Genomic DNA, 115,343 nt, shown 5'->3' with positions numbered 1-115,343 from the left:
CCTTTGCACCCGCAAAACAGAAATGACGCCTCTTTAGCTCAGTTGGCCAGAGCACGTGATTTGTAATCTCGGGGTCGTTGGTTCGAATCCGACAAGAGGCTCAATAAAAGAGAAAGGATCAGCAATTGCTGATCCTTTCTCTTTTATTGAATTAATTTCTTTCCGGAACTTACTCCCGAGCTACTCCTCCTTCTTCTTTCTCACGTAATAAGGTACAAAAACAAAAAGAAGAACTTCCCTCACTTTCTTCAAAAACGTATCTAACGAATGATGCTCCAAAATGTCAGAAATATAATTTTTAAATATTCCTTCACCGAACGATTACATATATATTTCATATTATACCGTATTTTATCGGGCATAATCTGTTCTATATATGCCTTGTCGGGATCCGAAGCCTTTCCAAGAATCGTATTTTCATCCACATATTCAATAGAAGCATAATCCGTAATTCCGGGACGTACGCTCAATACCTTTTTCTGGTCATCAGTATACAAATCCACATACTTACGAACCTCAGGCCGTGGTCCCACCAGACTCATATCACCTTTCAGTACATTGAACAACTGGGGTAATTCATCTAATTTATACTTCCGGATAAAATACCCGGTACGGGTTATTCTGGGATCTCTCCCCCCCACCGTTATCAGTCCCTTCTTATCAGCCCCCACACGCATTGAACGGAATTTATAGACATAAAAATCCCGCCCGTATTGTCCCACACGAAGTTGTTTATAGAAACCGCCTCCTTTACTTTCAAGGCAGATGGCTATATAAAGAAAGAGAAAAACGGGAGAAAGCAGAAGAATTCCCAAAAGGGAAAAAACAATATCAAAAAAACGAATCAAGAAGCTTATCTGTTTAGTGTTTGTAAATATACTATCTGTTTTCTGCGATTACGGTCGTATAGGCCGCCTTTACAGTATCAATAATGAAATTCAATTTTTCACTATCCAGTTGAGGATATATCGGCAATGATATCTCACCCTTAAAATTCTGATAAGCCTGTGGATAATCATTCATATCATATCCCATCGATTTGAAGAACGACAACATCGGCATCGGTATAAAATGTACATTCACAGCCACTTCACGTTTAGCGATCTCGTCAATCATCCGGTCACGTTGCTCTTCTGTAAAGTCTTTCACACGCAAAGCATAAATATGATAAGAGCTTTCCTTTTCTCCATCTACAGAAGGCGGCACAATAGCCCAGTCACAAGTCGAAAAAGCATCATTGTAAGTATTGAACACCCTTTTTCGCTCCTTCAGCAACTCCGGATATTCCCGTATTTGCGCCAGTCCGATGGCAGCATTCACATCGGCCATATTGATTTTCATTCCGAAACCGACAATATCATAACGCCATCCTCCGGCTTTAGATTTCGAAAAAGCATCCTTAGTCTGGCAGTTCAGGCTCATCATCCGGAGTTCTTTATACAGCTCTGCATTATCGAACGGCTTGGGCAAGTTCAAACAAATGGCTCCACCTTCGGCAGTAGTCACGTTCTTCACGGCATGGAGTGAAAAGATAGCCACATCAGTTTCGCAACCGGTACGCTGCCGGTTACTGTAACGTGCCCCCAAAGAATGGGCAGCATCATTCATCACCAAGATACGTCCTAATTTTTCTTGCACCGGAGATTCCGCACGGAACAATTTTATCATTTCAGATTCCTGTACCAGTGCCATGATCTTTTCATAATCGCAAGGAAAACCGGCAATGTCTACCGGGATAATTGCCTTTGTTTTAGCAGTAATAGCTTTACGAACAGCCTCTACCGAGATATTAAAATCCATTCCGGAATCCACCATCACCGGTTTAGCCCCGGCATGAAGCACGGCCAATGCCGTTGCACTATAAGTATAAGCAGGAACAATTACTTCATCTCCCTCCTTCACTCCCAGCCAACGCAACATCATAATAGCTCCTGATGTCCAGGAATTGACACAAAGTACTTCCTTTGCTCCCGAGAAAGATTTTATTTCTTCCTCCAAAGCCTTCACTTTCGGACCGGATGTGATCCAACCGGAACGTAACGAATCAACGACTTCGTTGATGACCGCCTCGTCAATATAAGGTGGTGAAAATGGTATTTTCATGAGTTATATATTTTATAAGAAAAGTAAAATTAACGAACTGTTTTGTAGATTATATCAAGAACTGATTTAGGCATTAATTTAGCCATAGCATACAGCAAAGCATAACAGTCTTCTTTCCATCCAAACCCCAACATTCTATTGACGCGACGACGTAAGGTATAAATAGATTTAGCATGTTTCCACCCCCGCCTTCTTTCGAAAAAGTTTAAATCTAATCTAAATTTGAATAAGTATTCGGGTACATTGGCAAATTTACATCCACTTTTAAAACCCTTAGCCCACATCATAGTATCTTCTCCAAAGTAAGTGTCTTCCGGATATAAACCAGCTTTCTCAAAATATGAACGCCGAAACATCACAGTAGGATGAATCATACAATCCCGCTTTTTAAATAGTTCCAAACATTCCTCATGGGTTGTCGGCATTTTTTTTCGGAAGTATTCTTTTCCCTCATTATCAATTTCTATTGCCCAAGTACCAAGACAATCAACATCTGAATGTGAGTCCATAAATGCGATCTGCTTTGCAAAACGTTCCGGTATGGAAATATCATCAGCATCCATACGAGCAATATAGGTACAATCCTCCTTTTTCAAGACAACATCTAACAACTCATTTAATGAATAAGCCAACCCCAGATTCTTTTCTCTCGTATTTATACAGATTTGTTCTGTTAACAAATTAGTTACATAGGAAGCTACACCATTTTCTATAGGACCATCACAAATAATATATAAATAAAAAGAAGTATATGTCTGATTAAGCAAACTTTCTATCGCTTCTTGAACTTTCAATAAAGTGTCTTTCGCATACAAAGACATGATAACATATAACATGAATATAATTATATAATATCTTTTTTAAATCTGTTAAACTTAAGATCATAAATTGAATACACTACAATCATAAAAGATGGAATGATACCAACGATACAAGACAATATAGCATTAAGTATATCCCTCTTCCTAAAGGAAGTCTTTGAAATATTCTTTTGAGCAAAAGCGATAGCTGTACTATATTTTTTCTCTTTTAAATAATTATATATAATTTCTTTCCATTGTGCCTGATAAATATCAGCCTGCTCTTGAGTCCCCAATATTTCGATATCAGTGGCAAACGTTTGTAACAACTTCCTCTTCACCTCCAACAAAACATCAGTACGAGGTGTATTTCTTATTCCATCAGCACAAATCACTACATCTACATAAGGAAGAATTTCTATTTGATAGAATCTAAATAGACGAATCAAAAACTCCCAATCCTGATGCCGCTTAAAAGAAATATCAAACAACCCCACCTTATTTAATATCTCCCTTTTAATTATTAAAGTAGAACCAGCAGCATAATCAATTTGTGCTGACAACAACTCATAACATGAATTAAAGCAGCCCACGTTTCGACTTACTTTATATATCTTATTTTTATATTTCTTTACGTAATTACAACAAGTACCACCACAATCTGCACTTGAATTTTGTAGAAAATGTATGGCTTCCTTTATTCGATCTTTTAAGAAATAATCATCATCATCAAGAAAAGCAATATACTCTCCTACAGAGTTTTGAATACCTGTATTACGAGCGGCAGAGCCATTCCGATTTGTTTTATGTTTTATATATTTAACTCTATAATCGTTAGCATACCTTTCCATATATTGGATTGTTTCCAATCGATATTTATCACCATCAGAATTGTCATCTACAACCACCACCTCTATATTAGTATAGCTTTGACCGAGTACACTGTCTATAGCTCGTCCCAACATATTGGGACGTTTATAAGTTGGAATAATGACACTAACCAATCCAGAAACCATATTATTCTTACAGCCGTCCATCAACAATTGCTCTATCTAAAAAACACTTTACATCAAAAACAACAGAAATATCATTACCAAGTGCTTTTATATCAATTGTTTTAAACTCATTATGTCCAACCGCCAATATGATAGCATCGTATTTTTTTTCATTAACATTATCAATCATACGAATACCATACTCTTCATACACTTTTTCTGCATTTGCCCAAGGATCATAAACGGAAATATTTTTAGTATACTCTAACAAAGTTGAATATATATCAACAACTTTTGTGTTGCGTATATCAGGGCAATTCTCTTTGAAAGTAATACCAAGTAGTAATATATTAGAATCTTTCACCAATACTCCCTTTTTATTCATCAACTTGATTACTTGATTAGCAACATAATCGCCCATACCATCATTTAATCGCCGGGCTGAAGACATTATTCTTGGTAAGACCCCATACACTTGTGCTTTTTGTATCAAATAATATGGATCAACGCTAATACAATGTCCACCAACTAATCCTGGTCTCAATTTTATAAAATTCCATTTTGACGAAGCAGCCTCAATCACATCATTGGTATCAATATCCATTGCATTAAATATTTTCGCTAATTCATTCATAAATGCAATATTAACATCACGTTGAGAGTTCTCTATGATTTTAGATGCTTCAGCAACTCTGATAGAAGGAGCTTTGTGTGTTCCATTTATCAAAACAGAATTATATACTTTATCTACTATGTCAGCAATTTCTGGAGTAGATCCGGATGTCACCTTCTTTATTTTTTCAACAGTATGTTCTTTGTCACCTGGATTTATTCTTTCTGGTGAATAGCCAGCAAAAAAATCGAGATTAAATTTTAATCCAGACACACGTTCTACAACAGGTAAACATTCTTCTTCAGTAACCCCCGGATACACAGTCGATTCATAAACAACTATGTCACCCTTTGAAATTACTTTTCCCACAGTTTCACTAGCTGATATCAACGGTGTTAAATCAGGGCGATTATTTCTATCGACCGGTGTTGGTACAGCTATTACATAAAAATTACAATCACGTATATCTTCCAAGTTAGAAGTGCATTTAAAACCACTATCTAAAGCTGCTTGTAACAAAACATCAGTAACTTCTAAAGTAGTATCATGCCCCCCCATTAAAGATTCTACTCGTTTCTGATTCATATCAAAACCTATTGTTTGATATTTTGTTGAAAATAAGCGAGCCAAAGGCAGACCTACATATCCAAGGCCAATAACAGCAATCTTCATAATATGATATTTATTTAAATAAGTTGAAATTCATAGAATAAGGAACCAAATCATACAAATGTCCATTAAAACAAATGGTACGGACAAGGTATAATAACAGCACTAAATGAAGGCTGAAATACATACCAATACGCATATGGACATTCTTTATAGATGATATAACGGCTGGAACCAATATGATATACACAAAGAAGAAATAACTATTCATTCGGAGAGTCATTTGAATAAGTACTCCATTAGATTGAAGTAACACTACTAATAATGACAAAAAACAAAAAAGATTCATATTCTCCATTATAAGCTTACTTTTAAAAGAATTAAGCTTATTCCAAAAGATGATAAATAAAATTGAAATGCCCGCAAAAATATAAGTGAATGAGCTTATATGAGTTTCTCGATCTCTTGTCAAATACACAATATATGGAGTATAGGAAATAAGTTTATCTATAGCCAAGCTACCCGCAATAGTCAACAAAAACACAAGTAATTTGCCTTTTATAGATATAGTCTTATTTAATATATAATATAAAGGAATAAAAACTAAAATCGATTCATGAAAGAAGAATCCTCCCAACAAAAGAGAAACGATATACTTAAATATTTTTTTTTGTTCAATATACTTTAATGCAACAATAAAAACAGCGATTGCTAAGTATTGCCTCATCCCATTAAAGGTTGCAATATAAAACGGAGAAATACAATAATAAATAAAAACTGAAATCCAAACACTGTAATTATATCGTTTAATAACATTATATACCAGTATTTGCATGACAACAGCCATTATAAAAAACATGAATTGATAGCTAGCCCCGATATATCGCAAAAAATCTAGAATCAAGTTAAATCCTAATTCTCGACTTCCATACCCCTCTTCAAGATTATATATTTTCACATAATTAATATAATCGACTCCTACATAATACCTAAACCCAGAGAAAATGGAAAAAAGAATAAATACACAAATTAGAAAAAAGCGATTTTTAGTAACACTTCCTAAAGAGCAAAAGACCAGTAAGAAAAAATATATAAGAAAATAAGGAAACATCGACCTTTACCGCAAACCTTTTATATAGTAATAAAACAAAAAAAGAGAAACTATACCTGACAAAATAAATGTAGCGCACAAACCATAAACAATTGCTATAACACCCCAATATTGATAAAATATAAGTGAGAAAATAATATATAAAAAGCAAAAAGCATAAGTATTATATCCATTCCACTTTGCTTTTCCAACAGCGAGTAATATATTTCCTAATGGATTCCGAAAAATATATGTAACAAATGTTGCAACCATAAACATCTTATACATATATACACAATCATTATATTGTGCCCCAAATAGATTCTCTACCACAAAATCCCCATATATAATCAATAATAAAAAGACTATAAATGAAATAGGAATTACCACTTTCAGATAGTTATAATAATATCGCTTTAAACAATTACTATCCATATAGTTCCTAGATAAATAGCTAAAATCAGAGATCATCAAAATTCCAGGTAGAGTTAAAAGATTAAAAGGTATTATAGTGGCAACCCTAAAACTTGCTATACTGTGTTCCGGTTCATTCAATATACCTAAAAGCAAAGGAGCAATAGAGAAAATAATCTGGTTAGCAATTGCACTAACACTTGTATGTATTCCATATCCCCAATATTCTTTTTTAGAAATCTCAATCGGGTTACTAAATTGTATATAAGAGATTTTTTTCCTAAACAAAAAGAAAGTCAATAACGGTGCTAATATAAGAGCAGTAATATAGCCATAGTTCTTAAAAAACAAAGTCAAGCAAACCGTCAGTAATAATAATATAACAGAATTGTACACGTTTATTTTAGAATAGGTTCTATTTAAATTTACAATTCGGAAATAACTACGCATTGTTTCTAAAATATAAAAGCTATACAATCCTAGACACATATAAACAATTAAAAGCCACTCATTCTTCATACCCTCAGGTAGAAAAAAAGAATAAACAACTATAATAGCAACAACAATTGAAGTATAGTTTATCCCAACCCTTTGAGTATAATAATAATACTGTTTTTTTTTCAAGAATGAATTCACAATTGAACCAAATCTTAACAACGAATAATTCCCTCCAAATCCTGCAATAACGATTGCTATGGCATATATAGACAATACGTAAGATAATATTCCGTAGTCTTCTTTAGTAAGTAATTGCACAACAATAATAGAAAGTAGTGCGGCACTTATCTTTACCAAAGCTGTAGAGAAAAAGACAGAAAAACCTCCTCTCTTGATAAAACCTGAAATAAAATCTGAATTAATTCTTTTCATTCAAAAAATCCAATTTATAAAAGGGGCTCTCGGAACAATATAACTGATCAGAATAAAGATTCTGTGCCATTTTTATATACTTAGAATTTATATTTGACATTGCATAATACATCTCTGCATACCAAGCTCTTTGTAAATCACTAGATTGGATGTAACTCAACAGAGATTTATTATTTTCAACAAAGTCAATAGCTCGTTCTAATTTATCCCCTATTTCATTATAGTTTAAAATACTTGTAGTTAGTATCTCTGTTTCCCTATTTTTTTTGTAGAGATTCAGCAATCGAGCAAAATCAACAATGTTGACTAACTGATAATCTATATGCCTATTTAAAACAGATAAATCCCTGGAAATAAAACCATTATTAAAAAAGACAGTAGGAAATACAAGTTTAAAAATTATAGGATGAACAATTTTTTCATATACGCAATCAATCAAAAAAGAATTATGTTGTTCTTTCAAAAATAAATTCAAGCAATAATTATCCATTGCCTGCAATTTATTCATCATTTTTCCTTTATTAGTTAATTCCAAAAGTTGATTTATGGAAATAAGACCTTTGTTTATCCAATAGTCTAAATCAAAGTTAAGAAGATGTTCTTTCCTATAGAATTTTAGTAATAGAAGTGTATTCAAAGAATCAATATGAGTATTCAAGGTTAAAGTATTCCTCCAACTCTTACCTGCCACTTTTGATCTAATATGTGAAAAGGGGGTTTTTCCACCATACTCACTTGAATCATGGCAAAACCAAATACCTTCTTTCCATTCAAAAAAATATTTAAATTGTTCATTTGCTATGATTCTGATATTTTTATCTGTATCAAATCCATCTTCACAAGCATACAACAGCGTTCTCAATGCAGAATTTGTCGAACGAAATTGTATATCATAATCTCCTGTAAAGCTACGATGCAATAGTTTTCCATTACCCCAAGTTATACGTCTATCAATGGCTTCTATTATTCTTAATTTATAATCAGAAAGAGATTCTTTTTGAGATTTCTCTATCTCACATAATGCATAAAACATACTTTCCCCACTCATCTCAAAACACCAATCGGATCCTAAACTTCTTGTAATTAGAAACTTTCCATCTAAAGTAAAAATCTGTTTAAATTCTTCGGGAAAACAGATATCACCTATAAGTGACAAACACATTCTTTTCATTTCAGCTGAGTATAAATAGTGTCCCTCAATTCATTTTGTCGTTCCTCAGTAATTATTTCACCTCTAGTAATTAAATCAATAAATTTCTCATTAGGAGCATAAAGAATTTTACGCTGCTCGCATTTATCAATATATTCACTAATAGTGGAAACAACTCTTGCAGGATTTCCTGCTACAACAGAATTAGAAGCTATGTCTTTAGTGACAACACTTCCTGAGCCTATTATCACATCATCACCTACTACAACTCCTGGTAAAATAATACTATTAGCTCCTAAAAAAACACGATTCCCTATTTTAGTCCTTTGTACTCGATACTTACCTGTATGCCAAAGAGTACTAGCATCATGTGCCAATATAATAGATCCTGGTGCAGAAATAAAATCATCACCTATTTCCACTAGTTCTGGAAATAATGTATCAATTAAAGAGTTACTGTAAAAACGTTGGCCATGCTTAAATCTCACTCTAGGAGGATAAATTAAATGATAGACCTTCTTAAAAACTTTCTTTATTATCATATCTTTTCATGTACAAATCCAGCCAATCGTGAATTACATTATTCCATCTAAACTTGTCTATTATTATATCTGAATTCTTACAAGTGAGCTTTTTATAAGGAACAAATTTGTTCAAAACATCATGTAATTCATTTGATATTAATTCCAAACAATCTATTTTCCTATAAAAAACGCCCCACTGATCTAAACAATCATAAGGTAACCACGAACCTGTTATAACTATATTCTGCGCACTTAAATGTTCTAACATCGATCCAGAAAGCATATCTGTAGGTTGTAGCTGAATAAAAATATCAGATGCAACTCTTAAATGTGCAATATCTTCATCAGACAAAAATTGTTCAATTACATTATAATGAAACTTCGAATTAAGAACTGTTTTTTTTATTATACCAATATATTCGGCATCTTTGGGATAGGTTACAGGTAAAAGAAATTCTACCTTATCATGAAAGGGAAACAGCAAAGGAGATCGTTCTATATTCTCTATAATATCAATATGATGTTGTAACCTACTAGCATTATATCCAATAGTTATTACTATTTTGTCTGCACATAATCCTATTTTAGATTTACTAATTCTTGCATTTGCACCACTCCTTAAAATCGAAATCAAACTTTCTAAAGGTTCCAACCCAAAACGACATAAAACGATCTTGGAAAGAAAAGAACTCTTTTGATAACAAGCTTTAAATTCTTCTATAACTTTATCCGATGCAATAGTTATATGATCTGCTCTATTAAATAGCACAGTCATATTTTTTTTCCTATCTTCCGATGCACGTAAAAAATCACTTCCCCATATTGAAACAATTAACTTTCCACGGATATATTTCGAAAAGAACCTAATATCTCGTACTATTATATTCTCAACATAATGAATATGAACTACATCATAAAAATCAAGTCTTTTAATATATTTACGAAACAATATATGTTGATAAAGAACTTTTAAGAAACGATTTTTTTGAAAAAAAGACGGTACTATTAAAGCATAAATATTATTATAAAATTTATCAGAAGGAAAAAAGAGATCTGAACTATCTTGAGAAAGAATATCAATTTCTAAATCTGAATTAAGATAAACTTTTTTTAGAGTCTTCACATAATTGTATATAAACTGATGACTTCGATTTCCAATTATTAGAACCTTCATGCCTATAATAATTGACTATTTATTAATAATTGAGAAATACTCATTCCAATTACCTACATCAATCCAAGATTTTTCACTAACAGGAAAAACCCCTATTCTTCTATTTTCTTTTCTTAGTTTATCTATTAGAGAAGTTATATGATAAAATTGTCCTTCTGGAATCTCATCCAATAAGTTGGGTTCAAGAATATACAGTCCCGTATTTATCTTAAAAGTCAAGTCAGGCTTTTCTACGATTGAATCTAACAGACCATTTTCCTTAGTATAAAGAACGCCATAAGCTATTGGATAATTTTTAAGAGCCGCAACAACAGTCAATTCATTTTTATTTTCTTTGTGATACTTCAGTATCTGACTGTAATCTTCATTAATTATAATATCACAATTGGACACAAAAAAGGTAGTGTGTATTTTATCTCTCATTAATGTTAAGCTACCAGCAGTTCCCAAGGGCACATTCTCTTGAAAATAGTTTATTCGATATGACGAATCTTTGAGAGTAGAAAAATAATGTTTGATAACATCTGCTTTATAATTTACAGAAACATAAAAGTTATTACTTCCACATTTAACAAAACGATCCATAATATCCTCCATAAAAGTTTTCTCTCCAATAGGGATTAATGGCTTAGGAATAATATTTGTTAACGGTTTTAAACGTGTTCCCTGCCCACCTGCCATAATAACTATTGGAAGATCAAACTGATCTATTGGAGCATTATCTTCATTGGGGAAAAGCTCACTCCACATTAAAACTTTAACAAGCCTCCTCTCGGTATTCAGAATTGGAATAAACTCCATTCTATAAGACATCATTAAAGTTCTGATTTCATCAAGGCTTAAAGTGTCGTCAGCAGTAATAATTCTATCTCGTAAAATATTCTTAATAGGCGTATCCAAGGATTTATTACCAATTATAGCGCGTTGAATATCTCCAATACTAACCAAACCGAAATATTCTCCTTCTGAAAACACTAATAAAAGCTTCCTGTTACATTTATCCATTTGCTCCAATGTATGCAATATGGAAACATTTATATCCACAATCAACTGTTGGTAATCCATTTCTTTAGTATCTATTAATACCGTTTCCTATATACTCTTAAGCTCCCTCCATTACTTGTACACATACTATTTGCTTCTATTACTCTATCAATGTAACATAATGCATCAATCTGACAATCATCTTTTATTTCAAGTCCTTGAAATACAAAAGAATTTGCACCAAATAAACATCCATTCCCAATTTTTACATTACCACTAATTCTGGCTCCCGGATTAAAGAAACAATCAGAACCAACAACGACATCATGCCCAATAGTCACATTGTAATTAATCAGATTTGAATTTCCAATAAGAGCATTGGAAGAAATAACAGCATTAGCAGCCAAATAATTACCCTTACCTAATATAGCTGAAGGAGAAATATAAGAAGATGGATGAATGACATTATCAAGTACACTGTTAAATCCACCAAAAAGATCAACAAACCGTAAGCGTAAAGTTCTGTTGGTAAATCCTATAATATAATGAGAAACCTCAATTGTAGATAATCTATCTAATAAAGACGAGTCTCTAATATAAGTTTGTAAAATAGGAGGTTCTTCATCTGATATAACGTTATAAACAGCAAAATATTTATCCTTAAAAAACTGATCTACAGTTTCTCGGATTTCCAAGGCAGTACTACTACCACCAACAATAAAAAGAGTAGGTTTCATCACTAAATAGTACCGTTATCAACAAATATATTTTGTCCTGTTATAGAGCAAGCTTTCTTTGATAATAGAAAAGCGACAGTTTCTGCCACAGAACGTACATCAGTAGCCTGTTTTAAAGAAGTCCTTTTGTAAATACGATCTTTCTGTTCTTCTGTTAAAGAAGAGCTCATCGCCGTTTCCATAAAACCAGGTACCACCACATTAGAACGAATACCTAACTGTCCCCATTCTCTAGCAGTATCTTTGGAAAATGCTTCTAATGCCCCTTTACTAGAAGCATACATAGATAACCCTTTATACCCTGTATGAACACTTATAGAAGATATATGTATTATACTTCCTTGAATATGATGTAATAACATATTACGAATTGCATATTTAGTCAACAGCATCGGAGAGAATACATTCACGTTATACATTACCCTTAACTTATCTATTTGTAAGTTGGTAATAATATCATCATAAGCCACAGCTGCATTATTTACATAACCATCTAATGGGACTGAGTTAGTAAGAAACTCTTTAAAAATGATCTTGTGAATATTGGTCGTATCTGAGAGATCAACACTTTTAAAAAAGAGTTTACTTTCATATTTTTCTTCAAGCATTCGGAATTCATTCGAATAACTACGAGAAACTCCATAAACAATATGTCCTTCCTCCAACAAAACTCTACAAATCTCAAGGCCCACCCCACGAGAACAACCTGTAACTAATATATTCATGTTCGTTTTAATTTTCCTGTTCTTGTTAATGCTATATTCTCCACAAATTTTATTTTACGTGGAATTTTAAACTCTTGTAACTTATCAGCCAACCAGTGACGAATATCCAATTCAGACAAACTACATCCCTCCTCAATCTTTATTTCAGCGCAAAGAATATTACCTAAAACAGAATTTGGTTTGCCATAAACAAAAGCCTGTTGAACACCATCAAATTGCATTATGACGCTCTCAACCTCTCCAGGATTTATTTTATACCCACCAACATTTATCAGTTCATTCTTACGACTTTTAAAACGAAATAATCCTTTATCAGAGTCAATCCATTCTATTAAATCACCAGAATGGTAATAATCTCCTACACATGAAAAGCTATCAGATTTACCCAAAAGAGAATTATGAATTAATAATTCTTCATCCTCAACTTTAATCTTATCCTTCAATTCGACTGGAATCTGAAACAAATCTCCTTTTGCTGCAAACAAAGAACCAGCTTCAGTTGAAGCATATATATTATTTATTCGAGCATTCGGAAATATCAAAAGCATTGATTCATAAAGTTTAGTATTAGATTTCTCCCCTCCTAAAGTCACTCTACACACTTCAGGATAAGATTTCTCTACTGGTAACAATAAACGATAAAAGGTAGGAGTAGCAGAAATATGAGTTACATGGTATTCCGAAAGCAATTCATATACTTCAACTCGATTTTTATTAAAAACATTTATTAAAGCATTTTTATTTGCAAAAGCCTGAAAAAAGACTTGCAAACCAGCCATGTGAGTCGGGTTAAAAGCAAAAGCCCATATTTGAGATTGATATTTAAAAGAAACTCTTGTCGAACGAGTCAACGTTTCAATAGTATGCACTACTTTTTTAGGCTGCCCTGTGGTACCAGATGTGAATATAGTTATTTCTGATTTTGAGGTTAAAACACTATTTATCAGATCATCTATATCTGCTTTATCATCAAAAAGAATATTCTTAGGCTTGTTTATATCTGTATTTTCTATTCCTTCTAATTCATTCATTTTAGTATCTGAGTCTAAAAGAATTAGAGGCTGATCGGAAATCAAAGATAAGATCATATTCAAAAAGAAATCATATAAATTATTCGTCTGCATCAGTGGAATGTATGACTTTGCTTCATTTATCCGTTGCAACAGATCTTCATAAGTATATGATTTATGTTGATCTACTAAAAACAGCCCCATATTAACGTAACTTCTCAATTATTTCACCAACAGTATTTACTAACCCATCCTCGAAAATATCAATATCAAATTCATCCTCTATTCGAACGGTAAGTTCTGCCAAATCAAATGAAGTAAATCCAATATCATCTCTTAAAGTATCACTTAAGTTAATAGCACTCAATTCTGACAAATTTTTAGCTTTCCTTATCCCATTGATAATAATTAAAATCTTCTCTTCCATATTTTTTATAATCTTACACTACTTGGTATATTCACTATTCTTTCTTCCAACCACACAGTATTCTCCAAACCATCCGTCTCACATCCCCGAAACATATCAAGTCTGTTCATCAATTCCCAAACGGGGCGGGTCATTACGCCATGATCGTTCGTATATTCAAGGAAAGACTGTTGGGCCCGACGGTCTTTCAGAAGTACAGCGTTCAACCAATAGTTAGAACGGCTGTTCGCAGGCTCAACAACAAACTCAACATCAGGAATACGAGAGAAAAACTCACGGTACCGTTCCGCTGTCTCACGTTTATTGACAACATACCTGTCAAGATTCTCCATTTGGGCACAACCCAATGCGGCATTGATATTAGGCATACGGTAATTGTAACCGATATGGTCATGAACAAATGCCCAACGGTGCGGAACTTTGGCCTGAGTCGTCAAATGTTTGGCAAACTTGCCCAGCTCTTCGTCCTGGAAAAGCAACATACCCCCACCACCGGTGGTGATCGTTTTATTACCATTAAAACTGATGGCTCCCACTCTTCCGAAAGTACCCGTATGACGGCCTTTATAGAAACTGCCGATACTTTCGGCCGCATCCTCGACAAGTTCTATATGATATTCGTTGCACACTGCCGACAATTCGTCAATCTTCATAGGATGCCCGAACGTATGCATAGGAACACAAGCCTTGATACGGCGTCCCGTCTTCTTATTATAACACTGCCCATTCCTTACTTCCGCATGCGTAGACAACCACCTTTTTACAGCAAGAGGAGAAAGACCCAAAGTATCTCTATCCACATCAAGAAATACAGGATGTGCGCCAATATAACTGATGGCGTTACAGGTAGCGATAAAAGTAAGAGCCTGAGTTAAAACTTCATCATCACGCTCAACACCGACAAGAAGCATACCCATGTGCAATGCATTAGTACCACTCACACAGACAACAGCTCTTTTTGAGCCGGTATAGGAAGCAACCTGCTCCTCAAAGCGATCGACAAACTTGCCCACACTCGAGACAAAAGTAGTATCAATGCATTCTGCAAGGTATTTTTTTTCGTTACCGATAAATAAAGGAGCGTGCAACGGAACAAATTCATCCGTACCAAACAAGCTATGGATGAAAGTAGTTATATTATTATACATACTTGTAAACATTACATTTTCTGATCCAGATTCTTTCCTTTCTCCACGTGTTCAAAATTGGGAAGGAATCTTTTAAGTGCAGTCACGATATCAGACTTATGGCAATCCGGAAGGGCAAAGAGGGACTCCAGCTCATCAAAGAAGGAATCCAATTCAGACAAAGGACGTTTACTGACATCCTCAATCACACCCAAAGAAGAAAAACGTTCCAGGTTCAACCGCTCACCGGGCACATAGAACTCTTCGTAGCCTTTCTCACCCGTGGTATCACTTTCAAAATAAACAACAGGATATATCTTGCTGTCATCCGGCATTTCGGCAGCATATCTTCTGGCTTCTTCATCTGTAGCACACTCTTTCTTTTCATAGCCCAGAGTGCGGAGGAAACGGTCACAGATAGAAGAAAAAGTGATCATCTTTTCCTCACCTAACTTTGGAAAGAAAATCTCTCCGTTATTCCCAAGAATACAGGCAAGCATACAGATCTGACCGCTTTCCTCAGGTGAAACGAAATAACGTTTCACGTCATTGGGGGCAGCCAAAGGCTGTTTCTTCATGATACGGTCAATAAAACCGGCCAATAAAGAGCCGTTAGAAAAGGCAACATTGGCAAAGCGGGCAGTAGTGACCTTAAATTTAGAGGAGTAGGCCATTATCATATCTTCCATGATACGTTTACTGGCACCCATTATATTCACAGGATTGGCAGCCTTATCCGTAGAAACACAAAAGAAATGACGGGGAGGAAATTCCGATAACAGATCAAGCAGTTTCTTGGCTTTGATTACATTATTCTCAATCAAGGCCTGTACAGAATATTCGTCTTTCTCACTCCGTACATGCTTGTGTGCCGAAAAATTGGCTACAATATCAAAACCCTGCTCCTTACGGAACATCCGCTCGAAGATGGGATCTGCAAAGTTCAAGGTATAAGTACGATACTCTTCCGGAATATGCAGCCCATAAGTGGAACGCAAATCACGGGTAAGTTCGGCCAATCCATTCTCGTTTAAATCGATCACAACAAGTTTAGAAGGCTTAAAAGGAAGAATGGCTTTTATATAGGAAGAACCGATAGAACCGGCACCGCCAATTACCAATAAACTCTTACCTTCAACCTCCTGGCGAAGACGATCACTGTTTGCTGCAATATCGGGAGCAAACATGCTGGAACGACGAAAAGTGATATTATCGCCAATAAAATTATCTACATTAAGCATATTTTATATTATTCATCAAAAATGCATATAATCAGTCTTCTATCTCGCTACATGGATAGCTATTCTCTTCCATTGTCTGCAATGTTTCCATCACTTCCAATTCTTCTTCTGAGAGCGCCCTGCTTTTCCAGCCATCCATTATTTGATGTGCTTCTTGTGCCAAATCTTCCTCGAATACCTCGCCATAGCAATATGTCAGCAATTGACATTTTAATAGAGAAGCGGGAAGATGATCTAACACAGCAAAAGAGCGATCTAAAATGCTTTGTATCTTAGATTCTTTGTCGCCATCATTGTAAATGGTAGCATTATAGCCCATTAACAGGGATAGACAAATCGCTGCTTCTTCCTCAAAAGTGGCACCTTTCATAGAGAAAAGGGTTTCGGACAAGCGAAAAACTTCGGTGTTCAGTTGACGGAAATGATCGGTATAGATGGGAGAGCCATCCGTACCAAGATAAAGCAACTCACGGGCAATGTGTTGCAGATTTTGGACTTGATTCATATAATTTTGAAATTACGAATTACGCTGAAAGAATACGAAGATAACTTTTAGGTACTTTGACGCTGGCAGACAGAACCCCATGAATGCGGATCACCACATAGGTGCGATTGGCAAGGCTGGATAGCTCACCTTCGATACCACAAAACTCTCCTTTGACAACCTGTACTTTTGTACCCACGGTAAGAGGAAGGTCGTCAAAAGTTACATTTTCCGGAGCTAAATCCATCACAAACTTAAAGTCCTCCATCTGCTTGTTGGGGACGATGAGCAAAGTATGGGTATAAAGATCCTTCATATAAAATAGAGGAACGTGATCATCCTTCGTGATGGACCAGGCACGCTCTTTGGTAGTCCGGACAAAAATAAGATTCTTGATAACAGGAACTTCTACCCTACGACGACGATATTTCAGTTGGCGAATGACAAATTGTGTAGGAAGAAAGTATTCTATTCCAAGCTTTTCTAAAGCATTACGAATAGCAAACTCCTGATCCTTCTTTGTCCGAGCGGCAAACCAATACTCCTGTTGTTCAGACATTTATTGTTGGAAATTAAAACTCGATAGGTTACTTTCGGGTGCGCTACGCGGTTTGGACGAGACATCTTTTCTCATTCAAACCGTAAGTATTTCCGAAAATATTTATAGTGGTAAAACGGACGAAATTGTTTCAAAAAACGTTCGTCATTTGAAACACCTTTTTTTGACCTTTTTGAAAAATCCCGTTCTTATGAAAAAAAATATAGATAAAAACACTATTTTTTATTCATAACCCCTTCATTATCAGTAGTGTGTTTTAGTAAAAAAGAGAAAAAAGCAATTTATTTATAAAAATATTTTGTTGTTATAAAAATGTGCCTTACCTTTGTGTTTATAAACGAACGTTTTTTGAAACAATTTCCCCCTATTTTTTCTATAAATTCTACATAACGCATATGTTTGTAGCCCCATAATAGGTATTCCACCCTCCTATCACTTACACACAAGATTTTCTCCTCTTACGCGCGCGTAAGCACATCTGCTTTTCAAAAAAATACAATATATTTGCCGGAATTATATAAATTATTCAAGTTTCGGAAGTGTAAACCCTCGTTTATAGTTGACAAAAAAGCAAGTAGCCCAACTTTCGCCCGAAAAGTCCATCCGTGAGGCGGAGAAGCGAATTTCAGACTTAACCATCTGAAAAACAACATCTTTAAAAAGTAAGATTTCTGTTCTTAAAAGCTTTGTTTTAACATAGAGTTAAAGCTTGTTCTTTGGATGCGAATAACAAATTCTTTAAATGCAAAAGATTTGTTATTTGCGCATAAGAATAAGACAGTCTAAAAAAAACGTTAACAATGTTAATTGAAGAAAGGTATAAGGATGAAGATACCGGTTCAGACGGCATAAATTCACTTCTAAGACTTGGGTGCACTCGGAGCAAATGCGATGAATGTATAACGGAAAGAGATTCACCACAAGGTTTCACAGAGTTTCACAGAGTAAAAATGATGAAGAATAAAACTCAGTGAAACTCTGTGAAACCCTGTGGTAAATCATTCTCCTTTTGCCTTCATCAGTTTTCCGGCTTTGAGGTCAATATAATAAAGCATTCCCCGGGCTATCTCCATACGCCCGATTTCCTTGTCCGGAAATTCGGCTAACAGCCCCAACAAATCGCCCGTCTCGGGGTCATAGCGCTGTATCTTCCCGCTCTTTTGTACTGACATCAGGAGCTCTCCGCCATAGGACAGCAGTCCCAAAGGCTGTATGGCGTCGTACTTAAATACGGCATCGGAAGTGATGTGTGTCTCTTCGCCGAACACAATCTCCATTTTTGAGGGAGTAAACACTTGCAGGCTTTTGTTGTACCAGTCGGTGAGGTACATGCGCCCGTTATGCTCCGCCATGCCATGAATGCGGGGCTGATAGTCATATCCGATTCCTTCGGGTACCTTTACCTTTCCGATCCAGGGGACACGAAACGCAGGCTCGGTAACAGCTTCATAAATCCAATAACCGCGAATGGTATTTTTATCACGCACCATCAGCCTATCGCCGCATTCGCGAAGACCGTAACAATGAGTCATGCTGTAAATATCGTCACCCCACTTTCCATCCGAACGCCCGATGGCATTGACGAACTGAAGGGTACGACGGTCGAAAATGTTGATACGGGAGTTGTACATGCCCACAAAAATATAACGGTCCGAAACAGCCATATCTCCTATCTCAGCGTTAAATGTCTCTTTAGTATCTTTCCGCATCCACGAATCGATGCGTCCGATCAGCTCGCCTGTCGTCAAGTTCAACAAAAGAACAGAACGGTCGGCGACATTATTGTTGGCAACAAATAATGTATCCCCTTTGACCCGTATGGACCGGGGAGTAAAATTGGCCGGAAGCACTCCGGGAATAATCACTTCGCCGGAATCGGTAAACGTGGTATAAACCGGTTCTTCGGGAGAGGTATTGCCTTTATCAGCCGGTTCTTCGTCCTTGGAACAGGATACACAACAGGCAGCAGACAGCAATAATAACAGATATAAAAATTTTAAATTCATGTTTACTTATTTTTTTGAATTTCATTCACTACAGGGTTTCACAGAGTCTCACAGAGTTTTGTACTCTATATTTTCACTCCGTGAGACTCTGTGATCCTCTGTCGTGAGCTTTTTTAGTCCAACTCGGATATTTCAACAAACATTACTTTTCCCTGTATCAGGCGCGGAGCGTTCGCGTTCCGACCTGAAAGATAGAACATATCGTTATGGAAAAAGAGGCGTCCCGGAGTACCGAATCCCATTCCTCCGGCAAAAGAAGAGTAAGCGTCCTTCTCCTCTCCGGTGAGGAGATTTACTCTTACGATACGGTTATTGGCACAGACAACGTACATTTCATCCTGAAAGAATCCCATACTCAACGGCTTGCTTTGCATACGGTAGGAACGGACAAAGCGGACCGGCTCTCCTTTCGTGGTGACGGTGGAGGGATCGATTACGAGGATACGCGAACTTTCATAGTCCGATACGTAAATAAGTTCCTTGTAACGTGCCACGGTCTCGAGGTTAAATCCATTGTTGGAAGTTGTGCTGTCGGTGTTCTGGGCAAACACGGGGACCTTGAAACGATTTTCCGGTGTACAGTCCGAAAGTTGTACCACCTTGATTTTTTTGTTTATCACGAATAAACAGTTTGTCACCGGCTACTTCGGCAGACTCGCATTGCAACAACGAGCTCGACTGCCAACCTGTACGCCCGATAGTGGTTACATACGTATAATCGTTCCGGCGAAACATGTCGATCCGGGAAGAGCGGTTCACCACAAAAATATAATCGCTGTTGACGGCTACATCCATCACTTGATTATCGAACTTTTCAGCTTTTCCGTCATACGTCCAACCTGTCAACGAGTAAAGCAATTCGCCGGTGGAGGCACGAACAATCCGGACACCATCCGATCCGTCGGCACGGTTGGCTATAAAAAGGGTATCACCCGAACGGCGCATTCCCACAGGATTATAGCTCTGTGTACCTACACCGATAGCTGCCGCATCCAGCTCTTTCTCAAAAGTCAGTGTAAGGATGGAATCGGTAGTGAAACCGAACCCCGGCATATTGTTTTTATCACATGCGGCAAAAGTGAGCAACAAAGTCGCCACTACCATAAAAATGCTGTATCTTTTCATCATAACTCTATGTCGGGATTATCGGCATCGTTGATACCGGGGTTATAATCATTGTAACTCTTGAATGGATTGATGACATAAGGCAACATCCGGTGTTTCATCATGTAACGATATACTTTCGGCACAATCTCGTCGGGCATCGATCCATAACACAAGCTGCTGGAATGGCCGTAACCCAGACAGTGTCCCAATTCGTGAATCCAGACATGAAGCACCCAATTGCAATCTATCGCTACCCGGTTCTGGTAAAAGAAGCCCGAAAGATATTCCTCACGCAATCCCAGTGCGTTTCCTCCGCCAAGTCCGGCGATTCCGGACCCGGTGACTACTCCGAACACCAGACTTTGCTTATTCAGAATGGATTTCAACAATCCCTCACGGTCAATCTCCTTCCCTGCATCGTTATGGATGCTACCTTTATAATTCATCAAAGAATCACGAAAAATTCCGGAACTGAACATAACGGCCATATTTACCGCTGAAGTGGCATAATAACGGGCTGCATTGGGCGTCATCACTCCCCAGTTACCACTACCGTATTTTCCCATCTGAATGCGGGTCTTCATCTTGATAGTTTTCAACATATCGAATACAGAATCGTTGCATGTAAGCAACAGTTCGTACTGATCGGGAGAAAGCAAAGCCAGATTGTTGACACGGACAGGCTTGCCGCTTTTGGAGGGATAGACTGCCTCGCCCATCTTCAGCGGAGAATCCAACCGGATGTTGTAAAAGCCCGGAACTTCTTCAAACTGCATCAGATGGATGGTATCACGCAAATGGGGCATCGTAAGCCATACGGAGACTTCTTTGAAATCGTGAGCCATACCATTGAACAGGCGGAGCTTTCCGTCTGTCATCGATACATTAAGCGGTTGGTTCACATAGAAGGCACGATCGGCCGAAACAATGTCATCAACGCTCTCACCATCTTCAAACATCTGTTCTCCCTGATTGAGAAACTCCTCTGCCGAAATTTTAGTCAAGGCAGGCGGTGTGCCAAAGGCATTGAGAATGTCGACGGTATCATCATCCTGGCAAGCAAACAGAGAGAGTGCCAGAAGCGAAATACCTAAAACTTTCTTTTTGTTCATAGTGTAGGGTTTATTTGTTTTTTGAGGGCGCAAAGATAATACAAAAAGGGAAAATGCAAATAAAGGTGTCCAAATACTGTCCGCCAATCGACAGAGAAACCGCATCTCAAATAAAAACAGGCAAATCTTATCCGATCCCAAACGATTCTTTGTAAATTTGCACATACTTATTTATTAGACAAAACATTATGAAAAAACTCTTTTTATGGGCACTGTCAGCCTTGTTAACCTTTCCGGCAGCTGCTCAGGACTTCGTCCCCGAAGCTTCGTTTTACGGCGAAAACTACTGGACTCCCGACACACTGGGTAATCACCGTGCCGTTGTTTCAATGAATACTCCCGCCACCGTAGCGGAAGCTTATATCCCCTGGCGCAGACGCGACGCCAATCCCGAACAGAAAGGGATTATTGTGATAAATGCTTCTACCGGCAAAGTAGTGGACAATGTACTTCCGGTGGAAATCAACCGTGAGTACGGACGTATCCGGTTCGATGCCAGTACAGGTACAGGGAATTACTATGTATACTATCTGCCCTACCATACATCGGGAGGTCCATACCCCAAAGTGAACTATCCGAAGCAACCTGACAGAGCCGACGCACAATGGAAAGCAATCTGCAGTTCCACTCCGGGAACAAAGGTGACCCGGGCCAAACTGGTCAGATTCGAGTCGTTAGGCAGTTTCAACAGCTTCTATCCGATGGAAATCATTGCCACAGCAAAAGAGAAACAGGCATTGGCAGAAGCCAATAGCAATAAACCGTTCCTGCTGCTGCCCGAAGACCGTAAGTTCCCTATCCGTATGTTCGACGATCTCTCGTACCGTCAGGTAACCCAAGGAGCCACCGGCGAATTTTTCGGTGAAGCAGACTTAAACGAATATTATGTATTGCAACTCGGACTATGGGCTTTCAAGAATCCGGTGAACGGGGTCAAAGTAACCTTCACCGACCTGAAAGGTAAAGACGAGATGATTCCGGCATCGGCCATCACTTGTTTCAATACGGAAGGGACCGACTGGATAGGGCGCCCGATGCATCCGGAAGTAAACGTGGGCAAGGGGCGTGTACAGCCGCTTTGGATAGGCATTCAGATGCCGGAACATGCCGGCAGAGGCATTTATAGCGGTAAAGCCATTGTCAGCGATTCATCGGGAGCCTCTCAGGAGGTAAAGATCACGATCAACCTGTCCGACAATGTGCTGGTAGACAAAGGAGACAGTGATTTGTGGCGTTTGTCGCGCCTGCGCTGGCTGAATTCACAATATGCCGTAAATGACCAACTGGTGAAGCCGTTCATTCCGATGACGGTGACAGACAACACAATCAGCGTATTGGGACGAAGCGTCACTGCCGGCGAACTGGGGTTACCGGCTTCCATCCGGAGTTATTTCACCGAAGAGATGACCTCCGTTGGCAAAGAAGCCAAAGACATCCTGGCAAAACCGATGGAGCTCGTCATCCGCCGGAATGGAAAGCAACTGCCCGTCACCATCACTTCACCGTTGAAATTCGGCAAGAAGGAAGACGGGATTGTTAGTTGGACAGCTGCCGGGAAGGCCGGATCACTCGATGTGACGGTACATGCCAGCATGGAGTTCGACGGTTTCATGAGTTATCAGATTAAAGTAAAAGCAACCGAAAACACATCGGTAGATGACATAGCTCTGATGACTTCCATGCCGGCAGCGACTGCCAAATATCGTTTGGGAATGGGATATGAAGGTTCTCTGCGTCCTAAAAGCGACCGATGGAAATGGAATGTGGAACGCAATCAGGAAGGTTTCTGGTTCGGCGACGTAAACGGTGGAATGCAATGCCTGTTCCGTGCGGAAAACTACCGCCGCCCGCTGAACACCAATTTCTACAAAATGCAACCGCTGAACATGCCGCCATCCTGGTTCAACGACGGCAAAGGAGGTATCAGCTACCGGGAACAAGAGAAACAAGTGAATATCGAAACCTACAGCGGAAAGCGGACCATGACCAAAGGAGAAGAACTGAATTTCGACTTCCTGGTGCTGGTGACACCTTTCAAACCGATAGACACCATGAAGCAGTGGACCGATCGCTACTATCACGGTTACCAGCCTGCCGAAAAACTGAAAGAGGGTGATGCGCATGCTTATCAGGCGGTAGACGTAGTAGCTGAAACCGGAGCGAACGTCATCAACCTGCATCACGGCAATGCAGTCAACCCGCATATCAACTATCCGTTCTTCCGTCCGGCCTTCATGAAGCAGTACGTGGACGAATCGCATGCCAAAGGTTACAAAGTGAAAATCTACTACACCGTAAGGGAACTGAACAATCACGCACCGGAGCTTTTTGCCCTGAAAAGTCTCGGACACGAGATCTTCTCTCCGGGCAAAGGAGGAGGATATGCATGGTTGCAAGAGCATCTGGACGGTGACTACATCGCCGCATGGTTTGTAGATGCCTACAAAGATGCAGCCATCGTGAATACCGGCATTTCACGCTGGCATAATTTTTACGTGGAAGGGCTGAACTGGCTGACAAAGAATGTAGGTATCGACGGTGTATATATCGACGACCTGGCTTTCGACCGCAACACCATGAAACGTATCCGCCGGGTACTGGAAAACAATCGTCCCGACCCGCGCATCGACGTTCATTCCGCCAACCAGTTCAATCCGGCGGACGGGTACATCAACAGCATCTTCCTGTACATGGAACACATGCCTTACCTGGACCGTCTTTGGTTCGGCGAATACTTCAAATACGAAAAATCACCGGAATACTGGCTGACAGATGTTTCGGGTATCCCCTTCGGCATGATGAGCGAAATGTTACAGGACGGTGGCAATCCTTACCGGGGTATGCTATACGGCATGACAGCACGCGAACCGATGGAGTCCGTCCCTTCACAACTCTGGAAGGTATGGGATGCTTTCGGTATCAAGGACAGCCGGATGATGGGGTATTGGGTATCATACAATCCGGTGAAAACAGGACGCAGCGATATTCTGGCCACTTCGTTTGTCAAAGATGGCAAAGTGATGATAGCCATTGCCAGCTGGGCAAAGAAAGACAGTGAGGTGAAACTACAAATTGACTGGGAGAAACTGGGGATAGACCCCGACAAGGCAAAACTGACGGCACCTGCTATCAAAGGTTTCCAGGAAGGATTCACACTGTCAGCCAAAGATAAAATCAAAATACCGAAAGACAAAGGCTATATCTTTATTCTGAAGTAAAGATAGATAAAATCAATGAAGGTGTGTCGAGAATGTCTCCATGCGGAATTGACATTTTCGACGCATCTTCATTTAAAATATGATTGACACCTTAGGGTTATATAATATTCAATATGAATTCAGACAGCAAAGCTCACAAAGCATATCCGAATTTACATTTTCACTTTTTGAGTATCCTCTTTAAGTAGTCGACATCCAACAATAAATTCACAGTCTCAAACTTTCCTTTATAGAATACAGCCCAGTTATTGAAAACGCAGGGCAATTCCTTTGCTTTTTGTAACGTATCCACTTGAATGAAAGATACGGGAACGTCATTCATTTCGCAATACTGTTTTATTATTTCAATGTTTTGACAGATATAAGGACATTGCATATCATAGTAAATCGTCAGTTCGTTGCTTTCAATCTCCTGCTTCTTTACATTTTGCGCAAACCGGGGTATTGTTCCGTCAAAAGAAAGCGCAAGCAATTCATATCCGTTATCAGTAGTATCAACAACTTCAAAACCGAACTTCTTCGCAAATGATTGGTCAGAAAGCCAGGATTTTTGTTTTTTTGCTCCCAGCATACAAATACCGGATTTACCCTTTGCTTTGGCATCAGCCAAACAATACTCCATCAATGACTTTGCATACCCTTTTCCTTTGTAACTACCTAAAACCCATAAGCAATATACGTAATAATAGTTATCACCGGTTATGGGGACCCAAGCTGTTTCAAGGGGAGCATATTCGATAAAAACCGTAGCCTTTGCATTCAATTTTCTAAAGACGTGACCTTCATTCAGCCGGTCAGAAAGCCATCGCCGCTTTGCTTCAATACCCTGATGTGGCTTTTTACTGCGGATAATGCAACATAAATGCTCACCGGCAAGGTTTTCTGTTGTCAAATTTACAAAATCAGTATCCATACGCACCCTCACTTTAAATTTAGATATTATCAACCAACTGACCGGGATAGTGCTACTTTATGACTATTATTAATAAATCACAAAGCACCAATGTAGTGAATTTAAATGAAGAAACTTCACTGAGGGCTTCCTTCATAAAAAATAATTTTATCACTGTCTTGGTTCTGCATAAACGATATAGCGTGCCGAATCGTCTTCGTCAAGTAATAAAACCGCATTGGCGTTATCTGTAACCCATATAGCGCACGGATAGGCATTCGGATATACCTTTTGCTCGGAAAACAGTTCCTTATATAATCGAAAGATCTTTTGCTTATCCTTTTTATCTTCGTAAGTAGGTTGCGAATAGAATGAACAGAAGTAGTTATAAAGCACATCATAGCTTTGGCTCAGATATTTGTCGCTTGTAACATTAAAGTATGCAACTTCCACTGATGGGACACCAGCATTAAACCGATAAGTAGTCATCAAATCAGGGTTACTGCCAATAACATCGGCATAAGAAGTCCACGCCTGTGAAGTATTAGTCACATCCTTCCAATTAAATCCCAGAAAATCTTTATCATTAATGATAGTAACCGAAAGTATGTCTTGGTAAAGCACCTTGTTATCCTTCCATGCTGTAAGGCAAGTTTCATAATCTCCGGGGAATATAAAGCAGTGCCCCCACTCCATAACCAGATGGCTCTTAACTACTCCTTCTCCACTTTCACGTTCATACAACCGATAGCTGCCTTTCTGTCCATTCACTGTCCAGACTATTGAATCGCATACCTCTGACAGTAATCCCATCGTTATAGATTGCGAACCATCATTTGTTAGATAAAAATCCATACGATCAAAAACATTTTTCCTATTCCCTTTTTTAAGTGCAAGGTGAGGCATCGGCGCTTTGGTCACTTCCACTTTTATCGTGGCAGTCTCTCCTGTTTCATGATCGGTAACGATAATATCGGTTTCTCCATCCCGCTTACCTGTAATTTTGATATCAGAGGCATATTCCGTATTTCCACCCCATGTATAAACAGCATCAGCCACTTCACCATCAGTTATATCCAATGTCGTGTTTTCATGGGCCGTCAGCTTTACAGATTCACTACCGCCCAATATGATTTTGCATGAATTTACAGTCAACTCCAAATGGCAGGCAGATTCCGTTTCTTCATTGTTGCAACCAATAAGATTAATTGTGCACAAGAACAACAGTAGTAGTTTTGATAACTTTTTCGTTTTCATTTTTTTATAGTCTTTTTTACCTTTCATGAAAGTACTTGCAAATATAAGAAAAATGCAATACACTCTACTATGTACTGCATTTTTATATGTCTTACGACATATTATACGGAAATATGGAATCCTCATCTGTCGGATATGCTCAAAGTGGTCCCCGAAACGGTCTCCATAAAAAAAAATCCCTTGAAAGCACTTGACTTTCAAGGGATTTAAAGTAATGTTCGAGGTTCCTGGCGGATTCGAACCGCCGTACACGGTTTTGCAGACCGCTGACTAAGCCACTCATCCAAGGAACCTTGTTTCTCGTTTGCGGTTGCAAAGGTAGTACAAATTTTGAAACTACCAAACTATCCGCAGCAATTTTTCTTTGTCTTTTTTTTCTTAGACGAACACTCTTTCCGCTTCTTCTCCATCATATCCTTTAATTCACAGCCACTTGCACAACTTGCACAAGGGTTATCATTTTCTTTCACACGACGAAAAAAAACATAAATACCATAGAGGATGCGGGCTACACACAATATAATCAGTAACCCGACAACCCATTCTTGCCAATTCATAAAAACAATCCTCCTATCTGATAAACGGCAAATGAAACAATCCATGCCAATGCTGTGGTATATCCTGCCGTAAAGATAGCCCACTTCCAACTACCGGACTCTTGCTTGATGGGCACCAACGTGGCAATGCACGGGAAGTAGATCAGCACAAACAGCATATAGCTGAATGCTGCAAGCGGAGTGATCGGAATCCGTTCGGCCAGACTGACCGCATCGGCATCGGCATCATTTGTATAAAGTACACCGAGCGTACTTACTACCAACTCCTTGGCACCCACACCGGAAAGAAGACCGATACTCAGCTTCCAATCGAATCCTAACGGCTCAAGTACAGGCTCCACTGCCTGACCTATCTGCCCGATATAAGAGTTTTCCTGCTGTTCCGCCTGGGTAGGATAAGCATTATGATCCGAATAATAGCCCAAAAACCAAATGATAATGGAAGCAATCATAATGATACCTCCCATCTTTTTGAGGTATTGCGCGCCTTTTTCCCATGTATGCCGGAAGATAGACTTCATAGTCGGCATGCGGTAAGGTGGAAGTTCCATCACGAACGGAGTATCATCTCCCTTCACCAGAAAACGGCTGAACAAACGAGCCATAACAACCGCCAATGCGATTCCGATAACATAAATTCCCAATAAAACCAAACTGCCATTATTAGGAAAGAAAGCACCCACCAATACCAGGTAGATAGGCAGACGGGCACTGCACGACATCAACGGATTGACGAGCATGGTGATCAGACGGCTCTTCCGGTTCTCAATGGTACGTGAAGCCATTATTGCAGGCACATTACACCCGAAACCCATTATCAAAGGAATGAACGACTTACCGTGCAAGCCCATCTTATGCATGATTTTATCCATAATAAATGCGGCACGGGCCATATAACCCGAATCTTCCATCAAGGAAATGCAGAAATACAATATCAAGATGTTGGGCAGAAATACAATCACTCCTCCGACTCCACCAATGATACCGTCAATCATCATATCCTTCAGCGGGCCCTCGGACATGTTATCCCGAATCAGGTTACCCATCACCTCGACAAGCCACTCGATACCCATCATCGGGTACTCCCCAATTACAAACGTACCCTCGAACATCAGATACATAAAAAGGAAGAAAATGGGATATCCCCAAATGCGATGGGTCACAATGGAGTCGAGCACCTTCGTTGTCTGTTCCTGCTCCAGATGATTGTCGGTGAAAGTTTCTTTCAACGCTCCACTGATAAAACCATATTTAGCATCTGTCAAAGCAGATTCGCTATCTTCGTTCATTGTCTCCTGTATACGCCGGGCCGCTTTATCCCGTTTCTTTTCCACCTCTGCGGCATTGGGCAGAGTATGAATGAAGCGTTCTATTTCAGGATCATTCTCCAGCAATTTGATAGCCAGATAACGGGTAGAATATTTATGGCGGATAAATTCGTTCTTTGAGATTTCTTCTTTCACCGCATCGATAGCCTTCTCCAAATCGGGGCCATGATTGATATGAATATGGCGGAATACTTTGCCCACCGGTTCTTTACCATGGGTATAGTCGGCAGGATGTTCGCCGTGATCCTTAAAGTTAGGCAGGGTCTGATGCCAATCCATGATTTCCTTAGCCACTTCCGGATGGATATGCCCTTTTTTATCAATAAAGTCGGCACCTTCGTAGAGATTGATAACGACATGGAAAAGACGGTCTACTCCGATATTTTTCTTGCAAACAGTAGGTACCATCGGAACACCGAACAAATTGCCCAGCAGGCGGTGATCAAGGGTATTACCGCTGGCTTCCAGCTCATCGTACATATTGAGGGCTACTACCATGCGTACATTCATATCGATAAGCTGGGTAGTAAGATAGAGATTACGCTCCAGGTTGGAAGAATCGACCACATTAATGATCACATCCGGCGTTTCATCAATGATGTGGCGGCGGACATAAATTTCTTCGGGAGTATAAGCTGACAGAGAGTAAGTACCGGGCAAGTCGACTATCTTGAAGTGATAACCCTGGAAATCAAAATATCCTTCTTTGGCATCTACGGTCACACCGCTATAATTGCCTACATGTTCGTGGGCTCCTGAAGCCAGATTGAAAAGAGAAGTCTTACCACAGTTCGGATTACCGACCAGCGCCACATTTATCGTACGCCGTTTTCCAAGGGCAACCCGCTTCAAATCTTCCTCTTTTACGTCAATATCTTCAGTCAATCCCTGATGATAAGCAGATTCCTGTGTTTGTAACTTAGCCTCCTGCTCGCTGATGATCTCGATCATATCAGCCTCCTGTCGCCGCAGAGAGATTTCATAACCCATTATTTTGTATTTGATCGGGTCTTTCAGTGGAGCATTAAGCAATACTTCTACGGTTTTTCCCTTGATAAAACCCATCTCCACAATCCGTTTACGGAAGCCGCCGTGTCCCAGCACTTTGACTATGACTCCCTTCTCACCTGTTTTTAATTCGGACAATCGCATAGTGTGTGTACCTCTAATTTTGGCGCAAAGATAATTCATAACTTTGTGGCATGCAAATTATTTAGATTGTTTTTAAATAAGAGAGAATTCTTATCCATATTGACAAAACTATTATCTTTGCAATATGATACAACATAGAATAGCACAATACATCGAAAAAGAGAAGCTCTTTTATCTGAATGACAAGGTATTGGTAGCACTAAGCGGCGGAGCCGATTCTGTGGCTTTGCTACGATTGTTGCTATCAATGGGGTACACCTGTGAAGCTACCCATTGCAATTTCCATCTGCGGGATAAAGAATCGGACAGAGATGAAGCATTTGTACGCCGGTTGTGCCATGAAGCGGAAGTACCTTTACATACCGTACATTTTGATACAATTCAATATGCCGCCGACAAACACATTTCTATCGAGATGGCTGCCCGTGAATTACGCTACGAGTGGTTCGAAACGCTCAGGAAACAGCGTGGAGCAGCTGTTATCGCAGTAGCTCACCATAAAGACGACAGCGTAGAGACCGTATTACTGAATCTGATCCGGGGTACCGGCATTAACGGACTGCTCGGAATCCGTCCAAAGAACGGAAACATCGTACGCCCTTTGCTTTGCCTGAGCCGCGATGAAATAATCGCATACCTGCAACGCATGAATCAGGATTACGTAACGGACAGTACCAATCTTTTGGATGATTATACCCGGAATAAAATTCGTTTGAACCTGTTACCTCTGATGCAGGAAATCAATCCATCGGTTAAAGAGAGCATTATCCGCACGACTAACTACCTGAATGACACGGCAACTCTATACAATAAAGGTATAGAAGAAGCACGGACACGCGTGCTGACCTCCGAAGGTATCCGGATAGAGGCTTTACTGCAAGAACCGGTACCGGGAGCCATCCTCTTCGAACTGTTGCATCCGCTCGGTTTCAACGCCGCCCAAATAGAAAGTATACAACAATCACTCGACGGACAGCCGGGAAAAGTCTTCATCGGTAAAGGGTGGAAAGTCATAAAAGACAGGGAATTGCTGCTAATTGAAGAAGATATAAAGGAGGAAGAAGCCAAACCACCTTTCCGTCTGGTTACGGAAGTATATGATTATACTCCTGAATTTATAATTCCCAAAGATAAAAAAACAGCTTGCTTTGATGCAGACAAGATGGATGCAGCATGGTGTATAAGAAAATGGAAACAAGGTGATGTGTTTATTCCTTTTGGAATGATCGGCAAAAAGCGTGTAAGCGACTATTTGACGGACCGGAAGTTCTCCCTGAGTGACAAGAAGAAACAATGGGTGTTGTGTTGCGGAGAACGAATTGCCTGGTTGATAGGAGAACGAACGGACAATCGGTTTAAAGTAAGCAACAACACAAAGCGGGTAATGATTATCCGAATCTCCCCCAAAGATATCAACTAAAAATCAACTGATTACATTTACCAAGCCCTTACCGACACATGTAAAAGCATTTACTCCGGCATATAAAAGCATTTACCCCGGCGTGTAAAAGCATTTACCCCGGCGTGTAAAGGCATTTACCCCGGTATGTAAAAGCATTTACCTCGGTGTGTAAATGATGACTACATCCGAAGCGCCACATGCCCTCACTATAGATGACGTAAGCTACACATCTGCCGGGCAAACCAAAAAACAGAGCCTCGCGACACTTTCTATCGGATAAATTGTATCTTTGTAAATCCAAATCTTGAAAGTAGAGATAAAAACGAACGGACGATAAAATAATAACTAACTAAACATGATTCATTATGAAAGGGAAAAAGAATCTTTTAATTCTATTCTCCTGTGTGTTTATGATCATCATCGCAGGATTATTCGCTTGCACACGCAGCGCTAAAGAAATTATTCCGTCTTCGGAATACGCTCCTTACGTCAATGCCTATACGGGCGGTGTCATTTCTCAATCTTCTCCCATACGGATTGAGTTGACGCAGGACCAGCCGATGGTGGACTTAAACAATGAACTAAAGGATAATCCGTTCCGCTTCACTCCTTCGATAAAAGGGAAGGCCTATTGGGTCAGTAATAATACTGTCGAGTTTCTTCCGGAAGAGGGACAACTGAAACCGGGAGAACTGTATCAAGGAACATTCCAGCTGGGAAATTTCGTTGAAGTGGATAGCAAATTGAAATCATTCGACTTCTCCTTCCGGGTACAGGAAAGCAATTTCACATTACATACAGCTCCGCTTGAAATAACCGCCTCTTCACCCGATAAAGTAACTGTGAAAGGAGAGATCCGTTTCAGCGATAAAACGACTAAGGAGCAGGTAGAAAAAATGCTTTCTGCCAGTGGCGGGCTGTCTTCTCCGACAGTCACCGTAGAGTCCACCTCCAATCCGTCAGCCTATAGCTTCGTCATCGGCAATATCCAAAGAAATAAACAAGACTACGAACTTGAAATCACAGCAGACGGAAAGTCCGCCGGAATTGACCGGAAACAAAGTGAAACAATCACTATTCCTGCCAAAGACAGTTTCCGCTTCCTTTCTGCCGAACGTATCGACCAACCGGAAAACGGAATACAAATCGTCTTCTCAGACCCGGTTTCGGATGCTCAGGATTTAAAAGGACTGATCGAAATACCGGAGATTTCTTCGTATATCTTTCAGGTAACGGATAACCGTGTGAATGTTTATTTTGAAGCCAGTCAGCTCAGCAAGCTTACACTGAAAATACACGAAGGCATAAAAAACAGCCAAGGAAAAGCACTGGGAAACTCACACTCTATCTCTTTCGGCGAACTGAGCCTGAAACCTCAGGTAGAAATAGCCTCTGCAGGTGCCATCATTCCCGACTCAAAAAACCTTGTCATTCCGTTCCGGGCCGTCAACCTGTATGCAGTAGATTTGCGGGTTATCCGCATCTTCGAAAACAATGTACTGATGTTTATGCAAAACAATTCGCTTTCTTCGGCCAATGAATTAAGAAGATCCGGAAGACTGGTTTACAAAAAAACATTGTTTTTAGGCAAAGATTCATCAAAAGACCTTCATAAATGGGAAAACTATTCTATTGACCTGGCAGGTCTGATCCATCAGGAACCGGGTGCTATTTATCGTGTCATCCTTTCGTTCAAACAGGAGTATTCGGCCTACCCTTGTGGTGGTGGTGAAAGCCCGAGAATGCAATTTTCCGAGGAAACCGAATCTTTGACCAAAGTCACATCCGGCACTCTTCCGGAAGAAGATGAAGCTGTCTGGGACAAACCCGAAACATATTATTATTTCAGCGGAAATGAAAATGCCGACTGGAGTCAGTACCGATGGGATGAACGGAACAACCCTTGTCATCCGTCTTATTACATGACATCTGACCGGATAGCCACCTGTAATGTGCTGGCTTCCAACATCGGCATGATTGTGAAACGCAATTCAATGAATAAACTTTGGATAGCAGTAAACAACATCTTGGATACCAAACCGGTGGAAAAAGCCCAAGTCACTGTTTACAATTTCCAGTTACAGCCTGTAGGCAAAGCAGTGACGGATTCGGAAGGTTTCGCCACAATTGAAACGAAAGGAGTGCCTTTCATCGTAGTAGCGGAATCAGACAAGCAAAAAGCCTACGTAAAAGTAGCAGACGGAGAAGAACAGTCCACCAGCCGCTTTGATGTGGGCGGCAAGGACATCCAAAAAGGCTTGAAAGGATTTGTGTACGGTGAAAGAGGAGTATGGCGTCCGGGAGACACTCTGCATATCTCGTTTATTCTGGAAGATCGTACCAAACGTATTCCGGACAAACATCCTGTAGCATTGGAACTCTATAATCCAAGGGGGCAATTTTATAGCAAACTTATTTCAACCAACGGACTGAATGGATTCTATACATTTAAGATCCCGACGCAGGCAGAAGACCCAACCGGACTATGGAATGCGTACATAAAGGTGGGAGGTACTGCCTTTCACAAAGCGCTTCGGGTAGAAACCATCAAGCCGAACCGCCTGAAAATAAACCTGAAATTGCCGGGAGAAATACTGAAAGCTTCAGATAAAGAAGTACAGGCACATCTTTCGTCAGCATGGCTGACAGGAGCCACTGCATCACGCCTGAAGGCAAAGGTAGAAATGTCTTTATCGAAAGTCAACACCCAATTCAAGAATTATGGAACTTACATTTTCAATAATCCGGCTACGGAATTCACCTCGGTAAGAACCGATGTATTCAGTGGTACACTGGACGAAAGTGGCAATGCCGGATTCATGCTGAAACTTCCTGCCTCGGAAAATGCCCCGGGCATGCTTCAAGCCAACATCACGACTCAGGTATTCGAGCCGGGTGGAGATGCCAGTATCCAAACTCAGTCTGTCCCCTACTCTCCTTTCCCGTCATACGTAGGTATCAACCTGAACCAACCGCAGGGCAGATATATCGAAACAGATAAAGATCATGTGTTTGATGTCATTACAGTCAGTCCCGACGGAAAACCGGTGAACCGTTCCGGGCTGGAATACAAAATATACCGCATCAGTTGGAGTTGGTGGTGGGAAAACGATAACGAATCATTCGAAACATACATCAACAGCAGCTCCATCAGCCCCGTAGCTACAGGACGACTCAACACAGTAGGCGGAAAGGGACAATTCAGCTTCAGAGTGAATTATCCGGATTGGGGACGGTATCTGGTTTACGTAAAAGACCGCGAAAGCGGACATGCTACGGGAGGTACCATCTATGTGGACTGGCCTGACTGGCGGGGACGTTCCAACAAGAGTGACCCGAGTGGTATCAAGATGTTATCTTTCTCCATCGACAAGGACTCCTACGAACCGGGAGAAACCGTAACAGCCATATTGCCGGCTTCCGCAGGAGGAAGAGCACTGGTAACACTTGAAAACGGTTCGTCCGTAATTCAACGGGAGTGGATTGAAGTATCGGGGAAGGAGGACACCAAATATCAGTTTAAGGTGACTCCCGAAATGGCTCCGAATGTTTATCTTCATATCAGCCTGCTGCAACCCCATGCGCAAACGGTAAACGACCTCCCTATCCGCATGTACGGTATAATGCCGGTATTCGTAACTGATAAACAAACGGTTCTTGAGCCGCAAATCAAGATGCCGGAAGTGCTTCGTCCCGAACAGGCATTCAACCTGACCGTAAGCGAAAGGCACGGTAAACCGATGACTTATACGCTCGCTATTGTAGATGACGGGCTGCTTGATTTAACCAACTTCAAGACACCGGATCCCTGGAACAGTTTCTATGCCCGTGAGGCACTGGGAATCCGTACTTGGGATATGTATGACGATGTACTGGGAGCCACAGCGGGAAGCTATGGATCGATGTTCAGCACAGGCGGTGATGAAACCCTGAAGCCATCGGACCAGAAAGCAAACCGCTTCAAACCGGTAGTGAAATTCATCGGTCCTTTCAGTATTGCCAAAGGAAAAAGCCGCACTCACCAGATCACTTTACCGATGTATGTAGGTTCCGTACGTGCCATGGTAGTGGCCGGTCAGGACGGAGCATACGGAAATGCAGAAAAAACTGCTCCTGTACGCACTCCGTTAATGATTCTTTCGACACTGCCACGTGTACTGAGTACCGGTGAAGAGATTGAAGTTCCTGTTAACGTATTCGCATTGGAAAACAGTGTGAAGAATGTAAACGTATCCATACAGGCTTCCGGTGCCGGAGTACAAGTGAACGGCAGCAAGCAGCAGACGCTTACTTTCAACCAAACCGGTGACCGGCTTATCTTCTTTAAATTAAAGACAGGTACGAAAACCGGGAAAGCTACCATCCATCTGGCTGCTAACGGTAACGGACAAAGTACCAAAGAAACAATCGAGATAGAGGTACGTAATCCGAATCCGGCAGTCACTTTGCGTGAGAGTAAATGGGTGGAAGCCGGAAAGAGTGAAGAGCTCCATTACCAGTTAAGTAACGGTTCGGAAGGAAACAGTATACAGTTGGAGGTCTCACGCATCCCGTCTGTCGACATAAGCCGCCGTTTCGATTTCCTATACAATTATCAGCACAACTGTACAGAGCAACTGACTTCAAAAGCCCTTCCGCTGCTGTTCGTCAGCCAGTTCAAAACAGTAGACAACGAGGAATCGGAAAAGATAAAAACCAATGTACAGGAAGCCATCCGTCAACTATACGGGCGTCAACTTCCCAACGGAGGCTTCGTCTATTGGCCGGGAGATGCCTCGGCAAACGAATGGATCACCTCTTATGCAGGTATGTTCCTGGTATTGGCACAAGAAAAGGGTTATGCAGTGAACAGCAATGTATTGAACAAATGGAAACACTTCCAAAAGGCAGCATCCCAGAATTGGCAACCCGTCACACAAGAGCAGAACTGGTGGCATTGGCAGGCAGACCTCCAGCAGGCTTTCCGCCTTTACACACTGGCTATGGCGGGATCACCTGAACATGGAGCCATGAACCGGATGAAAGAATTGCCGGCACTCTCGCAACAAGCCAAATGGCGTTTGGCAGCCGCCTATGCACTCAACGGCAAAGAGAAAGCAGCCGGTGAACTGGTATTCAGCGCTAAGACAACCGTAGAACCTTATTCATCGAATAACTATGTATACGGTTCATCCGATCGTGACGAAGCAATGATACTTGAAACCTTATTGCTGATGAACCGCCAGCGTGAGGCCATGGAACAAGCCAAAATCGTTTCACACAACCTGGCACAAGAGACATGGTTCAGCACACAGTCTACTGCCTTTTCATTGATGGCAATGGGACGTTTGGCAGAAAAACTGTCCGGTACGCTGGACTTTAACTGGACGTTGAATGGCAAACAGCAACCGGCTGTAAAATCAGCCAAAGCCATATACGAGGCATCACTCCCCACTTCACCACATGAAGGAAAAGTAATCCTGAAAAATAACGGGAAAGGATCTCTAAACGCAGATCTGATCACACGTACCCAATTACTGAACGACACATTGCCGCCGATGGCCAATAATCTACGCCTGAACGTAAGGTATTTAGACAATAACGGCTCGCCGATAGATACACGTTCTCTGAATCAGGGTACGGACTTTATGGCAGTGGTAACTGTAGCCAACATCAGTGGTACGACGGATTATACGAATCTGGCACTGACACATATCATTCCTGCCGGCTGGGAGATCTTTAATGAACGAATGGCAGGACAGATTACGACCTCTGCTCCTTATAGCTATCAGGATATTCGCGATGACCGGATACTGACCTACTTTAACTTACGGCAGGGACAAGCCAAAACATTTACCGTCCGCTTACAGGCGACCTATGCCGGTGATTTTGTTATGCCGGCTATCCAGTGTGAAGCGATGTATGATGCTAATGCACAGGCAAGGACACAGGCCGGAAGGACGCAAGTCATCAGGTAAAACGATCAAATAAAACCTGATGAACCGTATTCTTAAACCAGACAATCTTCCCCCCTCCCCACAAAGGAGGGGGTGGAAGAAATATTTCAAAAGTTGGTGGAAGATTTCTCTCTTCCTCCTACTTCTCCTATACTTATTTTGTCTTCCCCGGCAATTATTCACCTCTCCCTATTCTACTGTCTTGGTTGACCGTAATGGGGAACTTCTCGGTGCCCGTATCGCCACGGATGGACAATGGCGTTTCCCTCCGCGCGACAACACACCGGAAAAAGTAGCTACCTGTCTGGTTGAATTTGAGGACCGCCAATTCTACCGCCATTGGGGAGTCAACCCCTTGGCAATAGGCAGAGCCGCCCTGCAAAATCTCAGACACAAGCGAATCGTCAGCGGGGGAAGTACTCTTACGATGCAAACGATTCGGCTGGCACGGAACAAGCCGCGTACATTCAAGGAAAAACTGATCGAGATGATAGGAGCCACCCGGCTGGAGTTCCGTTATTCCAAGAAGAAGATATTGTCACTTTATGTTTCGCATGCCCCCTTCGGAGGTAATGTAGTGGGACTGGATGCTGCTGCATGGCGCTATTTCGGACACTCGGCAGAAGAACTATCCTGGGCGGAATCGGCTATGCTTGCCGTACTTCCCAACTCTCCCGCCATGATCCACCTTTCGAAAAGCCGGCAAGCATTACTTGACAAACGAAACCGACTGCTGACACACCTGCACCAAAAAGGTATTCTCGATACTTCCACTTATGAACTGGCTATCAGCGAGCCACTCCCCCAGGAACCTTTGCCTCTTCCACAGATAGCTCCCCATCTGACAGACCATTTCTATCAGACCCGAAATGGAGAATATTCCGTATCGACCATCGACAAGGGTATACAAACTCAGATAGAAAGTCTGGTAGAACGGTGGAACAGCGAATTCAAGCGAAGTGATATCCGAAATATGGCCATCCTCGTAATTGACATTCGTACCAATCAGGCCATTGCTTATTGCGGCAATGTACACTTCGACAAGAAAAAGAGCGGTAACCAGGTAGATGTAATCCGGTCACCACGCAGCACAGGAAGCATTCTCAAGCCCTTTCTTTATTATGCAATGCTACAGGAAGGAGAGATTCTTCCCAATACTCTGTTACCGGACGTTCCGGTCAACATTAATGGCTTTACTCCACAAAACTTCAACCAGCAATTCGAAGGTGCCGTACCGGCTTCGGAAGCCATCGCACGTTCGCTCAACATTCCTTCGGTCACAATGTTACAACGGTATGGAGTACCCAAGTTCCACAATTTTCTGAAGCAGATAGGGCTGACCACCTTAAACCGTCCCTCAGGACACTATGGACTTTCTTTGATTCTGGGAGGAGCGGAAGCTACCCTTTGGGATGTCACTTCGGCCTATGCCAATATGGGACGCAGCCTCAACGGACTGGTACAGGCCCCTTGTACCTTATTATTATCGGACTCCCTCTCCGCCCACCGATCTCCGGCCATCATTCAACATCCGCCATTCCAGCCCGGAGCAGTCTGGCAGACATTTGACGCCATCAAAGAAGTAAACCGCCCCGAAGAGATAGACTGGCGTACCATTCCTTCCATGCAAACCATTGCCTGGAAAACGGGTACCAGTTATGGTTTCCGGGATGCCTGGGCAGTGGGGGTAACTCCCAAATATGCCGTAGGTGTATGGGTCGGAAATGCTACGGGTGAAGGCAAGCCCGGACTGGTAGGGGCCCGTACAGCGGGGCCTGTCCTGTTCGATGTATTCAATCTGCTCCCCTCCTCTCCTTGGTTCGAGCGCCCACAAGGTAAACTGGTTGAAGCAGAGATCTGTCGGCAATCCGGACATTTGAAAGGACGGTTTTGTGAAGAAACAGATACCCTGCTAATTCTTCCGGAAGGCCTCAGAACGGAAGCCTGCCCCTATCACCACCCGGTCACCCTATCAGCAGATGAACGGTTCCGTATCTACGAAAACTGTGCTGACAGTGAACCGGTTGCCCGCCGAAACTGGTTTACCCTTCCACCCGTATGGGAGTGGTATTATAAACAGCATCATCCTGAGTATCATCCTCTCCCCCCCTTCAAACCCGGATGCGGAGAAGACCGTTTCCAGCCGATGCAGTTTATCTATCCTCCGATGGGAGCGCGGATCCATCTGCCTAAACAGATGGATGGTAACCAAGGACAGCTGACCGTCGAATTGGTCCACAGCCATCCCAACACAACTGTCTACTGGCATCTGGACGAAACCTACCTGATGCAGACACAAGACTTCCATAAATTCTCTCTACGCCCTGCTCCGGGAAAGCACTCGCTGACAGCAGTAGACGACGAAGGAAATACAATTTCAACAACGTTCTTTGTGGAATAGCCCCCAAAATGGTAACTTTGCGCCATGAAACAGATTTTGAAAGAAAATGGTGGATTACCGGCTTCAATACTTTGGACACTCGCCATTGTTGCAGGCATATCGGTAGCCAACCTTTACTATAACCAGCCCTTACTGAACATGATTCGCCATGAACTGGGCGTTTCGGAGTTTAAAACCAATCTGATCGCCATGGTGACACAGATCGGTTATGCGCTCGGATTATTGTTTATCGTTCCTTTAGGTGACTTATACCAGCGGAAACGTATCATTCTTACCAGTTTCTCCGTATTGATTCTCTCGTTGCTCGTCATCGCAATGGCTCCCAACATCCATATCATTCTTTGTGCTTCGCTTCTCACAGGTATCTGTTCGGTGATGCCACAAATATTTATCCCGATAGCCTCTCAGTTCTCGCGTCCGGAAAACAAGGGACGGAACGTAGGGATCGTAGTTTCGGGATTACTGACCGGCATCTTGGCTTCACGAGTGGTCAGCGGATTTATAGGAGAACTGTTTGGCTGGCGCGAAATGTATTATATCGCCGCAGGTATGATGCTGTTATGTGGCATTGTGGTCATGCGGGTATTGCCGGACATACGCCCTAACTTTCAGGGAAGGTATAGCGACTTAATGAAGTCTTTGTATTCATTATTGAAGCAATATCCCGAACTTCGCATTTTCTCTGTCCGTGCAGCACTTGCTTTCGGTTCATTTCTGGCTATGTGGTCGTGTCTGGCATTTAAGATGGGAGGTGCCCCGTTCTATGCCGACAGCCATGTCATCGGTATGTTAGGGTTGTGTGGCATTGCCGGTGCTTTGTCAGCTTCCCTCGTAGGAAAGTATGTACGGAGAGTCGGGGTCAGACGATTCAATTTCATCGGATGCGGACTGATTTTATTGGCTTGGTTCCTGCTGTTTGCAGGGGAAAACTCTTATTGGGGTATAGTTGCCGGCATCATTATCATCGATATAGGTATGCAATGTATCCAATTAAGCAACCAGACCCGCATCTTCGAACTCTGTCCGAGTGCTTCTAACCGCATTAATACGATTTTTATGACCACTTACTTCATAGGTGCCTCTACGGGGACGTTTCTGGCAGGAACATTCTGGCAGGCATTCGGTTGGCATGGAGTTGTTGGTACGGGAATAGCATTGACCATCGGTTCACTGCTGATTACTTTTTTCTCAAAACGATAATCCGAAGTCACCTAATAATTGTTATATAGACATGAAGTACGGAGTAAACAGACAAGTATTATTAATCACAGCCGGTATCGTCTGGATAATAGCGGGGGCCAATCTCCTGCGTATAGGTATTGTGACCTGGCTCAATGACTCACGCCACTGGCACTTCAAGGTAGGCGAAGCTACGGTTGTCTTCCTATTGTTTTTTATTCTCGTCTTCCGAAAGCTCTACTATAAACATACCCGCCGGATCGAACAAAAGAAAAAGGAAAAGAATTGCCCCTTCTCTTTTTTCGACGCAAAGGGATGGATTGTCATGTGCTTCATGATAGCGATGGGAATCACCATTCGTTCGCTACATCTGTTACCCGATACGTTCATCTCGGTTTTCTACACCGGACTCTCACTGGCACTTATGTTCACAGGGGTATTATTTATCCGCTATTGGTGGTGCAGAAGACAGGATATCTTGCAAAATTAAGAGTTATGAAAACGAACCTGAATAAAGAAATGAATGAAGAGTTTATCCGTTTCCAAAGAAACGAAAAAACCGAAAGCATCGTATACGAACGGCTGGCCTCTATTGAAAAAGACGAATCGAACCGCAGAGTATTACGCCTGATTTCAGCAGAAGAAAAGGCACATTATGCCACACTGAAGAAGTATACAGGAACCGATGTAGCACCCGACCGGATGCGTATAGCCAAATACTACTGGTTGGCACGGGTCCTGGGTATTACATTTGCAATTAAGCTGATGGAATCGAGCGAAGAGAACGCACATCATGATTATGCCAAATATACCGATTTTCCGGATCTCCAGCAGTTGGCCAAAGAAGAGGAAATCCACGAACAGAAACTAATCGGACTGATCAACGAAGAGCGGCTTGAATATATGGGATCGGTAGTACTCGGCCTAAATGATGCCTTGGTAGAGTTTACCGGAGCACTGGCCGGTTTCACTTTGGCATTAAGCGACTCCAGGCTGATTGCCCTGACCGGAAGCATCACCGGAATAGCGGCAGCTTTATCAATGGCTTCGTCCGAATACCTCTCGACCAAATCGGAAGGCGGAGAAAACAAACACCCGGTGAAAGCAGCTATCTATACGGGAATCGCCTATATCATCACGGTGGCGGCACTGGTTGCTCCGTTCATCCTGATTGAAAACGTACTGATAGCTTTAGGGGTAATGTTGGCCATGGCTTTAATGATCATCGCATTGTTCAATTACTACTATTCCGTGGCACGCGGAGAGAGCTTCCGCAAAAGATTTACCGAAATGGCGGTACTCAGTTTCAGTGTAGCCGGTATCAGCTTCCTGATAGGTTACGCACTGAAAACATTTACAGGAATAGATGCTTGAAAATAAAAAAGGAAAAGAAGAATCATGAAAAAAATCCCCTCGCCCCTTGTCTCGTTGATCCCCTTGATCGTACTGGTTGCCCTGCTATTTGCCACCATACGCACATTTGGCAGCGATGCACTCAGCGGAGGCAGCCAGGTGTCCCTCCTGACCACAACAGCTGTTTGTGTACTGATCGGCATGGGATTCTACAAGATAGGATGGAAAGACTTTGAACTGGCTATTACGAACAATATTACCGGTGTATCTTCCGCACTGATTATCCTCTTAATTATTGGCGCCCTGAGTGGTGCGTGGATGATCAGTGGCGTAGTTCCGACACTGATTTATTACGGTATACAAATCATTCATCCCAGTTTTTTCCTGACCTCTACCTGCATTATTTGCGCATTGGTATCGGTTATGACCGGAAGTTCCTGGACCACGATTGCCACCATCGGGATCGCCCTAATGGGAATCGGGAAAGCACAAGGTTTTGAAGAAGGATGGATCGCCGGAGCTATTATTTCGGGAGCTTACTTCGGAGATAAAATCTCACCGTTATCGGATACTACGATATTAGCCGCCTCGGTTACCGACACCCCCCTGTTCAAGCACATCCGCTATATGCTGATAACCACTGTGCCATCATTAATCATCACCTTGATAATCTTCACTGTAGCCGGGCTGTCACACAATGCCGGAAATACAGAACATATAGCAGAGTTCTCGGCAGCACTGGCAGGAAAATTCCACATTACGCCATGGTTGCTGATTGTACCGATAGGAACAGGCATACTGATTGCCCGTCGGGTACCTTCCATTATCACCTTGTTCTTGTCGGCAGCATTGGCAGGAGTATTTGCGGTATTCTTCCAACCCGATCTGTTGCAAGAAATATCCGGTGCTCAGAATTCCGAAGGCATTCAGTCCATCTTTAAAGGATTGATGATGACCCTTTATGGAGGAACCAGTTTACAGACAAGCAACGAAGCGCTCACCGAACTTGTGGCCACCCGCGGCATGGCGGGTATGATGAATACGGTATGGCTTATCATCTGTGCCATGTGCTTCGGAGGAGCCATGACTGCCAGCGGAATGTTGGGAAGTATCACTTCCGTATTTGTCCGCTTCATGAAAAATACGGTTAGCATGGTGGCTTCTACGGTCTGTTCGGGTATCTTCCTGAACCTCGCCACAGCCGACCAATATATCAGCATTATCCTGACCGGAAACATGTTCCGGGATATATATGAAAAGAAAGGTTATGAAAGCTGTCTGCTCAGCCGGACTACGGAAGATTCTGTTACAGTAACTTCCGTCTTGATACCATGGAATACCTGCGGAATGACACAGGCCACGATATTAAGTGTTCCGACACTGGTTTATCTTCCTTATTGCTTCTTCAACATTATCAGTCCGTTAATGAGCATTACGATTGCCGCTATCGGATATAAAATTGTGAGACGCAAGTGAACAATCTGAAAAGGGAGTTGTTCTTGGAATAAACGAACAACAGTTTTAAACCTAAACAAAAAAAAGTTATGAAAAAGTTTATTGCATTAGTAGCATTGGTATTAGTAAGTGCATCGACCATGATGTATGCACAAGAGTCTAACAGGGAGGTGCGTCGGGCAGACCGCAAGGCACAAAGAGACGCCGAAAGAGCCAGACTGAAAGCCGAAGAACAGGCTGCCGACCAAGTAGCGTATCAACAAGCCGTACAAGCTATCAAAGACAAACAGTTTGTATTGGAAGCCGACCAAGTGATTTTCAAACGTGGCCAGACCGCTTTCGTGTCGTCAAACACTAACTTTGTGATGCTGAATGGACAGAGAGCAACTGTGCAGGTGGCATTCAACACTCCGTACCCCGGCCCTAACGGAATTGGTGGTGTAACTGTGGATGGAACTACTTCGGACGTAAAAGTGACTACCGATAAAAGAGGAAACGTAAACTGTAACTTCAGCGTACAGGGTATCGGTATCTCGGCTCAGGTATTTATCACATTGACCAACGGTGGAAATAACGCTACTGTAACCATTAACCCGAACTTCAACTCCAATACATTAACTCTGAGCGGTAACCTCGTTCCGCTGAGTCAGTCGGATGTATTTAAAGGCCGTTCATGGTAATAAAAGTAACGAGTGGCCCTCTACTCGTAACTAATTCACATAACTCCGTTGCAAATCGCACAAAAAGTGTACATTTGCAACGGAGTTTTTTTATGGATAGATTATGAGAGAATATATCATCGCAGATAACCAGGACATCACGAAAGCAGGAATGATGTTTTTGTTAAGCAAGCAGAAAGAAGTAAGCCTGTTGCTGGAAGCCGACAATAAAATAGAGTTGGTTCAGCTATTACGCATTCATCCGCAAGCGGTGGTTATTTTAGATTATACATTGTTCGATTTTTCCGGTGCGGATGAACTGATTATCCTTCAGGAACGATTCAAAGAGTCGGACTGGCTCTTGTTCTCCGACGAATTGAGTATCGGCTTCCTGAGGCAGGTCTTGTTCAGCAGCCATGCGTTCGGAGTAGTGTTGAAAGATAACTCCAAAGAAGAAATTATGTCGGCTCTGCAATGCGCATCACGCAAAGAACGCTTTATCTGCAATCACGTAAGCAATCTGCTGTTATCGGGAAGCGGAAATACAAACACTGCTTCATCCGTGCATACTTTCGTGCCGCAGGAAGACCGTCTGCTTACACCGACAGAAAAAATAATCCTGAAAGAAATAGCTTTGGGAAAAACGACCAAAGAGATAGCCGCAGAGAAGAATCTGAGCTTCCATACCATCAACAGTCACCGAAAGAATATATTCCGTAAACTGGGAGTGAACAATGTGCACGAGGCCATCAAATATGCCATGCGGGCAGGCATTGTTGACTTGGCGGAATATTATATTTGAAAAAACGAAAGAAAGATTTTCGGGAGGGGCATCATCCTATTTCACCACTCCCGAAACAAATTCTGGATTCGGCATCGTAAATCACCCCGAACTGTCCCGGAGCAATTCCCTGTAATTTCTCGGAAGAGATAATCCGGTAACCGTCTGCATCCTGTATCAAACGGCCTTTGATAAACTCCGGTGTATGCCGGATCTTAAACGTAACGTCCTCCTCACCTGTCGAATCTTTCCACGGATTACCTGTGATAAAGTTGAAGTCTTTCATCCTGAATTCGTATCCGTACTGTTTATCAGCATCGTACCCATGTGAGACGTAAATAATGTTATCCTGAATATCCTTTTTCACAACGAACCAGGGGCCTCCCCCCAATCCCAACCCCTTTCGCTGGCCAATGGTATGAAACCAATAGCCGCGATGGGTTCCAATCTTTTTACCTGTTTCGAGTTCGATCACCGCCCCTTCTTTTTCACCCAGAAAGCGACGGACGAAATCGTTATAATTTATCTTGCCTAAAAAACAAATTCCCTGGCTGTCTTTCCGGCGGGCACTGGGCAACCCGGCCTTCAAAGCTATCTCGCGAACTTCATGCTTCATCAGTCCTCCTATCGGAAACAGTAACTTTGAAACTTGCAGATAATCAATCTGAGCCAGAAAATCGGTCTGGTCTTTTATAGGATCTTTAGCTGTACCCAACCAAGTTTTCTCCCCCAGTTGCAAAGTCGTAGCATAATGTCCGGTTGCCGTAAGATCGAAATCTTTTCCTACCTGCTGTTCAAAACATCCAAACTTGATCAGTTTATTGCACATCACATCCGGATTCGGTGTCTGTCCCTTCCGTATCTTCTCGATGGCATAAGCAGCCACATTATCCCAATATTCCCGATGCAGGTCCACAACTTCCAGTTCCAAACCGTAACGCCGAGCTATGGCAGTAGATAACTCGATATCCTCTTCGGCGGAACAATCCATGTATTCCGCTCCGTCCATCCCTATTTTTATGTAAAAAAGTGTAGGTTTATATCCCTGCTCACAAAGCAAGTGTACCACAACCGAACTGTCTACTCCTCCTGATAATAATGCTGCTATATCCATTTTTTAAATTTTCTCTAATGCCTGACGCAAGTCATCAATAATATCTTCAATATGTTCCGTACCTATCGAAAGTCTTACCGTTCCGGGCTTAATTCCCTGCTCCGCCAACTCCTGTGCATTCAGTTGCGAGTGTGTGGTAGTGGCGGGATGAATCACCAGCGACTTCACATCGGCCACATTGGCCAGCAAAGAGAATATCTGCAGACTATCGATAAATTTCTGCGCTTCCTCCGTTCCTCCTTTTACCTCAAAAGTGAAGATAGAACCTGCTCCATCAGGGAAATAACGCTGATAGATAGCATGATCCGGATGATCGGGCAGCGATGGATGATTAACAGCTGCTACCTTCGGATGGTTCACCAGAAAATCAATAACCTTCAAAGCATTGGCTACATGTCGTTCTACACGCAAAGACAAAGTCTCTAATCCCTGCAACAGAATAAAAGCATTGAACGGACTGATGGCAGCCCCCGTATCGCGCAACAGTACGGCACGTATACGGACAATATAGGCAGCTGCCCCGGCAGCATCTACAAACCGTACACCATGATAGCTTGCATCAGGTTCGGTCAGTTGAGGGAATTTACCGGAAGCGACCCAATCAAATTTACCGGAATCGACAATAACCCCTCCCAACGAACTGCCGTGTCCACCAATGAATTTAGTGGCAGAATGTATTACGATATCTGCTCCATGCTCAATGGGACGGATAAGGTAAGGCGTACCGAAAGTATTATCCACAATCAGCGGAATCCGATATTTATGGGCAATGGCGGCTACGGCATCCATATCGATAATATTGGAATTGGGGTTTCCCAGAGTTTCGATAAATATCGCCTTTGTATTTTCACGAATAGCCCGTTCGAAATTGAAAAGGTCGGACGGATCTACAAAAGTGGTTGTTACTCCATAAGTAGGCAGAGTATGTGCCAGCAAGTTGTATGTGCCCCCATAAATGGTCTTGGCAGCTACAATATGGTCACCGGAACGAGTGATATTCTCGATAGCATATGTCACGGCTGCGGCTCCGGAAGCAACGGCAAGACCGCCTACTCCACCCTCGAGAACCGCTATACGCTCTTCCAATACTCCCTGAGTGGAATTGGTAAGACGTCCATAAATATTCCCCGGGTCCTGCAATCCGAAACGTGCGGCAGCGTGGGCCGAATCCCGGAATACATAGGAAGTTGTCTGATAAATAGGTACGGCACGTGCATCGGTTGCCGGATCGGGAGTCTCTTGTCCAACATGAAGTTGTAAAGTCTCAAAATGTAATTTCTTCGTTTCCATTTGCTATCTATATTTAGAGTTTATTGTCAGTGTCCAATTTTTATATGTTGCAAAGATAGAAGAATCCGACCGGGGAAGAAATCGCACATTGAAGGCATTTTTATACCATAATCGTGGTAGATAAAGAGGTTATTAACTACATTTGCAGGCGAATAAAACATTATTGATATGAATAAACTTTTATACTGTTTCCTTTTATCATTTTCTGTCATGGCTGTTTCGGCATGTACCGATGATAAGGAAGAGCAGAATCTTCCCCCGGTTCCCGATTTCAACCAAATGACCCTGAAGGAAAATTTGCACAGTGACGGAGGCGATGTATACCGCACGGATACTTACGTATTCAATAACAATAAATTAACGACCCACACCACTGTACAGGAGTTCTACGGACAGAGCCTGACACACGAAGTGACTCTTTCCTACTCCGGCAACGAAGTGACGTTGACGGATGAAAACGGGAATACGGGTACCTATACTTTAGGAGATACGGGATATGCCACCGAATGCACTTATAAATTGTCCAGCCAGATCAGAAAGTATAAATTCACATATTCCAGCGAATATCTTACTCGGATCGACGAAGAAATAGACGGTACACCTTATTATTCTTCTGTGGAATTGGCATACGATAACGGAAATTTAAGCCATATCATAGCCAATGGCCAGCAAACCAATTATCAGGTAGGAAATACGAAGAACCTGTATCAGCTTCCCTGCCTACAGGTTTGTGATATTTACCCCCTGTCCCTCCACACCGACGCTATTTATGCCAGACTGTTGGGCACCCAGTCAAAGTATCTGATTATCGGAAACACTCCGGAAGGAAACGAGGAGGAATATACAAAATACACTTATGAACTGGATAAAGACGGCAAACCAACCGGAATCATAGCAAAGACTACCTCTACGGGTACTGTGATCGATATAAACGGTAATGCATACAATGAAACGAAAACAGATACGAGAACCATCAATATCAATATTGAATAAGAAGAACGGCTTTGCCTCTGCCCTCACGAAGTAGTGAAGTAATGCCCCATCCAAACCTACCCAGGCTTCATATACAGTGGGAGAAGAGTGGCACTTATAATCCCAGAATGCTCTTTATCACCTGTTCCCTACTTCTTGGCAAAGAACTTACTGAAGAAGAGGATTTGATAATCAATGGAATTATTCCAGTATTTCCCGTTATGTTCACCGGGACGGGTAATAAAATCATGATTGATCTTGCGCCCCAACAACCGGTTATGAAAGTCTTTGTTTACATTCAGAAAAAAATCATCTTCACCACAATCAATAATCAAAGCGAGATCGCCATTCTGAATTTTATCAAGTTGATTGACTACCGTATGTTCATCCCACACCTTTTTATTGGAAGCCATTTCACCCAACTGTTTGTTCATACTCCAATTCTGCGGAAAAGGGCGGATATCGACACCTCCACTGGTGCTTCCTGCCGCTCCAAACACATCTTTATGACGGATGCCGAGCCACATAGCCCCATGTCCTCCCATACTGAGTCCGGTGATGGCACGCCCCTTACGGTCGGCAATCGTTTTATAATTCCGGTCAATATAACTCACTAACTCCGAAGAAACAAACGTTTCATACCGGTACGCCGGATTCTTGGGGCTATCCCAGTACCAACTGTCTTTCCCGTCGGGACATACAAAAATAATCCCTTTTTCATCTGCGATTTCCGGTAAATTCGGTTTTATCTGAATCCAAGTCTTGGCATGGCCGCCATAACCGTGCAACAAATAGAGCACGGGACACTCCACTGCCTGTTTTCCAGAAGCAACATCAGGAGTCACTACCACTACTTGAACCTCCTTATTCATAGAGGGGCTCTTCACCATCAGCGTATCCACTTTTGCAGCGCTAAGAGGTAAAGCGAGTAAGAGCAGACAAGCCAAAATAAAGTTTCTTCTTTTCATTTTTAATCTATGTTTTTTAGAGTTTACCATTTTAATCCCCCACTTCGGGAACAACAGGATTGAATTCCGCAACCGGTTTCTCAAAAGCTTTTCCACAGTGGCTGCAAATATATTCCCAATGATTATCTCCCGGCGGAACACCTGCCAGCATAGAAGCGATGGCAGCGCTGATGGCTTTCATCCGGTGCTCCTTTTTAAGAACAAACCTAATTTGATCCGAACCGCAGAAAGGACAAAACTTCTGTTCTTCAGGAATCATCTGATTCTGCTGTAACAATCGCACGGCCGCTTCGTAATCACAATCGGCCACCAAAACATCTACTCCGGAGATGTCACGGACATAACCTCGCAACAATGTCGACATATTTTCATTATGTAACAGAGAGTCGATGCCTTCGTTAGCAAGTGCTCCCTGAATGATATGAGCTTGAACGGCATCATTACAAGTAATCAGCTTTATGGTTTTCATAATTTATATTTAAAACTTCCCCACAAAAATAGCAGATAAAAACGAGAGGCAAAACCTTTTTTATATAACTTTGCACAGAATTCACAAAGTATATCGAAACCAGGCCAATGAAAAAAACTGTTTTCTTCCTGTTTCTTTTGGGCTTGCTCACGGCAGCCGGTGCGCAACCAACGCACAAAATCAAGGGGACTGTAATTGACAAAGCCAGCCGTCAACCACTGGAATTTATCAATGTACTGATCTTGGGGCTGGGACGTGGAGCGGTGACAGATGCTGAAGGGCACTTCAACATCCAGGAAGTCCCCCCCGGTATTTATCGCCTTCAGGCATCTGCGGTAGGATATAAAACGGTACTTACCCCCGAATATATTGTCTCCACTAAAGATCTTACCATCCAAATCGAAACGGAAGAGAACCTGACCGAACTGGAAGGAGTCACAGTGACCGCCTCCCCCTTCCGGCGTGATCTGGAAAGTCCTGTCGGACTACGCATCATCGGCCTGCAGGAAATCGAGAAAAGTCCGGGGGCCAACCGGGATATTTCACGCATCGTACAGTCATATCCGGGGGTTGCTTTCTCTCCGGCAGGATACAGGAACGACCTGATTGTCCGGGGTGGTTCTCCATCCGAAAACCGATTCTATCTGGACGGAGTGGAAATACCTAACATTAATCATTTCAGTACACAAGGGGCATCGGGTGGTCCCGTAGGAATCATCAATGCCGACTTGATCCGTGAAGTGAATTTCTATACCGGAGCCTTTCCTGCCGACAAAGGCAATTCACTCAGCTCGGTGCTTGACTTCAAATTGCGTGACGGCGACATGGAACGCAATTCACTCAAGGCGACACTGGGTGCCTCGGAGGTATCTTTAGCATCTAACGGACATCTTGGTAAAAAGACTTCCTATCTCGTTTCAGTACGGCAGTCTTACCTCCAATTCCTGTTCGATATGCTGGGCCTACCATTTCTGCCTACATTTACAGATGCGCAATTCAAATTGAAAACCCGTTTCAATACGACTAACGAACTGACTGTACTGGGGCTTGGCGGCATCGACAACATGAAACTGAACACGAAACTTGACGGAGAAAAAGCCGAATATATCCTCAGCTATTTACCTAAAATTCAGCAGGAAACCTTCACACTGGGAGCGGTATACCGTCATTATGCCGGAGCCCATGTACAATCTGTTGTTATAAGCCACAGTTATCTGAATAACCGCAACACCAAATATCTGAACAACGACGAAAGTAGTGCAGAAAACCTGTCATTGAAATTACGCTCGGTGGAACAGGAGACCAAGTTCCGGATAGAAAATGCCTCGACGTTCGGAAACTGGAAAGTAAATTTGGGAGCTAACCTGGACTATTCTCAATATACCAATACCACTTTCCAACGGGTTTATATCGATGGAGGCAAGACCTTCGATTATCATACCTATTTGGGATTTTGGCGCTGGGGATTATTCGGAACCATTAGTTATGCTACACCCGACGAACGGTTTACCACCTCACTCGGAGTACGGACTGATGCCAACAACTTCTCTTCCAGCATGAAGGGAATGTCCGATCAGTTGTCTCCCCGCCTGTCACTCTCCTATCGGCTGACCGATGGAGTCTACTTGAGCGGGAATGCCGGACTGTATTATCAGTTGCCTCCTTATACCGGATTGGGATTCAAAGATAACAATGGTAAACTGGTCAACAAATACCTCCGTTACATGAGAGTCAGTCAGGAAAGCATAGGGCTGAGTTGGCGTCCGCGCAATACCTTCGAGTTATCTATTGAAGGTTTCTATAAAAAATATGATAAAATACCATTCTCTATTGTCGACGGGATACCTCTGGCCTGTAAAGGAAACGATTACGGAGTGATCGGGAATGAAGCATTAAGTTCTACCTCACAAGGAAGGGCATATGGAGCAGAAATACTGATGAAATGGCTGATAGCCCAAAAGCTGAATCTGTCCACTTCGTTCACGTTATTCAAAAGTGAATACCGCAACAACAAAGAATCCGAGTACATAGCTTCCGCCTGGGACAACCGATACATATTCAATATGAGTGGAACCTATAACTTTCCTCACAACTGGAGTCTGGGAATGAAGGTCAGTTGCATCGGCGGAGCCCCCTACACACCTTACGATATTGACAAATCCTCTCTGGTGACGGCATGGAATGCCCAAGGACGGCCCTATTATGATTACGGCCAATATAACACAGGACGCTTGCCGGCCTTTGGGCAACTGGATGTCCGCGTTGACAAAACATTCTATTTGAAACGCTGTATGCTCGGTTTTTACATTGACCTGCAAAATGTGACAAACAGCAAGTTCCGCCAGCCGGACATATTGATGAGTACGGGAGTCATCGAAAATCCGTCGGCTCCGATAGCCGAACAACGCTATAAGATGAAATACATCTCTCAAAAAAGCGGAACTTTAATGCCTACATTAGGAATCACATTTGAATATTAAACACATAGACAACTATATTATTAATTACAAAAACTTACTAAAATGAAAAAGAGAATTGTTTTTATCGCAGCACTGTTATGTGGAATGTGCTTCACGACTGCCTCGGCACAATTTAAAATCGGCGGTAAAAAAATCAATGTAGGCAAAGTGGTACAGGCAGGAAGTGACGCAGCTAAGGCAATCACGCTGTCGGATGCCGACATTGCAGCTATGAGCAAAGAATATATGCAATGGATGGATACCCACAATCCGCTGACAGCTGCTGACAGTGAGTATGGCAAACGACTGGAGAAACTGACCGGACACATCAAAGAAGTGGACGGACTGAAAGTAAATTTCGGCGTATACGAGGTTGTGGATGTGAACGCTTTTGCATGTGGTGACGGCAGTGTACGCATTTGTGCCGGTCTGATGGACATTATGACAGACGATGAAGTAATGGCTGTAGTAGGACACGAAATCGGACACGTGATTCATACAGACTCAAAAGATGCAATGAAGAATGCTTATCTCCGTTCGGCCGTAAAAAATGCCGCAGGAGCTGCCAGCTCGACTGTAGCTAAACTGTCAGATTCTGAACTGGGTGCCATGGCGGAAGCATTGGCCGGTGCGCAATACTCTCAGAAACAGGAGACAGAGGCGGACGACTATGGTTTTGAATTTAGCATCAAACATAATATCGATCCATACGCAATGTACAATGCATTGAACAAATTATTGGAATTATCGGCCGAAGCCCCGAAAGAATCCAAATTCCAGAAAATGTTCTCTTCACATCCGGATACAGCCAAACGCGTAGCCCGAGCTAAAGAAAAAGCTGACGAATACACCAAGAATAAATAAACCCGGATACAACATTTTCTGATCCTACATAAGGCCGGCCCCCACATCCGGAGGGTCGGCCTCAACTTTTTTTGAAAAAATTCATTAATAATTTCGATAGATTTTGCATGAGTCCGTACTTTAGTGTAATTTGCGGTCATGAAACTATTCACATCTATATGGAATTCTTAATCATTATTCTTTTACTCGTACTGAATGGTATTTTTGCCATGTACGAGATCGCCTTAGTATCTTCAAGTAAAGCACGCCTTGAAACCCTGGTAAGCAAAGGAAATAAATCAGCACGGGGAGTACTGAAACAATTGGAAGAACCCGAAAAATTTCTTTCTACCATCCAGATTGGTATTACGCTGATCGGTATCATATCGGGTGCTTATGGTGGAGTGGCCATTGCCGACGATGTAGTTCCCCTTTTCGCTATGATTCCGGGAGCCGAACCTTATGCAAAAGACCTCGCTATGATTACCACAGTAGTCATCATTACTTATTTGTCGTTGATCATCGGAGAGCTGGTTCCCAAATCCATTGCTCTTAGTAATCCGGAACGCTATGCAACCCTGTTAAGCCCCGTCATGATTCTGCTGACTAAAATTTCTTATCCTTTCGTATGGTTACTCAGCATCTCTACCCGCCTGCTTAATAAGCTGATTGGGCTGAAAAGTGAAGAGCGGCTGATGACCCAAGAAGAATTGAAAATGATTCTGCATCAAAGTTCGGAACAGGGAGTCATCGACAAAGAAGAAACCGAAATGTTGCGCGATGTATTCCGGTTTTCGGATAAACGTGCCAACGAACTGATGACCCATCGTCGCGACCTGATCGTTCTGCATACGACAGACAGTAAAGAAAAAGTCCTTCAGACCATCGAAGATAAACACTTCAGCAAATACCTGCTGATCGATGATAATACAGAAGAGATAGCAGGCGTCGTTTCTGTAAAAGATATTATCTTAATGGTAGGCACCGAACAGGAGTTTGATCTGAAAGAAATCACCCGTCCGGCACTATTTATACCGGAAAGTTTGTACGCAAAAAAAGTTTTAGAGCTATTTAAGAAGAACAAAAATAAGTTCGGAGTTGTTGTTAACGAGTATGGCAGCACGGAGGGCATTATTACCCTGCACGACCTGACCGAAAGTATCTTTGGAGACATTCTGGAAGAGGACGATACTGAAGAAGAGGAAATCGTTCGCAGACAGGACGGCTCTTTGTTGGTAGAAGCTTCGATGAACATCGGGGACTTTATGGAAGAGATGGGAATTCTCTCCTATGATGACATCGAGTCGGAAGACTTTACCACATTGGGCGGACTGGCGATGTTCCTGATAGGACGCATTCCAAAAGCCGGAGATATATTCATTTATAAAAACCTGCAGTTCGAAGTAGTGGACATGGACCGCGGGAGGGTCGATAAGCTGCTTGTCATAAAGAAAGAAGAAGAGTAGGAATAGCACTCACTTTTTATATTAATTTAAAGCACTTAACAATGAAAAAAGTAATTATGTTGGCAGCCGTTGTTGCTGCATTGGTATCCTGCCAATCAAAAGGAACAAAAGCTGAAGAAGCAGCCGCAGACAGTTTGGCAGTGGTTATGGAACCCACTATGGAAGAAACTCAGGTTTATGAAGGTGTACTTCCCGCTGCTGACGGTCCGGGTATCCGCTACGTGTTAACCTTGAACACACTGGCGAATGCGGCCGATACAACGTATACACTGGACGTCACTTATCTGGATGCCGAAGGCAAAGGTAAAGACAAAACCTTCACTTCTAAAGGAAAACCGGTGACAGTGGAGAAAACCGTAAAGAATAAAAAGAAAACGGCTCTTAAACTGAACCCGAGTGACGGAAGCGAACCTGTTTATTTCGTAATCGCTAATGATACTACCCTTACCCTGGCTGACGACAGCCTGGAAGTATCTGCCAGCGACCTGAATTACAACATCATTCGTGTAAAATAACACAGAAGTAGTTTAAACCCAAAACAAAAGCCACGCTATGTAATGTTAGCGTGGCTTTTCTCTTTAATTATAGAAATTACTATTTAGTCAGCTTCTCAAAATACGGCAAGCGCTCCAGCGGGACATCTATTGTTATTGTTTTCGGACCTTTAAATACCTTCCCTCGATCATCTCTCCATTTACCTTTGGGCAGCATCACCGTACGGCTTGTCCCGGAAGTCAGCATCGGAGCAACCAAGTATTTGTCACCCAACATAAACTGGTCTTTACAATCGATAAATCCTTGATGGGGATACTGGTATTCCATGTGCCGAACAATAGGTTCACCCGTTTCGGAAGCATGCTTTGCCAATCCCAGAATATAATCTCCCATTTGTTGGTGCAAATGGGCATACTTAGCACAAATCGCTACATTTTCTTTACTCAGGATGCGCCAGGGAGCCACGGAGAATTGCATCATCGGCATCAGGGCGTGTACCTGACAGGAGCGTACAATCAACTCTTCATCAAACTTCTTCACATTCAGAAAAGCACCAAACTGGCCTCCGCCTACCATGTCCGGACAAGTATAATAATGTCCCAATAATCCCGCAGCAGTCATATCGGGAATTAGCAACTGAGTCGCACGCCAGGAATAATCCTTATCGCCCAGCCTCTGTACCAATGCCTGACCACCCAACTTCCAGGCAGCACGCAATTCATTGTAGGGAAAGCTCAAACCTATCTCGGCCCATTTCTCCATAAAAGTATTCACATCGGCCTCTTTATCATGAAAAGCATATTCTCCTGTCATATAAGCAACGTCTCCACCATCAAATTTAAATCCGTCGATACCATATTTCTCCTGATTGGCTTTTAACTGTTCCTTCAGATGATTCATAGCCTCCGGATTCGTGGTGTCATAACAGGCACTGTAACCATTCCACCAATGGATGATGGCTGTACGTCCATTCTTATCTTTCAATAAATATCCCTTTGCTTCCAGTTCACGGAATTCAGGACTGTCCGGCGATACATAAGGAGCAACCCACAGCATTACTTTGAATCCCATCTTGTGCAGTTCGTCGGTCATTCCTTTCGGGTCAGGAAATCTTTCGGATTTGAAGTCAAAGTTACCATAATATCTCTGCCAGTTATCATCTACCATGAATACGCCTTGGGGAAATCCGTTTTCTACGGCTTTATGGGCATAATTCATAATGTCCTCCTGATTCTGATCATACATCAGTTCAATCCATGTATTATACTGTGGAAGAGAAAAGAAAGCAGGTTCCGGTATCTGTCCCGAAGGTGGAAAGTGTTTCGCCGAAGCTGCCAGTAAAGCTTCTTTCAGTGTATTCCCCGCTTTTACCGGTTCTATCTTTTCCGAATCCGAATAGATAATCAATTGTCCGTCTTTCACCTCAAAACAGAAAGATTTCTCGGCCCATATATATCGGCCTTCGGAAGAAAGCATGAACGGAACTACCTGATTATTCATATTATTGCGTGACATATCCTGCATCCGCAAATGATCACCAAACGGCATCTGGTTACCTAAAGCTACGAATCCTCCCCACCATCTTTCATTTTTCAAGGGTTCGATCACTGTTTTCATTTTTTCCTGTGCCACTGCGCCAAGCAGTAGTCCGAATGTTACGAGCAATAGTAAAGTCGCTTTTCGTCTCATGATAGTTAGATTAATATTAAAAAAATTCTCAAGTGGCAAAAATAGATAAAAAGGCAGAATTAATGGTTTACCGGCAAAGAATTATTTTTCCGGTCTATCTCTGCACGGATAGGACCCAAATCAATCTTTTCATAGCCAATACTCAAAAAAAGAAAGTTATTTCATTCTTTTATTCTATTTTTTCCTATCTTTATCAGACAGTTACAAACATAATCTTAAAAAAGATGGAACAAACATTTAAAGCAAGAAATCCCAAGATAGGGCTTTGGCTATTCGCTATAGGCATAGTAGCTTGCATTGTCATCAGTTTCATAACAATTCAGGCAATATGGATAGGCGCTGCATGCTTAGGTCCGGGTGCGACAATCTACTTTTCGCAAGCAACCAGTAGATACATCGTCAAAGAAAACGGAATGCTGCAAATTGTGAACAGCTTCCATCAAAAACGCTCTTTCAATCATATCACCAGTATTACATATACTCCCCATGCCTTGGGTATACAGAAAATAAAAATCAAACATGCCACTGGATTTGTCATGGTAGACCCGGAGTCACCTCAGGAACTGATAAAAGCCCTGCAAGAGGTAAATCCCGGCATGACAGTAAGGAACTTTACCTGAAACAAGATATAGCAGAAAATAAGAATAACCGTTTAACCAAGCTATAATAAGATGAAAACAACAAAAAAATGGACGGGATACTTATTCCTATGCCTGTTTTGTCTTCATGTATCTGCACAAAACAAAGACAGCCTTGTCCAAAAGTTGAGCCAATACGCCTGTCTGATAGAAAATTTCTCAAAACATATTCCACAGGAGAAAGTTTACCTGCAATTCGATAATACCAGCTATTATCAAGGTGATGATATCTGGTTTAAATGTTTTCTGGTCACCTCCGATCTATACCCGGCCACAAACCTGAGTAAAACTTTATATGTCGAATTATTGAATCCCGGAGGTGAAATAATCGACAAACGGATATTAAAAATAGAGAACGGTCAATGTCACGGAGATTTCACTTTAAACCAAATACCCTTTTATTCGGGCTTTTACGAGGTTCGTGCCTATACGAAATACATGCTTAACTTTGGGGAAGATATTATTTTTTCAAGACTTCTGCCGGTCTTCGACAAGCCCCAAACAGAAGGAAACTTCGCTGAAAAAGAGATGCGGAAATATTCAACAGGAAATTACCCGATGGAGCGCCCCAAACCGACAAAAGGCAAAAAAGTAAATTTAAAGTTCTTCCCCGAAAGTGGAAACCTGATTCAGGGAATAGAGTCACAAATCGCTTTCGAAGCGACAGATGCCTATGGCAACCCCATAACATTGAGTGGTACTGTTATCAACGACGAAAAACAGGAAACAGCCCATTTCACCGCAATCCATGACGGACGGGGAGTTTTCAATTACACACCTACAGGTGATAAACAAAAAGCAGTCGTCGAGTTTAATGGTAAAAAACACCAGTTTAATATGCCGGAAGCCCTGCCAGCAGGGTATGCGCTACATGTTGATAATCTGTCATACACAGACAGTGTGGAAATTGCTTTGCAAAAGAATCCCAATACTCCCGCCACTCTATTGGGATTAGCAGTTATCAGCGGAGGAAAGCTTCACAAGTTTTGTCTGATCGACGTTGAAGGAAATGAAATCATTCGCTTCAAAATAGATAAGAGCAGATTGACACCCGGAGTCTCCCGTATCGCGTTATTCAATGGTGGCGGAGAAGTCCTGTCCGACCGTTTGATATTCATTCACCCTCAAAAACGATTATCTATAAAAGCACGGACAGACAAAGAAACATACAATCCCTATGAATTAGTAAATCTGGAATTTACCTTAACCGGAGCTGAAATGCAACCGGTACAAAACACATTTGCTTTATCCGTAAGAGATGGCATGAATGAAGTGGAATCAGGACGCAATATGCTGACCGACCTCCTATTAATGTCCGAGATAAAAGGGTATGTCCGCAATCCCGGCTATTATTTTGAAGCGGAAGACGACACACACCGCATGGCAATCGATCTGTTATTGAGGATACAGGGTTGGCGCCGCTACTCTTGGAAGCAAATGACCGGAATTGAACCTCTCAACCTCAAATATGGTCCCGAAAGAGGTATCGAAACACGGGGCCAGGTTGTTTCTTTCGTCCGGCAACTTCCAAAACCCAACGTAGAAGTATCGTGCTTTTTGAAAAAACGGGGAGAAAATGAAGAAAACAGCAGCTTCATCGAGGCTATTACTACCGATAGTTTAGGACGTTTTTCACTGATATCGGATATCTATGGGAAATGGGACTTGATATTGGCAGTGACAGTCAACAGAAAAAAGAAAGATTATCGTATTCTATTAGACAGATTGTTCAGCCCTCCCCCCGCAAAATATCATTATGCCGACATGCAGGTGAACATCGCCAATACGAAAAAAGAAGAAGATACTATTCCGGATAAAGAAACAAATGTCTTGACAGAAGACGACATCGAAACCTTCTTTGCCGCCTATACAGATTCACTGGCTAAAGCAGGCAACCACGAAAAGAACTATCGATTGAAAGAGGTGACCATCAAAGCTAAAAAAAGAAGTAAAGAAAAAGAGATTTACGACAGTCGTTCAAAATCAATAGCTTATTATGACGTCCATTCTGAACTGGACGACATAAAGGACAGCGGAAAATTCATCGGTGACGACATACACGAACTGATGCTGAATATGAATAAGAATTTCAGCCCTGTCCCACAAAGGAATTATCTATATTACAAAAGTAAAATGCCGCTCTTCGTTATCAATTATGAATGTACCCGACATACTGAGATGGACTATAATAAATACAAATATATAAGGCTTGAAGCCATCAAATCGATTTATATTACTGAAAACCTTTCCACTATTTGCCGGTATGCAGACCCACGGCTTTCACCCTTCGATGTATCCGACTTATATGGTTGCGCCGTATTGATTGAAACCTATCCGGAAGGCAAAATACCGACAGAGGCAGGCAAAGGTGTCAGAAAAACATGGCTTGACGGATATAGTCCGGTCAAAGAGTTCTATCAGCCGAATTACTCCGCACTTCCTCCCGTTCCCGATTATCGCCGTACTCTTTACTGGAATCCCTCAGTTAGTACGGACAAGGACGGCAAAGCCCACATCCGCTTCTACAATAATAGCAGATGCCGGAAACTAAAAATAAATGCAGAAACCATCACGGCGGATGGGCTAATCGGAATATACGAGAATTGATTTTCTTATATACACTGAAATCTGTCTTGTATAAGATGGAAAGATTAAATTTATTCTTTGGCCCATCTCTGTACGCAGGATAATGGGGAGCAGGGGGCCAGACTTTAAGTTTATATGCCGGGCATAAATGAAGGGGTTGCAAAAATCGTTTTTTGCAACCCCTTCATTTATGATACAGTGATGTTATTTTTATTTCTTTGCCAGAAACTTCTTAGTCAACCATCTTCTGACTGGTTCATCATAGAACTTCAGGCAGAGATAAGCCAGTAAGATGTTTCCGAAAAATACAACCAATGCCATCGGCCACGCCTGTGAAAAGCTGAGTTCTTTACTCCATACCCACGCATAAAACAGATACATGAAAGGGTAGTGTACTATATACAACGGGTAAGATATGTTTCCTAAGAATTCACAGATTTTAGATGACTTTTTATCTGTTGTTTTTCCCGAAGCACCCAGATAGACAAGTAACGGAAAAATAATGATGGCACATACAGAATCATAAATACCATTCATCCACGGAAATTCACTACCACCGATATAAGGCATGGAAAGCAAAACAATAATTGCCAGACTGCATATCCAAAAGGCGCCTCTAACCTGAAGCGGTTTAAAAACACGCGTCATCAACAATCCGATAGAGAATGAAAACAATAAACGCAGGAAACCTCCGATCAGATTATAATCTGCCATTGACCATCCCACACCCAAGTGGCCATAACCGGAAAAATTGAATATGGCAAATGAAGCCAGTCCGATTCCGGCCAATACAACCAGCACCGTGAGAGCCTTCGTAGACAACTTGCGAATAAACAATGCATATAGTATGTTTCCGATATACTCAAAAAACAAAGACCAACTGGGACCATTCAAAGGGTACATCTCACCGTTTCCACGGACTTCGGGACCTGCCCCCGGCGCAACAGGAATCAAAAATATCCCCATAAGCATAGCCAACATTACCATCGAAATGGAAACCTGTGAACCATCCCACTTCTCACAACCCTGTATGCAAAACGTAATGCTACCCAAAACAGCTCCCAGAACCACCATCGGATGCAAACGAATTAATCTGCGTTTGAAAAAGTCTTTTGTTTTCATCGTTTTCCAACGGTCATCATAAGCATAGCCGATAACAAACCCCGATAAGATAAAGAAGAAATCGACAGCCAGATATCCGTGATTAAATCGCTGGTCTATGGGACTTGTTGCAAAACCTTCGAATATATGGTACCATATTACCATGAGAGCAGCGACCCCTCTCAATCCGTCAAGAAGTTCATAATGAGGTTTTGTGTCTAAAAATGCAGTAGTAGTTCCTTTTTGCATGATAATTTACAAATTTGTTTTTTGTTAACGGTTACATAATAATGCGGCAAAGTTACGCAACTTGAAAAACATAAAATTTGTTCTATGGCAAAATCTTATCGTATAAAAATCATTTTTGGGCCCTGAGACGACTAAGTGTAGAAAGCTTGATCCCCAGATATGATGCGATATATCCCAAATTAGCCCGCTGGCACACTTGAGGAAACTGCTGCTTAAACTCTTCGTAACGTTCTTTGGCCGGCAATGCAAGCCGTTCCTTATGTGAACGCTGCAAACGTCTATATTCATTTTGATGGATAATCCGTCCCCAGTTAGCCAATTCGATATTGGTTTGAAAAAACCTGTTCAAGTCAGCCAGTGATATTTTGTATGCAACAACGTCTTCAAGTGTTTCTACAAATTCTTCACTCAACTTATTATAATATAATTCATCCATGCTAAAGACAATTCCCCCTTCACAAGAAAAAGAAGTAGTTATTTCTTCTCCGTTCACAAGCCAGAAAGAACGGGTCATCCCTTTTTCTATAAAATAAGCGAACTTGCAAAATGTATTTTCCTTTATCAACAAATGTTTTTTGGGAAAATGGCATAAGGTCACACTCTCTTTCAACGCTTGTATTGTATCGTCAGAAAGCAGACACACAGAATTTATCTTATCTATAACATTCGTCATAAAGCTTCGGATAATTGAATATCTATAAAAGTCATTCAGACTAAGCCTTAAAATAGAAACACCCAACTTTACAGTTTGGACGTAAAGTTGGGTGTTTATCCTGTAGAACATTGATTATCAATGTTTCTTGCGGAGAGATAGGGTAATGAACCCATCTCCTTATGTCGCTTTAATTCAACTCTTTATCAATATGTCAATACCTTAGGGGGTACAATTTAGGTTTCAAAAAAGACGTTTATCTGTCATCCTTTGGCTGTTCATTGTCTGCCTAAAACTTCGGTTCAAAGATACAGCTTCCTTTTGAATTACGCAAATGTCTGAATATAAATATTTCAGCTTAGGTGTAAGGTGCAAGCTATATATAGATATATACTTGCACCTTACACCTAATTGTTAATCTAACGTCTCTACATGTTTGTTCCAAATAGACATAGCATCAGTAAATTCACTATTATCCCAATGGATTATCTTAGAGGTATATGATACAATTTTTTCCATATTCACAATATATTGGGAAATAAAGTTTGAAAAACCTGATTTAAATACTTTATTGTCTTCTAACTCTTTATGAAAATCAATAATATCTCTAAAAAGAGAATTTACATTAAGTATAATTCCTTTCTCTCTCCATATAGGAATATGGGAGAAATGATTTGTTATATTTAAGATAATGTTCAACAATCTTATTAAAGGGTGAGGATGGGAGTATTTATCAAAATACAAATCATACTCACTCGTAAAATTTATAATGTATTCTAAAAGACATACTCCAAATATAGTTATTGTTTTAGAGGCAAAATCTTGATTAATATCATTACCAAAAGTTTTATTAATATACTGATATATATGGGTTGAAATACATATAGATGAATATGTATCTGCATTAATTTCTAATTTATGTTTTATAATATCAAATTTATCATCGCCACCTATTTCTTGCAACTCTTGTTCTTTCGAAATAGTTGAAAATTGAAATAAATGAGCTAATTCATGATAATAAGTAAATTGAGTATTTATTTGAAATGCCAAATAACTTAGAGAACTATCAAACCTATCAACTAAATAAGGTTCTTTAGATGTTATAAAATCATTCAAGGCATAATTATATAAATATTTATCTATGCAGTTTTGAATTAGTCCAATATTAATAAGGATTACATTTTGATTGTTTTTTTTCCGTGCTTTCGCATTTATACTAAAATCATTGGAAAACAAGAATGAAGTGTGTGATATACTTTTTCTTCTGTAGTGAATATTTAGGTTCTCTCTACAAAAAAGATATAAAACTTTATATTGTTTTTCATGAGGAGTACCTTCAAAATCAAATATATCACCATATGGAACAATATTATGTTTTATTGCATAAGCGGCTTCTTGCTGGTAGTCTATTATTTTTTTTTGTTCCTTTTTATTTATCCCGTAACAATTAAGTTTAGTTCTCTTTCTGCTAGAGCCAACAAATCTTTTTCCTTTACGAGTCTTTCTATCTCCTTTTCCCATTATATTAATTTTTTCACAAAGATACAACATCTCAAAATATTAACAGGCTATCTTACTATGTAAAAACATAGCCACTTTTTCTATGCATAAAAAAGTCCTAATATAAATACTCCAGTTTTAGGTTACTCAACTTTGCAATTAGGTTGCACTACCCGATTCGTAAATTTGCAAAAATGAAGAAACAATAAACGCTATCAATAAATTGCAAGCCTTAAATATTGAGAATATTCAGAGCTTGCCAAACGATAAGCAGTGTATTGTTATTAACTTTGCAGAAACGATGAATATATGATGAAAAGCAATACTATTCACATTAAGAATATGGTTTGTAACCGTTGCATTATGGTTGTAACAGAAGCACTGAAAAGAATGGGTTTTACTCCACTTAGTGTTGAACTGGGGACAGCTATTTTGCAAGAACCAATAAATGCAGAGGAACGTGCTACCATAAAGCCTGTTCTTGAAGCATACGGATTTGAGTTGATAGATGATAAACGGATTCGGATTATCGAACAAATAAAAGTTGCGGTGATTGAATTAGTGCATTATAACGATAATTCGTCCAAGACAAGCCTGTCTGATTATCTTACGGATAAGTGCCATCACGATTACAGTTTCCTTAGCAAGTTGTTTTCTGAAGTGAATGGCATAAGTATAGAAAAATACTACATTATTCAGAAAATAGAACGTATAAAGGAGCTGTTGGTGTATGATGAATTATCCATTAGCGAAATTGCCGATAAACTTAATTACTCAAGCGCAGCACATTTAAGTACACAATTCCGTAATATGACTGGCATTTCTCCAAGCCAGTTCAAGCGTTTAAAAGAACACAAACTGAAACCTTTGGATGAAGTCTGAATGATATAAATCATATCCATAATTATGTAAGAGCCGGAAGATAAAAGCCCCCTACCTTTGCAACATATAAAAATCATCAATATGGAAAAAGGTAAGAACATAAAAAATACATATCCGTTTTTGGGTATGAGTTGCGCTTCATGTGCGGCTCGTGTGGATAAAACATTAAATGGTTTGCCGGGAGTATATCAGGCAACAGTGAATTATGCGACTGCGGTAGCACAGGTAGAATATAATCCGGAAGTATGTTCCGATGCAACGCTGCAAGCTGCCGTACAAGATGCAGGATATGATTTACTGGTTGATACCGGTGAAGACGCAGCCGATAAAGCGGAAGAAATTCGCTTGACAAGATACCGGAAGATAAAAGGCGTACAGTGGCAGCCCTGCTGTTATCTCTCCCAATTATGGTTATTAGTATGTTTTTTGAAGATATATCCTCTTTAAAATATGTAGTTTGGATTCTCGCCACGCCTGTGGTTTTCGGTTTGGGACGTGAATTTTATATCAATGCGTGGCGGCAATTAAAGCATGGCACTTCCAATATGGACACCCTTGTAGCTGTTAGTACCGGAATAGCCTATACATTCAGTGTTTTTAATCTGCTGTTTCCTGATTTTTGGTTGTCAAGAGGGATTGAACCACATATTTATTTTGAAGCGGCAAGTGTTATCATTGCATTCATCCTGTTGGGACGATTACTCGAAGAGCGCGCGAAGCAAAACACTTCAACTGCCATAAAAAAGTTAATCGGGCTGCAACCTAAGACGGTAACTATTATCGTAGATTCTGATGAACGTACCGTTCCGATAACAGCCGTACAAAAAGGTGATACAATTCTTGTTAAACCCGGAGAACGCATTGCAGTAGATGGCATGGTTGTTACAGGAGAATCATACGTGGATGAAAGTATGTTGAATGGCGAGCCTGTTCCCCTGCACAAGCAATCCGGCGAAAAGGTATTTGCCGGAACCATCAATCAAAAGGGGACATTCCGGTTTATTGCCGATAAAATAGGTTCTGACACGATGCTGGCACAAATCATCCGCATGGTGCAGGATGCGCAAGGCAGCAAAGCTCCCGTTCAAAAGTTAGTGGATAGAATAGCCCGATTCTTTGTCCCGGCTATTATCAGCATTTCGATTATTGCTTTTATTGCATGGATATTTTTAGCACCAACGAACGGCTTCACCAATGGATTGTTGGCAATGGTCACTGTATTGATAATTGCCTGCCCTTGTGCATTAGGCTTGGCTACTCCCACTGCCATTATGGTAGGCATTGGAAAAGGTGCTGAAAAAGGGATTTTAATTAAAGATGCCCAAAGCTTGGAGATTGCCCAAAAGATAGATACGATAATTCTTGATAAAACCGGAACTATCACATCAGGGCATCCGATAGTCGTTGAAAGCCTATGGGAAAACGACTTTGAACATAGCCGAAAAATACTGTACAGTTTAGAGAAGCTATCGGAACATCCTCTTTCGGATGCCGTAGTCAATACTTTGCAGAATGAAAAAGAGATTTCCATTGATAAGTTTGAAAACGTTCCGGGAAAAGGTGTAAAAGGTATAGTAGGCAGTCAGACTTATTACGTAGGCAACCTGTCATTATTGAATGATAACCATATTACGATAGCCAGTCATTTGCAGGAATTGGCAAACAAATGGACACAGGAAGCTAAAACATTGGTATGGTTTGCTGATTCCACACAAGCTATTGCAGCTATAGCCCTAACCGATGAAATTAAACAAACTTCGGCGCAAGCCATATCACAACTACAGGAAATGGGTGTTGAAGTGTATATGTTGACAGGAGATAATGCAAATTCAGCACAAGCCATATCTCGAAAGGTAGGAATAAACCATTATAAAGCCGGAGTGTTGCCGAACGAAAAAGCTCAATTCATAAAAGAATTGCAAGCGAATGGGAAAAAAGTAGGCATGGTGGGTGACGGAATTAATGATAGTGCGGCTTTAGCACAAGCGAATTTAAGCATAGCAATGGGGCAAGGCAGTGATATTGCTGTAGATACGGCAATGGCGACCATACTCTCATCCGATTTACTGAAAATACCGGAAACCATCCGGCTATCGCAATTGACGATAAAAACAATTTATCAGAATTTGTTTTGGGCGTTTATTTATAACTTGATTGGTATTCCCATTGCGGCAGGCATATTTTATTCAATAAACGGATTTCTTTTAAATCCGATGTGGGCAAGTGCTGCAATGGTATTTAGCTCTGTGTCTGTCGTACTAAATAGCTTACGTTTAAAAAGGAAAAGGATATAACAACTTAATAATCAATTCAAATACGTACAATGATTTTTAAAACGAATGCAAAGTGTGAGGGTTGTCTTGCCAAGATAGAAGAAATATTGCAAGGCAAAATAAGTAGAGAAGAATGGAATTTAGATTTATCTGATTCCAACCGTCCACTGACTGTAGCTTCCGATAAGCTGGCAGCAGATGATGTAGTAGAACTGATAAGTAAAGCAGGTTTCAAAATTGAGCAAATGGAATGAAAGGTATTGCTGACGAAAAAATAAATTATATCAGTACAGGACAAATAATACAGTTATAAGACATAACGATTTATTTTTAACTCAATTAATATTATACATCATGGATTTTTTAGAATTAACAAAAAAGCGTTATTCCGTAAGAAGCTATACTTCCCAAGAAGTAGAGAAAGAAAAGTTGGATTATATTCTTGAATGCGCCCGGTATGCACCGTCTGCCGTAAACAAACAGCCGTGGCAATTTATAGTGATACAAAGTGAATTGCAGAAAAAAAAGCTGCAAAAGGTTTACCCTGCCAAATGGTTTGTGGAAGCCCCCTTATATATCATTGTATGTGCTAATGATTCGGTTGCATGGACACGTCAGTATGATAATAAAAATCATGCAGATATTGATGCTGCTATCACTACGGAACATATCTGTTTGGCAGCAACGGAACAAGGGTTAGGAACTTGTTGGGTTTGCAATTTCGATATAGATGAATGCAAACATAGCTTGGGATTATCTGCTAATATTCATCCGGTTGCAATAATTCCTATAGGTTATCCAGTGGATTCCAAGTACAATCCAACAGCCCGCAAAAGCATTGATGAGATAGTAACTATATTATAATGTCATCATGCCATAGAAAGAGAGAAACAGGGAAATTACCCCCGTTTCTCTCTGCTTTTATAATGACCTTATACCGTTTCTATACTGCTTTAATTCTATTTCAGTACTTTGACGGATTGCAGCATCCAGTTCATTCAATATTCGGACTTTATCATCGGGAATCATACCTACAAAAGGTATTGTATTTGAAACTGTATTTCCCAATAAAGTTGTCCTTATGCTAAGGGCAGAAATAAAGGTTCTCAACTCCAACAGACGTTCCCGCTCCGATGCCTCAATAAATTTACCCTCTTGTATTTCCTGATAAAGTTCCGATTCGGGAAATACGGTCAAAGAAACGAAGTTTATAGTAAAAGGATGTAGCTGATTAAATATTTCAGCCGTATGGATTGCATTCTGCTGTCCTTTCCCCTTTCCCGCAAGCCCTGTCAGATAAACCAAATTATAACGAATATTGGCTTCTTCCAGCTTTCTGCACTGTTCCAATATATCTGCTGCCGTATTACCCTTATTCATTCTTGACAAAGTTTCATCATCTCCCGATTCCGTGCCAATACTAATACTGTCAAACTTTAAATGACGCAAGTTCTTCAGTTCTTCTACACTCTTGGATTTAATGTCTGCTATGCGGGAAAATGTTCCTATTGTTTCGCAATAAGGGAGATACTTCCGAATCAATAACCCCAAATCCAACAATCTGTTATAGCTCAAAGCAAAAGGATTGGCACCAGTCAGAAAGACACGTCTTGCCTTAGGCTGGTATTCCTGAATTATTTTCAAGTCTGATTCAACTTCCGAAACAGGGGATAATCTAAACTTAGTTCCATGATACAGGCTACAAAATTTGCATTTATGATAAGTACATCCTGCTGTTACCTGTAACAGTTGCGAACTTGCTTCATAGGGTGGTCGCCAAATTTGACCGTCAAAGTGCATTTTCTCTATTTCCATACTCTTAATTTTTATAAGTTTCAGTCCTTGCTAAATATTTAGAAAGACCGAAAACTTTGTATATTCAATATATTTAGTTACTTTTGTGCGAACAAAGTTACTAAGATACTTAGTATAAAAAAAGAACTTACTATTAAGTAAGACAGTTACGTAGAGGTAACTATTATTGATTGATAATGAATTAAATAAGAAAAAAAAGATGGATGATACTCATTATAGAGAAGCTATTTGTCCTGCCTGTGGAATAATTGACCGTTTCGGAGATAAATGGTCGTTACGCATATTGTTCCTTTTGCATCAGAAGGGAACCTTGCGCTTCAATGAGCTATTAAGAAACACTCCGAATGTGTCACAAAAGATGCTTGCTACAGCATTAAAGAAATTAGAAGCCGATAAGTTAGTGAATCGTAAACTGTACCCGGAAATACCACCAAAAGTGGAATACAGTCTTACATCGCTTGGAAAAAGTTTAATGTCGCCCTTAGATGGTATTATTCAATGGGCTTTGGAACATTCCGATGAAATTTTAGAACACCGTCAAAAAACGGAAAAACAAAAGAAAGTATAGAACTTCAATGTTCTATACTCTCCCTTTTATCATCTTGCATTCACATATTTATATGAGGATAACAAAATATTGTTATCTATAATTTTAGAACTCTCCAAATACCAATTTGAGCCAAAAGTTTCACCTATGAAACTGATACCTTTACCAAGCATAACAGGAATAGTGTAAAGGGTCAGACTATCCAGCAGTCCCGCTTGAATAAGTGTAGTCAAAAGTTTACCACCACCGACTAACAGCATATCATTATCACTTTTCATTTCATGTACTTTCCGAAGTGGAGTATCTATAAGAAATTCCACTCCACAATCCGGCGTAACATTTGCATCGTGGTGGGAAACTACAAAAGTACGTTTACTTTTATATAACCATCCACCCCAATGCTCAAATAAATAGGTATAAGTATTAGCTCCCATCAGCAAGCAAGTAGCCGCTTCGTATTCTTTTCCAATAAGCGATTTTACATTTGAAGTAATCCAGTCCAGTTCATTGTCCGATGTTGCGATAAAACCATCGAGAGACACAGCAATATGCGCTTTAATTTGTTTCATATTGTTAGGCATTAAACAGTTTATATTTTTACGGGTGACCCGTTTATAATCTTTATTCAAACTGTCCGCAAGTATCTCAAAAAAGAAGCGTGAACTCACACTGCTCCACTACGAGGTACTGGCATACCTAAATGACGAAACAGGCAAGCCCACGCTATGTTAAAACATAGCATAGACATTGCGCTGAAAATCTCGTCATTTTGAAAAGTGCCAGTTTTCGTAGTGAGATATTCGGCGAACGAATATGATATATATAAAGGCAACATCACAGGTTACTGTTCAATCGCCATTATCTTCTATGTAACTTTTGCAAAGTTAGCCAAATCCCTGAAAACTCCTATATACAAAACAAGAAATCCTGCCTTATCTTACGACAAAACAGGATTGAAAGCCATTAGAAAAGAAAAAATTAATCGGTTTTCTCCCGAATTAATTTGTGTACGTCCGTTGCACGGTAATAACACCTGCCATCCAACATAAGGAAAGGGAGTATTCCCTTTTTCCGATAACGGGTCAGTGTTCGGGGGGCTACTTTCAGAAGCAGGCACAAGTCCTGATTATCCAGCAGTTCTTCACCATCCAAACAGTTACGACCTTTTATAACTTTGTCCATCTTCTTGTCCTGCATATCGAACCTGTCCATGATACGTTCCATCCATGCAATAAAATCTTCTCTGTCTATATACATAAGGCTGTCTGATTAAATTAAACCAATCATAAAATAACTTTGGTTTGACGGGTCTTTGATGATAATGTCCCGTTCCCGCATAAAGCGGATATAGCTTTTGGCGGTGCGTTCTTTCACGTCCAAAATCTGTTGTATCTGCTCGCACAGGTCTATATAGGTTATATGTTCCTGCCTGCCGAACACGTCACGGGCAACCCCGACCAGTTCCTTTTCCTTGCGCTTCTCTTTTTCCTCTCGTGGCTTTTCTCCTTTGTAAAGGTGCATCCCGGCTGCTTTATCCCATGCGAACAGCATCAAAGGAACGTCCAACGGGCTACCATCCCTTACTTTCAGGGCTTTTACCACAGATTGTGTGGATTCTTCGTCCTTTTCGATGGAAAGGATAGTTGCCGCCTTACGTTGTAATTCCGAACCTAAATGCCCTCGCAGCTTCAATCCATTGGGTACAAAATGCAGCACGCAGAGAATACAGGTATTATAAATTCCTGCTAGTCGGTATAGTTCATCTATCACTGCCACACTTTCCACTTCATCATTGGCACTCTTTACAAGGTCGGCGATGCCATCAATAACTACCAACTGGATGCCGCCATACTGATAATAGAATTTATCCATACTTTGTACGATAGCGTGCAGGCGTTCTTTGCGGGACATACCCGTCAGACAGAATGCTTTCAGTTCTTCCGGTTTGTTTGATTGCTTGGCACGTGTCAGCAGGTTACTTACATTTTTGAACAGTTGTACTTCGGACTGTTCCGTATCATAGAGTAATACCGCTTTGTGTTTACTGTTGGCGGCTATCTGTATGCCGAGCGTATCTATTTCCTTATCCGGTTGGCAGATACAGCCCGCTAACATGGCAGCTATATAATTACTCTTTCCTGTTCCCTCGCCGCCTGTAATACCAAACAGGTTTCCTTGTGTCCCTAACGGAACATCTCCGGCAGAAATTATTACCTGCGCTTTTGCCGGGGGATTATTGAAGTCTATTTCGCACGATTTGAGCATAATCAATGTATCACTATATAGGTTATCTAAAAATTCGATAAACAATTTCAGGAAATTTTCACGGGTATTTCCTGCCTTAAAATAATCGGAAATATCTTTTTCCTCTTTTGTTCCAGGAAGCGGTAGAAGTAACCGTCTTATTCCAAATTCTTCCAACTGCTTTTCCTGTTTGCGTGCGCTTTCCTTTCCCGTCTTGTCAGTATCATATAATAAGATGATATGCTTAAAACGGAACGTCAATTTATAAATCAGCGTAGGCGGGATAGTCACCGTTTCACTGTTGAAGCAGATAGCATGAAAACCATGTGCCGCCAATGACATGACATCCTTTTCTCCGCCTGTGATAAACAGTGTATCACCCTTTGCGGGTAGCTGCTCCAATCCGAAACAATAGTTTTCCCCGAAATTGCCACCATAGAGGAAACGGGGTTTCGAGAACGGACGGTACAGTTTTATGTACCGTTTGTTCTTATACCCGTACATCGGTTCTGTTACGGATGAAGTATAAGTGAACGGTGTTCCATCCGCTGTTACGCTCTGAAAGTCCCGTAAGGAACACACCTTATAAAGTTCCAATACTTCCGGTGTAATACCATACTGCTGCCAGTACATCAATTCGGCAAGCGGGAATTTCTGTTCCCTGAACTGGTAGGGTTTGCTTTCCTTTTCAGGTGTTTCTTCCGGCATATCATTTATTATATGGGAAGAAGTACGGGTAACTGGTATCGGATTACCTGTTGCCAGTCCCAATCCCAAATCCCGGTCTATGGTTTCCAGTATTTCCACAAAATCCATTGAGTTGTTGCAGTCCAGCCCTTTAAGTTGCCCCACGAAAAAGAAACAATCACCGCTATAACTGTCGTTGCCGAAATCTTTCATCTTATAGATACCACTTCGGCGGTCGAAATAGATGTTACAGGACGCTTTGTTATCCTCATAAAGTGGGTTTAAGAAATTGCGTCCTATCCGCCAATTACCGGATATGTAATGCTTGAACACGGATAACCCATTATTTGTCCTTTCTAATATTTCTTCTTTCCTTAACATATAGCTGGTGGTTGGTTATCAGGTCATTAATACTGTCCTTATCTCGTTTAATCAGGCGTTCTTCCAATAATCGTTTTATTTCTCCAATCTTGTAGAAATAATGTCCCTTGATATTGGAATAAGTGACTGTCCCGGCTGCCCGCAAGCGTTGTAATGTCCGGTCACTGATTTTTAGAAATGTGCAGACCTCGTAACTATCCACCCAAATTTCATCCTCATTGGTACTTTCCGCTTCTGTGTGATTAAATATATAATCGGCAATAGCGGTAATCTTGTTGTCTAATTCCTTATAGGCTTTTGACTCAAATGTTATTATCTCCATTTCGCTAACTAATTGATTTGCGGCAAAGATGGCGGGTTTCAAAAGATAAAAATTACAAGGTATAACCAAGTTGGTGAATATTTATTTTTCTCTTTTTCAGTAGCAAAAGCAGGGTGTTATTACCCGAAAATGCCACATTTCATATCTAAATCGTATAAAAACAAAAACTACCAAGTTGGTAATTACTTGGTAGTTTTTATGTGGACTAAATATCTTTATTACAGTTCGTCCGATTCCATTCGCTTTAACAGTTGTTCGATTACTGATGTAAAAAAGGCAGTTCGATTTTTCTTTCTGCTTTTGAGAGTTAGATATGTTCGATAATAATCTCCTAAATCTATATCAAAAGCTGCTTCAATGAAAGCCATGATTTCTTTTATTGTCACATTTCCATTATTGAGTGTTGCAATAGCAACAAGTCCATATCCAAACTCTACTGCATCTGATTTAGAGCCAGTCCATTTCAGATTAAAGTCAGAAAGTGCCGCCCGTATTTTAGATATTTGCATTTTCCTGTCTAACAATTGTAATTGTCTATTGAGATATATTCGTAGCATTTCATTCGACAAAATTTTAGCTACTTTATAATCATATCCGGTAGAAAAGGCTGGGTCTTTATCTAAAAATGAGCTATCAACACACAACCTGAAATTCGCTTTATATCGAACAAAGTAATAAGAATCTAAGTGGGTTGCTTTCGAACGATAATATTGGTAGAAATCAAGATTTTGGTCAAAGAAATATTTCAAATTATCCAATTGGCAATGAAGATACTCTCGTTGTACATCATCACTGCCAATCGGACGTTTCATCTCAATTCTTGTTATTTTGTAAAAGTATAAATACCGACTAAGAATGTCTGGCTTTATATCTTTAAAGAAATGAATTTCTTCTTCTTCGTTCTGAAATTCATATTTTACAGTCATGCTCCGCAAGTTATCGAATAAAGGTCGTATGACATCTATCATATGCAAAGCATCCTCCACGCAGACATTTTCATCAATGCCAAGCAACTCCATTTCTTCATTTATTCGATGCAATATTTCATTGATATAATCTTGCATGATTGAATTTCGTTATAATCAAAAATTTGCATTTCGGGGTGTACGTGGAAACGGAATAACATCCCGAATGTTTGTCATGCCTGTAATAAACAGCATCAACCGCTCAAAACCCAATCCAAAGCCTGAATGGGGAACAGTGCCAAATTTGCGTGATTCAAGATACCACCACAGTTTTTCGGTATTCATATTCAATTCTTTCATTCGCTGCAACAATTTTGTATAGTCGGCTTCCCGTTCAGAACCTCCTATGATTTCCCCAATTTTCGGAAATAATATATCCATTGCACGAACTGTTTCCCCATCTTCATTCTGTTTCATATAGAATGCTTTTATTTCTTTAGGATAATCTGTAACAATCACAGGGCGGCGAAAATATTCTTCCACCAAATGACGTTCATGTTCAGCACATAAATCAATTCCCGGTTTTACAGGGTAGTCAAACTGACGCCCGGATTCTTGTAAAATCTCTATAGCTTTAGAATAAGGCAAACGCATAAATTCATTATTTGCAACGAAATGTAATTTATCCATTAAACCATTATCTACGTTGTCATTTAAAAAAGCTAAATCACTTTCGCAATTTTCAAGTGCATAACGGATTAGATATTTCAAAAAGTCCTCTGCCAAATCCATATTGTCGTTAATATCATTAAAGGCAACTTCCGGTTCAATCATCCAAAATTCGGAAAGATGACGGAATGTATTTGAATTTTCTGCCCTAAAGGTCGGGCTAAAGGTGTAAATCGCCCCCAATGCTAACGCACCGAGCTCGCCCTCTAATTGTCCCGAAACTGTTAAATTGGCTGGGGAACCGAAAAAATCATCTTTTAATTCCGTTTTGACTTCAAAGAGTTCTCCTGCTCCCTCACTATCCGATGTTGTTATTATAGGAGTATTGAAATAGAAGAATCCTCTTTCATTGAAATAACGATGTATGGCAAAAGCCATATTATGGCGCATACGAAATATTGCACCAAAAGTATTTGTACGTAAGCGTAAATGAGCAATATTCCGCAAAAAATCTAACGAGTGTTCTTTCTTTTGTAAAGGATATTCCTGTGGGTCGGCAGTGCCATATAAAACTATATTTTGGGCTATTATTTCTCCATGCTGCTGATTTCCAGTAGATAGTACAAACATACCATCTACCCGAATGGCACTTCCGGTAGTTACCAATTTAAGAAAATCTTTTTTTATCTTTTCATGTTCAGTCACAATTTGCAGATTATGAACAGTTGAACCATCATTTATTGCAATGAAACTAATGTTTTTACTTTGTCTATGCGTTCGTACCCAGCCGTTTACACTTACATTAATATTATAAGTAGTTGTTTTCAATAAATCAATTATTCTTATTTTCATAAAGTCATAATATTATAGTTTACAATGCCATTTCATTAATAAATATGGTAAGGAAGTTATTCGAGAGGAACTGGTTATTTATGAATAAGTCATAATTCAACTCAATATGAATATTGTTATCACTAATTGTAGGATGGTAAGACAATGTTTTGATTTTTACATTGAGTTCTCCATCTGTATTAATATAATCAGATTCCGTACATTCTCCCTTTATGAAAGACATTTCAGAGAACAAACTCCCACTTCGGTATAAACAAACAGATTTATTACTGATTACCAATTTGTTTTCAATGATATGTCCACCTTTACATAGTTCTCGATATTCAACAATATGCAGACCATTAACAATAGAATATTTTCCAATAGCATTAGTCACTATCTCGTCAATATAATCAGCATATTGTTGAACACCTTTTACTATAACTCTAATATCTGCTTTCATTAGATAGATTTTATAAATGTGGCAGATTTTCACGATAGCTTCTCAAATAAGCTTCGTCTTGCTCTGCTATTTGTTGTTTTAGAAAAGCAATCATTTTTTGTTTATCTGTTTTCAAATTGCCTCTAACCTGAATTAAGTTGGACGCCCCATCCGTTACAAATCGAGCATCAATTTTAAGATTTTCAATCAAAGTCTTCATTTCCTCCAACTTCTCAATTTCAGTTTCTTCTTTCCAGTTACCAGCCTGTATTTCCTTATACAGTTCCGAAGTCGGATAAATTGTAAGCATTGAAGATTCAATTATTTGCGGATGAAGCTGGTTGAAGATTTCTGCTGTTACCTTTGCACCAATCTTGCCTTTTCCACTACCATAAATTCCTGTCAAATAAAAGAAGTTATAGGTAATATTTGCTTCTTCCAATTTCTTACATTGCTCAATGATGTCCTTTGATAGAAATCCCTTTCTCATGAAAATCAAAGATTCATCATATCCGGTTTCAACTCCGATTGTAATTCCATCATATCCGAGTTCTCGCAATTCTTTTAATTCTGTAACAGATTTAGGGGTAATGTCCGTAATTCGTGCAAAACATCCTATACTCTGACAAGCAGGGAAGTATTGATGTACCATTTTCGCAAGTGTTTTAAGCTTATTCACACTAAGCACAAATGGGTTTGCACCTGTGAAAAACACCCTTTGTGCGTGTCTATAATAATAACTTGCTTCCTTTAAATCCGATTTTACCTCTTCAATTGGTGATAGCCTGAATTTGAAAGGTAAATCTTCGTATAAAGTACAAAATTTGCAGGAATGGTGAGTACATCCAGCTGTTACTTGAATGAGCATTGAGTATGCTTCGTAAGGCGGTCGCCAAATAGTTCCAGTGTAGTGCATAATTCTTTTTTTATTAGTTAATAATGTATTGTTAAGACACCAAACAAATATACCAATGCGGTAAACATGATATATTAAGTATCTTTTTCGATTGCAAAGATATAAATACACTTAGTATAAAAAAAGAAGTTACTTAAACGTTAGACAGTTACAAAGAGGTAACTATTTTTGCGTATCAGATAGTTACGTGCGAAAAAAAAATAAAAAAAGATGGGAATGGTATATTTATAGGGTGATGTAGAGAAGATTTATAAAAAGCACCCGGTGTCCCTCCGGGTGCTTCAACCACAAAAATTTCAATTATAAGTCTATCTATAATGAAACTTTCTGTGGCAAATATAATGATTTCCATCTTATTTCTTCGGTTTGCCTTTCTTTTCAGGAAACACGAAAGTAACATTAAACTGTTCGTCAAAGGCAAGTGAAGCGTCAAAGACTTTGCCGTTCTTGCTTTTAAAGCCTTTGATTAGCCCGGTTTTCCCGGTAGTCACCAGTTCGGTAATCTGTTTGTCCGTTAGCTGCTTGTCGCTCTTGTTGCGGAAGATGGTAACGGAACAATCCACATTGGAACATTTGGCGACTTTCGGATAGAAAAGGATGCGCCCTGTTTTACATTTCGGGCAGATACAACCACTACCCGAAGCGAAAGAAAGCTGAACGTCCAAAAGTTCAGCCGTGATTTGCCGTGCATATACTTCGATACCTTTGCGGAACGTATCGGGGTTCATTTCCCCGCTTTCTATTTTGGCAAGCGTGTTTTCCCACATACCCGTCATTTCAACGTCTGCTATCTTCTTGTCCCGGATGATGTTGTAAACGGCAAGTCCCTTTTCGGTCGGGACAAGGTTCTTTTTCTCCCGGACGATATACTGGCGGGAAAACAGCGTCTCGATGATGGCTGCCCGTGTTGCGGGTGTGCCTATACCCGTATCTTTCATGCTGGCTTTCAGGTCGGTGTTTTCCAGTTCCTTACCCGCCGTTTCCATTGAAGAAAGCAAACTGCTTTCCGTGTGCAACGGCTTGGGCTTGGTCTGTTTCTCCAGTAATTCAATATCGGAAAGCGGTAAACTATCTCCGTCCTGCATGGCGGGCAAAGTGGTGTTATCTTCCCCGTCCTCTTTATCGACGAATACGGCACGCCATCCGGCGGACTTGATTGTAGAGCCTTTGACCGTGAAAAGCGACCCTTCACATTCCAGCGTTACACTGGTAACGTCTTTGACGCATTTTTCAGAAAAGGCTTCCAACATCCGTCCGGCTATCAGTTCATAGATTGCCTGTTCGTCCGTTTCCAGTTTACCGGGCAGGTTTTCCGTTACTATCAGGGCGTGGTGGTCTGTTACCTTGCCATCGTTCACGGAACGGGAATTTAAGGCTTTGCCTTTTATCCCAGCGGCATATCCGGCAAAACGGGCGTATTGTTCCAAATTAACAAGACGTTCCGGGATTTCCTCGAACACGTCCTGTGAGATATAACGGCTTCCGGTTCGGGGGTAGCTGATTAGTTTACCCTCGTATAACTTTTGTGCGATGGATAGGGTTTTGTCTGCGGAAAAATTCAGTTTCGTATTCGCTTCTTTTTGGAGTGAAGTTAAATCATAAAGCAAGGGCGGTTCTTGATTCACTTCCTTACGTTCTACGGTTTTCACCTCTACTGTTTCCGCTTCCTTTATCCTTTGCAGCGTGTCGATGGCAGGCTGCTGCATATCGTACTTTTCTGTGGATAGTGCTGTAAAAGTTACATTGTCCTTAGTTGTCTGTAATTTCAGTTGCCAATACTTTTGCGGGATAAAGTTCTTATTCTCTAAAAAGCGGGTACATATCATCGCCAACGTGGGCGACTGTACCCGTCCCAAAGAAAAAATACCTTGTCCGGCTGCCACACTTAAAGCCTGTGTACCATTTATGCCAATTAAATAATCCGCTTCGCTGCGTGCCTGTGCCGAAAGGAAAAGGTTATCATAAAGGCTGCCGGCTTTCAGGTTTTGCAGTCCCTCACGGATTGACTTGTCGGTAAGGCTGCTTATCCATAAACGGACAAAAGGCTTGTTGCATCCGATATACTGATAGATGTAGCGAAAGATAAGTTCTCCCTCTCTCCCTGCATCGGTAGCGACAATTATCTTATCCGACTGGTCGAATACTTCTTTGATTACCTTTAGTTGTTTCAATGCGCCGGGGTCTGCCTTGTACCCTTTTTCCGCTTTCACTTGTCGGGGTATAAGTTGAAAACTATCCGGGATAATAGGCAGACTTTCCCGGCGGAAACTCTGTATGCCGTATGCTTCCGGCATTGCCAAACCTACAAGATGGCTATCTTTCAGGTAACGAGATACCCGTTACCTGAAAGATAGCCATCCTGTTTTTCACTCACTCCTAAAATACGGGCAATATCCCTTGCCACACTTGGTTTTTCTCCGATTACTGCAATCATTCTAATTTTGATTTTAATTGTTCCACTTCTTTTTGTCTTAGGATTTTCCGGTCATAGTAGATGTGATAACCATCTACATAAAATTGTCGGTTCTGCTTGTCTATGACTTCCCAGTCTGTTTTGTAACAGGCGAAAAAGAACAGGGCGAAACCGACAACCGGGATAAGGATTAATACCACTATCATCTTTTGCGCCCCCTGCTTTGCTTTGGTTTATCCGTCTGCTCCTGCTTCTCCTTTTTATCCTGCTTGGTCTTTTGTTTTTCAGTGGGCTTGTCCTGACCCTTTTTCAAGGGTTCTTTCACTTTCTTGGTGGCTTCGTTGGTCTTGCCCTCCGAATTGACCGCTACCTGTGTGCGGTTCTTGCTGGCGGGGGTAATTTCTTTCACGGCGGAACGGTCAAAGCTGGGATTGTCACTGTAAAAGCCTAACTTCTTCTTATCATGGTTCACCTGAATATAAGCATCATATTCGACCCCCCGCTTGTCTTTCAGCCCGGCAACAAAGATGGTTTTGTCATTGACTAAATCCTGCTGTTGCTGGCGGGATAGCTCTATTCCTGAAATGCTTTTGGGAATGGTTACACCGTCACTGGTGACAAGGCTGTTCTGTTGTTCCTGTTTCTGCCGTTGCTCCTGTGACTGTTTGGCATTGGGATAGATAAATTCCAGACTTTTCTTGTCCGCATTGACCTGAACGGTTGCGGAAAAGGGATTTTTACGGTTGGAAATCATATTTTCAAGGAATACCCCTTTTCCTTCCCGTAAGGCTTCCTTTTGTTCCTTGTTCAGTTTGACACCCTTTATTTCATCGGGTATTTGGACGCTGCTTGCACGCATGGAAACCAGTTCGTTTGTTACCTTATCCACACTGACGAAAGAGGGTATCATTTCTCCCGTGATATAGTTTTTCAGGTTTACTATCCGTCCCATGTTTCCCGTTTCAAGAAGATTGGCTTTATCCTCTTTGGAAAATTCATGTCCGAAGAACGGGCGTTCAAGTTCCGGCTTTTGTCGGATGCCGTGTATCGCCAAAACTACATTCCCGTCTTTGTCGTGCCGGAAAGATAAACGTGCGTCCAGTTTCATAATGGCTGAATTGTAGTTACCCGCAATGGTAAACGCTCCGGGCGACTTGTATCCCCTTAACATGGGTTCTAAAGCCTTTGCTTTTTCAAGCTGTTCTTTGGATAGCCCGAAATTCTTCAAGGCTTCCCAGTCCACTTTATCCGGGTCAATCACATACTTGCTTTTGTCGGGTTGCTGTGGTGCTTGTGCCGTTGCTCCCGTTTCTTTGGCTGGCTGCTGTACCTGTGGTTGTTGGGTTTCCTGCTGTTCTTTCTTGGCTTCCTGCTTCACGGTTTCAGGTGTTACCCGGTAACGCTCTATGCCCGCTTCGTTTTCAGGTGTCGGATGATTGAAGTTATCTCTGATTATTGGCTCAATTTTAGGAAGTTCAATCTTTGGGATTTTGAAGAAGTTAAAACGGGTCGGGTTCTTCAACTGGTTCATCATGTTGGAAAAGAAGTTGGAAAAGAAATCACCGTGACGGTCGAATTTCAGAAGTTCGCTGTTGTTCTCCGGTGGTACGGTTTGGAGTTCCCCGTTTTCATCCACGCCTTTTACTGCGCTGATTGTCTTTTTCTCCTTATCCAGTACAAGAAGAATATCCATCATCTGTTCGTCAGTGGTGGACTGGTTGGCTGTGTTAGCATCCATAACTTTTTGAATTTTAGTGAATAAATAAAATTTTCGGAAGTAAAAGTAAGGATGAAATAGAGTATATTTAAGGATTTGGGAATAGGTGGCTTCATTAGTCCCTGTTTGGCTTCATTTGTCTTATCATTGCATATAAATATGAATATGTAATAAAACGAATATTTTTTATTATATTTGCAATTGACAAGAAATAAGGCTATTATGAGTGAATCTTTATCAGACTACTTATATGCAGCAAAAGGACAAATGTATGGCTATTTATACCAAATAGACAGAGTTCTTTATTGGCTAAGTGTATCTCCCGAAAATTCGATTGTTTCAATCGAAACAGATGATGATGTTGTTATTCGTTTGCAACAAGGAGAGGATATTGAAACAATTTATGAACAAGATAAAGCAAGTATTAAAAAGAAATATCCCTTTTCAAATACTAATAAAAATTTATGGAAATCAATTACAAATTGGCTTACATTGATAAAAACAAAAAATATAGATGTTGCTAACTCTAAATTTTTATTAGCAACAAATGTATCATGTAAAGGAAATAGCATTATAAAAAGCCTTTCATCTGCTTCTGTGGATAAAAATATATATAATACAGCATATCAAGAACTAACAAACATAGCCAATAACAATAAAAGTAAAACTCTATTGCCATATATTGATAAATTTAAAGAATATAGCAAAGAAGATATTGTTGGCTTGTTGAAAAGGATAGAATTGTGTGAATGTCACAAAAATTATGATAGGCAAAATTTTATAGAACAGATTATCCAAAATCTTCATCTAAAAGATGATGAAATTCCATATTATGATATAATGAATTCTCTCTATGGGTGGATTGTAAATACTTGTCTCTCATTATGGGAAAAAGATTTAGATTCTCTATTTACCCCAAAAATGTTATGGAAAAAAAGAGATTTTTTAAAACAACAAATAGCTCTGAAGCCATTTATAGAACAAGCTACTGATTTAATACCTGTTACAAGCTATGAACAAGAAAAAGAAAAAGGAAGTACGTTTGTGAAACAGCTGGATATTATAGAGGTCGGTGAAGATGAAAAATTAAAAGCAATACAAGATTTTCTAAGGGCAAAACAAGAAAAGCATAAATATGCTTTAAATGCAAATATAACTCAATCACATATAATTGCATACGAAGAAAGTCTGAAGGAAAATTGGCAACAAGTTTTTTGGAAGCACAAACGATTAAATAAAAACACACCTGCTGACATTGGGTATGAAGTATATTGTGAAACGTTAAAATATAAAGGAAAACTTGCTGGAGTAGAACCAACATATAGTTATCTAAGCAATGGAAGTTATCATAAGTTAGCTAATAGTTTACTCATTGGCTGGCATCCTAATTGGCAAAATATAATAAATAAATATGGAACAAATATTGGAAATAGATGAGTTTATCCTTTTGCAAAATCCAATTGTAGGTAGCCATCTTATCTATCAATTTACAAAGGAATATTATTCTGTAAAAAATAGAGGTATAAAATTACCTTTTTCTTTTATGGTGCTCCCTATCGCATTTTCTAAAGACTTTTCTGATGAAATTTATAGAAGAAGCTATAAATTAGGAAGCATGATAAAGTCTCTAAATAACAATACCTTGAATTGGGATTCTCTACCTCTAAAGATGAAATCTTTTTCAGAGATAACTTTTCAATCATTAAATATTGCATTTTCTACATCTATATTATTTTATGACAAGGAAAATGCCGAACTTATACCCAACAGAGGAAAATCAATTCCTGATTCTTCTAAAAAACAAGATTATGATAAAATGTTGAAAACAGCACGAAGACTAGGACATTGGTTAGGTAATCTAGAAGATGAAGAAATATGTTCCTACTATAATATAACCTTTTGATATGGATTGTAAAATTAGCAAAATTATATTGTGGCCTAAGAACCCAAAAATGAAAATACGCATAATTCCTTTTGTTGCAGACTTTGTGAATGTAATTTCTGGTGATAACGCAAAAGGGAAATCAGCAATAATTTCGATAATAGACTATTGTTTAGCAAGTAGTAAATGCAGTATTCCAATCGGATATATAAGAGACTTGACTAGCTGGTTTGGGATTATTATACATCATAATGATGGAGAAATTCTTTTAGCAAGAAAAGAAGCCGGATTAGATATTGTATCTACAAGTATGTATATCCAACGTGGTAAGAAAATTGTAATTCCCCACGCAATAGAAGAAAATGCTAATTATAAAGATATTATATTAGAATTAAACAAATTAGCACAACTAACAGGCTTTGATTTAGGAGAAAAAAGTATTGCTCAACCAGCAAGTTTTCGAGATTTAATATCATTAAATTTTCAACCTCAACATTTAGTAGCTAACCCCTATGCGTTATTCTACAAAGCAGATACATACCAAAATAGAGAAAAATTGATTACTATTTTCCCTTATATATTAGGAATATTAAATGACAGGCTATTGAGTCTTAAAGAAGAATTGAAAGAATTACAGACACAAGCTAAACTTCTAAAAAAAGAGATTGAACAACGTAAAAATATTGCAAACACTTGGCTAAGTGAAGTTAAAAGTTACTATGCAATAGCCTATGAATTAGGTTTAACAGATAGCAAACTAGATGACATCGAAAATTCATGGTCATCAGAAAAATATGTAAACCAGTTAAGAAACGTTCTAAATAAAATAAATAGGAATGTTATACCAATAATAAAAGAGGGAGCATCATCGCAAATTAGCATGAGATTAGCAGAATTGGATGAAAAAGAATATCAAACAGCTATTTCTATTCAAGAAAAAAAAGAAAAACTACGCCTAGTTGAGAATGTTAAAATCAGCAATATTAATTATGGAAATGATATTCAGACTCAAAATGGTAGACTAGATGCATTAAGCTGGTTAAAAGATTGCTTTGATAATAATACATGTCCCTTTTGTGGTTCAAATAATACTTTAGCAAAAACATATATAGATAATTATTCTGCATTAAGTTTAGAATTAAATACTCTCTCAAGAAAAGTAACAGATAGTCATAGAGTTTTCACAAAAGAAATTTCTAATTTAAAATCAGACCTCAATAAATTAGAAACATTACTTAATCAAATTCGTATCGAAAAACAAACTTTATCCCAAGAAAATCAAGATTACCAAAAACAACATCAGATGCTAAATTCTATTTTTCGCTTTGGTGGAAAGTTGGAAGAATCACTGAAGAATTATGACAAAATAGCAAACAATGGAAGTTTATTATCAGATTTGAATGAGGTAAATAACAAAATATACAGCATAGAAAAAGAATTCAACTCTGACACTTTAGAGCAAAATAAGAAAAGAATTCTACAAAATATTAGCGATAAAATCAAATACTATGCTCGAATATTTGGAGCAGAATATTGTAACGACAACATATTATTCGATATAGAAAATTTAACTCTTCAATTCTCATCTTCGAGTAGAAAAGATTTTCTATGGGAAATTGGAAGTGGTCACAATTTTATGTCATATCACATCTCAACCATACTTGCTATACATGAATACTTGTTATCCACAAAAGAATATAACAAAGTTCCTAGTTTTATAGTTTTTGACCAACCATCTCAAGTTTATTTTCCTGAACTAAAGAACAAAAAGAAAGTAAATAATGAAGAAGCCGTATTAAAGGTGAAAAGAATTTTTCAAGTTTTAGCAGATTTCAAAAAACGAACAAACTCTCAAGTTCAGGTTATTATCATTGAACACGCAGGAGAAGCCACTTGGAAAGACTATGCAGACTGTATAAAGTTAATTAGAAATTGGCGTGGAAAGAAAAAAGATAATGCACTTATTCCTGAGGAATGGATAGAAGCAGGGGTATAATCCCCTGCTCATTTACTCATCTATTTTTATCAGGTGTTGCAAATCAGGGTCGTTCTTTATCCGTTCCATTTCGTCCGTGACAATCTGCTGGACTTCCTGCTTGACCCGGTTGTAGTTCGCCTGTATTTCTTCCTGCATCCAGTCGTTCCCGTCCTCGTCCCTAAAATCTATGATTTGGGGCAGTTTTTTGTAATTGGCGGTTTCCCTTTTCACTTGCTCGTTATCCACCACAATTTCCGCATGGAATATTTTTTGCTCTATCCTTTCATCGAAATTGTCACTGACCGCACCTACAAACATACCTTGTGTTAAGTTGGATATTTTACTGGATGGTATCAGGCTATCCATTTGCGTACTGATAGAGGTTGATTTATCATTCCGGTTGATAGTCATACTTTGCCGTTTTTGCAGTACCTTTCCGAAACGGTCTGAAAGCGTTTTTGCTGTTTCAGAAACCACCTGACCGGAAAAGATATTACCCACTGTATTTTCGATTACTTTGCTTTCTTTATCCCCATAATCCCGGCGTAACTGGCTGAAATCCTGAAAGCCCAAACAGACCGCCACCTTGTTGCTTCGTGCCGTTGCTATCAAGTTATCCAGCCCCCGAAAATAGATGGTCGGTAACTCGTCAATAATTACAGAACTTTTCAGTTGGTGCTTCTTGTTTATCAGTTTCACGATACGGGAATTATATAGTCCCAAAGCACAGGAATAGATATTTTGGCGGTCGGGATTATTGCCTACCACCAATATTTTAGGTTCTTCCGGGTTGTTTATATCCAATGAAAAATCATCACCTGTCATTACCCAATATAAGGCGGGTGAAATCATCCTTGAAAGCGGAATTTTAGCGGATGCAAGCTGCCCTTGCAACTGGTCTTGCGCATTACTTTCCCATGCGTCCATGAACGGCGACAAATAGTTTTCCAGTTCGGGGTAACTGGTTAAAATAGTGAACGTATCGGCATATTTCTTGTTCAAAAATTCAATGGCGTGCGGAAATGTACAATACTTGCCACCCTGATAGATTTTCAAAAACCAAATGATGGAAGCCAGCAGGATAATCGGACTTTCCACAAAGAAATCCCCCTGTTTGGTTATCCAACTCCTATTCAAATTTAACATGATTGTGTAACTGGCTTCGTATGCGTCCGATATGTCCGTCATGAATGCCGGATTTATCGGGTTGCATCGGTGGCTTTTGCGTGGGTCGTCAAAATTAATCATATAGAATTTAGGTTTTACCTTATATCCGTCTAAATGGTTGATTAGATGATTGTATGCTATCTCTGAAAGGTCAGGGAATTTGTAGTCATAAATATAAACAGCAAAGCCTTTTTCGATTTGCTGTTTTATGTAATTATTGACTATCGCATACGACTTTCCCGAACCGGGTGTGCCTAAAACCATGCTTGCCCTGAACGGGTTTACAACGTTTATCCACCCGTCATTCCATTTCTTCTTGTAGTAGAACCGTGTCGGCAGGTTGATGGAATACTCGTTTTCTATCAGGCGTGTTTCCTGTGCGAAACTTTCATTCTCGGTATTAAACACATCGTCCATCAGGTTATTTTTCAACAGGCGGGAAATCCATACTCCGGCAGCCAACAGCGAGAGATACCCGGCTGTCATGGTAAAGATATATAAACCTGTATTGGCTACCACTGGCAAGGGCAGAGCCAGCAACCACCAGTTCAGGAAAAACAAGATAAAACCGATTGTCAGGAACACATAAATCTTGTTCCATGTGATTTTTTCCTCTTTCACTCCCTTTGTACCCAAACAGGAAAGCGCAAGGAATACCACTGAAAAAAGTTTGGTATATAGGATATTGGAGAACAGCCCGGCGGTACGCTGGAAGTTCAGCAGGATTTTATCGACTACCCCGATATTGATACCCCATTCCCGGAATGACTGGTAACAAAACCAGTAAATGTTTATCACTACAAATAAAATACTGATTGCCCGCATAAAGTCCATGACCTTTGCAAGACCTCTCAAATCATCTTCATTCTGCATAATTGAAATTTTTATAGTTATTAAATACGTCTTTGTTTCTTCTTCTTTTTCTTCTTGGGTGGTGGAACTTGGCTGTTATCGGGTGGCGTATTGTCCCCACCGGATAACAAGCTGAACAGTCCGGCAACGGCTTTACCTGTATTTTCAAGGTGTCCGGTCGGGTTATATTCCAGTGTGTGTTCCTGCATTTCCTGTTTGCTGTTTCCCGCCAAAGTACGGGAGCCGGAAAACAGGTCATTGAACACATTGGCGGAAAAGTCTTTTCCCAACCGTGAACCGTTCAGGACGGTACGGTTTTCGTGGTCGATGAATGTTACACCGTATAACCTGCCTGTATCGTTCTGCCGGAAAAGTACATCTATACCTTTCTTTTTCAGTTCTTGTTCCAGTTCCTTACGGTTATGGGCGGATTTCATCACTGCGCCGACTGTCCGGCGGGTACGCTCTTTCAGGTTCTTGTCTTGAATGTCCTTTGTGGATTTCTTGATGTGCCGCTGGATGGCTTCGTAACCTACCGACTTACCCAAAGAAGAAGATTTGAACGGGTTTCCCTGCTTTTCTCCCTTGTCATTGGTCGCTGAATAGACAATGCCGTTATAGGGTTTGCCGTTCACTTCCCCTTTCACTTCCTCCGCTTGTACATTATATATAGATAGCAGGGCTTTGTACTCCGTGAAACTTTGGAAACGGTAACTGCTGGCAAGGGTTTTCACCGTATTGGATAACTGGTGCTTTACGTCCCCTGCCCGGTAGTCCACCTTTTTAAGTTCGGGGCGTTCGGCTGCCTGTTTCTTCTCTGCCGGATGCAGCCCGTACTTCTGTTCCAGTTCACGGGTGATTTGTTTGCTGCGGATATGCTCGAACTTGTCGTTTATCTTTTTGCCCGTATCATCCACCCGGATGGAAACGATATGTATATGATGCCTTGCAATATCTTCGTGCTTGTAAACCATATACGGCTGGTTGCCGTACCCCAACTTATCCATATACTCTTTGGCAATATCCGCAAGCTGGCTGTCTGAAAGCACATCGTCCGGGTGCGGGTTCAGGGAGATATGGATAATCGGTTTTTCCGTTTTCAGGTCTGCGGGCAGGTGCATATCGAAACATTCCATACAACGCCGGATGCTGAAATTCCCGTCCTCGCTCTCAAACATCCGGTTGCTTAAAAGTACCTTTCCCTGCTCTTCATCCACCTTGTTTTGGTTGTAGGAAAGCGCACCGAACAGGGAACTGCCTACGCTTATCTTTGCAACCATCTTGTTTCAAACTCACGGGTCAGTTCAATAATTTGGCGGTTCAGGTCGGCAAGTTCCATCGTTGCCTTTTCCAGTTTATAGAGAAATGCGAGGGCTTTCTTCTCTGAAAAATTGGTATTGAGAGCCTTTACCACCTGATTATAATTCACGGCAATACCCCTGTACTGGGAATATAAAGCGGTCAGCCGGGTATAATATTCTACTGCCGCCTTGTCGATTTTAATCACTTTGAACGGTTCGCCGAAGATGCGGGCGGTGATAAAATGCGCTTTGGTGCGCATACCGGATTGGTCGAACAATGCCAAAAAGCGGGCGTGGTCTATCGCATTGAAGCTGATAGAGTACCTGAACACTGCCGGGTATGCTTTGGGCTTGCGTCCTGCGCCACCCAGACGGGGCGCATTTTCATTTTTCTGTTTCATGTTTCATTTCTTTAAAGGGTTACGACTTCGGAGTGACCCTATCCCGGCTTCGTCCGGGCAAGGCGTTCAAAGCTGCTGAAAGAATTTCAAGCAGCTTAGAACACACCTTGCTATTTGCCAGTGCAAATAAAAATCCATCTACCGATGGATTGGAGTTAGCGAATATTGGAACGCTCCCGGCGGCGGGGGCTTGGTTAGCCTGACCGATACCTTTCGGTTGCAAAGTAACGGGTATTAAAAATGCTGTGAAATAGCAGGTTATAGGACAAATGAGGACAAACGGGGACATTTGAGGACACATCTCGAAACGGGTTGTTTTTCTATGTTTATTTGTCCCGGATTTAAGAAAGAAAGCAATATGGACGGATGGAAATATGTAACGGAAAGCGGACGGAAAGAAAGCGGTTTTGAAAACTTGAAAACAAGATTTCAAGATTGCAATCTTTCAAGAAAGCAGGAAAGCAAAACGGATGAAATGATTGAAAGCAAACAGTCTGCAAAGAAAATAAACTGTCTTTGTGGAATGAATGAAAACAAAGAAGCAAGAAAGAAAACAATCACTCCGGCTTTCGAGCTTTCAACATGGAACGAAAGAAAACCATCCGTCAATCTGAACGGATGGGATGAAATAAAGATGTATCACAAAAAACCAGTATTACAATGAAGAAAGAAACCTTGTATGTGGCTTTCTCCACCCAAAAGGGCGGGGTCGGCAAAACAACGTTCACCGTCTTGGTGGCGAGTTACCTGTATTACCTCAAAGGGTATAACGTGGCGGTCGTGGATTGCGACTACCCGCAACATTCCATTTCCGCCATGCGCAAACGGGATGCCGAACAGGTGAACGGCGATGAGTATTATAAACAGCTTGCCTTCCACCAGTTCAAGACACTGGGAAAGAAAGCGTACCCGGTGCTTTGCAGTTCACCGGACGAAGCGATAAAAACGGCGGATGAATTTCTTGCGTCTGCCGGGATGGATTATGATGTGGTCTTTTTCGACCTGCCCGGAACGGTGAACAGTGAGGGCGTTATCAACTCCCTTTCAGGGGTGGATTATATTTTCACTCCCATAGCCGCCGACCGGGTGGTATTGGAAAGCAGCCTTTCGTTTGCAGTGGCTATTCATAAACTGCTGGTAAAGAATGAAGCGTGCCGCCTGAAAGGGCTGCACCTGTTTTGGAACATGGTAGATGGGCGGGAAAAGACAGACCTCTACACCCTGTATGAGCAGACCATCGGGGAACTGGAACTACCCCTAATGAAAGTATTTATCCCGGACACCAAAAGGTTTAAAAAGGAACTGGATGCACAGCGTAAAACCGTGTTCCGTTCCACGCTGTTCCCGGCGGACAAACGGCTGGTAAAGGGCAGCAACATGGAAGAACTGATAACCGAAATCGCATACCTTATAAAACTGTAACGATATGGCAAAGCAAAGCGGCGGGAAACCGCAAATTGACGAAGATTTTATGAAAGAGATTATTTCACAGGGCTTGCCCGTGAAGAAACAGGAAACGCCAACATCGGCGGCAGTGGAAACCGAAGGGGAAACACCCGATAAGCCGGACAAACAGGAAACGGCAAAGGAAGAAAAGGCAGCGAAAGAACCTGCCCGCCGGAAAAAGAACGCTCCGGACGATTACCGGGAAACCTACTTCATGCGGGTGGACTTGACCGACCGCCAGCCGTTATATGTCAGCCGTACCACCCACGAAAAGCTGATGAAGATAGTAACCGTTATCGGCGGACGTAAAGCGACCGTCAGCAGCTATGTAGAAAATATCCTGCTCCGGCATTTCGACCAGTTTCAGGACGAGATAAACGAACTGTACGAAAGCAAATTTGAAAAGCCGTTCTGATATGTTGAAATGGTTTATTATCGGAACGCTCCTGTATTACGCCATCCTCTTATGGCGATACCGGGACAGTTTGGGAACATGGTTCATGGGTGGGAAAAAGCAACCGAAACAATCGGAAAGTAAACCGACCGTGAAAACCGGAAACGGGGATTCTCTTGTAGGGGCAAGCCGTTACCGGATGGGACAAATGAGGACAAACGGGGACATCTTAGGACACCTTTCAAAAGGGGTTGATAATGTTCTATATTTGTCCCGCAAAGTGATGAAACGGTGATTGAAACGTCTATCCCGCAAGCGATTGATACCGAGTTTGAAATGGAGTTTGAAACGGAAGATACGGAAGAAACAGACGTTTCGCCGGATGAAATCGAAGCGGAAGAAATCGCCTGTTACATGGGTGAGGGTGAGCCGGAAATGGCACAGGGTATCACGCTGGGAGAACTGGGGCAAATGGTACAGGTCATTCAGGTTAAGCAAGCACCGGAAAGAGAGGAACGGCAAGCGGTACAAACCATCTGCCGGACGGAAACAAACCTGTTTCATTCGCTCGTGGAACAGATTAACGGGGGCAGGTCACGGGTAGCGGAACTTTTACAAAAGCATGAGATACCCGTACCCGCCATCGTCCCGGCTGCCGGAAGTAATGAAATGGCAGCCTTTGACATGAACGATTTTCTTTAATGGTAAACTTTAAATAATAAGATGATGAAACAAAGAGATTACGGTTAAGACAAACCTTTCTGAACACTGGGGAACACTCCCCGCAACCACAAAAATTCAATTATTAATCACTCCACCGGACGGACTATCCACCCGTCCGGCAATTTTAAAATCAATGTATTTATAATGAAAAAGAAAGTTCTCTTTTCGGCAGTCGTGCTTTTGGCTGCATCCTCCGCTTTTGCGCAAGGTAATGGCATGGCGGGTATTACGGAAGCTACCAACATGGTAACGTCCTATTTCGACCCGGCGACAAAATTAATTTACGCCATCGGTGCGGTGGTCGGGCTTATCGGGGGCGTGAAAGTATATGGCAAGTTTAGCAGTGGAGACCCCGACACAAGTAAAACTGCTGCAAGCTGGTTCGGTGCTTGTATCTTCCTGATAGTCGCTGCCACTATCCTACGTTCATTCTTCCTCTAAAGAAACGGACTATGGCAGACTATCCGATTAACAGGGGGATAGGCAAGCCAGTTGAGTTTAAAGGGTTGAAAAGTCAATATCTTTTCATTTTTGCGGGCGGGCTGTTAGCCCTGTTCGTGCTTTTCATCATCATGTACATGGTAAGTATTAACCAGTGGGTGTGCATCATCTTCGGCGTTACTTCGGCAACACTGCTTGTATGGCTCACATTCCGGTTAAATGAAAAGTACGGGACACACGGGTTAATGAAATTGTCCGCACGCAAAAGCCACCCTTTCCATATCATCAACCGAAAAGCCATATCCCGATTATTCCATTTAAAACAAGCATCGAAATGAGAAATATATTAAAAGCTACTACGCTGGAAAACAAGTTTCCACTGTTCACGGTGGAAAACGGGTGCATCGTTTCCAAAGATGCCGACATAACGGTGGCGTTCCGGGTGGAACTGCCCGAACTGTTCACCGTCACGGCAGCCGAATACGAAGCGATACATTCCGCTTGGAACAAAGCGGTAAAGGTGCTGCCCGATTACAGCATCGTACATAAACAGGACTGGTTCATCAAAGAGCACTATGCGCCTGACATCCAAAAGGATGATTTGAGTTTCCTTTCCCGTTCCTATGAACGGCATTTCAATGAACGACCGTTCTTAAATCATACCTGCTACCTGTTCCTGACGAAAACGACAAAGGAACGCAGCCGGATGCAGAGTAACTTTTCCACCCTCTGCCGAGGTTTCCTTGTCCCCAAAGAGATTAAGGACAAGGAAACAGTTACCAAGTTCCTCGAAGCGGTGGGGCAGTTTGAAAGTATTATGAACGATAGCGGTTTCATTACCCTTACCCGTCTGACTTCGGACGAAATCACCGGAACAAGGGAAACGGCGGGTATCGTGGAGAAATACTTTTCACTCTCACAGACCGACACCACCACACTGAAAGATATTTCACTGGGTGCTGACGAAATGAAGATTGGCGACCATATCCTTTGCCTGCATACCCTTTCGGATGCGGAAGATATGCCGGGCAAGGTAGGAACAGATACCCGCTATGAAAAGCTATCCACTGACCGGAGCGATTGCAGGTTATCTTTTGCTTCTCCGGTGGGCGTGCTGCTCTCCTGTAACCATATCTATAACCAGTACATCTTCATAGACGACCATACGGAGAACCTGAAACAGTTTGAAAAGATGGCTCGCAATATGCACTCCCTTTCCAAATACAGCCGTGCCAATCAGATTAACAAGTCTTGGATAGAGGAATATTTGAATGAAGCACATTCACAGGGGCTTATCTCCGTGCGATGCCATTGCAATATCATGGCTTGGAGTGACGACCGGGACGAATTAAAGCACATAAAAAATGATGTGGGGTCACAGCTCGCACTTATGGAGTGCAAGCCACGCCATAACACCACCGACACGCCGACCCTGTTTTGGGCGGGAATACCCGGCAATCAGGCGGACTTCCCGGCGGAAGAAAGTTTCTACACCTTTATCGAACAGGCTCTTTGCCTGTTCACCGAAGAAACGAACTACAAAAGTTCGCTTTCCCCCTTTGGCATCAAGATGGTGGATAGGGTAACGGGAAAACCGTTGCACATCGACATATCAGACCTGCCCATGAAAAAAGGTATCATTACCAATCGCAACAAGTTCATACTTGGGCCGAGTGGTAGCGGCAAGTCATTCTTTACCAATCACATGGTGCGCCAGTATTACGAACAAAATGCGCACGTGCTATTAGTCGATACCGGAAATAGTTATTTAGGGCTGTGTGAAATGATAAATAGGAAAACGCACGGGGAAGATGGGATTTACTTTACCTATACCACTGAAAACCCGATAGCGTTCAATCCTTTTTATGTGGAAGATGGGGTATTTGATATTGAAAAGAAAGAGAGTATCAAAACGCTTATCCTAACCTTATGGAAAAGGGATGATGAAGCACCCACACGGGCGGAAGAAGTGGCTTTGTCGAACGCTGTAAGTTCCTATATAGAACTGATTACTAAGGACAGTTCGGTTACTCCCTGCTTTAATACGTTCTACGAGTATGTGAAAACCGATTACCGGGAACACCTGCAAGAAAAGAACGTCCGGGAAAAGGATTTCGATATAGATAACTTCCTGAATGTATTAGAACCTTACTACAAAGGGGGCGAATACGACTACCTGCTGAACTCCGACAAGGAGCTTGATTTGTTACATAAACGCTTCATTGTCTTTGAGTTGGATAATATCAAAGACCACAAAATTTTATTCCCGATTACTACGATTATCATCATGGAAGTGTTCATTAACAAAATGCGTAAACTAAAGGGTATCAGGAAATTAATATTGATAGAAGAAGCGTGGAAAGCGATTGCATCGGCAAACATGGCGGATTACATCAAGTACCTCTATAAAACCGTCAGAAAGTATTTCGGCGAAGCGATTGTAGTTACACAGGAAGTGGAAGATATTATTTCCTCACCCATTGTAAAAGAGAGCATTATAAACAATTCGGATTGCAAAATCTTGCTCGACCAACGGAAGTACCTTAATAAATTCGACAGCATACAGAACCTTTTGGGACTGACCGACAAGGAACGTTCACAGGTGCTTTCCATCAACCTTGCCAATCATCCAAACCGGAAATACAAGGAAGTTTGGATAGGCTTAGGCGGTACACAATCAGCCGTATATGCTACCGAAGTGAGTTTGGAAGAATATTTTACATACACCACCGAAGAAACGGAAAAGATGGAACTATTCGCCTTGTCCGAAAAGTTGGGCGGTAATCTCGAACTTGCTATCAAACGGCTTGCCGAAAGCAAGCGCAATCCTGAAAAATAATCAATTAACAATTTAAAAATCAATCAGTATGAAACATTTAAAATTCCTGTTTCCGGTGCTGTTATGCACCTTGTTACTGGGGCTTTCCTCCTGCAAAGAAACGAACGCCGACCGTCTTAGGGCGATGCGTGGTGACTGGGAAAGCGTGAAAAACCGTCCGGCGTTTACTCTCTTTGAGGAAAACGGGCATTACAAGGTAACGACCCGCAAAATGACCTACCGGGGGACTATCCAAACGGAAACCTATGAGATTTCAGAACAGGACGGAAACCTGTTCATCGAAACCGGGCTTTCCGTTCTGCTGACCTACGACAAGAAGAACGACCGGATTCTGCTTTCACCCGGCGGAGAATATAAACGGAGTAACCAATCCATAAAGAAATAAGCGTATGAGAACAAAGATTATAATGCTGCTTGTAATAGGCAGCCTGTTTACCGGAAAGGTAAACGCACAGTGGGTCGTGAGTGACCCCGGCAACTTGGCGCAAGGGATTATCAATGCGTCAAAGAACATCGTGCAGACATCATCCACCGCACAGAATATGGTAAAGAATTTTCAGGAAACGGTGAAGATTTACCAACAGGGTAAGGAATACTACGACAGGCTTAAATCAGTGCATAACCTTGTCAAAGATGCCCGAAAGGTGCAAAAGTCTATCCTGCTTATCGGGGAGATTTCCGACATCTACGTGAACAGTTTTCAAAAGATGCTTTCGGATGAAAACTATACACCGGACGAACTTTCCGCCATTGCCTACGGATATACCCAACTGTTGCAGGAAAGTTCCGATGTGCTGGAAGAAATGAAAAGCGTGGTGAACATCAACGGGCTTTCCATGTCGGACAAGGAACGGATGGACGTTATCGACCGGACGTATAACGCCATCAAAAACTACCGGGATTTGGTGAGTTATTATACCCGCAAAAATATTTCCGTTTCCTATCTGCGGGCGAAAAAGAAAAAGGACACCGACCGGGTAATGGCTTTGTATGGTTCGGCAGATGAACGTTACTGGTAACTTCTAAAAATAAGTAGTATGTTATTAGCAATCGAATTTGATAACCTGCATCAGATTTTACGAAGTCTGTACACGGACATGATGCCTTTATGCGTAAACATGGCGGGGGTAGCCAAAGGAATAGCGGGACTGGGGGCTTTGTTTTATGTGGCTGCCAAAGTATGGCAGTCGCTCGCCAGTGCCGAACCGATAGACGTTTACCCTTTGCTCCGTCCCTTTGTAATAGGCTTCTGTATTATGTTCTTCCCCACATTCGTACTGGGTACGATTAACAGCGTGATGTCGCCAGTAGTCAAGGGGTGTAACAATATGCTCGAAACGCAAACTTTCGATATGAACGCCTACCGGGAACAAAAGGACAAACTGGAATATGAAGCGATGGTGCGTAATCCGGAAACGGCTTACCTTGTTTCGGATGAAGCATTTGATAAACAGATTGACGAATTGGGATGGTCTGCCAAAGATATTGCCACAATGGGCGGTATGTATATGGATAGGGCAGCCCACAATATCAAGCAATCCGTCCGGGATTGGTTCAGGGAACTTTTGGAACTGCTCTTTCAATCGGCAGCCCTTGTGATAGACACTATCCGAACCTTTTTCTTGATTGTCCTTGCCATACTGGGTCCGATAGCCTTTGCCATCAGTGTATATGATGGCTTTCAGGCGACACTGACCCAATGGATAACAAGGTACATTTCCGTTTACCTGTGGCTACCCGTTTCAGACCTGTTCAGTTCCATTCTTGCCCGAATACAGGTGCTTATGCTCCAAAAGGATATTCAGGAGCTATCAGACCCCAATTTCGTACCCGATAGCAGCAATTCAGTGTACATAATTTTTATGATAATCGGTATCATCGGTTACTTCACTATTCCCACCGTATCGAACTGGATTATTCAGGCAGGCGGAATGGGTAACATGAGCCGGAATATTAACAGTGCGGCTAACAAAACAGGTAGCGGTGTCGGGGCAGTGGCAGGGGCAGCAACCGGGAACGCTGGCGGCAGGGTCGGCGGTAAACTAATCAAAAGTAACCAATAATTAAAAATCAAGATGGAATTTAAAAGTTTAAAGAACATTGAAACCAGTTTCAAACAGATACGGCTTTTCGGGATTGTGTTTGTCGTTATGTGTACCCTGATAACGGGGTATGCCGTTTGGAACTCCTACACGTTTGCCGAAGCGCAACGACAGAAAATTTATGTATTGGACGGTGGTAAAAGTTTGATGCTTGCGCTTTCGCAAGACCTGACACAAAACCGTCCGGTTGAAGCAAAAGAACACGTGAAGCGTTTTCACGAACTCTTTTTCACGCTCTCACCGGATAAGAACGCTATCGAAAGCAATATCAAACGGTCGCTGTTCCTCGCCGATAAGAGCGCATTTAACTATTACCGTGACCTCTCGGAAAAGGGATATTACAACCGTATCATTTCAGGCAATATCAGCCAAACGATACAGATAGACAGCGTTTCTTGCAATTTCGATGTGTACCCGTATGCGGTGGCTACCTATGCCCGCCAAATGATTATCCGTGAAAGCAGCGTGACGGAAAGAAGCCTTGTCACCCGTTGCCGGTTATTGAACGCCGTAAGAAGTGATAATAACCCGCACGGCTTTATGATGGAAAGTTTCGAGATAACGGAAAACAAGGACTTGAACACCATAAAGCGGTAAGCCATGATACGGAAAATTCTCTCTCCGGTTAATCAGGCGATTACCCGCATACAGGACTGGGCGGATGAAAAACTCCGCCGCCTGTGCGGGCGCATGACACCGGAAATAAGGCTGGCGGTAATCTTGCTTATGCTCCTGTTCTTCGGCGGGCTATCCATCTACTTTACGGTATCATCCATTTACCGGATAGGAAAAGAGGATGGCGAAACCATACGGATAGAACACATCAGGCAGTTGCAGCTACAAGGTAAAGACAGTACGAACATTTTTAATCAGTCAGACAATGGAAGAAAAAGAAGTGAAAAATGAAGTTCCCGCACCGGAAACGGACAGGAAGAAAGAATCTGAAAAACAGGGAAAGGAAAAAAAGGAACTGACCCCGCAGCAAATACAGCAACGAAAAAAGATGCTGATTTACCCGCTTATGGGACTGGTTTTCTTGGGGTCTATGTACCTGATTTTTGCACCGTCCGATAAGGACGAAGCAAAGGTGGAAAACGTGGGCGGATTTAACGCCGATATTCCGCAACCCAAAGGGGACGGGATAATCAGCGATAAAAAGACAGCCTACGAACAGGAGCAAATGGAGAACAAACAGGCGGACAAAATGCGCTCCTTACAGGATTTTGCCTTTTCGCTGGGAGAGGAAAACGGGAACGGGGAAGATTTGACCCTGATAGATGATGCTCCGGCGGAAAAACCGAAAACCAATGTAATAGACTTCGGGGCGGGTGCGCCGAACAATAGCCGCTCCTCTATCCAATCTTCGGCGGCAGCTTACCGGGACATGAACCGTCAGTTAGGCAGTTTCTACGAAACGCCGAAAGAGGACAAGGAAAAAGAGGAACTGAAACGTCAGGTGGAAGAACTCACTGCCCGGCTCGATGCGAAAGAAAACGGTGCGGGCAGCATGGATGAACAGGTGGCTCTTATGGAAAAATCCTACGAACTGGCGGCAAAATATATGAACGGACAGAACGGACAAAGCGTACCACCGCAACCGGGACAGATTGCACAGGTCGCACCGTCCGCACCTGTTCAGGGCAAAGGAAATGCCACACCTGTAAAATCGGTATCGGACAGGACGGTTTCAGGATTGCAGCAACCTATGAGCAACGCCGAATTTATCGCCGAATACAGCAAGCCACGCAATTACGGGTTTAATACGGCGGTCGGCAGTGGTTATTCGATGGGAAAGAACACTATCCGGGCGTGTGTTCATAACGACCAAACACTTATGGACGGGCAGACCGTCAAGCTCCGGCTGTTAGAACCGTTACAGGCGGGGAATGTGATTGTCCCGAAAAACAGCCTTATTTCAGGAAGTGCCAAAGTGCAGGGGGAACGGCTCGACATACTGGTGTCCTCGCTCGAATATGCGGGTAACATCATTCCGGTGGAACTTGCCGTTTACGACAGTGACGGGCAAAAGGGGCTTTCCGTTCCCTCGTCACTGGAACAGGAAGCAGCCAAAGAAGCGATGGCGAATATCGGTGCGGGACTGGGTACAAGCATTTCCTTTGCGCAAAGTGCCGGGCAGCAGGTCGCAATGGATATTACAAGGGGCTTGATGCAGGGCAGTTCGCAATACCTCGCTAAGAAGTTCAGAACGGTAAAAGTACACCTGAAAGCGAATTATCAGGTAATGCTTTACGCCAAACAACAGTAATTTATTTATCAACCACAAAAATTTCAATCCAAAATGAAAAAGTTAATTATCATGTTTGCCCTACTCTTGGGCGTGGTTTCAATGAAAGCACAAAGTAACGATTTGTATCAGGGCATTACTAAAAAGCTGCCTTACCGCCAAATGGTGACACCTTACGGCGTACAGGTGACGTTCGCAAAAACGGTACACCTTATTTTCCCGTCTGCCGTTAAATACGTGGATTTAGGCAGTAACTACATTATTGCCGGAAAAGCGGACGGGGCGGAAAATGTTGTCAGGGTGAAAGCCACAACAGAGGGCTTTCCCGGTGAAACCAATTTTTCCGTTATCTGTGAGGATGGCAGCTTTTACAGTTTTAACGCAAAATACGCACACGAACCGGAAATACTAAACATCGAAATGAAAGACTTCTTGGAGAATGAGGATACAACAGATTTCAGCCATACCCGGATGAATATCTATTTCCGTGAACTGGGTAACAAAAGCCCGCTTTTGGTAAAGCTGATTATGCAGTCCATCTACAAGAACAATGACCGGGAAATAAAGCATTTGGGATGCAAGCGGTTCGGGGTACAGTTCTTGGTAAAGGGCATTTATTCGCATAACGGGCTGTTCTACATACACACACAAACAAAGAATAGTTCAAACGTGCCGTTTGATACCGATTTTATCCGCTTCAAAATTGTGGATAAAAAGGTAGCCAAAAGAACGGCTATTCAGGAAACCGTTATTGACCCAGTACGGAGCTATAACGAGATACTGGTTATCGGTGGCAAAAGTACTGTCCGCACCGTGTACACCGTCCCACAGTTCACTATCCCTGACGATAAGATATTAGTTATCGAACTGGTGGAAAAGAACGGGGGCAGACACCAAACCATCCGGGTGGAGAACTCCGACATCGTGGCGGCAAAAGTGATTAACGAACTTAAAATCAAATGAACATGAAAAGGATATGCTGTATTATATCCCTTTTTGTGCTGTGCCTGACTTTCAACCAGGCACACGCACAAAGATGTTTGCCGGGAATGAAAGGTTTGCAGGTTACGGGCGGCATGGCGGACGGCGTTCACTGGAATAGTAAAAGCGATTTCGCCTATTATTTCGGGGTGGCTCTTTCCACCTATACCAAAAACGGGAACAGGTGGGTTATCGGCGGGGAATACCTCGAAAAGCATTACCCTTATAAGGATTTACAGATACCCGTAAGCCAGTTTACAGGCGAGGGCGGTTACTACCTAAATTTCCTTTCAGACCGGAAGAAAACCTTTTTCCTTTCGCTGGGCTTGTCTGCCCTTGCCGGATACGAAACAAGCAACTGGGGCGATAAATTGCTGCTCGATGGCTCGACCCTGACCGATAAGGACGGTTTTGTCTATGGCGGTGCGCTGACGCTGGAACTGGAGAGTTATATTACTGACCGGGTGGTGTTCCTGATTAACGCACGGGAAAGATGCCTGTTCGGTTCTTCCGTTGGAAAGTTCCATACACAGTTCGGTATCGGTCTAAAGATAATCATGTGATAAACTAACCTATTATATATAATGTATATGAGAAATGTAATTTATAAGATACTAACAGGGTGCTACATAGTGGCCGCCTTGTTATTAGTGAGTGCCTGTAATGACAACGTGGATATACAGCAGTCTTACCCGTTCCGTATCGAAACAATGCCAGTACCGAAAAAATTAAAAGTGGGTGAAACGGCGGAAATCAGGTGTCAGCTTTACCGGGATGGACGCTATGAGGAAACAGAGTACTTCATTCGCTATTTCCAACCGGACGGGGCGGGAACGCTGAAAATGTCCGATGGGACGGTTTTACTGCCAAATGACCTGTACCCGCTGCCGGGTGAAACATTCCGGCTTTACTATACCTCTGCATCAACCGACCAGCAAACGATAGATGTGTATTTTCAGGATAACTTTGGGACGTTGCATCAGCTTACATTCAATTTTAATAATGATAGCAGCAAAGAAGAAAATTAAACCTTTTTGTATGAATATGTTAAGAAACACTCAACATCTTATTGTTGGGTGTTTTTTTTGTGATTATCTTTGTGTTTTATTAGGTAGCTTAATATATTTAAATCAAAGTGCATATCATGAGAATAAAGGAACTTTCTGTTGAAAATTATAGAAACTTAAACTCTGCAACAATTGCATTAGAGGAATCATGCAATTTCATAGTTGGAGAAAACAATTTAGGAAAATCAAATATACTAAACCTGCTAAATATAATTTTTACACGTAGAGGGTTTGCTTATGATGACTTTAGTGATGCAAATTTACCTATAACAGTTAATGTGCGAATTAAACTTGCAAATGATGAAATTGGTCATTTTGAAGATTTATTTGATGTAGATGATTACTCATACATCAATATTGTTTGTAGACAGGTGTCTCCTGATGAAAATATGGAATTTTATCATTTAGAAACGGAAACATACATTTCCCCCTCTCTTATTAAATGCCTGAATTTTATATACTACGACTCGTTAAGAAATCCCATATCCGAAATTAGTTTTGACAGCAGCAGAGGTGTAGGACGCTTTTTATCAAGAATGATTAAAGATTATTTATCTGATAAAGATATTAATACTGATAGTTTGGTTGACACAGAATTTACTGGTGACTTGTTGGCTAATGTAAATACTAAATTAGGGAAAATAAAATCGTTTAAAGACCATGAAATAAAGGCAGTTTTAGAGGGCGATATTTCGCTATTGTTTCCAAAACTCATCTCATTGCAGGATAATAAAGGAGGTCCGTTATCGAAGTGTGGATACGGAATCCAGTTTTTATTATTGGTAACTTTATCCATCTTGGATAAGCTTCAAACAATTTCCGACCAACGGGGAGAAACTGGGGTTTTTGTTAATGAAGATACTGGTGAAAAGTCTATTTCAGTTGTGTTAGGACTTGATGAGCCAGAGATACATTTACATCCTTATATGCAACGTTCTCTTGTAAAGTATCTCAATAGAGTTATCAATAATGAAGATTCTGATTTAAGGGTACTAATAAAAGAGTTATTCGGGATTGATAGATTGGACGGTCAAATCATCATTGCAACACACTCCCCAAGTATTATTCTCAATGACTTTAAACAGATTATACGACTTTATAAAGATGGAATAAATACCAAAATAGTGTCAGGAACAAACCTATCTCTCGGAGAACAGCTTGAAAAACATCTATTACTTCACTTCCCTTTTATAAAAGAAGCCTTCTTTGCTCGCTGTGCTATTTTTGTTGAAGGAGATTCTGAATATGGTAGCTTCCCTTTTTTTGCAAAAAAATGTAATATAGATTTAGATGATTGTGGGATATGTATTATTCAAGCTGGCGGCGATTCTGTACTACAACTCATCCTGTTGGCTGAGAAATTCGGTATACCTTGCGTTGGAATTAGAGATAGTGATGGAGATAATACCCCAACAGGCAATCAGAATTTATGGAAAACGACAGAACGGGATTTTGAAGCCGAGTTAATGAAGCTGATTGATATGGGAAAAGAGACTGTTTTATACGATTTAGTTTGTGAATATGATTCTGTTGGTGCAGAACGAATAATGGAAGCCAAAGCGTTGAATAATAGAGCATTTAAAAAATATCATTATTTAACAGAGCCCATATCTTCAAACCTCAAATTATCGGAAATAGAGAAAACAAATATCATCAATCTTAAAGCCTACTATTCTACTTGGTTTGGAATTAATAAATCTCAACCTTTGGGACTTTTAATAGGAATGAAACTATCTAAGAGCGAAATTCCACAGATATATATAGATTTGATAGAACATGCTAAAAGTTTATGCTAATGATGTGTCACACAGAAATAGATATTATTAAATCTCGGATTGAAGAGAAGCATCAAGGAGATGAAAAACAATTAGAAATTATTTTTTCTCCTCACAAACGATTATTGGTTGAAGCTCCCGCTGGCTACGGCAAAACACATACAATGGTAAGCCGGATAGCTTATTTGATAGCAATTGGTAAGCTACCTGTTCCCAAAAGACTTCTAGCCTTGACTTTTAGTGTAAATGCTGCATATAAGATAAAAAAAGATGTGAGTAAAAACATCCCCGAATTATTAAAAGACTTAAGCAAGCAAGTAAAGATAAAAGAAAAAATATCTGTATCAAACTATCATGGGTTTTGCAGGAGTATATTAAAAAAATACGGTCATATAATACACTCTTCGCTGTCAAATTTAGACACATTACAATCAGTCGATGACAATAAACCCGATTTTATTATGAGATCATTTAATAATGTTCTTATAGATGAAGCAACTGTTTTATCCGACTTTAGTTCAGCCGTCAAAAATATTAATGGGAAGTATTTAAGAGAAAATATAAATAAGTATAATTCCATAGTTATTTCCAAGATACTGGAAAAGGATGCTATTCCGTTCAATGCAATTATAACGCTAACGATTAAATTATTTCAAGAACATCCCAATATACTAGAGTTCTATCAAAATTATTACACATCCATTCTTGTAGATGAATTTCAAGATACAAATTTACTCAGCTATTGGTTGTTGCATTTTCTAATAACAGATAAAACAAATGTTTTGTTATTAGGTGATTCATTACAGAGAATTTATGGTTTTATTGGTGCTGTACCTAATTTACTTCCACATGCAAAAGAAAAATTCAATCTTGAACTTATCTCATTAGAAAAAAATTATCGTTTTGCATCTAATGAGAATATGCTTCAACTAGATAAGATAATAAGACAAAACGCCATTACTCCTTTTGATAATCCCAATAGGCTAAATTCTAAAGTAGAGTTTAATGTCTACGATGACCAAGTAAAAGAAGCTTTGGAAGTCATAATTAAGTCACAAAAAATACTACATGAACACCCCTCTGCCAAAGTTGCTATACTTGCAAAGCAAAGAGGTCCCAACATCGAACATATAATTAAGACATTTTCTATTAATGATATATCCTTCTTTTACGGTCTATTTACCGACGAGGATTCTGAATATATAAAATTCAACAGAAGATGCCTTTATGAGTTTATCGAACTTTTAAAAGCAAATTCAAAAATCACTAAAAAGATAGGTAAAAAACACATTAGCAAAATACGAGAAATATATATTGGCAATGATTCTGCACTCATTAAAGCTCTTTTTGAACTTCTCGAAATTTTTTGGGTTCGACTCTTTGTCGATTATTCATTTCTATCTAATGAAGATAAAATCAACTTTATAAAAGATTCATTTGAGCATAACGGCATTAAGCAATATATGGAATTTTTGGATACGCAAATTATAATTTCAACAGTTCACGCAGCAAAAGGATTAGAATGGGATTATGTAATATTACCAGATATGGAAAAGGATTTATTTCCAAACTGGGGCGGTCTTTGCAATAAATGCAAGTGTGGAGAAAATTGTAATATAATAATCAACAGCAGTATAGAAAAAGCATTCTTAGAAGAGTTGAGTGTCTTTTATGTTGCAGTTACTAGAGCTAAAAAACAAGTTTTTTTTACAGCAAGTACTACTCAACTTACAAACAATGGAATATACAAAAAGAATTATAGTTGCTTTATGAAGTTGCCGGGAATCGAATATATTTCCCAATAAGCTAAAAAATGGTTTCTTTGCTACTTTCTTTCCCGCTCAGGCTCACGAAAGGAAATCCGGCTGGATTTCTCCTGCCGGATTTCCTTTCACTTTTGAGTTTTCAGCCATTCGTCTCGCTGTCGGCGACATTCTTCAAGCGTTTTAGCCAGTGTAGAAAACAGATTTTCGTTAAAATAGCGGTAATCATATTGATAATAAATTTGTCCCCTAAATGCGCCTAAACAGCATTTGACATATTTTTCCTCTCCCGGTGTTTGGGTAATGCTTACCCCGTTTTTGTTTAAAGTTTCCATATCGTTATAATTTATAATGAGTTATCAGATAATCAAAAGTGAAAGCAGCACAATGAAAATAAACGCCATACAAAGCAGGTAAACGGCAGAGATAAACAGCCGGAGAACGAACCGGATAATAAAAGAGCCTATAATTAGGGCTATCCATATTCCGGCGGTGCTGGTGGCTGCCTGATAGATGATAAAAGCAAGTATGAACCACCGTAAAAAAGTCGTTATCTTATTATATACTTTCATTGTCTTGGTGTGTTGTGGGTGGATTGCTCCACCCGGTTAGTAATCAGGCGCAACGGAAAACAAAACCGTTATCCATCCAGTAATCAGTCATAAACAGGTCACGGCAAAAGCCGGATAATCAAAGTAGGTCTTTGCGAACTCCGGCAGGTCGTAACATTCCTCTACAATTTCATAGGCGTAATCTTCCTCGTCTTTATATTCTCCCTGATATTCATCCTCAAAAGAAGAAATAAGGTCGTCCGCATCTTCTTCGCTTAGGTCGCTGTTGTGGTGGTCGCACCATACGAAAAACGCTTCTTGCTGGGTATCGCTTAGCTTTTCGATGGCATCCCGAAGCTCAAAAAACTTATCGGATAACCAACTTTCGGAAATCAGGGCTTCCGGGATATTCTCGTAATCCTGAAACATATATTCCGGGTCTTGCTCGTCCTCGTGCAGTTCCCGGCACGCTTCCATAAACTCGTCCTTGTCCGAATAGTCGGAAAGGTCTAACCACTTGCCGAAAAGTAACCCACTGTTATACTTGTTGTAAGTACCTACATAAACTCTTGCTTCTGATAATGTTACTGCTTCCATGACTTTTGAATTTTAATCGTTTACATCGCTTGTCGCCCACCACATAAATTTTTCCTTTAACTGAATGGGAACATTGTCTTTTCAAAGGTTCGGGAATGGTACAGGGCAAATTATTATTTATGAAATACTACCCGCAGGTGTGGAGATTTCTAAAAAATAATTTGAACAGTAACAGGCACGGATATACCTTTGACAATGTTCCAATCAGTTTTAGGGAAAATTTTTCTCTTGTTTAAGAGGATAGAAGTAAAAGCCTGACGGCTTTTTGTATTGGGTAATGAGAGAGTAAAAAAGGGCTTAGATAAGCCCCTCGTCTGCAAAACTGTAATAGCTTTCTTCTGTCAGGATGATATGGTCTAACAAGTGTAAATCCAAGACCTTGCAGGCTTCTTTTATTTTTGAGGTGATTTGTTTGTCCGGCTCACTCGGACGTAGGTTGCCCGATGGGTGGTTATGTGAGAGGATTATCCCCGAAGCGTGGACTTTCAAGGCGGTTTGCAGGATGATTTTCACGTCCATTACAGTTTCAGCTATGCCGCCTTTAGAGATAAGGGAAACGCCTAAAGCCTTGTTAGCCCGATTGAGGAACATTACATAACTTTCTTCGTGGTGTTCCATACATTCGATATAGAACGGTTTCAAATAAGAGTAGGATGTTTCGGATGAGAGTATTTTCACCCTTTCGGATGCTTTTACATTGTCTTTATAAGAGATAGTGATTTCCGGCATGGTAAATTCTGTTGTTTTCATGACTACTGAATTTTAAATTAAACAATAAGAAATTTTGCCGGACACCCACAGTTTGGCAGGGACTTCAACCATATCTTTTCAAAAAATACAACCCGTAGGTGTGGAGATTTTTTAGGAAACCGGAACGGCTCGGATTTGGTATTTGTCCCTGCCGGGCTGTAACTTTGCTAAAATTTGTGATTGAGATACATTACTTTAGGGAACTGAAAAAGGGGTATCACTGGTGACACCCCTTAGGCAACTGAATACCTTAAACCGTTATTCATCATAGGTTCTATATCCTATCGGTTTGCGTGGCTTCGGTTCGGGTTTGCTTAATAACTGGGTCAATGCTTGGTACACCTCGCTGAATTGTGCATCCGTGCTTTCTTCCAGTTCTTCAATACGCTTTAGTAATTCTTGATAACCTGTTATCATTTGACGTAAGGCTACAAATGCCCGCATGATGGAAATATTCACCTGTATGGCAATAGGGCTGCGTAGCACACCGGACAGGGCAGCTACTCCCTCCTGCGTGAAAACATAGGGCAAATATTTAGTATGTTTGCCACGTTTTGAACTGGTTTCTTCTTCCGTTTCATCAGGATTATTCTTTAAGGTCACAATTTGTGACCTTAAACATTCTACTTCTTCCTTTGTCAGTTCAAACATAAAATCACTTGGAAAACGTTCAATGTTACGTTTGACAGCCTGTTTTAAGGCTTTTGTTTCCACCTGATAAAGTGCCGCAAGGTCACTATCGAGCATAACCCGGCAACCTCTGATTTCATAAATCTTGCTCTGAATGATTTGTAAGTCCATAATGTTATTATTTAATGGTGAGTAATAAAAGCATAGGGGGGCTTATCACAACTTGTGACAAGTCCCCTATACTACTATTTCATTGATACTTCTTTGTAGATTTTTTCAATGCCGACAAACTTCTTGTCAAGCCCCTGCATATCGTTACTGATTTTATTATTGGTAATGCGGGCGTATATTTGTGTCGTCTCTATATTGGTGTGTCCCAACATCTTGCTGACTGTTTCAATGGGTACACCTTTGGCAAGCGTGGTTGTCGTGGCAAATGTATGCCTTGCAAGGTGAAATGTCAAGTTCTTTCTAATACCGCAAACATCTGCAATTTCTTTCAAATACGCATTAAGTTTTTGATTGCTGATAATAGGAAGTACCTTTCCATTCGGCAATTTACCTTTGTATTTTTCCAATATCATTTTAGGAATATCCAGCAAAGGAACATTCACGTCTGTATTCGTTTTCTGACGCTTTGTAATTATCCACAAATTACCGTCAAAGGACTTACGAATATTATCTTCCTTTAAGTTTGCAACATCCACATAAGCCAAACCACTGAAACAGGAAAAGATAAAAACATCACGCACCTGTTCCAATCGCTCGGAAACCATCTTCTTTTTAAGGATGATTTTTATTTCGTCCTCTGTCAAATACCCCCTATCCACTTTCTCCAAACGGATTTTATAATTGGCGAACGGATCGCCTATCAGAATGCCGTTATTACGGGCTATCAAGATAATGCGCTTGAAGAACTGCATGAACTTGGCAGTCGTATTATAACCACATTTACAGGTGGTACGCAAATATAACTCGAAGTCCGTAATGAACATCGGGGTTATTTCCTTTATAGAAATATCCGATATATTATATTTGCTTTGGATGAACTCGGCAAGATGGCGGCGGGTCACTTCATATTTGCGATAAGTGGCAATCGTTTTGGATATGCCGACCAACTGTTTCACATCGTCATTGTGCTTTTGGAAAAGGTTAAGGATGGTATCGTGGTTTTCGCTATGCCCTAAAAATTCATTCTTCACCTTTTCGGCGGTAACATAATTGTCACGCCTTTGCAGTTCGTGATAGAGGGTATTAAGGGATGCGTTTATATCATCCAGCAATCGGTTGATACGGGTAGCTTCCGCAGAACGCCCGGCGGCTTTGCCTGCCTTACCGTCCCAAAGTTTGGGTTGAACGTCCAGCTTGGAATTAAAACGGCTTGCCACACCATCAATCGTGATGCGGACAAAAATAGGGTAACTGCCATTGATTTTTTGCTTGTCCTTTTTCACAAAGAAAAGAACGGAAAATGTACTCTTCATAAACTCACTTTTTTAGGTTACAAAACTACGGTAATTAACTCAAAGTGAAGTTTATACAGGCTCGCCAAATAGCGACAGAAGTTCGCCAATTTCGGACTAAGTGTACCCCTTTTGGACTTTCAGTTGCCGGGGGTACGAGTTAGGTTACTAACTTTGTCTTTTAGGGTCTAAATGATGTCCGGTAGGGCAGACATAAGGGGATAAAAAAGTCCCACAAATCGTTGAATTTGTGGGACTTGTCTGCTTACTGTCCGGTATTGTCCGGTTAGTTCAGCGGAGAGACAGGGATTCGAACCCCGGGTACCTCGCAGTACAACGGTTTTCAAGACCGCCGCAATCGACCACTCTGCCACCTCTCCAAAACTACTTTTCAATAGTGCTTTTCTCTTAAAGCGCTGCAAAGGTACGAATCATTTTTTAATCTGCAAATTTTTCCGCAAAAATATTTGGAAAGAGTCACGGCTCTTTCATTTAACAACCGCCTTCCTCCCTTGTCCCCCCCCGCAAAACCTTCCATTCGCACACAGCGATGCGGAAGCAGCGCTTCGTTGTTTCTTTTTTAAGAAAGAATCCGGCCGGCTATTACCGGAGAAGTGTAGTAGATTAACCATTGTCATACAACTCTTTATCCCAGCCCGCATACCCAGGCTGATGAGCCCACATGCCCGGGCTGATGAGCCCGCATACCCGGGCCGATGAGCCCGCATGCCCGGACTGAGATAAAGATCCGACCATTTGCACTAAAGAGAATAAGGGAAATGAAATGCTTTTAGAGAGATTAACGGATAAGTAATTGGATATATCAATTTGTTTTCCAAATAGTTACTACTGAAATATACCCTAAAACAGCGGGTGGAAGATGGAAGATGGGGGTGGAAGATAAATGGCATAAAAACCGCATCTTCCACCAATCTATACATCTTACAATCAACGACATGCATTCTAAAAAGTGGAAGATGGAAGATCGAAACGTGTTTTTTGTATGAGAGGAAGGCGGGGTAAATGAAAGAGCCGTGGGAAAGAGTACTTCAACAGAGAGGAACACAACCTCCCTATAAGTAGGTATTTTTATGCTATTCAACATAAAATAGGAACCTTTTATATCCCTAAACCGAAAAAAGATCGTAAATTTGCACGCTCTAAAGGATAACTAACCACTAACTGATTAATTTTATGGAATTGAATAAGACCTTTAAAGATGGACTTTGGAGCAAGGAAATCAACGTCAGAGATTTCGTCAGTAACAACATTACTCCTTACGAAGGGGATGCTTCTTTCCTGCAAGGACCTACTGAACGCACTAAGGCTGTCTGGAACAACTGTCTCAAAGCTCTCGAAGAAGAGAGAAACAACAATGGAATTCGCGCACTTGATTACACTACAGTATCTACTATAACCTCCCACCCTGCCGGCTATATCGATAAAGAGAACGAACTGATCGTCGGATTACAAACCGATCAGGTACTGAAACGTGCCATCAAACCGTTCGGCGGAATCAATGTAGTAATGAAGGCTTGCCGTGAAAACGGAGTAGAGGTGGATGATAGAGTAAAGGATATCTTCACTCATTACCGCAAGACACACAACGACGGAGTATTCGATGTATACACTGATGAAATCCGTTCATTCCGTTCTTTGGGATTCCTGACCGGGCTTCCTGATAATTATGCACGCGGACGTATCATCGGTGACTATCGCCGCCTTGCCCTTTATGGTCTCGACCGTCTGATCGAAGCCAAGAAAGAGGACCTCCATAATCTTACAGGTCCGATGACAGAAGCCCGCATTCGCCTCCGCGAAGAGGTGGCCGAACAGATCAAGGCACTGAAAGAAATCAAGGTGTTGGGTGAATACTACGGTCTGGATCTCAGCCGCCCGGCATATACCGCACAAGAAGCCGTACAATGGGTGTACATGGCTTATCTGGCTGCTGTAAAAGAGCAGGACGGTGCTGCCATGTCATTGGGTAACGTGTCTTCATTCCTCGATATCTATCTGGAATATGAACTGAGCCAGGGAACTATTACGGAAACATTCGCTCAGGAGTTGATCGACCAGTTCGTTATCAAACTCCGTATGGTACGTCACTTGCGTATGCAGTCGTACAACGATATTTTTGCAGGTGACCCGACATGGGTAACCGAATCCATCGGAGGACGTTTCAACGACGGGCGTACAAAGGTCACTAAAACATCTTTCCGTTTCTTACAGACACTCTACAACTTAGGTCCGTCACCGGAACCTAACATGACTGTACTATGGAGTCCTGAACTGCCGGAAGGTTTCAAGGCATTCTGTGCACAAGTATCCATCGATACTTCATCCGTACAGTACGAAAACGATGACCTGATGCGTGAGGTCCGCCAATCGGACGATTACGGTATCGCTTGTTGTGTTTCTTACCAGGAAATCGGAAAGCAAATTCAGTTCTTCGGTGCCCGTGCCAACCTTGCAAAAGCATTGTTGCTGGCAATCAACGGAGGACGTTGCGAAAACACAGGCACTGTCATGGTAAAAGACATCCCTGTATTGACAGGCGAAACGCTGAAGTTCGAAGAAGTAATGGCCAACTATAAAAAGGTATTGGTACAGATCGCCCGTGTATACAACGAGGCTATGAACATCATCCACTATATGCACGATAAGTATTATTACGAAAAGGCTCAGATGGCTTTCGTAGATACTGATCCGCGCATTAACCTTGCTTATGGTGTAGCCGGACTTTCAATCGCTATCGATTCACTGTCTGCCATCAAATATGCGCATGTGAAAGCGCGCCGCAATGACATCGGCCTGACTGAAGGATTCGATATCGAAGGCGCTTTCCCCTGCTTCGGTAACGATGATGACCGTGTAGACCACTTGGGTGTAGACCTGGTATACTTCTTCAGCGAAGAACTGAAGAAACTCCCGGTATACAAGAATGCCCGTCCTACCCTCTCGTTGCTGACCATCACTTCGAACGTGATGTATGGCAAGAAAACAGGTGCCACTCCCGACGGGCGTGCCAAAGGCATCGCCTTTGCACCGGGTGCCAACCCCATGCACGGACGTGACAAGAATGGTGCGATTGCTTCGCTCAGTTCAGTAGCTAAGTTGCGCTACCGTGATTCACAGGATGGCATCAGTAACACATTCTCTATCGTTCCGAAATCATTAGGCGCAACTCAAGAGGATCGTATCGACAACCTGGTGACCATGATGGACGGATATTTCACCAAAGGCGCACACCACCTGAACGTGAACGTACTGAACCGTGAAATGCTACAGGATGCAATGGAACATCCCGAAAAGTATCCACAACTGACTATCCGCGTTTCAGGATATGCCGTCAACTTCGTGAAGCTGAGCCGCGAACACCAGCTGGAAGTTATCAGCCGAAGTTTCCACGAAAGAATGTAATTGAATGATAAACGTACACTCATACGAGTCAATGGGAACATTCGACGGGCCGGGTCTCCGGCTCGTCGTTTTCCTTCAGGGGTGTAACTTCCGGTGCCTGTATTGTGCCAATCCGGACACAATCGAAGCCAAAGGAGGTACGCCAACCCATCCGGATGAAATTGTCCGCATGGCTGTCAGCCAAAAAGCTTTTTTCGGTAAGAAAGGAGGAATAACTTTCTCCGGTGGAGAACCCACTTTTCAGGCGAAAGCTCTTATCCCACTTTTTAAAAGACTGAAGGAAGCTGGAATTCACATCTGCCTCGACACCAACGGCGGACTGTGGAACAATGATGTTGAAGAACTCTTGGGGTTGACTGATTTGGTTTTATTGGATATCAAAGAGTTCAATCCGGAACACCACCAGTCTCTGACCGGAAGAAGTAACGAACAAACACTGAAAACCGCCGCCTGGCTCGAAGCCAATCAAAAGCCATTCTGGCTGCGCTATGTATTAGTGCCCGGCTACAGCGACTTCGAAGACGATATCCGGCAGTTGGGAGAACATCTTGGAACGTACCGGATGATTCAGCGTGTAGAGATATTGCCTTATCATACTTTAGGAGTTCATAAATACGAAGCGATGGACAAAGAATATCTCTTGAAAGGAGTGAAAGAAAACACTCCGGAGCAAATAGAAAAGGCCGAAAAATTATTCAGGCAATACTTCCGGACAGTACAAGTAAATTAGCTTATCATTAAGAAGGGGGATGAGAGTGTATCGAAAGTCTTTTCAACACAGAGGACACAGCCCCATCCCCTTTATTTTTTTATCACTCCAGAGAGCCACCGCCACTCTGTTCAAACGCCACCGCCACTCCGGCTTATATCTGCCTTACTTTAATAAGTAAATCGCAATCCTGCCTGCAAATTAAAGTTACAAGGTGTTTCTTTTCGGATAGTCTGTATTTTCGAACCATCGTCAAAGAAATACGAAACTCCCGGTTCCACATAAAATCCCACATGCTCCGTTGCATTGAACTGAGCTCCTACTGCACCTGCTACAGAAAATTGCAGAGGTTTCACATTCACTTTATCGCCCGCCAGTTTTCCATATACGCATTTCTCAACCATCCCACCGGCAGATACATAAAGCGTAAAGTATTTCTTTTCCAGGAAATTCCAGTTTCCGCGTACCGGGATACCGATATAATGCAGTTTCTGAGTCTGCATCTTGTTATCTCCCTGTCGCTTGACATCGGAAGACAACAACGTATAAGTCAATCCGGTTTCTACGGAGAAACCTTTCGGAAGGGATTTACGTACGGACAATCCGAAACTTACCGGCTGATGATGTTCATAATCCATCACAGTAGTCGTACTGGACTTCAGATAAGGAACTCCCCCTTCAAACACAACTTCCTGATCTGCGGGAATATTCACGGCCCCATTCATAATTGTCATCAGGTCTACCCTGTTGCTCATTGGACGGGGTGCAAAACTTTCCGAACCATTCGTCGGAAGTCCTCCCCCATTGCCTACCCCTACTCCCATCGACCATTTTCCATTCTGCTTTGCAGAAGAACTCTCAATGGGCAACTGGTATTTGTCTTTACCGGATGGCCTCCGGGCCTCTTTCCTTTTTTCTATTTGTGAGGCAGTACTCTCTTTTTTCTCCGTTACAGCAGTTGCTTCAGACTGTGATTCGGCAGGCTTCTCCGCCACCACAGCCTCCGGATGTTTCTCTGCCCCCGGAAAGGCTTCCGGAGTGATCTTTGGATCATTCCCTTTCGCCAAATATCCAGAAGCGGAACTCACGTCTGTCCCTCCCGCCGGCTTCATTGGCTCGGACACGGCGACCTGTACATCCGGTAAAGCCGGTTCCGGCAATATATCCGGATTGACAGCCAATGAAGGAGCCGTCGCATAGCGAATTTCATCTGCGACCGGACTATCCAGGAAATACAAACTTACAGCAGTCGTCACCACCAACACTACGGCAGCCGCGGCAACGGCCCATCGGCGGTACGGATATATTCGTCTTTCGGTTACGGGCATCAGCTCCTTTTCCAGTCGTTCCCAACCGGAAGCAGGTATCGGCTCGGAATAATCCTCGAGCTTCTCTTTGAATGCCTTTATCCATTTTTCGTTTTCTTTCATCATTCTATTCTATTTTAGAAATCCCGGGTTCACTTGGTGTCCGAAGACATACGTCAACCGTTGATCATCAACCATTCCTTTACTTTCTTGGCTAATACACTCTTTGCCCGAAAAAGTTGTGAAGCCGAAGATTTTTCATTAATCCCCAACATCTGTGCGATTTCCTTGTGCGACTTATCTTCAAAGGTGTATAAGTTGAATACGGTACGATATCCGGCGGGGAGTTCGTTAATAAATTGCATCAGCACTTTCTGAGGAATCGCTTCGACAGCCGAAGCATCGGGTTCATCATAAGTTTCGGGAACTTCATCCAGTGCCATGGTTTGGTTCATCACATCGTTCTTTCTTAAGAACTGTAAAGCCGTATTCACCATTACACGCTCCATCCATGCTCTAAGAGAGCCTTCACCCCGCCAGGTAAACTTGTCGAAGGAGTCGAAAATTTTCAGGAAACCGTCGTGTACCAGGTCCTGTGCCATGTCTCTGTCTCCGGCATAACGAAGACAGACACCAAGCATGCGCCCTGCGTACTGCTCATAAAGTTCTTTGCGGGCACGATTATCTCCCTGCCTGCAACGTTCCGACAGCTCTAATTCATTCATTCTCCTAAACACGTGTTTACCTTATAAATGCAGCAAAGATAGAAATACTGCACTGAGAGAACAACTCTTTTATCACTTTTGTTTCTTTAACATTTTACGATGCAATATTTCACGGCTCCCCGCATTTCTTCAATACAGCGAAGAATAAATCTCAATGAATAAATAGGATACTAAAACCAACAGGAACTTATGAGAAGATTTAAATTAGTTACTTTTACCCTCATTCTGGCACTAATGCCCATCCTGCAGTCTTGTCTGGACAATGAAGACAATGATTATTGGGTCACTTGTCCTCCGGGTGGAATACTGGCCATCGGTACAATGAAAATTCCCAATGCGGACACCCCGAGGGATTTTTTTATTGCCCTGGACAATGGAAATAACGTATTCCCCGCAGATACGGCCGATATTCGCAACTGGAAATACACCGTCGCAGAAGGACAGAGGGTTTTTGTGGGTTACGTGAAGATGGAAGGAGAAGAAAAGCCCGGATATGAAAACGGTAAGATATTCACGATAGAAGATATACTGACAAAGGATATCATCCCGCTGACGGAAGCAACGGCGGACAGCATTGGAGACGACCGCATCAACGTCACGGCGCATGCACTTACAAAGGATTATCTCACCATCGAATACCAATATCTGGGCAGTATGGACGAGAATAAAAAGCACATGCTGAATCTGGTACAAAACAAAATTACAGGTCCTGTTGAAGACGACGGATATATCTGTCTGGAATTCAGGCATAACGCCTTTGACGACTCTCCCAGTAAACTGGGTTCAAGCCTCGTCTCCTTCAAACTGGCCAATATAGCCGATCTGTTGCCGACAGCAAAAGGAATAAAGCTCCGTGTAAACACGA

99 protein-coding genes, 3 tRNA genes and 5 pseudogenes (1 of these 107 only partly in view) are annotated in these 115,343 nt (G+C 41.3%); 47 read left to right on the top strand and 60 right to left on the bottom strand.

Annotated features, from left to right (window positions below; all coding sequences use genetic code 11):
- The first annotated feature begins 27 nt into the window (after positions 1 to 27).
- Positions 28 to 101 (top strand) — tRNA-Thr (locus tag R3O62_RS11325).
- Between the two features lie 159 nt (positions 102 to 260).
- Here R3O62_RS11325 and R3O62_RS11320 read toward each other — a convergent pair.
- The 22 genes and pseudogenes from R3O62_RS11320 to R3O62_RS11215 form a co-directional block, all read right to left on the bottom strand.
- A complete protein-coding gene (locus R3O62_RS11320; protein ID WP_188521101.1) occupies positions 261 to 848 on the bottom strand; it encodes a sugar transferase in 588 nt (195 codons plus the stop codon).
- 31 nt (positions 849 to 879) lie between these two features.
- On the bottom strand, positions 880 to 2,103 hold the full coding sequence (locus R3O62_RS11315; protein ID WP_032530178.1) for a DegT/DnrJ/EryC1/StrS family aminotransferase: 1,224 nt from the start codon (positions 2,101 to 2,103) through the stop codon (positions 880 to 882).
- A gap of 29 nt (positions 2,104 to 2,132) precedes the next feature.
- The gene (locus R3O62_RS11310) at positions 2,133 to 2,939 is read right to left on the bottom strand and encodes a glycosyltransferase (RefSeq protein ID WP_250710625.1); all 807 of its coding nucleotides are present in this window, start codon (positions 2,937 to 2,939) and stop codon (positions 2,133 to 2,135) included.
- An 8-nt stretch (positions 2,940 to 2,947) separates the two neighbouring features.
- A complete protein-coding gene (locus tag R3O62_RS11305) occupies positions 2,948 to 3,940 on the bottom strand; it encodes a glycosyltransferase family 2 protein (RefSeq protein ID WP_317472683.1) in 993 nt (330 codons plus the stop codon).
- Entirely contained in the window at positions 3,927 to 5,183 is a 1,257-nt protein-coding gene (locus R3O62_RS11300; protein WP_005795347.1) for a nucleotide sugar dehydrogenase, read from the bottom strand. The genes R3O62_RS11305 and R3O62_RS11300 overlap by 14 nt, the downstream gene beginning before the upstream one ends.
- A gap of 10 nt (positions 5,184 to 5,193) precedes the next feature.
- Positions 5,194 to 6,231, bottom strand: a complete 1,038-nt coding sequence (locus tag R3O62_RS11295) for an EpsG family protein (protein ID WP_022011138.1) — start codon at positions 6,229 to 6,231, stop codon at positions 5,194 to 5,196.
- Between the two features lie 6 nt (positions 6,232 to 6,237).
- Entirely contained in the window at positions 6,238 to 7,494 is a 1,257-nt protein-coding gene (locus tag R3O62_RS11290; RefSeq protein ID WP_022011137.1) for a lipopolysaccharide biosynthesis protein, read from the bottom strand.
- Complete coding sequence (locus R3O62_RS11285; RefSeq protein ID WP_137570016.1) at positions 7,481 to 8,665, bottom strand: hypothetical protein; 1,185 nt, start codon at positions 8,663 to 8,665, stop codon at positions 7,481 to 7,483. The genes R3O62_RS11290 and R3O62_RS11285 overlap by 14 nt, the downstream gene beginning before the upstream one ends.
- On the bottom strand, positions 8,662 to 9,186 hold the full coding sequence (locus tag R3O62_RS11280; protein ID WP_005776101.1) for an acyltransferase: 525 nt from the start codon (positions 9,184 to 9,186) through the stop codon (positions 8,662 to 8,664). The genes R3O62_RS11285 and R3O62_RS11280 overlap by 4 nt, the downstream gene beginning before the upstream one ends.
- Positions 9,164 to 10,342, bottom strand: a complete 1,179-nt coding sequence (locus R3O62_RS11275) for a glycosyltransferase (RefSeq protein ID WP_317472685.1) — start codon at positions 10,340 to 10,342, stop codon at positions 9,164 to 9,166. The genes R3O62_RS11280 and R3O62_RS11275 overlap by 23 nt, the downstream gene beginning before the upstream one ends.
- A gap of 15 nt (positions 10,343 to 10,357) precedes the next feature.
- The gene (locus R3O62_RS11270; protein WP_022011134.1) at positions 10,358 to 11,407 is read right to left on the bottom strand and encodes a nucleotidyltransferase family protein; all 1,050 of its coding nucleotides are present in this window, start codon (positions 11,405 to 11,407) and stop codon (positions 10,358 to 10,360) included.
- A gap of 14 nt (positions 11,408 to 11,421) precedes the next feature.
- Complete coding sequence (locus tag R3O62_RS11265) at positions 11,422 to 12,063, bottom strand: acetyltransferase (protein WP_005795360.1); 642 nt, start codon at positions 12,061 to 12,063, stop codon at positions 11,422 to 11,424.
- Between the two features lie 2 nt (positions 12,064 to 12,065).
- The gene (locus tag R3O62_RS11260; RefSeq protein WP_022011133.1) at positions 12,066 to 12,788 is read right to left on the bottom strand and encodes an SDR family oxidoreductase; all 723 of its coding nucleotides are present in this window, start codon (positions 12,786 to 12,788) and stop codon (positions 12,066 to 12,068) included.
- On the bottom strand, positions 12,785 to 14,002 hold the full coding sequence (locus tag R3O62_RS11255; protein ID WP_022011132.1) for an ANL family adenylate-forming protein: 1,218 nt from the start codon (positions 14,000 to 14,002) through the stop codon (positions 12,785 to 12,787). The genes R3O62_RS11260 and R3O62_RS11255 overlap by 4 nt, the downstream gene beginning before the upstream one ends.
- A 1-nt stretch (position 14,003) precedes the next feature.
- A complete protein-coding gene (locus R3O62_RS11250; RefSeq protein WP_022011131.1) occupies positions 14,004 to 14,225 on the bottom strand; it encodes a phosphopantetheine-binding protein in 222 nt (73 codons plus the stop codon).
- A gap of 5 nt (positions 14,226 to 14,230) precedes the next feature.
- The gene (locus R3O62_RS11245; protein WP_022011130.1) at positions 14,231 to 15,373 is read right to left on the bottom strand and encodes a LegC family aminotransferase; all 1,143 of its coding nucleotides are present in this window, start codon (positions 15,371 to 15,373) and stop codon (positions 14,231 to 14,233) included.
- An 11-nt stretch (positions 15,374 to 15,384) separates the two neighbouring features.
- Positions 15,385 to 16,593 carry a UDP-N-acetylglucosamine 4,6-dehydratase gene (locus R3O62_RS11240; protein ID WP_032540995.1) on the bottom strand — a complete coding sequence of 403 codons (1,209 nt, stop codon included), beginning with the start codon at positions 16,591 to 16,593 and terminating at the stop codon, positions 15,385 to 15,387.
- Positions 16,594 to 16,624: 31 nt separating this feature from the next.
- Positions 16,625 to 17,098, bottom strand: a complete 474-nt coding sequence (locus tag R3O62_RS11235) for a UpxZ family transcription anti-terminator antagonist (protein ID WP_032540994.1) — start codon at positions 17,096 to 17,098, stop codon at positions 16,625 to 16,627.
- Between the two features lie 19 nt (positions 17,099 to 17,117).
- The gene (upaY, locus tag R3O62_RS11230; RefSeq protein WP_005776089.1) at positions 17,118 to 17,636 is read right to left on the bottom strand and encodes a capsular polysaccharide transcription antiterminator UpaY; all 519 of its coding nucleotides are present in this window, start codon (positions 17,634 to 17,636) and stop codon (positions 17,118 to 17,120) included.
- Between the two features lie 998 nt (positions 17,637 to 18,634).
- A complete protein-coding gene (locus R3O62_RS11225) occupies positions 18,635 to 19,642 on the bottom strand; it encodes a hypothetical protein (protein WP_269110150.1) in 1,008 nt (335 codons plus the stop codon).
- A gap of 113 nt (positions 19,643 to 19,755) precedes the next feature.
- Positions 19,756 to 20,770, bottom strand: a pseudogene (locus R3O62_RS11220) (hypothetical protein).
- The gene (locus R3O62_RS11215; RefSeq protein ID WP_217738153.1) at positions 20,767 to 21,861 is read right to left on the bottom strand and encodes a hypothetical protein; all 1,095 of its coding nucleotides are present in this window, start codon (positions 21,859 to 21,861) and stop codon (positions 20,767 to 20,769) included. The pseudogene R3O62_RS11220 and the gene R3O62_RS11215 overlap by 4 nt, the downstream one beginning before the upstream one ends.
- Positions 21,862 to 22,049: 188 nt before the next feature.
- Between R3O62_RS11215 and R3O62_RS11210 the strand changes: the two genes are divergently transcribed.
- A complete protein-coding gene (locus tag R3O62_RS11210) occupies positions 22,050 to 25,079 on the top strand; it encodes a glycoside hydrolase domain-containing protein (RefSeq protein ID WP_250714125.1) in 3,030 nt (1,009 codons plus the stop codon).
- 160 nt (positions 25,080 to 25,239) lie between these two features.
- On the opposite strand, the gene R3O62_RS11205 is transcribed toward R3O62_RS11210, so the two are convergent.
- From R3O62_RS11205 to feoB, 5 genes are all read right to left on the bottom strand, one after another.
- Positions 25,240 to 25,992 (bottom strand): GNAT family N-acetyltransferase, encoded by a 753-nt coding sequence (locus R3O62_RS11205; RefSeq protein WP_005809603.1) that lies wholly within the window; start codon positions 25,990 to 25,992, stop codon positions 25,240 to 25,242.
- Between the two features lie 150 nt (positions 25,993 to 26,142).
- Positions 26,143 to 27,228, bottom strand: coding sequence for a pilus assembly protein N-terminal domain-containing protein (locus tag R3O62_RS11200; protein ID WP_032530849.1), 1,086 nt, complete (start codon positions 27,226 to 27,228; stop codon positions 26,143 to 26,145).
- Between the two features lie 221 nt (positions 27,229 to 27,449).
- Positions 27,450 to 27,521: transfer RNA gene (locus R3O62_RS11195), tRNA-Cys, on the bottom strand.
- 51 nt (positions 27,522 to 27,572) lie between these two features.
- Positions 27,573 to 27,785, bottom strand: coding sequence for a hypothetical protein (locus R3O62_RS11190; protein WP_005809609.1), 213 nt, complete (start codon positions 27,783 to 27,785; stop codon positions 27,573 to 27,575).
- The gene (gene feoB / locus R3O62_RS11185; RefSeq protein ID WP_317472747.1) at positions 27,782 to 30,265 is read right to left on the bottom strand and encodes a ferrous iron transport protein B; all 2,484 of its coding nucleotides are present in this window, start codon (positions 30,263 to 30,265) and stop codon (positions 27,782 to 27,784) included. The genes R3O62_RS11190 and feoB overlap by 4 nt, the downstream gene beginning before the upstream one ends.
- Positions 30,266 to 30,389: 124 nt before the next feature.
- On the opposite strand from feoB, the gene tilS reads away from it, so the two are divergent.
- The 9 genes from tilS (at position 30,390) to R3O62_RS11140 (ending at position 45,452) form a co-directional block, all read left to right on the top strand.
- Positions 30,390 to 31,685, top strand: a complete 1,296-nt coding sequence (tilS, locus tag R3O62_RS11180) for a tRNA lysidine(34) synthetase TilS (protein WP_005809613.1) — start codon at positions 30,390 to 30,392, stop codon at positions 31,683 to 31,685.
- A gap of 347 nt (positions 31,686 to 32,032) precedes the next feature.
- The gene (locus R3O62_RS11175) at positions 32,033 to 37,624 is read left to right on the top strand and encodes an alpha-2-macroglobulin family protein (RefSeq protein ID WP_317472688.1); all 5,592 of its coding nucleotides are present in this window, start codon (positions 32,033 to 32,035) and stop codon (positions 37,622 to 37,624) included.
- Positions 37,625 to 37,643: 19 nt separating this feature from the next.
- Positions 37,644 to 40,004: a penicillin-binding protein 1C gene (gene pbpC, locus R3O62_RS11170; RefSeq protein ID WP_032530829.1), complete on the top strand. Its 2,361-nt coding sequence runs from the start codon at positions 37,644 to 37,646 to the stop codon at positions 40,002 to 40,004.
- Between the two features lie 24 nt (positions 40,005 to 40,028).
- A complete protein-coding gene (locus R3O62_RS11165) occupies positions 40,029 to 41,204 on the top strand; it encodes an MFS transporter (protein WP_005809619.1) in 1,176 nt (391 codons plus the stop codon).
- Positions 41,205 to 41,235: 31 nt separating this feature from the next.
- Complete coding sequence (locus R3O62_RS11160) at positions 41,236 to 41,673, top strand: hypothetical protein (protein WP_005776072.1); 438 nt, start codon at positions 41,236 to 41,238, stop codon at positions 41,671 to 41,673.
- Positions 41,674 to 41,678: 5 nt separating this feature from the next.
- Positions 41,679 to 42,557 carry a VIT1/CCC1 transporter family protein gene (locus R3O62_RS11155; protein ID WP_005776070.1) on the top strand — a complete coding sequence of 293 codons (879 nt, stop codon included), beginning with the start codon at positions 41,679 to 41,681 and terminating at the stop codon, positions 42,555 to 42,557.
- A gap of 24 nt (positions 42,558 to 42,581) precedes the next feature.
- A complete protein-coding gene (locus R3O62_RS11150) occupies positions 42,582 to 44,012 on the top strand; it encodes a Na+/H+ antiporter NhaC family protein (protein ID WP_005776069.1) in 1,431 nt (476 codons plus the stop codon).
- Positions 44,013 to 44,080: 68 nt separating this feature from the next.
- A complete protein-coding gene (locus tag R3O62_RS11145; protein ID WP_005776068.1) occupies positions 44,081 to 44,671 on the top strand; it encodes a DUF4251 domain-containing protein in 591 nt (196 codons plus the stop codon).
- Positions 44,672 to 44,774: 103 nt separating this feature from the next.
- Positions 44,775 to 45,452, top strand: coding sequence for a LuxR C-terminal-related transcriptional regulator (locus R3O62_RS11140; protein WP_005809625.1), 678 nt, complete (start codon positions 44,775 to 44,777; stop codon positions 45,450 to 45,452).
- Between the two features lie 31 nt (positions 45,453 to 45,483).
- Here the strand turns inward: R3O62_RS11140 and mnmA are convergent, their stop codons facing one another.
- A complete protein-coding gene (mnmA, locus tag R3O62_RS11135) occupies positions 45,484 to 46,545 on the bottom strand; it encodes a tRNA 2-thiouridine(34) synthase MnmA (protein ID WP_032530826.1) in 1,062 nt (353 codons plus the stop codon).
- Positions 46,546 to 46,548: 3 nt separating this feature from the next.
- Positions 46,549 to 47,835 (bottom strand): O-acetylhomoserine aminocarboxypropyltransferase/cysteine synthase family protein, encoded by a 1,287-nt coding sequence (locus R3O62_RS11130; RefSeq protein WP_122143056.1) that lies wholly within the window; start codon positions 47,833 to 47,835, stop codon positions 46,549 to 46,551.
- A 168-nt stretch (positions 47,836 to 48,003) separates the two neighbouring features.
- On the opposite strand from R3O62_RS11130, the gene R3O62_RS11125 reads away from it, so the two are divergent.
- Positions 48,004 to 48,828 carry a DUF4595 domain-containing protein gene (locus R3O62_RS11125; protein ID WP_317472689.1) on the top strand — a complete coding sequence of 275 codons (825 nt, stop codon included), beginning with the start codon at positions 48,004 to 48,006 and terminating at the stop codon, positions 48,826 to 48,828.
- Positions 48,829 to 48,956: 128 nt separating this feature from the next.
- Here R3O62_RS11125 and R3O62_RS11120 read toward each other — a convergent pair whose 3' ends face one another.
- Entirely contained in the window at positions 48,957 to 49,775 is an 819-nt protein-coding gene (locus R3O62_RS11120) for an alpha/beta hydrolase (RefSeq protein ID WP_005809632.1), read from the bottom strand.
- 31 nt (positions 49,776 to 49,806) lie between these two features.
- Entirely contained in the window at positions 49,807 to 50,244 is a 438-nt protein-coding gene (locus R3O62_RS11115) for a putative signal transducing protein (RefSeq protein ID WP_005809635.1), read from the bottom strand.
- Between the two features lie 107 nt (positions 50,245 to 50,351).
- On the opposite strand from R3O62_RS11115, the gene R3O62_RS11110 reads away from it, so the two are divergent.
- The 4 genes from R3O62_RS11110 (at position 50,352) to R3O62_RS11095 (ending at position 55,527) form a co-directional block, all read left to right on the top strand.
- Complete coding sequence (locus R3O62_RS11110; RefSeq protein ID WP_250703218.1) at positions 50,352 to 52,724, top strand: TonB-dependent receptor; 2,373 nt, start codon at positions 50,352 to 50,354, stop codon at positions 52,722 to 52,724.
- 42 nt (positions 52,725 to 52,766) lie between these two features.
- Entirely contained in the window at positions 52,767 to 53,567 is an 801-nt protein-coding gene (locus R3O62_RS11105) for a M48 family metallopeptidase (RefSeq protein WP_005776059.1), read from the top strand.
- 158 nt (positions 53,568 to 53,725) lie between these two features.
- Positions 53,726 to 55,012: a hemolysin family protein gene (locus R3O62_RS11100; RefSeq protein ID WP_005776058.1), complete on the top strand. Its 1,287-nt coding sequence runs from the start codon at positions 53,726 to 53,728 to the stop codon at positions 55,010 to 55,012.
- Positions 55,013 to 55,053: 41 nt separating this feature from the next.
- Positions 55,054 to 55,527 (top strand): copper resistance protein NlpE N-terminal domain-containing protein, encoded by a 474-nt coding sequence (locus R3O62_RS11095; RefSeq protein WP_005776056.1) that lies wholly within the window; start codon positions 55,054 to 55,056, stop codon positions 55,525 to 55,527.
- A 79-nt stretch (positions 55,528 to 55,606) separates the two neighbouring features.
- On the opposite strand, the gene R3O62_RS11090 is transcribed toward R3O62_RS11095, so the two are convergent.
- The gene (locus tag R3O62_RS11090) at positions 55,607 to 57,196 is read right to left on the bottom strand and encodes a glycoside hydrolase family 31 protein (RefSeq protein ID WP_165016090.1); all 1,590 of its coding nucleotides are present in this window, start codon (positions 57,194 to 57,196) and stop codon (positions 55,607 to 55,609) included.
- Between the two features lie 224 nt (positions 57,197 to 57,420).
- Here R3O62_RS11090 and R3O62_RS11085 point away from each other — a divergent pair, with 224 nt between their 5' ends.
- Positions 57,421 to 57,816 (top strand): PH domain-containing protein, encoded by a 396-nt coding sequence (locus R3O62_RS11085; protein ID WP_032530848.1) that lies wholly within the window; start codon positions 57,421 to 57,423, stop codon positions 57,814 to 57,816.
- 51 nt (positions 57,817 to 57,867) lie between these two features.
- Positions 57,868 to 60,441, top strand: coding sequence for a hypothetical protein (locus R3O62_RS11080; protein ID WP_250703217.1), 2,574 nt, complete (start codon positions 57,868 to 57,870; stop codon positions 60,439 to 60,441).
- Between the two features lie 189 nt (positions 60,442 to 60,630).
- On the opposite strand, the gene R3O62_RS11075 is transcribed toward R3O62_RS11080, so the two are convergent.
- The 3 genes from R3O62_RS11075 to R3O62_RS11065 form a co-directional block, all read right to left on the bottom strand.
- Positions 60,631 to 61,770 (bottom strand): acyltransferase family protein, encoded by a 1,140-nt coding sequence (locus R3O62_RS11075; RefSeq protein ID WP_122143050.1) that lies wholly within the window; start codon positions 61,768 to 61,770, stop codon positions 60,631 to 60,633.
- A gap of 109 nt (positions 61,771 to 61,879) precedes the next feature.
- A complete protein-coding gene (locus tag R3O62_RS11070; RefSeq protein ID WP_044299732.1) occupies positions 61,880 to 62,443 on the bottom strand; it encodes a Crp/Fnr family transcriptional regulator in 564 nt (187 codons plus the stop codon).
- 393 nt (positions 62,444 to 62,836) lie between these two features.
- On the bottom strand, positions 62,837 to 63,943 hold the full coding sequence (locus R3O62_RS11065) for a hypothetical protein (RefSeq protein ID WP_413958309.1): 1,107 nt from the start codon (positions 63,941 to 63,943) through the stop codon (positions 62,837 to 62,839).
- Between the two features lie 288 nt (positions 63,944 to 64,231).
- Between R3O62_RS11065 and R3O62_RS11060 the strand changes: the two genes are divergently transcribed.
- From R3O62_RS11060 to R3O62_RS11045, 4 genes and pseudogenes are all read left to right on the top strand, one after another.
- Positions 64,232 to 64,804, top strand: coding sequence for a helix-turn-helix transcriptional regulator (locus R3O62_RS11060; RefSeq protein WP_317472693.1), 573 nt, complete (start codon positions 64,232 to 64,234; stop codon positions 64,802 to 64,804).
- A gap of 81 nt (positions 64,805 to 64,885) precedes the next feature.
- Positions 64,886 to 67,098: pseudogene (locus tag R3O62_RS11055) on the top strand (heavy metal translocating P-type ATPase).
- A 29-nt stretch (positions 67,099 to 67,127) separates the two neighbouring features.
- Entirely contained in the window at positions 67,128 to 67,331 is a 204-nt protein-coding gene (locus R3O62_RS11050; protein WP_015532774.1) for a hypothetical protein, read from the top strand.
- A gap of 100 nt (positions 67,332 to 67,431) precedes the next feature.
- Entirely contained in the window at positions 67,432 to 67,941 is a 510-nt protein-coding gene (locus R3O62_RS11045) for a nitroreductase family protein (RefSeq protein ID WP_162223128.1), read from the top strand.
- A 57-nt stretch (positions 67,942 to 67,998) separates the two neighbouring features.
- Here R3O62_RS11045 and R3O62_RS11040 read toward each other — a convergent pair whose 3' ends face one another.
- A complete protein-coding gene (locus R3O62_RS11040) occupies positions 67,999 to 68,892 on the bottom strand; it encodes a radical SAM protein (RefSeq protein WP_007653506.1) in 894 nt (297 codons plus the stop codon).
- A gap of 199 nt (positions 68,893 to 69,091) precedes the next feature.
- On the opposite strand from R3O62_RS11040, the gene R3O62_RS11035 reads away from it, so the two are divergent.
- Positions 69,092 to 69,460: a winged helix-turn-helix transcriptional regulator gene (locus tag R3O62_RS11035; RefSeq protein ID WP_004319736.1), complete on the top strand. Its 369-nt coding sequence runs from the start codon at positions 69,092 to 69,094 to the stop codon at positions 69,458 to 69,460.
- A gap of 29 nt (positions 69,461 to 69,489) precedes the next feature.
- On the opposite strand, the gene R3O62_RS11030 is transcribed toward R3O62_RS11035, so the two are convergent.
- The 11 genes and pseudogenes from R3O62_RS11030 to R3O62_RS10980 form a co-directional block, all read right to left on the bottom strand.
- Positions 69,490 to 70,008, bottom strand: coding sequence for a dihydrofolate reductase family protein (locus R3O62_RS11030; protein WP_120129995.1), 519 nt, complete (start codon positions 70,006 to 70,008; stop codon positions 69,490 to 69,492).
- Positions 70,009 to 70,417: 409 nt separating this feature from the next.
- Positions 70,418 to 70,696, bottom strand: coding sequence for a helix-turn-helix domain-containing protein (locus R3O62_RS11025; protein ID WP_007653502.1), 279 nt, complete (start codon positions 70,694 to 70,696; stop codon positions 70,418 to 70,420).
- Between the two features lie 12 nt (positions 70,697 to 70,708).
- Positions 70,709 to 72,751: a bifunctional DNA primase/helicase gene (locus tag R3O62_RS11020; protein WP_317472698.1), complete on the bottom strand. Its 2,043-nt coding sequence runs from the start codon at positions 72,749 to 72,751 to the stop codon at positions 70,709 to 70,711.
- On the bottom strand, positions 72,714 to 73,073 hold the full coding sequence (locus R3O62_RS11015; protein WP_008775017.1) for a helix-turn-helix domain-containing protein: 360 nt from the start codon (positions 73,071 to 73,073) through the stop codon (positions 72,714 to 72,716). The genes R3O62_RS11020 and R3O62_RS11015 overlap by 38 nt, the downstream gene beginning before the upstream one ends.
- A gap of 218 nt (positions 73,074 to 73,291) precedes the next feature.
- Positions 73,292 to 74,137, bottom strand: coding sequence for an RteC domain-containing protein (locus R3O62_RS11010; RefSeq protein WP_317472700.1), 846 nt, complete (start codon positions 74,135 to 74,137; stop codon positions 73,292 to 73,294).
- Between the two features lie 18 nt (positions 74,138 to 74,155).
- The gene (gene asnS / locus R3O62_RS11005; protein WP_317472701.1) at positions 74,156 to 75,499 is read right to left on the bottom strand and encodes an asparagine--tRNA ligase; all 1,344 of its coding nucleotides are present in this window, start codon (positions 75,497 to 75,499) and stop codon (positions 74,156 to 74,158) included.
- 19 nt (positions 75,500 to 75,518) lie between these two features.
- A complete protein-coding gene (locus R3O62_RS11000; RefSeq protein ID WP_317472702.1) occupies positions 75,519 to 75,941 on the bottom strand; it encodes a DUF1934 domain-containing protein in 423 nt (140 codons plus the stop codon).
- A 10-nt stretch (positions 75,942 to 75,951) separates the two neighbouring features.
- Entirely contained in the window at positions 75,952 to 76,836 is an 885-nt protein-coding gene (locus R3O62_RS10995) for a radical SAM protein (RefSeq protein ID WP_007653483.1), read from the bottom strand.
- Between the two features lie 353 nt (positions 76,837 to 77,189).
- Positions 77,190 to 79,270, bottom strand: a pseudogene (gene topB, locus R3O62_RS10990) (DNA topoisomerase III).
- Complete coding sequence (locus R3O62_RS10985) at positions 79,267 to 79,455, bottom strand: hypothetical protein (RefSeq protein ID WP_317472706.1); 189 nt, start codon at positions 79,453 to 79,455, stop codon at positions 79,267 to 79,269. Before R3O62_RS10985 ends, topB begins: the two are co-directional and overlap by 4 nt.
- Entirely contained in the window at positions 79,452 to 80,987 is a 1,536-nt protein-coding gene (locus tag R3O62_RS10980) for a DUF3945 domain-containing protein (RefSeq protein ID WP_317472708.1), read from the bottom strand. Before R3O62_RS10980 ends, R3O62_RS10985 begins: the two co-directional genes overlap by 4 nt.
- Positions 80,988 to 81,188: 201 nt before the next feature.
- Here R3O62_RS10980 and R3O62_RS10975 point away from each other — a divergent pair, with 201 nt between their 5' ends.
- The 3 genes from R3O62_RS10975 to R3O62_RS10965 are packed head-to-tail and all read left to right on the top strand — an operon-like array spanning position 81,189 to position 84,844.
- Positions 81,189 to 82,403: an ABC-three component system protein gene (locus tag R3O62_RS10975; RefSeq protein WP_270646135.1), complete on the top strand. Its 1,215-nt coding sequence runs from the start codon at positions 81,189 to 81,191 to the stop codon at positions 82,401 to 82,403.
- Entirely contained in the window at positions 82,378 to 82,869 is a 492-nt protein-coding gene (locus tag R3O62_RS10970) for a three component ABC system middle component (RefSeq protein ID WP_270646136.1), read from the top strand. The genes R3O62_RS10975 and R3O62_RS10970 overlap by 26 nt, the downstream gene beginning before the upstream one ends.
- A gap of 49 nt (positions 82,870 to 82,918) precedes the next feature.
- Positions 82,919 to 84,844, top strand: a complete 1,926-nt coding sequence (locus R3O62_RS10965; RefSeq protein ID WP_317472712.1) for a DUF3732 domain-containing protein — start codon at positions 82,919 to 82,921, stop codon at positions 84,842 to 84,844.
- Positions 84,845 to 84,856: 12 nt separating this feature from the next.
- Here R3O62_RS10965 and mobC read toward each other — a convergent pair whose 3' ends face one another.
- Genes mobC through R3O62_RS10945 form a run of 4 tightly spaced genes read right to left on the bottom strand, consistent with a single transcriptional unit; the run spans position 84,857 to position 88,770 of the window.
- Positions 84,857 to 86,866 carry a conjugal transfer protein MobC gene (gene mobC / locus R3O62_RS10960; RefSeq protein ID WP_317472714.1) on the bottom strand — a complete coding sequence of 670 codons (2,010 nt, stop codon included), beginning with the start codon at positions 86,864 to 86,866 and terminating at the stop codon, positions 84,857 to 84,859.
- Positions 86,867 to 86,886: 20 nt separating this feature from the next.
- Positions 86,887 to 88,125, bottom strand: a complete 1,239-nt coding sequence (mobB, locus tag R3O62_RS10955) for a conjugal transfer protein MobB (protein WP_317472716.1) — start codon at positions 88,123 to 88,125, stop codon at positions 86,887 to 86,889.
- Positions 88,110 to 88,547, bottom strand: a complete 438-nt coding sequence (gene mobA / locus R3O62_RS10950; protein WP_317472718.1) for a conjugal transfer protein MobA — start codon at positions 88,545 to 88,547, stop codon at positions 88,110 to 88,112. The genes mobB and mobA overlap by 16 nt, the downstream gene beginning before the upstream one ends.
- A gap of 19 nt (positions 88,548 to 88,566) precedes the next feature.
- Entirely contained in the window at positions 88,567 to 88,770 is a 204-nt protein-coding gene (locus R3O62_RS10945) for a hypothetical protein (protein ID WP_317472720.1), read from the bottom strand.
- Between the two features lie 135 nt (positions 88,771 to 88,905).
- Between R3O62_RS10945 and R3O62_RS10940 the strand changes: the two genes are divergently transcribed.
- The 18 genes and pseudogenes from R3O62_RS10940 to R3O62_RS10855 all read left to right on the top strand — a co-directional run bounded on the left by R3O62_RS10940 (position 88,906) and on the right by R3O62_RS10855 (position 104,365).
- Entirely contained in the window at positions 88,906 to 89,211 is a 306-nt protein-coding gene (locus tag R3O62_RS10940) for a hypothetical protein (RefSeq protein WP_270646326.1), read from the top strand.
- On the top strand, positions 89,208 to 89,969 hold the full coding sequence (locus R3O62_RS10935; RefSeq protein ID WP_270646327.1) for a ParA family protein: 762 nt from the start codon (positions 89,208 to 89,210) through the stop codon (positions 89,967 to 89,969). Before R3O62_RS10940 ends, R3O62_RS10935 begins: the two co-directional genes overlap by 4 nt.
- 4 nt (positions 89,970 to 89,973) lie before the next feature.
- Positions 89,974 to 90,408, top strand: coding sequence for a DUF3408 domain-containing protein (locus R3O62_RS10930; protein WP_317472721.1), 435 nt, complete (start codon positions 89,974 to 89,976; stop codon positions 90,406 to 90,408).
- A gap of 1 nt (position 90,409) precedes the next feature.
- A pseudogene (locus tag R3O62_RS10925) lies at positions 90,410 to 91,089 on the top strand (hypothetical protein).
- 165 nt (positions 91,090 to 91,254) lie between these two features.
- A complete protein-coding gene (locus R3O62_RS10920) occupies positions 91,255 to 91,551 on the top strand; it encodes a DUF4134 domain-containing protein (RefSeq protein WP_217719503.1) in 297 nt (98 codons plus the stop codon).
- Positions 91,552 to 91,562: 11 nt separating this feature from the next.
- Positions 91,563 to 91,889, top strand: a complete 327-nt coding sequence (locus tag R3O62_RS10915; RefSeq protein ID WP_317472722.1) for a DUF4133 domain-containing protein — start codon at positions 91,563 to 91,565, stop codon at positions 91,887 to 91,889.
- Complete coding sequence (locus tag R3O62_RS10910; RefSeq protein ID WP_317472724.1) at positions 91,886 to 94,390, top strand: TraG family conjugative transposon ATPase; 2,505 nt, start codon at positions 91,886 to 91,888, stop codon at positions 94,388 to 94,390. Before R3O62_RS10915 ends, R3O62_RS10910 begins: the two co-directional genes overlap by 4 nt.
- 28 nt (positions 94,391 to 94,418) lie before the next feature.
- Positions 94,419 to 94,775, top strand: coding sequence for a DUF3876 domain-containing protein (locus R3O62_RS10905; protein WP_317472725.1), 357 nt, complete (start codon positions 94,419 to 94,421; stop codon positions 94,773 to 94,775).
- A gap of 4 nt (positions 94,776 to 94,779) precedes the next feature.
- Positions 94,780 to 95,409 carry a DUF4141 domain-containing protein gene (locus R3O62_RS10900; RefSeq protein WP_317472726.1) on the top strand — a complete coding sequence of 210 codons (630 nt, stop codon included), beginning with the start codon at positions 94,780 to 94,782 and terminating at the stop codon, positions 95,407 to 95,409.
- 18 nt (positions 95,410 to 95,427) lie between these two features.
- Positions 95,428 to 96,453, top strand: coding sequence for a conjugative transposon protein TraJ (gene traJ / locus R3O62_RS10895; protein ID WP_317472727.1), 1,026 nt, complete (start codon positions 95,428 to 95,430; stop codon positions 96,451 to 96,453).
- A gap of 12 nt (positions 96,454 to 96,465) precedes the next feature.
- Positions 96,466 to 97,089, top strand: coding sequence for a conjugative transposon protein TraK (traK, locus tag R3O62_RS10890; protein WP_317472729.1), 624 nt, complete (start codon positions 96,466 to 96,468; stop codon positions 97,087 to 97,089).
- A gap of 3 nt (positions 97,090 to 97,092) precedes the next feature.
- Complete coding sequence (locus tag R3O62_RS10885) at positions 97,093 to 97,398, top strand: TraL conjugative transposon family protein (protein WP_317472730.1); 306 nt, start codon at positions 97,093 to 97,095, stop codon at positions 97,396 to 97,398.
- Positions 97,373 to 98,758, top strand: coding sequence for a conjugative transposon protein TraM (gene traM / locus R3O62_RS10880; RefSeq protein ID WP_317472731.1), 1,386 nt, complete (start codon positions 97,373 to 97,375; stop codon positions 98,756 to 98,758). Before R3O62_RS10885 ends, traM begins: the two co-directional genes overlap by 26 nt.
- A gap of 33 nt (positions 98,759 to 98,791) precedes the next feature.
- On the top strand, positions 98,792 to 99,700 hold the full coding sequence (gene traN / locus R3O62_RS10875; RefSeq protein ID WP_317472732.1) for a conjugative transposon protein TraN: 909 nt from the start codon (positions 98,792 to 98,794) through the stop codon (positions 99,698 to 99,700).
- Between the two features lie 2 nt (positions 99,701 to 99,702).
- The gene (locus tag R3O62_RS10870; RefSeq protein WP_317472734.1) at positions 99,703 to 100,281 is read left to right on the top strand and encodes a conjugal transfer protein TraO; all 579 of its coding nucleotides are present in this window, start codon (positions 99,703 to 99,705) and stop codon (positions 100,279 to 100,281) included.
- A gap of 21 nt (positions 100,282 to 100,302) precedes the next feature.
- A complete protein-coding gene (locus tag R3O62_RS10865; protein ID WP_317472735.1) occupies positions 100,303 to 100,746 on the top strand; it encodes a DUF3872 domain-containing protein in 444 nt (147 codons plus the stop codon).
- Positions 100,747 to 100,862: 116 nt separating this feature from the next.
- Positions 100,863 to 102,581, top strand: coding sequence for an ATP-dependent nuclease (locus tag R3O62_RS10860; RefSeq protein ID WP_413958308.1), 1,719 nt, complete (start codon positions 100,863 to 100,865; stop codon positions 102,579 to 102,581).
- Complete coding sequence (locus R3O62_RS10855; protein ID WP_317472738.1) at positions 102,581 to 104,365, top strand: ATP-dependent helicase; 1,785 nt, start codon at positions 102,581 to 102,583, stop codon at positions 104,363 to 104,365. Before R3O62_RS10860 ends, R3O62_RS10855 begins: the two co-directional genes overlap by 1 nt.
- 86 nt (positions 104,366 to 104,451) lie before the next feature.
- Here the strand turns inward: R3O62_RS10855 and R3O62_RS10850 are convergent, their stop codons facing one another.
- The 7 genes and pseudogenes from R3O62_RS10850 to R3O62_RS10820 form a co-directional block, all read right to left on the bottom strand.
- Positions 104,452 to 104,658, bottom strand: a complete 207-nt coding sequence (locus R3O62_RS10850; RefSeq protein ID WP_317472739.1) for a DUF3873 domain-containing protein — start codon at positions 104,656 to 104,658, stop codon at positions 104,452 to 104,454.
- A gap of 24 nt (positions 104,659 to 104,682) precedes the next feature.
- Positions 104,683 to 104,895 carry a hypothetical protein gene (locus R3O62_RS10845; RefSeq protein ID WP_317472740.1) on the bottom strand — a complete coding sequence of 71 codons (213 nt, stop codon included), beginning with the start codon at positions 104,893 to 104,895 and terminating at the stop codon, positions 104,683 to 104,685.
- A gap of 43 nt (positions 104,896 to 104,938) precedes the next feature.
- Positions 104,939 to 105,471: pseudogene (locus R3O62_RS10840) on the bottom strand (antirestriction protein ArdA).
- Positions 105,472 to 105,768: 297 nt separating this feature from the next.
- Positions 105,769 to 106,221, bottom strand: a complete 453-nt coding sequence (locus tag R3O62_RS10835) for a JAB domain-containing protein (protein ID WP_317472741.1) — start codon at positions 106,219 to 106,221, stop codon at positions 105,769 to 105,771.
- Between the two features lie 258 nt (positions 106,222 to 106,479).
- The gene (locus R3O62_RS10830; RefSeq protein ID WP_005841798.1) at positions 106,480 to 107,022 is read right to left on the bottom strand and encodes an ORF6N domain-containing protein; all 543 of its coding nucleotides are present in this window, start codon (positions 107,020 to 107,022) and stop codon (positions 106,480 to 106,482) included.
- Between the two features lie 74 nt (positions 107,023 to 107,096).
- A complete protein-coding gene (locus R3O62_RS10825; RefSeq protein WP_317472742.1) occupies positions 107,097 to 108,335 on the bottom strand; it encodes a site-specific integrase in 1,239 nt (412 codons plus the stop codon).
- Between the two features lie 274 nt (positions 108,336 to 108,609).
- A tRNA-Ser gene (locus R3O62_RS10820) sits at positions 108,610 to 108,694 on the bottom strand.
- Between the two features lie 814 nt (positions 108,695 to 109,508).
- On the opposite strand from R3O62_RS10820, the gene pflB reads away from it, so the two are divergent.
- Both pflB and pflA read left to right on the top strand, forming a co-directional pair.
- Complete coding sequence (gene pflB / locus R3O62_RS10815) at positions 109,509 to 111,737, top strand: formate C-acetyltransferase (protein WP_005776049.1); 2,229 nt, start codon at positions 109,509 to 109,511, stop codon at positions 111,735 to 111,737.
- A 4-nt stretch (positions 111,738 to 111,741) separates the two neighbouring features.
- Positions 111,742 to 112,467, top strand: a complete 726-nt coding sequence (gene pflA, locus R3O62_RS10810) for a pyruvate formate-lyase-activating protein (RefSeq protein ID WP_022011845.1) — start codon at positions 111,742 to 111,744, stop codon at positions 112,465 to 112,467.
- A gap of 149 nt (positions 112,468 to 112,616) precedes the next feature.
- Here pflA and R3O62_RS10805 read toward each other — a convergent pair whose 3' ends face one another.
- Together R3O62_RS10805 and R3O62_RS10800 are read right to left on the bottom strand one after the other, a co-directional pair.
- Complete coding sequence (locus tag R3O62_RS10805; RefSeq protein ID WP_032530847.1) at positions 112,617 to 113,876, bottom strand: outer membrane beta-barrel protein; 1,260 nt, start codon at positions 113,874 to 113,876, stop codon at positions 112,617 to 112,619.
- Between the two features lie 53 nt (positions 113,877 to 113,929).
- Positions 113,930 to 114,478, bottom strand: a complete 549-nt coding sequence (locus R3O62_RS10800; protein WP_005776045.1) for an RNA polymerase sigma factor — start codon at positions 114,476 to 114,478, stop codon at positions 113,930 to 113,932.
- 189 nt (positions 114,479 to 114,667) lie between these two features.
- Between R3O62_RS10800 and R3O62_RS10795 the strand changes: the two genes are divergently transcribed.
- Positions 114,668 to 115,343: the 5' portion of a NigD-like protein gene (locus tag R3O62_RS10795; protein WP_005776044.1), read on the top strand. It continues 80 nt past the right edge of the window; 676 of the gene's 756 nt are visible here — the first part of the coding sequence; it begins with the start codon at positions 114,668 to 114,670; the stop codon falls past the right edge of the window.

The organism is Bacteroides hominis (assembly GCF_033042785.2).
Lineage (GTDB): Bacteria > Bacteroidota > Bacteroidia > Bacteroidales > Bacteroidaceae > Bacteroides > Bacteroides hominis.
The sequence above is the reverse complement of the archived record's forward strand: the minus strand, read 5'-3'. Positions and strand labels throughout refer to the sequence as shown.

What these genes read in the sequence shown, in the direction of transcription:
- R3O62_RS11215 (WP_217738153.1), bottom strand. Translation starts at nt 21,861, where the DNA reads ATGAACAAAAAGAAAGTTTTAGGTATTTCGCTTCTGGCACTCTCTCTG.
- R3O62_RS11190 (WP_005809609.1), bottom strand. Translation starts at nt 27,785, where the DNA reads ATGAATTGGCAAGAATGGGTTGTCGGGTTACTGATTATATTGTGTGTA.
- R3O62_RS10860 (WP_413958308.1), top strand. Translation starts at nt 100,863, where the DNA reads ATGAGAATAAAGGAACTTTCTGTTGAAAATTATAGAAACTTAAACTCT.
- R3O62_RS10830 (WP_005841798.1), bottom strand. Translation starts at nt 107,022, where the DNA reads ATGGACTTACAAATCATTCAGAGCAAGATTTATGAAATCAGAGGTTGC.
- R3O62_RS11095 (WP_005776056.1), top strand. Translation starts at nt 55,054, where the DNA reads ATGAAAAAAGTAATTATGTTGGCAGCCGTTGTTGCTGCATTGGTATCC.
- R3O62_RS11285 (WP_137570016.1), bottom strand. Translation starts at nt 8,665, where the DNA reads ATGAAAAGAATGTGTTTGTCACTTATAGGTGATATCTGTTTTCCCGAA.
- R3O62_RS11310 (WP_250710625.1), bottom strand. Translation starts at nt 2,939, where the DNA reads ATGTTATATGTTATCATGTCTTTGTATGCGAAAGACACTTTATTGAAA.
- traN (WP_317472732.1), top strand. Translation starts at nt 98,792, where the DNA reads ATGAAAAAGTTAATTATCATGTTTGCCCTACTCTTGGGCGTGGTTTCA.
- R3O62_RS10870 (WP_317472734.1), top strand. Translation starts at nt 99,703, where the DNA reads ATGAAAAGGATATGCTGTATTATATCCCTTTTTGTGCTGTGCCTGACT.
- R3O62_RS11205 (WP_005809603.1), bottom strand. Translation starts at nt 25,992, where the DNA reads ATGGATACTGATTTTGTAAATTTGACAACAGAAAACCTTGCCGGTGAG.
- R3O62_RS11070 (WP_044299732.1), bottom strand. Translation starts at nt 62,443, where the DNA reads ATGACGAATGTTATAGATAAGATAAATTCTGTGTGTCTGCTTTCTGAC.
- R3O62_RS11125 (WP_317472689.1), top strand. Translation starts at nt 48,004, where the DNA reads ATGAATAAACTTTTATACTGTTTCCTTTTATCATTTTCTGTCATGGCT.
- pflA (WP_022011845.1), top strand. Translation starts at nt 111,742, where the DNA reads ATGATAAACGTACACTCATACGAGTCAATGGGAACATTCGACGGGCCG.
- R3O62_RS11290 (WP_022011137.1), bottom strand. Translation starts at nt 7,494, where the DNA reads ATGAAAAGAATTAATTCAGATTTTATTTCAGGTTTTATCAAGAGAGGA.
- R3O62_RS10965 (WP_317472712.1), top strand. Translation starts at nt 82,919, where the DNA reads ATGAAAATACGCATAATTCCTTTTGTTGCAGACTTTGTGAATGTAATT.
- R3O62_RS11275 (WP_317472685.1), bottom strand. Translation starts at nt 10,342, where the DNA reads ATGAAGGTTCTAATAATTGGAAATCGAAGTCATCAGTTTATATACAAT.
- traJ (WP_317472727.1), top strand. Translation starts at nt 95,428, where the DNA reads ATGTTATTAGCAATCGAATTTGATAACCTGCATCAGATTTTACGAAGT.
- R3O62_RS10900 (WP_317472726.1), top strand. Translation starts at nt 94,780, where the DNA reads ATGAGAACAAAGATTATAATGCTGCTTGTAATAGGCAGCCTGTTTACC.
- pbpC (WP_032530829.1), top strand. Translation starts at nt 37,644, where the DNA reads ATGAACCGTATTCTTAAACCAGACAATCTTCCCCCCTCCCCACAAAGG.
- R3O62_RS11130 (WP_122143056.1), bottom strand. Translation starts at nt 47,835, where the DNA reads ATGGAAACGAAGAAATTACATTTTGAGACTTTACAACTTCATGTTGGA.
- R3O62_RS11025 (WP_007653502.1), bottom strand. Translation starts at nt 70,696, where the DNA reads ATGTATATAGACAGAGAAGATTTTATTGCATGGATGGAACGTATCATG.
- traK (WP_317472729.1), top strand. Translation starts at nt 96,466, where the DNA reads ATGGAATTTAAAAGTTTAAAGAACATTGAAACCAGTTTCAAACAGATA.
- R3O62_RS11235 (WP_032540994.1), bottom strand. Translation starts at nt 17,098, where the DNA reads ATGAATCAAGTCCAAAATCTGCAACACATTGCCCGTGAGTTGCTTTAT.
- R3O62_RS10855 (WP_317472738.1), top strand. Translation starts at nt 102,581, where the DNA reads ATGATGTGTCACACAGAAATAGATATTATTAAATCTCGGATTGAAGAG.
- R3O62_RS10995 (WP_007653483.1), bottom strand. Translation starts at nt 76,836, where the DNA reads ATGCACTACACTGGAACTATTTGGCGACCGCCTTACGAAGCATACTCA.
- R3O62_RS11140 (WP_005809625.1), top strand. Translation starts at nt 44,775, where the DNA reads ATGAGAGAATATATCATCGCAGATAACCAGGACATCACGAAAGCAGGA.
- R3O62_RS10970 (WP_270646136.1), top strand. Translation starts at nt 82,378, where the DNA reads ATGGAACAAATATTGGAAATAGATGAGTTTATCCTTTTGCAAAATCCA.
- tilS (WP_005809613.1), top strand. Translation starts at nt 30,390, where the DNA reads ATGATACAACATAGAATAGCACAATACATCGAAAAAGAGAAGCTCTTT.
- R3O62_RS10980 (WP_317472708.1), bottom strand. Translation starts at nt 80,987, where the DNA reads ATGGATGCTAACACAGCCAACCAGTCCACCACTGACGAACAGATGATG.
- R3O62_RS11145 (WP_005776068.1), top strand. Translation starts at nt 44,081, where the DNA reads ATGAAAAAGTTTATTGCATTAGTAGCATTGGTATTAGTAAGTGCATCG.
- R3O62_RS11245 (WP_022011130.1), bottom strand. Translation starts at nt 15,373, where the DNA reads ATGTATAATAATATAACTACTTTCATCCATAGCTTGTTTGGTACGGAT.
- feoB (WP_317472747.1), bottom strand. Translation starts at nt 30,265, where the DNA reads ATGCGATTGTCCGAATTAAAAACAGGTGAGAAGGGAGTCATAGTCAAA.
- R3O62_RS11165 (WP_005809619.1), top strand. Translation starts at nt 40,029, where the DNA reads ATGAAACAGATTTTGAAAGAAAATGGTGGATTACCGGCTTCAATACTT.
- R3O62_RS10800 (WP_005776045.1), bottom strand. Translation starts at nt 114,478, where the DNA reads ATGAATGAATTAGAGCTGTCGGAACGTTGCAGGCAGGGAGATAATCGT.
- mobB (WP_317472716.1), bottom strand. Translation starts at nt 88,125, where the DNA reads ATGGTTGCAAAGATAAGCGTAGGCAGTTCCCTGTTCGGTGCGCTTTCC.
- mobA (WP_317472718.1), bottom strand. Translation starts at nt 88,547, where the DNA reads ATGAAACAGAAAAATGAAAATGCGCCCCGTCTGGGTGGCGCAGGACGC.
- R3O62_RS11150 (WP_005776069.1), top strand. Translation starts at nt 42,582, where the DNA reads ATGAAAAAAATCCCCTCGCCCCTTGTCTCGTTGATCCCCTTGATCGTA.
- R3O62_RS10805 (WP_032530847.1), bottom strand. Translation starts at nt 113,876, where the DNA reads ATGAAAGAAAACGAAAAATGGATAAAGGCATTCAAAGAGAAGCTCGAG.
- traM (WP_317472731.1), top strand. Translation starts at nt 97,373, where the DNA reads ATGGAAGAAAAAGAAGTGAAAAATGAAGTTCCCGCACCGGAAACGGAC.
- R3O62_RS10915 (WP_317472722.1), top strand. Translation starts at nt 91,563, where the DNA reads ATGGCAGACTATCCGATTAACAGGGGGATAGGCAAGCCAGTTGAGTTT.
- R3O62_RS11010 (WP_317472700.1), bottom strand. Translation starts at nt 74,137, where the DNA reads ATGCAAGATTATATCAATGAAATATTGCATCGAATAAATGAAGAAATG.
- R3O62_RS11035 (WP_004319736.1), top strand. Translation starts at nt 69,092, where the DNA reads ATGGATGATACTCATTATAGAGAAGCTATTTGTCCTGCCTGTGGAATA.
- R3O62_RS11040 (WP_007653506.1), bottom strand. Translation starts at nt 68,892, where the DNA reads ATGGAAATAGAGAAAATGCACTTTGACGGTCAAATTTGGCGACCACCC.
- mnmA (WP_032530826.1), bottom strand. Translation starts at nt 46,545, where the DNA reads ATGGATATAGCAGCATTATTATCAGGAGGAGTAGACAGTTCGGTTGTG.
- R3O62_RS10910 (WP_317472724.1), top strand. Translation starts at nt 91,886, where the DNA reads ATGAGAAATATATTAAAAGCTACTACGCTGGAAAACAAGTTTCCACTG.
- R3O62_RS11105 (WP_005776059.1), top strand. Translation starts at nt 52,767, where the DNA reads ATGAAAAAGAGAATTGTTTTTATCGCAGCACTGTTATGTGGAATGTGC.
- R3O62_RS11250 (WP_022011131.1), bottom strand. Translation starts at nt 14,225, where the DNA reads ATGGAAGAGAAGATTTTAATTATTATCAATGGGATAAGGAAAGCTAAA.
- R3O62_RS11300 (WP_005795347.1), bottom strand. Translation starts at nt 5,183, where the DNA reads ATGAAGATTGCTGTTATTGGCCTTGGATATGTAGGTCTGCCTTTGGCT.
- R3O62_RS11200 (WP_032530849.1), bottom strand. Translation starts at nt 27,228, where the DNA reads ATGAAAACGAAAAAGTTATCAAAACTACTACTGTTGTTCTTGTGCACA.
- R3O62_RS11175 (WP_317472688.1), top strand. Translation starts at nt 32,033, where the DNA reads ATGAAAGGGAAAAAGAATCTTTTAATTCTATTCTCCTGTGTGTTTATG.
- R3O62_RS11045 (WP_162223128.1), top strand. Translation starts at nt 67,432, where the DNA reads ATGGATTTTTTAGAATTAACAAAAAAGCGTTATTCCGTAAGAAGCTAT.
- R3O62_RS10865 (WP_317472735.1), top strand. Translation starts at nt 100,303, where the DNA reads ATGTATATGAGAAATGTAATTTATAAGATACTAACAGGGTGCTACATA.
- R3O62_RS10930 (WP_317472721.1), top strand. Translation starts at nt 89,974, where the DNA reads ATGGCAAAGCAAAGCGGCGGGAAACCGCAAATTGACGAAGATTTTATG.
- R3O62_RS10985 (WP_317472706.1), bottom strand. Translation starts at nt 79,455, where the DNA reads ATGATAGTGGTATTAATCCTTATCCCGGTTGTCGGTTTCGCCCTGTTC.
- R3O62_RS10935 (WP_270646327.1), top strand. Translation starts at nt 89,208, where the DNA reads ATGAAGAAAGAAACCTTGTATGTGGCTTTCTCCACCCAAAAGGGCGGG.
- R3O62_RS11265 (WP_005795360.1), bottom strand. Translation starts at nt 12,063, where the DNA reads ATGAAACCTACTCTTTTTATTGTTGGTGGTAGTAGTACTGCCTTGGAA.
- R3O62_RS11090 (WP_165016090.1), bottom strand. Translation starts at nt 57,196, where the DNA reads ATGAGACGAAAAGCGACTTTACTATTGCTCGTAACATTCGGACTACTG.
- R3O62_RS11015 (WP_008775017.1), bottom strand. Translation starts at nt 73,073, where the DNA reads ATGGAGATAATAACATTTGAGTCAAAAGCCTATAAGGAATTAGACAAC.
- R3O62_RS11280 (WP_005776101.1), bottom strand. Translation starts at nt 9,186, where the DNA reads ATGATAATAAAGAAAGTTTTTAAGAAGGTCTATCATTTAATTTATCCT.
- R3O62_RS10835 (WP_317472741.1), bottom strand. Translation starts at nt 106,221, where the DNA reads ATGAAAACAACAGAATTTACCATGCCGGAAATCACTATCTCTTATAAA.
- R3O62_RS11000 (WP_317472702.1), bottom strand. Translation starts at nt 75,941, where the DNA reads ATGAAAGCAGATATTAGAGTTATAGTAAAAGGTGTTCAACAATATGCT.
- R3O62_RS11020 (WP_317472698.1), bottom strand. Translation starts at nt 72,751, where the DNA reads ATGTTAAGGAAAGAAGAAATATTAGAAAGGACAAATAATGGGTTATCC.
- R3O62_RS11030 (WP_120129995.1), bottom strand. Translation starts at nt 70,008, where the DNA reads ATGAAACAAATTAAAGCGCATATTGCTGTGTCTCTCGATGGTTTTATC.
- R3O62_RS10850 (WP_317472739.1), bottom strand. Translation starts at nt 104,658, where the DNA reads ATGGAAACTTTAAACAAAAACGGGGTAAGCATTACCCAAACACCGGGA.
- mobC (WP_317472714.1), bottom strand. Translation starts at nt 86,866, where the DNA reads ATGCAGAATGAAGATGATTTGAGAGGTCTTGCAAAGGTCATGGACTTT.
- R3O62_RS11120 (WP_005809632.1), bottom strand. Translation starts at nt 49,775, where the DNA reads ATGAAAAGAAGAAACTTTATTTTGGCTTGTCTGCTCTTACTCGCTTTA.
- pflB (WP_005776049.1), top strand. Translation starts at nt 109,509, where the DNA reads ATGGAATTGAATAAGACCTTTAAAGATGGACTTTGGAGCAAGGAAATC.
- R3O62_RS11210 (WP_250714125.1), top strand. Translation starts at nt 22,050, where the DNA reads ATGAAAAAACTCTTTTTATGGGCACTGTCAGCCTTGTTAACCTTTCCG.
- R3O62_RS11225 (WP_269110150.1), bottom strand. Translation starts at nt 19,642, where the DNA reads ATGAATTTAAAATTTTTATATCTGTTATTATTGCTGTCTGCTGCCTGT.
- R3O62_RS11255 (WP_022011132.1), bottom strand. Translation starts at nt 14,002, where the DNA reads ATGGGGCTGTTTTTAGTAGATCAACATAAATCATATACTTATGAAGAT.
- R3O62_RS10940 (WP_270646326.1), top strand. Translation starts at nt 88,906, where the DNA reads ATGGACGGATGGAAATATGTAACGGAAAGCGGACGGAAAGAAAGCGGT.
- R3O62_RS11110 (WP_250703218.1), top strand. Translation starts at nt 50,352, where the DNA reads ATGAAAAAAACTGTTTTCTTCCTGTTTCTTTTGGGCTTGCTCACGGCA.
- R3O62_RS11240 (WP_032540995.1), bottom strand. Translation starts at nt 16,593, where the DNA reads ATGCTTAATGTAGATAATTTTATTGGCGATAATATCACTTTTCGTCGT.
- upaY (WP_005776089.1), bottom strand. Translation starts at nt 17,636, where the DNA reads ATGTCTGAACAACAGGAGTATTGGTTTGCCGCTCGGACAAAGAAGGAT.
- R3O62_RS10885 (WP_317472730.1), top strand. Translation starts at nt 97,093, where the DNA reads ATGATACGGAAAATTCTCTCTCCGGTTAATCAGGCGATTACCCGCATA.
- R3O62_RS11115 (WP_005809635.1), bottom strand. Translation starts at nt 50,244, where the DNA reads ATGAAAACCATAAAGCTGATTACTTGTAATGATGCCGTTCAAGCTCAT.
- R3O62_RS11315 (WP_032530178.1), bottom strand. Translation starts at nt 2,103, where the DNA reads ATGAAAATACCATTTTCACCACCTTATATTGACGAGGCGGTCATCAAC.
- R3O62_RS11260 (WP_022011133.1), bottom strand. Translation starts at nt 12,788, where the DNA reads ATGAATATATTAGTTACAGGTTGTTCTCGTGGGGTGGGCCTTGAGATT.
- R3O62_RS11100 (WP_005776058.1), top strand. Translation starts at nt 53,726, where the DNA reads ATGGAATTCTTAATCATTATTCTTTTACTCGTACTGAATGGTATTTTT.
- R3O62_RS11155 (WP_005776070.1), top strand. Translation starts at nt 41,679, where the DNA reads ATGAAAACGAACCTGAATAAAGAAATGAATGAAGAGTTTATCCGTTTC.
- R3O62_RS11270 (WP_022011134.1), bottom strand. Translation starts at nt 11,407, where the DNA reads ATGGATTACCAACAGTTGATTGTGGATATAAATGTTTCCATATTGCAT.
- R3O62_RS11065 (WP_413958309.1), bottom strand. Translation starts at nt 63,943, where the DNA reads ATGGGAAAAGGAGATAGAAAGACTCGTAAAGGAAAAAGATTTGTTGGC.
- R3O62_RS10920 (WP_217719503.1), top strand. Translation starts at nt 91,255, where the DNA reads ATGAAAAAGAAAGTTCTCTTTTCGGCAGTCGTGCTTTTGGCTGCATCC.
- R3O62_RS11075 (WP_122143050.1), bottom strand. Translation starts at nt 61,770, where the DNA reads ATGCAAAAAGGAACTACTACTGCATTTTTAGACACAAAACCTCATTAT.
- R3O62_RS10905 (WP_317472725.1), top strand. Translation starts at nt 94,419, where the DNA reads ATGAAACATTTAAAATTCCTGTTTCCGGTGCTGTTATGCACCTTGTTA.
- R3O62_RS11160 (WP_005776072.1), top strand. Translation starts at nt 41,236, where the DNA reads ATGAAGTACGGAGTAAACAGACAAGTATTATTAATCACAGCCGGTATC.
- R3O62_RS10845 (WP_317472740.1), bottom strand. Translation starts at nt 104,895, where the DNA reads ATGAAAGTATATAATAAGATAACGACTTTTTTACGGTGGTTCATACTT.
- R3O62_RS11060 (WP_317472693.1), top strand. Translation starts at nt 64,232, where the DNA reads ATGATGAAAAGCAATACTATTCACATTAAGAATATGGTTTGTAACCGT.
- R3O62_RS11050 (WP_015532774.1), top strand. Translation starts at nt 67,128, where the DNA reads ATGATTTTTAAAACGAATGCAAAGTGTGAGGGTTGTCTTGCCAAGATA.
- R3O62_RS11295 (WP_022011138.1), bottom strand. Translation starts at nt 6,231, where the DNA reads ATGTTTCCTTATTTTCTTATATATTTTTTCTTACTGGTCTTTTGCTCT.
- asnS (WP_317472701.1), bottom strand. Translation starts at nt 75,499, where the DNA reads ATGAAAATAAGAATAATTGATTTATTGAAAACAACTACTTATAATATT.
- R3O62_RS10975 (WP_270646135.1), top strand. Translation starts at nt 81,189, where the DNA reads ATGAGTGAATCTTTATCAGACTACTTATATGCAGCAAAAGGACAAATG.
- R3O62_RS11085 (WP_032530848.1), top strand. Translation starts at nt 57,421, where the DNA reads ATGGAACAAACATTTAAAGCAAGAAATCCCAAGATAGGGCTTTGGCTA.
- R3O62_RS11305 (WP_317472683.1), bottom strand. Translation starts at nt 3,940, where the DNA reads ATGGACGGCTGTAAGAATAATATGGTTTCTGGATTGGTTAGTGTCATT.
- R3O62_RS11080 (WP_250703217.1), top strand. Translation starts at nt 57,868, where the DNA reads ATGAAAACAACAAAAAAATGGACGGGATACTTATTCCTATGCCTGTTT.
- R3O62_RS10825 (WP_317472742.1), bottom strand. Translation starts at nt 108,335, where the DNA reads ATGAAGAGTACATTTTCCGTTCTTTTCTTTGTGAAAAAGGACAAGCAA.